At 74.6% G+C, this 113,529-nt stretch carries 102 protein-coding genes, 1 rRNA gene and 2 riboswitches; of the genes, 45 read left to right on the top strand and 58 right to left on the bottom strand.

What is annotated here, in order from left to right; all coding sequences use genetic code 11:
• Nucleotides 1-266: 266 nt before the first annotated feature.
• The 4 genes from ABT238_RS23130 to ABT238_RS23115 are packed head-to-tail and all read left to right on the top strand — an operon-like array spanning nucleotide 267 to nucleotide 2,570.
• A complete protein-coding gene (locus ABT238_RS23130; protein ID WP_350783370.1) occupies nucleotides 267-857 on the top strand; it encodes a YncE family protein in 591 nt (196 codons plus the stop codon).
• Nucleotides 821-1,087 carry a YncE family protein gene (locus ABT238_RS23125; protein ID WP_350783362.1) on the top strand — a complete coding sequence of 89 codons (267 nt, stop codon included), beginning with the start codon at nucleotides 821-823 and terminating at the stop codon, nucleotides 1,085-1,087. Before ABT238_RS23130 ends, ABT238_RS23125 begins: the two co-directional genes overlap by 37 nt.
• A gap of 46 nt (nucleotides 1,088-1,133) precedes the next feature.
• Nucleotides 1,134-1,775, top strand: a complete 642-nt coding sequence (locus tag ABT238_RS23120) for an alpha-ketoglutarate-dependent dioxygenase AlkB (protein ID WP_350783352.1) — start codon at nucleotides 1,134-1,136, stop codon at nucleotides 1,773-1,775.
• Between the two features lie 48 nt (nucleotides 1,776-1,823).
• Entirely contained in the window at nucleotides 1,824-2,570 is a 747-nt protein-coding gene (locus tag ABT238_RS23115) for a VOC family protein (protein WP_350561364.1), read from the top strand.
• On the opposite strand, the gene ABT238_RS23110 is transcribed toward ABT238_RS23115, so the two are convergent.
• From ABT238_RS23110 to ABT238_RS23095, 4 genes are all read right to left on the bottom strand, one after another.
• Entirely contained in the window at nucleotides 2,567-3,109 is a 543-nt protein-coding gene (locus ABT238_RS23110) for a nucleotidyltransferase domain-containing protein (protein ID WP_350783337.1), read from the bottom strand. The two genes, ABT238_RS23115 and ABT238_RS23110, sit on opposite strands and share 4 nt — an antisense overlap.
• Nucleotides 3,110-3,186: 77 nt before the next feature.
• A complete protein-coding gene (locus ABT238_RS23105; protein WP_350561360.1) occupies nucleotides 3,187-4,035 on the bottom strand; it encodes a carbohydrate ABC transporter permease in 849 nt (282 codons plus the stop codon).
• Nucleotides 4,032-5,009, bottom strand: a complete 978-nt coding sequence (locus ABT238_RS23100) for a carbohydrate ABC transporter permease (protein WP_350561358.1) — start codon at nucleotides 5,007-5,009, stop codon at nucleotides 4,032-4,034. The genes ABT238_RS23105 and ABT238_RS23100 overlap by 4 nt, the downstream gene beginning before the upstream one ends.
• 118 nt (nucleotides 5,010-5,127) lie before the next feature.
• Nucleotides 5,128-6,438, bottom strand: coding sequence for an extracellular solute-binding protein (locus ABT238_RS23095; RefSeq protein ID WP_350561356.1), 1,311 nt, complete (start codon nucleotides 6,436-6,438; stop codon nucleotides 5,128-5,130).
• Between the two features lie 340 nt (nucleotides 6,439-6,778).
• On the opposite strand from ABT238_RS23095, the gene ABT238_RS23090 reads away from it, so the two are divergent.
• Entirely contained in the window at nucleotides 6,779-7,609 is an 831-nt protein-coding gene (locus ABT238_RS23090; protein ID WP_350561354.1) for an IclR family transcriptional regulator, read from the top strand.
• 205 nt (nucleotides 7,610-7,814) lie between these two features.
• Nucleotides 7,815-8,552: an alpha/beta hydrolase family protein gene (locus ABT238_RS23085; RefSeq protein WP_350561352.1), complete on the top strand. Its 738-nt coding sequence runs from the start codon at nucleotides 7,815-7,817 to the stop codon at nucleotides 8,550-8,552.
• A 197-nt stretch (nucleotides 8,553-8,749) separates the two neighbouring features.
• Here ABT238_RS23085 and ABT238_RS23080 read toward each other — a convergent pair whose 3' ends face one another.
• Genes ABT238_RS23080 through ABT238_RS23070 form a run of 3 tightly spaced genes read right to left on the bottom strand, consistent with a single transcriptional unit; the run spans nucleotide 8,750 to nucleotide 10,213 of the window.
• Entirely contained in the window at nucleotides 8,750-9,238 is a 489-nt protein-coding gene (locus ABT238_RS23080) for a hypothetical protein (RefSeq protein WP_350561350.1), read from the bottom strand.
• Nucleotides 9,239-9,278: 40 nt separating this feature from the next.
• Entirely contained in the window at nucleotides 9,279-9,662 is a 384-nt protein-coding gene (locus ABT238_RS23075; protein ID WP_350783279.1) for a hypothetical protein, read from the bottom strand.
• Nucleotides 9,659-10,213 (bottom strand): universal stress protein, encoded by a 555-nt coding sequence (locus ABT238_RS23070; RefSeq protein ID WP_350783271.1) that lies wholly within the window; start codon nucleotides 10,211-10,213, stop codon nucleotides 9,659-9,661. Before ABT238_RS23070 ends, ABT238_RS23075 begins: the two co-directional genes overlap by 4 nt.
• A gap of 247 nt (nucleotides 10,214-10,460) precedes the next feature.
• On the opposite strand from ABT238_RS23070, the gene ABT238_RS23065 reads away from it, so the two are divergent.
• The 4 genes from ABT238_RS23065 to ABT238_RS23050 all read left to right on the top strand — a co-directional run bounded on the left by ABT238_RS23065 (nucleotide 10,461) and on the right by ABT238_RS23050 (nucleotide 17,457).
• A complete protein-coding gene (locus ABT238_RS23065; RefSeq protein ID WP_350561344.1) occupies nucleotides 10,461-11,087 on the top strand; it encodes a DJ-1/PfpI family protein in 627 nt (208 codons plus the stop codon).
• Between the two features lie 262 nt (nucleotides 11,088-11,349).
• Nucleotides 11,350-12,858, top strand: coding sequence for a carboxyl transferase domain-containing protein (locus ABT238_RS23060; protein WP_350561342.1), 1,509 nt, complete (start codon nucleotides 11,350-11,352; stop codon nucleotides 12,856-12,858).
• A gap of 122 nt (nucleotides 12,859-12,980) precedes the next feature.
• The gene (locus ABT238_RS23055) at nucleotides 12,981-13,337 is read left to right on the top strand and encodes a CU044_2847 family protein (protein ID WP_350783239.1); all 357 of its coding nucleotides are present in this window, start codon (nucleotides 12,981-12,983) and stop codon (nucleotides 13,335-13,337) included.
• A complete protein-coding gene (locus ABT238_RS23050) occupies nucleotides 13,330-17,457 on the top strand; it encodes an nSTAND1 domain-containing NTPase (RefSeq protein WP_350783228.1) in 4,128 nt (1,375 codons plus the stop codon). Before ABT238_RS23055 ends, ABT238_RS23050 begins: the two co-directional genes overlap by 8 nt.
• A 17-nt stretch (nucleotides 17,458-17,474) precedes the next feature.
• Here the strand turns inward: ABT238_RS23050 and ABT238_RS23045 are convergent, their stop codons facing one another.
• Nucleotides 17,475-18,710: a helix-turn-helix domain-containing protein gene (locus ABT238_RS23045; RefSeq protein ID WP_350783218.1), complete on the bottom strand. Its 1,236-nt coding sequence runs from the start codon at nucleotides 18,708-18,710 to the stop codon at nucleotides 17,475-17,477.
• Between the two features lie 51 nt (nucleotides 18,711-18,761).
• Between ABT238_RS23045 and ABT238_RS23040 the strand changes: the two genes are divergently transcribed.
• Both ABT238_RS23040 and ABT238_RS23035 read left to right on the top strand, forming a co-directional pair.
• A complete protein-coding gene (locus ABT238_RS23040; protein WP_350783205.1) occupies nucleotides 18,762-19,142 on the top strand; it encodes an ATP-binding protein in 381 nt (126 codons plus the stop codon).
• Entirely contained in the window at nucleotides 19,142-19,369 is a 228-nt protein-coding gene (locus ABT238_RS23035) for a hypothetical protein (RefSeq protein ID WP_350783193.1), read from the top strand. Before ABT238_RS23040 ends, ABT238_RS23035 begins: the two co-directional genes overlap by 1 nt.
• A 65-nt stretch (nucleotides 19,370-19,434) precedes the next feature.
• Here ABT238_RS23035 and ABT238_RS23030 read toward each other — a convergent pair whose 3' ends face one another.
• The gene (locus tag ABT238_RS23030; protein ID WP_350783182.1) at nucleotides 19,435-20,007 is read right to left on the bottom strand and encodes an SMI1/KNR4 family protein; all 573 of its coding nucleotides are present in this window, start codon (nucleotides 20,005-20,007) and stop codon (nucleotides 19,435-19,437) included.
• Between the two features lie 69 nt (nucleotides 20,008-20,076).
• On the opposite strand from ABT238_RS23030, the gene ABT238_RS23025 reads away from it, so the two are divergent.
• From ABT238_RS23025 to ABT238_RS23005, 5 genes are all read left to right on the top strand, one after another.
• Nucleotides 20,077-20,367: a hypothetical protein gene (locus ABT238_RS23025; protein WP_350783173.1), complete on the top strand. Its 291-nt coding sequence runs from the start codon at nucleotides 20,077-20,079 to the stop codon at nucleotides 20,365-20,367.
• A gap of 463 nt (nucleotides 20,368-20,830) precedes the next feature.
• Nucleotides 20,831-21,205 (top strand): aggregation-promoting factor C-terminal-like domain-containing protein, encoded by a 375-nt coding sequence (locus ABT238_RS23020; protein WP_350561326.1) that lies wholly within the window; start codon nucleotides 20,831-20,833, stop codon nucleotides 21,203-21,205.
• A gap of 244 nt (nucleotides 21,206-21,449) precedes the next feature.
• A complete protein-coding gene (locus ABT238_RS23015) occupies nucleotides 21,450-22,670 on the top strand; it encodes an ROK family transcriptional regulator (RefSeq protein WP_350783159.1) in 1,221 nt (406 codons plus the stop codon).
• Nucleotides 22,671-22,722: 52 nt separating this feature from the next.
• Entirely contained in the window at nucleotides 22,723-23,748 is a 1,026-nt protein-coding gene (locus ABT238_RS23010) for a hydroxyacid dehydrogenase (protein WP_350561322.1), read from the top strand.
• A 1-nt stretch (nucleotide 23,749) separates the two neighbouring features.
• Nucleotides 23,750-25,042 (top strand): sulfatase family protein, encoded by a 1,293-nt coding sequence (locus ABT238_RS23005; RefSeq protein ID WP_350783150.1) that lies wholly within the window; start codon nucleotides 23,750-23,752, stop codon nucleotides 25,040-25,042.
• A gap of 7 nt (nucleotides 25,043-25,049) precedes the next feature.
• On the opposite strand, the gene ABT238_RS23000 is transcribed toward ABT238_RS23005, so the two are convergent.
• Entirely contained in the window at nucleotides 25,050-25,505 is a 456-nt protein-coding gene (locus ABT238_RS23000; RefSeq protein ID WP_350783141.1) for an HD domain-containing protein, read from the bottom strand.
• A gap of 117 nt (nucleotides 25,506-25,622) precedes the next feature.
• Here ABT238_RS23000 and ABT238_RS22995 point away from each other — a divergent pair, with 117 nt between their 5' ends.
• Entirely contained in the window at nucleotides 25,623-26,543 is a 921-nt protein-coding gene (locus ABT238_RS22995) for an AEC family transporter (RefSeq protein WP_350783135.1), read from the top strand.
• A 49-nt stretch (nucleotides 26,544-26,592) separates the two neighbouring features.
• Here ABT238_RS22995 and ABT238_RS22990 read toward each other — a convergent pair whose 3' ends face one another.
• Together ABT238_RS22990 and ABT238_RS22985 are read right to left on the bottom strand one after the other, a co-directional pair.
• A complete protein-coding gene (locus ABT238_RS22990; protein ID WP_350783129.1) occupies nucleotides 26,593-28,332 on the bottom strand; it encodes a glycoside hydrolase family 3 protein in 1,740 nt (579 codons plus the stop codon).
• A 55-nt stretch (nucleotides 28,333-28,387) separates the two neighbouring features.
• Nucleotides 28,388-29,677 (bottom strand): MFS transporter, encoded by a 1,290-nt coding sequence (locus ABT238_RS22985; RefSeq protein ID WP_350783118.1) that lies wholly within the window; start codon nucleotides 29,675-29,677, stop codon nucleotides 28,388-28,390.
• Nucleotides 29,678-29,808: 131 nt separating this feature from the next.
• On the opposite strand from ABT238_RS22985, the gene ABT238_RS22980 reads away from it, so the two are divergent.
• Nucleotides 29,809-30,459 carry a TetR/AcrR family transcriptional regulator gene (locus tag ABT238_RS22980; RefSeq protein WP_350561310.1) on the top strand — a complete coding sequence of 217 codons (651 nt, stop codon included), beginning with the start codon at nucleotides 29,809-29,811 and terminating at the stop codon, nucleotides 30,457-30,459.
• Nucleotides 30,460-30,516: 57 nt separating this feature from the next.
• Here the strand turns inward: ABT238_RS22980 and ABT238_RS22975 are convergent, their stop codons facing one another.
• The 8 genes from ABT238_RS22975 to ABT238_RS22940 all read right to left on the bottom strand — a co-directional run bounded on the left by ABT238_RS22975 (nucleotide 30,517) and on the right by ABT238_RS22940 (nucleotide 41,075).
• A complete protein-coding gene (locus ABT238_RS22975; RefSeq protein ID WP_350783100.1) occupies nucleotides 30,517-30,798 on the bottom strand; it encodes a hypothetical protein in 282 nt (93 codons plus the stop codon).
• A 316-nt stretch (nucleotides 30,799-31,114) separates the two neighbouring features.
• The gene (locus tag ABT238_RS22970; RefSeq protein WP_350783092.1) at nucleotides 31,115-33,136 is read right to left on the bottom strand and encodes an outer membrane protein assembly factor BamB family protein; all 2,022 of its coding nucleotides are present in this window, start codon (nucleotides 33,134-33,136) and stop codon (nucleotides 31,115-31,117) included.
• A 34-nt stretch (nucleotides 33,137-33,170) separates the two neighbouring features.
• Nucleotides 33,171-34,991: a dipeptide ABC transporter ATP-binding protein gene (locus tag ABT238_RS22965; protein WP_350783084.1), complete on the bottom strand. Its 1,821-nt coding sequence runs from the start codon at nucleotides 34,989-34,991 to the stop codon at nucleotides 33,171-33,173.
• A complete protein-coding gene (locus ABT238_RS22960; RefSeq protein WP_350561304.1) occupies nucleotides 34,988-35,842 on the bottom strand; it encodes an ABC transporter permease in 855 nt (284 codons plus the stop codon). Before ABT238_RS22960 ends, ABT238_RS22965 begins: the two co-directional genes overlap by 4 nt.
• Complete coding sequence (locus ABT238_RS22955; RefSeq protein ID WP_350561302.1) at nucleotides 35,839-36,798, bottom strand: ABC transporter permease; 960 nt, start codon at nucleotides 36,796-36,798, stop codon at nucleotides 35,839-35,841. The genes ABT238_RS22960 and ABT238_RS22955 overlap by 4 nt, the downstream gene beginning before the upstream one ends.
• Before the next feature lie 109 nt (nucleotides 36,799-36,907).
• Nucleotides 36,908-38,473, bottom strand: coding sequence for an ABC transporter substrate-binding protein (locus tag ABT238_RS22950; protein WP_350561300.1), 1,566 nt, complete (start codon nucleotides 38,471-38,473; stop codon nucleotides 36,908-36,910).
• Between the two features lie 53 nt (nucleotides 38,474-38,526).
• Nucleotides 38,527-39,411, bottom strand: coding sequence for a polysaccharide lyase family 20 protein (locus ABT238_RS22945; protein ID WP_350783047.1), 885 nt, complete (start codon nucleotides 39,409-39,411; stop codon nucleotides 38,527-38,529).
• A gap of 77 nt (nucleotides 39,412-39,488) precedes the next feature.
• Complete coding sequence (locus tag ABT238_RS22940; RefSeq protein WP_350783035.1) at nucleotides 39,489-41,075, bottom strand: DUF3604 domain-containing protein; 1,587 nt, start codon at nucleotides 41,073-41,075, stop codon at nucleotides 39,489-39,491.
• A gap of 274 nt (nucleotides 41,076-41,349) precedes the next feature.
• Here ABT238_RS22940 and ABT238_RS22935 point away from each other — a divergent pair, with 274 nt between their 5' ends.
• Entirely contained in the window at nucleotides 41,350-42,333 is a 984-nt protein-coding gene (locus tag ABT238_RS22935) for a hypothetical protein (protein WP_350561294.1), read from the top strand.
• A gap of 26 nt (nucleotides 42,334-42,359) precedes the next feature.
• Here the strand turns inward: ABT238_RS22935 and ABT238_RS22930 are convergent, their stop codons facing one another.
• Nucleotides 42,360-42,794, bottom strand: coding sequence for a MarR family winged helix-turn-helix transcriptional regulator (locus ABT238_RS22930; RefSeq protein WP_350783390.1), 435 nt, complete (start codon nucleotides 42,792-42,794; stop codon nucleotides 42,360-42,362).
• 117 nt (nucleotides 42,795-42,911) lie between these two features.
• Here ABT238_RS22930 and ABT238_RS22925 point away from each other — a divergent pair, with 117 nt between their 5' ends.
• Both ABT238_RS22925 and ABT238_RS22920 read left to right on the top strand, forming a co-directional pair.
• Entirely contained in the window at nucleotides 42,912-43,790 is an 879-nt protein-coding gene (locus ABT238_RS22925; protein ID WP_350783019.1) for an alpha/beta fold hydrolase, read from the top strand.
• A gap of 61 nt (nucleotides 43,791-43,851) precedes the next feature.
• On the top strand, nucleotides 43,852-44,634 hold the full coding sequence (locus ABT238_RS22920) for an SDR family oxidoreductase (RefSeq protein ID WP_350561290.1): 783 nt from the start codon (nucleotides 43,852-43,854) through the stop codon (nucleotides 44,632-44,634).
• Between the two features lie 31 nt (nucleotides 44,635-44,665).
• Here the strand turns inward: ABT238_RS22920 and ABT238_RS22915 are convergent, their stop codons facing one another.
• The gene (locus ABT238_RS22915; protein WP_350561288.1) at nucleotides 44,666-44,929 is read right to left on the bottom strand and encodes a dsRBD fold-containing protein; all 264 of its coding nucleotides are present in this window, start codon (nucleotides 44,927-44,929) and stop codon (nucleotides 44,666-44,668) included.
• Between the two features lie 365 nt (nucleotides 44,930-45,294).
• On the opposite strand from ABT238_RS22915, the gene ABT238_RS22910 reads away from it, so the two are divergent.
• Nucleotides 45,295-46,311, top strand: a complete 1,017-nt coding sequence (locus ABT238_RS22910; protein ID WP_350782987.1) for a DMT family transporter — start codon at nucleotides 45,295-45,297, stop codon at nucleotides 46,309-46,311.
• 18 nt (nucleotides 46,312-46,329) lie between these two features.
• Entirely contained in the window at nucleotides 46,330-46,995 is a 666-nt protein-coding gene (locus tag ABT238_RS22905) for a DUF6629 family protein (RefSeq protein WP_350782979.1), read from the top strand.
• Between the two features lie 649 nt (nucleotides 46,996-47,644).
• On the opposite strand, the gene ABT238_RS22900 is transcribed toward ABT238_RS22905, so the two are convergent.
• On the bottom strand, nucleotides 47,645-48,289 hold the full coding sequence (locus ABT238_RS22900) for a LuxR C-terminal-related transcriptional regulator (RefSeq protein WP_350561281.1): 645 nt from the start codon (nucleotides 48,287-48,289) through the stop codon (nucleotides 47,645-47,647).
• Nucleotides 48,277-49,431, bottom strand: coding sequence for a sensor histidine kinase (locus ABT238_RS22895; protein WP_350782960.1), 1,155 nt, complete (start codon nucleotides 49,429-49,431; stop codon nucleotides 48,277-48,279). The genes ABT238_RS22900 and ABT238_RS22895 overlap by 13 nt, the downstream gene beginning before the upstream one ends.
• A gap of 113 nt (nucleotides 49,432-49,544) precedes the next feature.
• Between ABT238_RS22895 and ABT238_RS22890 the strand changes: the two genes are divergently transcribed.
• Nucleotides 49,545-50,783 (top strand): serine hydrolase domain-containing protein, encoded by a 1,239-nt coding sequence (locus tag ABT238_RS22890; protein WP_350561277.1) that lies wholly within the window; start codon nucleotides 49,545-49,547, stop codon nucleotides 50,781-50,783.
• 52 nt (nucleotides 50,784-50,835) lie between these two features.
• Here the strand turns inward: ABT238_RS22890 and ABT238_RS22885 are convergent, their stop codons facing one another.
• From ABT238_RS22885 to ABT238_RS22875, 3 genes are all read right to left on the bottom strand, one after another.
• Complete coding sequence (locus ABT238_RS22885; RefSeq protein ID WP_350782938.1) at nucleotides 50,836-52,233, bottom strand: MFS transporter; 1,398 nt, start codon at nucleotides 52,231-52,233, stop codon at nucleotides 50,836-50,838.
• Nucleotides 52,230-52,862, bottom strand: a complete 633-nt coding sequence (locus ABT238_RS22880; protein WP_350561273.1) for an ArsR/SmtB family transcription factor — start codon at nucleotides 52,860-52,862, stop codon at nucleotides 52,230-52,232. Before ABT238_RS22880 ends, ABT238_RS22885 begins: the two co-directional genes overlap by 4 nt.
• Nucleotides 52,863-52,932: 70 nt before the next feature.
• Entirely contained in the window at nucleotides 52,933-53,808 is an 876-nt protein-coding gene (locus tag ABT238_RS22875; RefSeq protein ID WP_350782907.1) for a histidine kinase, read from the bottom strand.
• A 321-nt stretch (nucleotides 53,809-54,129) separates the two neighbouring features.
• On the opposite strand from ABT238_RS22875, the gene polX reads away from it, so the two are divergent.
• Complete coding sequence (gene polX / locus ABT238_RS22870; protein ID WP_350782896.1) at nucleotides 54,130-55,860, top strand: DNA polymerase/3'-5' exonuclease PolX; 1,731 nt, start codon at nucleotides 54,130-54,132, stop codon at nucleotides 55,858-55,860.
• Between the two features lie 287 nt (nucleotides 55,861-56,147).
• Here the strand turns inward: polX and ABT238_RS22865 are convergent, their stop codons facing one another.
• The 3 genes from ABT238_RS22865 to ABT238_RS22855 form a co-directional block, all read right to left on the bottom strand.
• Nucleotides 56,148-56,831, bottom strand: coding sequence for a response regulator (locus ABT238_RS22865; RefSeq protein ID WP_350561267.1), 684 nt, complete (start codon nucleotides 56,829-56,831; stop codon nucleotides 56,148-56,150).
• A 66-nt stretch (nucleotides 56,832-56,897) separates the two neighbouring features.
• Nucleotides 56,898-57,287: a hypothetical protein gene (locus ABT238_RS22860; RefSeq protein WP_350782857.1), complete on the bottom strand. Its 390-nt coding sequence runs from the start codon at nucleotides 57,285-57,287 to the stop codon at nucleotides 56,898-56,900.
• Between the two features lie 244 nt (nucleotides 57,288-57,531).
• The gene (locus ABT238_RS22855) at nucleotides 57,532-58,770 is read right to left on the bottom strand and encodes a sensor histidine kinase (protein WP_350782840.1); all 1,239 of its coding nucleotides are present in this window, start codon (nucleotides 58,768-58,770) and stop codon (nucleotides 57,532-57,534) included.
• A gap of 283 nt (nucleotides 58,771-59,053) precedes the next feature.
• On the opposite strand from ABT238_RS22855, the gene ABT238_RS22850 reads away from it, so the two are divergent.
• Complete coding sequence (locus tag ABT238_RS22850) at nucleotides 59,054-59,614, top strand: hypothetical protein (protein ID WP_350561261.1); 561 nt, start codon at nucleotides 59,054-59,056, stop codon at nucleotides 59,612-59,614.
• Nucleotides 59,615-59,672: 58 nt separating this feature from the next.
• Nucleotides 59,673-60,407, top strand: coding sequence for a (2Fe-2S)-binding protein (locus ABT238_RS22845; RefSeq protein ID WP_350782813.1), 735 nt, complete (start codon nucleotides 59,673-59,675; stop codon nucleotides 60,405-60,407).
• Nucleotides 60,408-60,440: 33 nt separating this feature from the next.
• On the opposite strand, the gene ABT238_RS22840 is transcribed toward ABT238_RS22845, so the two are convergent.
• From ABT238_RS22840 to ABT238_RS22815, 6 genes are all read right to left on the bottom strand, one after another.
• On the bottom strand, nucleotides 60,441-61,421 hold the full coding sequence (locus ABT238_RS22840) for an SMP-30/gluconolactonase/LRE family protein (RefSeq protein ID WP_350782797.1): 981 nt from the start codon (nucleotides 61,419-61,421) through the stop codon (nucleotides 60,441-60,443).
• A gap of 139 nt (nucleotides 61,422-61,560) precedes the next feature.
• Nucleotides 61,561-62,634, bottom strand: a complete 1,074-nt coding sequence (locus tag ABT238_RS22835; RefSeq protein ID WP_350782779.1) for a hypothetical protein — start codon at nucleotides 62,632-62,634, stop codon at nucleotides 61,561-61,563.
• 140 nt (nucleotides 62,635-62,774) lie between these two features.
• Complete coding sequence (locus ABT238_RS22830; protein ID WP_350782762.1) at nucleotides 62,775-64,382, bottom strand: alpha-amylase family glycosyl hydrolase; 1,608 nt, start codon at nucleotides 64,380-64,382, stop codon at nucleotides 62,775-62,777.
• 243 nt (nucleotides 64,383-64,625) lie between these two features.
• On the bottom strand, nucleotides 64,626-65,300 hold the full coding sequence (locus tag ABT238_RS22825) for a bifunctional 4-hydroxy-2-oxoglutarate aldolase/2-dehydro-3-deoxy-phosphogluconate aldolase (RefSeq protein WP_350561250.1): 675 nt from the start codon (nucleotides 65,298-65,300) through the stop codon (nucleotides 64,626-64,628).
• A gap of 72 nt (nucleotides 65,301-65,372) precedes the next feature.
• Nucleotides 65,373-67,055: an N-acyl-D-amino-acid deacylase family protein gene (locus tag ABT238_RS22820; protein WP_350782723.1), complete on the bottom strand. Its 1,683-nt coding sequence runs from the start codon at nucleotides 67,053-67,055 to the stop codon at nucleotides 65,373-65,375.
• Nucleotides 67,055-68,368 (bottom strand): type III PLP-dependent enzyme domain-containing protein, encoded by a 1,314-nt coding sequence (locus ABT238_RS22815; RefSeq protein ID WP_350561245.1) that lies wholly within the window; start codon nucleotides 68,366-68,368, stop codon nucleotides 67,055-67,057. The genes ABT238_RS22820 and ABT238_RS22815 overlap by 1 nt, the downstream gene beginning before the upstream one ends.
• Before the next feature lie 179 nt (nucleotides 68,369-68,547).
• Here ABT238_RS22815 and ABT238_RS22810 point away from each other — a divergent pair, with 179 nt between their 5' ends.
• From ABT238_RS22810 to ABT238_RS22795, 4 genes are all read left to right on the top strand, one after another.
• Nucleotides 68,548-69,729 (top strand): sugar kinase, encoded by a 1,182-nt coding sequence (locus tag ABT238_RS22810; protein WP_350561243.1) that lies wholly within the window; start codon nucleotides 68,548-68,550, stop codon nucleotides 69,727-69,729.
• Nucleotides 69,726-70,478 (top strand): IclR family transcriptional regulator, encoded by a 753-nt coding sequence (locus ABT238_RS22805; RefSeq protein ID WP_350561241.1) that lies wholly within the window; start codon nucleotides 69,726-69,728, stop codon nucleotides 70,476-70,478. Before ABT238_RS22810 ends, ABT238_RS22805 begins: the two co-directional genes overlap by 4 nt.
• 57 nt (nucleotides 70,479-70,535) lie before the next feature.
• Nucleotides 70,536-70,943: a RidA family protein gene (locus ABT238_RS22800; RefSeq protein WP_350561239.1), complete on the top strand. Its 408-nt coding sequence runs from the start codon at nucleotides 70,536-70,538 to the stop codon at nucleotides 70,941-70,943.
• Between the two features lie 151 nt (nucleotides 70,944-71,094).
• Nucleotides 71,095-71,877 (top strand): DUF2470 domain-containing protein, encoded by a 783-nt coding sequence (locus ABT238_RS22795; protein WP_350561237.1) that lies wholly within the window; start codon nucleotides 71,095-71,097, stop codon nucleotides 71,875-71,877.
• Between the two features lie 22 nt (nucleotides 71,878-71,899).
• Here ABT238_RS22795 and ABT238_RS22790 read toward each other — a convergent pair whose 3' ends face one another.
• Both ABT238_RS22790 and ABT238_RS22785 read right to left on the bottom strand, forming a co-directional pair.
• The gene (locus ABT238_RS22790) at nucleotides 71,900-73,450 is read right to left on the bottom strand and encodes an APC family permease (RefSeq protein ID WP_350561235.1); all 1,551 of its coding nucleotides are present in this window, start codon (nucleotides 73,448-73,450) and stop codon (nucleotides 71,900-71,902) included.
• A gap of 354 nt (nucleotides 73,451-73,804) precedes the next feature.
• Nucleotides 73,805-74,782, bottom strand: coding sequence for a M23 family metallopeptidase (locus ABT238_RS22785; protein ID WP_350782570.1), 978 nt, complete (start codon nucleotides 74,780-74,782; stop codon nucleotides 73,805-73,807).
• Between the two features lie 3 nt (nucleotides 74,783-74,785).
• Nucleotides 74,786-74,953: riboswitch (cyclic di-AMP (ydaO/yuaA leader) on the bottom strand.
• Between the two features lie 310 nt (nucleotides 74,954-75,263).
• Between ABT238_RS22785 and ABT238_RS22780 the strand changes: the two genes are divergently transcribed.
• On the top strand, nucleotides 75,264-76,790 hold the full coding sequence (locus tag ABT238_RS22780) for an MFS transporter (RefSeq protein ID WP_350782554.1): 1,527 nt from the start codon (nucleotides 75,264-75,266) through the stop codon (nucleotides 76,788-76,790).
• A 117-nt stretch (nucleotides 76,791-76,907) separates the two neighbouring features.
• Here the strand turns inward: ABT238_RS22780 and purB are convergent, their stop codons facing one another.
• Complete coding sequence (gene purB / locus ABT238_RS22775) at nucleotides 76,908-78,338, bottom strand: adenylosuccinate lyase (protein ID WP_350561229.1); 1,431 nt, start codon at nucleotides 78,336-78,338, stop codon at nucleotides 76,908-76,910.
• A gap of 118 nt (nucleotides 78,339-78,456) precedes the next feature.
• Here purB and ABT238_RS22770 point away from each other — a divergent pair, with 118 nt between their 5' ends.
• Complete coding sequence (locus ABT238_RS22770) at nucleotides 78,457-80,661, top strand: HelD family protein (protein ID WP_350782511.1); 2,205 nt, start codon at nucleotides 78,457-78,459, stop codon at nucleotides 80,659-80,661.
• Here the strand turns inward: ABT238_RS22770 and ABT238_RS22765 are convergent.
• From ABT238_RS22765 to ABT238_RS22755, 3 genes are all read right to left on the bottom strand, one after another.
• The gene (locus ABT238_RS22765) at nucleotides 80,658-81,101 is read right to left on the bottom strand and encodes a MarR family winged helix-turn-helix transcriptional regulator (RefSeq protein ID WP_350561225.1); all 444 of its coding nucleotides are present in this window, start codon (nucleotides 81,099-81,101) and stop codon (nucleotides 80,658-80,660) included. The genes ABT238_RS22770 and ABT238_RS22765 overlap by 4 nt on opposite strands.
• 96 nt (nucleotides 81,102-81,197) lie before the next feature.
• Nucleotides 81,198-81,590, bottom strand: coding sequence for a DUF3037 domain-containing protein (locus ABT238_RS22760; protein WP_350561568.1), 393 nt, complete (start codon nucleotides 81,588-81,590; stop codon nucleotides 81,198-81,200).
• Between the two features lie 119 nt (nucleotides 81,591-81,709).
• The gene (locus ABT238_RS22755) at nucleotides 81,710-82,465 is read right to left on the bottom strand and encodes a HipA family kinase (RefSeq protein ID WP_350561223.1); all 756 of its coding nucleotides are present in this window, start codon (nucleotides 82,463-82,465) and stop codon (nucleotides 81,710-81,712) included.
• A gap of 192 nt (nucleotides 82,466-82,657) precedes the next feature.
• Between ABT238_RS22755 and ABT238_RS22750 the strand changes: the two genes are divergently transcribed.
• Complete coding sequence (locus ABT238_RS22750; protein WP_350561221.1) at nucleotides 82,658-84,016, top strand: NAD(P)/FAD-dependent oxidoreductase; 1,359 nt, start codon at nucleotides 82,658-82,660, stop codon at nucleotides 84,014-84,016.
• A gap of 151 nt (nucleotides 84,017-84,167) precedes the next feature.
• Here the strand turns inward: ABT238_RS22750 and ABT238_RS22745 are convergent, their stop codons facing one another.
• Complete coding sequence (locus ABT238_RS22745; RefSeq protein ID WP_350782436.1) at nucleotides 84,168-85,505, bottom strand: aminotransferase class I/II-fold pyridoxal phosphate-dependent enzyme; 1,338 nt, start codon at nucleotides 85,503-85,505, stop codon at nucleotides 84,168-84,170.
• A 34-nt stretch (nucleotides 85,506-85,539) separates the two neighbouring features.
• Between ABT238_RS22745 and ABT238_RS22740 the strand changes: the two genes are divergently transcribed.
• The 6 genes from ABT238_RS22740 to ABT238_RS22715 all read left to right on the top strand — a co-directional run bounded on the left by ABT238_RS22740 (nucleotide 85,540) and on the right by ABT238_RS22715 (nucleotide 91,245).
• A complete protein-coding gene (locus ABT238_RS22740; protein WP_350561217.1) occupies nucleotides 85,540-86,241 on the top strand; it encodes a pyridoxamine 5'-phosphate oxidase family protein in 702 nt (233 codons plus the stop codon).
• Nucleotides 86,235-86,897 (top strand): FMN-binding negative transcriptional regulator, encoded by a 663-nt coding sequence (locus ABT238_RS22735; protein WP_350782394.1) that lies wholly within the window; start codon nucleotides 86,235-86,237, stop codon nucleotides 86,895-86,897. Before ABT238_RS22740 ends, ABT238_RS22735 begins: the two co-directional genes overlap by 7 nt.
• A gap of 119 nt (nucleotides 86,898-87,016) precedes the next feature.
• The gene (locus ABT238_RS22730; protein ID WP_350561213.1) at nucleotides 87,017-88,429 is read left to right on the top strand and encodes a sugar porter family MFS transporter; all 1,413 of its coding nucleotides are present in this window, start codon (nucleotides 87,017-87,019) and stop codon (nucleotides 88,427-88,429) included.
• A gap of 92 nt (nucleotides 88,430-88,521) precedes the next feature.
• Complete coding sequence (locus tag ABT238_RS22725) at nucleotides 88,522-89,223, top strand: dienelactone hydrolase family protein (RefSeq protein WP_350561211.1); 702 nt, start codon at nucleotides 88,522-88,524, stop codon at nucleotides 89,221-89,223.
• A gap of 83 nt (nucleotides 89,224-89,306) precedes the next feature.
• On the top strand, nucleotides 89,307-90,605 hold the full coding sequence (locus tag ABT238_RS22720; RefSeq protein ID WP_350561209.1) for an MFS transporter: 1,299 nt from the start codon (nucleotides 89,307-89,309) through the stop codon (nucleotides 90,603-90,605).
• Between the two features lie 109 nt (nucleotides 90,606-90,714).
• Nucleotides 90,715-91,245 (top strand): HAD domain-containing protein, encoded by a 531-nt coding sequence (locus ABT238_RS22715; protein ID WP_350561207.1) that lies wholly within the window; start codon nucleotides 90,715-90,717, stop codon nucleotides 91,243-91,245.
• On the opposite strand, the gene ABT238_RS22710 is transcribed toward ABT238_RS22715, so the two are convergent.
• Both ABT238_RS22710 and ABT238_RS22705 read right to left on the bottom strand, forming a co-directional pair.
• A complete protein-coding gene (locus tag ABT238_RS22710) occupies nucleotides 91,223-92,011 on the bottom strand; it encodes a CPBP family intramembrane glutamic endopeptidase (protein ID WP_350782281.1) in 789 nt (262 codons plus the stop codon). The two genes, ABT238_RS22715 and ABT238_RS22710, sit on opposite strands and share 23 nt — an antisense overlap.
• 124 nt (nucleotides 92,012-92,135) lie before the next feature.
• A complete protein-coding gene (locus ABT238_RS22705) occupies nucleotides 92,136-93,641 on the bottom strand; it encodes a glutamate-cysteine ligase family protein (protein ID WP_350782249.1) in 1,506 nt (501 codons plus the stop codon).
• A gap of 364 nt (nucleotides 93,642-94,005) precedes the next feature.
• Here ABT238_RS22705 and ABT238_RS22700 point away from each other — a divergent pair, with 364 nt between their 5' ends.
• Both ABT238_RS22700 and ABT238_RS22695 read left to right on the top strand, forming a co-directional pair.
• Nucleotides 94,006-94,626, top strand: coding sequence for a hypothetical protein (locus tag ABT238_RS22700; RefSeq protein ID WP_350561201.1), 621 nt, complete (start codon nucleotides 94,006-94,008; stop codon nucleotides 94,624-94,626).
• A 347-nt stretch (nucleotides 94,627-94,973) separates the two neighbouring features.
• Complete coding sequence (locus ABT238_RS22695; protein WP_266273201.1) at nucleotides 94,974-95,165, top strand: DUF5999 family protein; 192 nt, start codon at nucleotides 94,974-94,976, stop codon at nucleotides 95,163-95,165.
• Nucleotides 95,166-95,253: 88 nt separating this feature from the next.
• Here the strand turns inward: ABT238_RS22695 and gcvP are convergent, their stop codons facing one another.
• Entirely contained in the window at nucleotides 95,254-98,154 is a 2,901-nt protein-coding gene (gene gcvP / locus ABT238_RS22690; protein WP_350782198.1) for an aminomethyl-transferring glycine dehydrogenase, read from the bottom strand.
• Nucleotides 98,155-98,395: 241 nt separating this feature from the next.
• A riboswitch (glycine riboswitch) is annotated at nucleotides 98,396-98,500 on the bottom strand.
• 216 nt (nucleotides 98,501-98,716) lie between these two features.
• Here gcvP and ABT238_RS22685 point away from each other — a divergent pair.
• Together ABT238_RS22685 and ABT238_RS22680 are read left to right on the top strand one after the other, a co-directional pair.
• Nucleotides 98,717-99,934: a PRC and DUF2382 domain-containing protein gene (locus ABT238_RS22685; protein ID WP_350782175.1), complete on the top strand. Its 1,218-nt coding sequence runs from the start codon at nucleotides 98,717-98,719 to the stop codon at nucleotides 99,932-99,934.
• Nucleotides 99,935-100,082: 148 nt separating this feature from the next.
• Nucleotides 100,083-101,573 (top strand): MFS transporter, encoded by a 1,491-nt coding sequence (locus ABT238_RS22680; RefSeq protein ID WP_350561195.1) that lies wholly within the window; start codon nucleotides 100,083-100,085, stop codon nucleotides 101,571-101,573.
• A 142-nt stretch (nucleotides 101,574-101,715) separates the two neighbouring features.
• Here the strand turns inward: ABT238_RS22680 and ABT238_RS22675 are convergent, their stop codons facing one another.
• The 12 genes from ABT238_RS22675 to rrf form a co-directional block, all read right to left on the bottom strand.
• A complete protein-coding gene (locus tag ABT238_RS22675; RefSeq protein WP_350782129.1) occupies nucleotides 101,716-103,107 on the bottom strand; it encodes a DNA polymerase IV in 1,392 nt (463 codons plus the stop codon).
• Between the two features lie 52 nt (nucleotides 103,108-103,159).
• Nucleotides 103,160-103,894, bottom strand: a complete 735-nt coding sequence (locus ABT238_RS22670; protein WP_350561191.1) for a SanA/YdcF family protein — start codon at nucleotides 103,892-103,894, stop codon at nucleotides 103,160-103,162.
• Nucleotides 103,895-103,997: 103 nt separating this feature from the next.
• Nucleotides 103,998-104,660 (bottom strand): MerR family transcriptional regulator, encoded by a 663-nt coding sequence (locus tag ABT238_RS22665; RefSeq protein WP_350561189.1) that lies wholly within the window; start codon nucleotides 104,658-104,660, stop codon nucleotides 103,998-104,000.
• Between the two features lie 262 nt (nucleotides 104,661-104,922).
• Nucleotides 104,923-105,399 carry a bifunctional nuclease family protein gene (locus tag ABT238_RS22660; protein WP_030062493.1) on the bottom strand — a complete coding sequence of 159 codons (477 nt, stop codon included), beginning with the start codon at nucleotides 105,397-105,399 and terminating at the stop codon, nucleotides 104,923-104,925.
• 85 nt (nucleotides 105,400-105,484) lie between these two features.
• Complete coding sequence (gene ftsR / locus ABT238_RS22655; protein ID WP_350561187.1) at nucleotides 105,485-106,180, bottom strand: transcriptional regulator FtsR; 696 nt, start codon at nucleotides 106,178-106,180, stop codon at nucleotides 105,485-105,487.
• A 179-nt stretch (nucleotides 106,181-106,359) separates the two neighbouring features.
• Entirely contained in the window at nucleotides 106,360-106,902 is a 543-nt protein-coding gene (locus ABT238_RS38810; protein WP_376090360.1) for a double zinc ribbon and FHA domain-containing protein, read from the bottom strand.
• Between the two features lie 445 nt (nucleotides 106,903-107,347).
• Nucleotides 107,348-108,421: a DUF881 domain-containing protein gene (locus ABT238_RS22645; RefSeq protein ID WP_350782020.1), complete on the bottom strand. Its 1,074-nt coding sequence runs from the start codon at nucleotides 108,419-108,421 to the stop codon at nucleotides 107,348-107,350.
• A 31-nt stretch (nucleotides 108,422-108,452) separates the two neighbouring features.
• Complete coding sequence (locus ABT238_RS22640; RefSeq protein ID WP_344340336.1) at nucleotides 108,453-108,785, bottom strand: small basic family protein; 333 nt, start codon at nucleotides 108,783-108,785, stop codon at nucleotides 108,453-108,455.
• On the bottom strand, nucleotides 108,782-109,885 hold the full coding sequence (locus ABT238_RS22635; RefSeq protein ID WP_350781973.1) for a DUF881 domain-containing protein: 1,104 nt from the start codon (nucleotides 109,883-109,885) through the stop codon (nucleotides 108,782-108,784). Before ABT238_RS22635 ends, ABT238_RS22640 begins: the two co-directional genes overlap by 4 nt.
• A gap of 216 nt (nucleotides 109,886-110,101) precedes the next feature.
• Complete coding sequence (locus tag ABT238_RS22630) at nucleotides 110,102-112,597, bottom strand: sugar phosphate nucleotidyltransferase (protein ID WP_350561179.1); 2,496 nt, start codon at nucleotides 112,595-112,597, stop codon at nucleotides 110,102-110,104.
• Between the two features lie 124 nt (nucleotides 112,598-112,721).
• Nucleotides 112,722-113,342 (bottom strand): cardiolipin synthase ClsA, encoded by a 621-nt coding sequence (gene clsA, locus ABT238_RS22625; RefSeq protein WP_350561177.1) that lies wholly within the window; start codon nucleotides 113,340-113,342, stop codon nucleotides 112,722-112,724.
• A 97-nt stretch (nucleotides 113,343-113,439) separates the two neighbouring features.
• Nucleotides 113,440-113,529 (bottom strand): 5S ribosomal RNA (gene rrf / locus ABT238_RS22620); the annotation flags it as partial.

The following is a 113,529-nucleotide window of genomic DNA, read 5'->3' as shown; positions in this document are numbered from 1 at the left end:
CGTCGCCCTGTTCCACGATCCGCCCGGCCCGCATCACCGCGACCCGGTCGCTGACCTGCCGGACCACGGCGAGGTCGTGGGCCGGGCCCGGTCGACCGGGCCCGCGGTCGGCGTACGATCGAAGTGCGGCGATCACCCGCGCGCCCCTCGATCAGGGCCCTGATCCGGTGGTCGGCGCCCCCGGACGCTTCCCGGCCGCCTGCGGCGGCACCCCGCGCCGCACCCGGTCGAAGGCCGGCGGAGGACCCCAGAGGGAAGAGCGGACCATGTCACTCTCCACCACTCCGACGGCCGGCCCGGACCGGGCCGGCTCCCAGACCTACGAGACGATCCCGGTGGGCGAGGGCCCGCACAGCGTGGCCGCGAGCAGCGACGGCCGGCGGGTCTACGTCTCCAACTTCCTCGACGGGACGGTCACCGCCGTCGACACCCCGGCGAACACCGTCGCGACGGCCTTCCCGGTCGCCGTCGGCCCGTACGGGGTGGCCGTGGACCCGCCCGGCGAGCGCCTGTACGTCGCCGAGCAGTCCAGCACCGTCGTCAAGGTGTTCGACACCGCCACCGGCGGCGAGACCATCGTCACCGACATGGGCGCCAGGCCGTACGGCCTGGCCATCGCCGTGCACCCCGAGCAGTTACTGATCGCCAACCCCATCGACGACCAGGTGATGATCTCCGACCTGCTCACCAAGAGCCACGGCGCCCTGACCGGCATCGACTTCCCGGTCGGCCTCGCGGCCTCCGCGGACGGAACCGCTTCTACGCCGGCAACTACTTCGCCAACACGGTGTCCGTGTACGACGCGACCGAGCTCATCGAAGTGGACGGGCCCACGCCGGCCGAACCGCTGGACGTGATCACCGTCGACCGGGGGCCGTACGGGCTGGCCGTCGACCGGCACGGCGAGCGGCTGTACGTGGCCCACTTCCCGTTCGACACGGTCTCCGTGATCGACCTCGCCGGCGAGGCCCCGCTCCGCACCATCGCCGTGTCCGGCGGCCCGCGCGGTGTGGCCGTCAGCCCGGACGGCACCCGCCTCTACGTCACCAACTTCTTCGGGCGGACCCTCACGGTCATCCCGCTCTGACTCCTGGATTCGGATGCATGTTCGATTTTCGGCGTAGGCTGGAGCCATGAGCACCACCGTCCACCTCCAGCCGTCGCTGTTCGACGACCCCGGCCCGGCCGGGCCCGCGCTCGGGCCGCTGGTGGGCGTGCGCCGGGAGGTCCTGGGCTCGGGCGCCTGGGTCGACCTGCTGCCGGGCTGGCTGCACGGGGCCGACCGGCTGTTCGAACAGCTGGCCGCCGAGGTGCCCTGGCGGGCCGAGCGGCGCGAGATGTACGAGCGCACGGTGGACGTCCCCCGGCTGCTCGCCTCCTACCGGGAGGCCGACCCGCCGCCGCACCCGGTGCTCGGCGAGGCCCGCACGGCGCTGAGCGCGCACTACGCGCGCGAGCTGCGCGAGCCCTTCCGCACCCTGGGCCTCTGCTACTACCGGGACGGCCGGGACAGCGTGGCCTGGCACGGCGACCGGATCGGGCGCGGCGCGCACGAGGACACCATGGTGGCGATCCTGTCCGTCGGCGAACCCCGGTCGCTGCTGCTGCGCCCCCGCGGCGGCGGCGCGCCGGTGCTGCGGCACCGCCTCGGGCACGGGGACCTGCTGGTGATGGGCGGCTCCTGCCAGCGCACCTGGGAGCACGCGGTGCCGAAGACGGCCCGGCCGGCGGGCCCCCGGATCAGCATCCAGTTCCGGCCGCGCGGCGTCTCCTGAGCCCGACGGCACACCGACGACCGCGCACCGACGACGGGAGGCCGCGGCATGCCGAAGGCGGGCCGGTACCACGAGGGCGTCCCCTGCTGGGTCGAGCTGGGCGCGGTGAACCCCGGGCGGGCCCGGCGCTTCTACGGCCGGCTGTTCGCCTGGGAGTTCGTCGAGATGCCCGGCTGGAGCGTCGCCACGCTGCGCGGCGCCCAGGTCGCGGGCCTCGGCGCCCGGCCGCGGGGCGACGGGCAGTCCTGGACGACGTACCTGGCGGTGGCCGACGCCGAGCGGACGGCCGCGGCGGTCCGGGAGGCGGGCGGGCGCGTGCTGCGGGAGCCGTACGAGGTGCCGCCCGAACAGGGCTGGGCGGCGCTCGCGGCCGACCCGGCCGGCGCGGTGTTCGGCCTGCGGCAGGGGCTGCTCTGGCAGGGCGCGGGCCTGGTCGACGAGCCGGCCGCGTTCAGCTGGAGCGAGCTGCACTCCCCCGACCCGGACACCGCCCGGGCGTTCTACCGGCGGGTGTTCGGCTACGAGTACGGCCCCGAGAGCGACGGCGCCACCCTGTTCCGGGTCGCCGGGATGCCGGCCGGCGGGATCGCCCGGCGGCCCGACGCCGGCTGGGCGGTCCACTTCGGCACCGCCGACACCGACCTCGCCGTCGAGCGGGTGCGCGAACTCGGCGGCACGGTGCTGGCCGGCCCCGAGCCCACCCCGTTCGGGCGGCGCGCGGTCGTCCGCGACGACGGCGGCGCGGCGTTCACCCTGGTCGGCGTCCCGTCCGCGGAGGAGACCCTGGCCGCCTAGTCCCGTGCTTCCGAAGCAAGTCCGAGCGCCTCCCGCAGCCGGGCGACGTCCTCGGCGTCCTTGGCCCGGCGCGGGCGGAGCGGGTCCCAGAGCGGCATCATCCGCTTGATCTCGATCTGCGCCCGCGGCGCGACGACCGGGCAGTCCAGCCAGCCGAGCCGCCCCGGCGGCCCGTCCAGCAGCCCGGCCGGCCAGGCCGTCCCCGCCCAGGGGCCGCCGGCCACCAGCACCCGGCCGTCCGGCGCGAGGTCGACCAGGGCGAAGCTCGACTCCAGGCCGTCGCGGACGAAGTCCAGCTGCTGCTCCGGCGGGCTGCCCGGCAGCGGGCGGTACCCGAGAGCGCGCAGCCCGGCGGCGAGCGCCGCGGCGTCGGCGGCCGGGGCGAACCAGTCGACGTCCTCGTGGTCACGGCTCTGCTCACCGAGGAAGAAGTCCATCGCCCAGCCGCCGCGCAGCCAGACGCGTGTGCCGAGACGGCGGGCGAGGCCCACCGTCTCGGCGATCTGCGCGAGTTGCCCGTCGGCACGCTTCCGGTCCATGGACCCCACCTCCACGGGGCCGGACGCTACACCCGCCGCAGTTCCTCAGTCGCGGGATTTTCGTCAGGGGCCGGGTCTCAGTCCTTGACCGCGCCCGCCAGCCCGGAGACCAGCTTGCGCTGCACCGCGATGAAGAAGATCAGCACCGGCACGGTCATCAGCGTGGAGGCCGCCATGATGCCGCCCCAGTCGTTCTCGTCCGGCTTGAAGAACACCAGCAGCGCCGAGGGGAGGGTCTGGTTCTCGGTCGCGCTGATGATGAAGGTCTTGGCGAAGACGAAGTCGTTCCACGCCGCGATGAAGGAGAACACGCTGGTCGCGGCCAGCCCGGGGGCGACCAGCGGCAGCAGGATCGTCCACAGGATGCGGGTCCGGCTGGCGCCGTCGATCTGCGCGGCCTCCTCGATCGAGACCGGCACGGCGGCGACGAAGCCCCGCATCATCCAGATCCCGAAGGGCAGCGAGAAGGCCAGCTGCACCAGCACCAGCGAGGCCAGGGTGTTGAGCCCGATGCCCGGCGCGAACCGGCCCGCGTCGCGGAACATGAAGAACAGCGGGATGGTCAGCGCCTCGACCGGGATCATCTGGGCGATCAGGAACATCACCATGATGGTGGTGCGGAAGCGGAACCTGAACCTGGTCACCGCGACCGCCGCGAGGAAGACCACCAGCGCGGAGAGCACCACCACCGACAGCGCGATCACCAGGCTGTTGACGAAGTACCGGCCGAAGCCGTCCACGCTGAGCACCTGGCGGAAGCTCTCCAGCGTCGGGTGCGCCGTCCACGGGCGCGGGTTGAGCGACTGCACCTCGCCCTTCGGCTTGAAGGCCGACAGCACCATCCAGAAGATGGGGAAGGCGGTGACGACGGCCACCAGGAGGGCCGTGGTGTTGGCGCCGAGGCGCCAGCGGCTACGGGCGTTCACAGTTCGTTCCCCGTCCTGCGCAGCGAGCGGATGTAGAGGACGGTCGGGATCACCAGGATCAGCAGCATGATCACGCCGATGGCCGCGCCGAGCCCGTACTGCGAGGAGGCGAAGGCCTTCTGGTAGGCGTAGACGTTGAGCACCAGGTTCTGGCCGGCGATGCCGCCGCCCTCGGTCATCACGTAGATCTGGGTGAAGACCTTGAAGTCCCAGATGACCGACTGGATCACCACGATGGTCAGGATCGGCCGGAGCATCGGGGCGGTGATCCGGCGGAAGGTGGCCCAGGTGCCGGCGCCGTCCAGCGCCGCCGCCTCCAGGACCTCGGTCGGGATCGCCCTGATGCCCGCGTACAGCGTCACCATGACGAAGGGGAAGGAGTGCCAGACGACGACGGCGCCGACGATGAGGAAGGCCGTCCACTTGTCGTAGAACCAGTTGTACTCGTGGAAGCCGTCCAGGCCGATGCTCACCAGGGTCTTGTTGACCAGGCCGAGGTTGGTGTCGAACAGGAAGCTCCACACCGTCGAACCGGTCATCGCCGGCGCCGCCCAGGCCGCCATCGCGGCGGTGGTCAGCACCAGCCGGGGCACCCGGCCCACCCTGGTCAGCAGCACCGCGAGGGTGGCGCCGACCGCCAGGGTGGCGACCACGCAGAACGCGGCGAAGCCGATCGTCTGCAGCAGCACCGACCAGAACTGCCCGTCGCTCAGGATCTTCCGGTAGTTGCCGAAGCCGACGAAGCTGGTCGGCACACCGCCGGACGCCTGCGCCTGCCCGAAGTCCAGCACGGACAGCAGGCCGAGCTGGTAGATGGGGTAGGCGACCAGCGGGATCATGATGACCGCCGCAGGCAGCAGGAGCAGCAGCGGGGGTCGGCGCCGGCCGCGCGGGGGCGCGGCCGACGCCCTGCCCCGACGCCACCCGCTCGGGGAAGGCGGCGCCGCCGGGGCGGTCGTGGTGGATGCGGACACGTACGGGACCTGCTCTCTGGATGCCGGGTGGGCCCGGGTCCGGTGGCGTGGACCCACCGGACCCGGGATCAGCCGGCCCGGGCTCTCGGATGGCCCGCGCTCAGTGGGCGCGCGGCGCTCAGTTGGCGGAGAACGCCGAGGTGATCTGGGTGGCGGCGTCGCCCGAGGCCTTGGCCACGTCCGCCTTGCCGGTGACGACCTGCTGGAGCATGGTCGGGATGACCGACTGCGCGTCGATCTGCGCCCACGCCTGGTGCAGCGGCACGAACTTGGTACCGGCCGCGATGGTGTCGGTGAACGGCTTCAGGAAGGCGTCCTTGGCGGCGACCTTGCCGTTGACCGACTTCAGCGTCGGCAGGTTGCCCATGGCGTCGTACATCTGCTCCTGGTACGCCGGGCTCGCCAGCAGCTCGGCGAACTCCACGGCCAGGGTGCGGTGCTTGGCCGCCTTCATCACGCCGAGGTTGTTGCCGCCGGCGAACGCCGGGGCGATCGAGCCGGCCTTCTCGCCGGGCAGCGGGACGACCGCGTACTTGTCCTTGGCCGCGCCCGCGTCCACCTTGCTGCGGCTGGAGTTGGGCAGGATCGCCATCGCCGCCTTGCCGGCCGCGAAGAGGTCGACGGTCTTGCCGCCGGTGAGGTCGGCGCACTGCTGGACCGGACAGCCGTTCTCGGTGAAGAGGTCGGTGTAGCGCTTGATGCCGGCCTGCGAGGCGGGGGAGTTGATCGCCGCCTTGAACTTGTCGCCCTCCTTGGCGGCGATGTCGCCGCCCGCGTCCCAGACGAAGGGCAGCGCGCCGAAGGTGTACTTGCCGCCGACCGCGATGCCGAAGGTGTCGGGGTGCGCGGCGTGGATCTTCTCGGTGGCGGCGACCAGCTCGGCGTAGGAGGTGGGCGCGGCCAGGCCGGCCTCGGTGAACAGGTCGGTGCGGTAGTACAGCGCGCGCACGCCGACCCACCACGGCAGGCCGTAGGTCTTGCCGTCGAGCACGGCGGTCGCGGCGATCGCCGGGTCGAGGTCGCCCTTGTCCTTCCACTTGTCGAGGTCGGCGCCGATCTCGGCCAGGCCGCCGGCCGCGACGTAGCCGGGCAGGTCGGTGTTGCCGAACTCGACCAGGTCGGGGGCGCTGTTCGGGTCGTTGAACGCGCCCTTCATCTTGGCGGCCCGGGCCGAGGCGTCGGTGTCGATGTAGCTGACGTTGACGGTGACGCCCTGGTGGGAGGCCTGGAACTCGGCGACCGCCTTGCTGATCACCGCCTCCTTGGCGGCGTTGCCCGCCTCGTTGTACAGCCAGACCTGGAGGGTGCCGGTCTTGTCGTCGGCGGCCTTCTCGCCGGCGGGCACGGCGGTGCCGGGCGAGCAGGCGGCGGCCGCGAGGCAGGTGGCGGCGAGGACAGCGGCCGCGGTGGTCCGTCTGACGATGCGCATGGGTGTGGAACCTCCCCTCCCGACAGCTGCCGCCGAGACGTGCGCCGCTGGGGACGGGCACGTCGAAGCAGGCCCTGACCGGGGCCGATGGTGGGTGCGTGCTGAACGCGTGAATGTGGGGGTGGTGCGACGTGGGTACGGCAGGGCGACCGCTCGGGTGGGCTGCGTCGCCTGCTCGATGCCAGGGACGTTAGGCGGGGGCGCTCACGGGCAACAAGAGCCGGTTCGCGAAGTTTTGCACTGCACAACGCTGTATCGAAAACGGGGCCGACACGCCCGGAAGCGGTACCGTTCGACAACCGCTGCCGTCCGGCGGCGGAACGAGAGGGGAACGGACCGCATGACGGAGCAGACGGCCGGCTCGGCCACCACCGCGAAACCGAAGAAGGCGGCGGGCGAGCGCAACCAGTCCTCCTCGCTGCGCCGGGCGCTGTCCGTCCTCGGCTACGTCCGCGACCACGGCGACGGGCGCGGCGTCCCGCTCGCCCAGCTCGCCGAGGCGCTCGACCTCAACAAGTCCACCGTGCTCCGGCTGACCGGCCCGCTGCTGGACGAGCACCTGCTCGACCGCGACCGGGAGACCGGCTGGTTCCGGCTCGGACACGGCTCGCTCCGCCTCGGCCAGGCCTACCTCTCCACCCTCGACCTGCGCAGCGTCGCCGCCGAGCACCTGCGCCGCCTCCAGCGCGAGGCCGGCGAGACCGTCCACCTCACCGTCTGGCAGGCGCCGGGCATCGTCTACCTGGACAAGGTCGAGGACGAGACCAACGTCCGGATGGCCTCCCGGGTCGGCAGCCGGGCCCCCGCCTACTGCACCGCGACCGGAAAGGCGATCCTGGCCTGGCTCCCCGAGGAGGCCGTCGCCGAGGTCGTCGCCGCCGGACTGCGCCCGGTCACCGCCTGGACCATCTCCGACGAGACCCACCTGCGCGCCGACCTCGCCCGGATCCGCGCCCGGGGCTACTCCATCGACGACCGGGAGAACGAGCCCGAGGTGCGCTGCGTCGCCGCCCCGATCTTCGACCACACCGGCGAGGTCACCGCCGCGCTCTCGGTCTCCGGCCTCACCTCCCGGATGACCGCCGCCCGCGTCCGCGCCCTCGGCCCGGTGGTCGCCCAGGTCGGCCTGCGCATCTCCCGCGAGCTCGGCTCCGACCGCCCGGTCCCGTAGACGCGAAAGGGGCCCGGCACCTGTGATTCAGGTGCCGGGCCCCTCCCGGTGATGGAGCGCCAGGCCCGGGTCGCACGGACTCTCCCCACTGAAAGTGGGACGTACTCTGGTAGTACCGCTGACGCCTGACGAGAGATCATCTCCCTCGCGACAGGAAGAACACTACCAGGCCTGAACACCTGCCCGAACCACAGGAGCCACCCTCATGACCAGCGCCGACGCTCCGAGCACGGCCGCCACCGTGACCGCCGAGTACGCCCCCGGGCGCCCGATGGACGTGTACCGCCCGCCGGCCGGCGCCTCCGGTCCGTGGCCGGTTGTCCTGCTCTGGCACGGGAAGGCACCCGACAGCCGGCACGAAGTCGCCCCGCTCGCCCGGGCGGTGGCCGGGCACGGCCTGCTGGTGCTCGCCCCCGACTGGCGCTCCGACGGGGAGGACAGCGGCCGCGCGCACCTGCTCGCCTCTCTGCGCCACGCGCGCCGCCACGCGACCGACCACGGCGGCGACCCGGAGCTCGGCTTCGTGCTGGCCGGCTGGTCGATGTCCGGCCGCGAGGCGATAGCCGTGGCCACCCACCCCGAAACCCCCGCCGACCTGCGCCCCACGGCAGTCGTCGGCATCGCCTCGCGCTACGAGCGCGCGGCGGTCACCACCGGCGAAGCCCCCCTCGCCGCCCTGGCCGACCGCCCCTCCCCCGTCCCGCTCTTCCTCGTCCACGGCACCCGCGACGATCTCGTCCCCACCGGGACCTCCGAGGCGCTGAACGCCGCCCTGCGCACCCCGGCCGCCGAGTACCTCGCGCTCGACACCGACCACGCCGGCGTCATCCTCGCCGAGTTCGACCCCGCCGTCGGCCACTGCGTCCCCGCCACCACCGACCACGCCACCCGCGCCGGCCGGGCCACCGCCGCCCTCCTCGCCCGCGCCGCGGGGCGCTCCTGACGCGCTGGCGTGCCGGCATGCCGACGCAACGCGAGCGGGCCCGGTACCTGTGTTCTCAGGTACCGGGCCCGCTCGGCCTTGGAGCGCCAGGCCCGGGTCGCACGGACTCTCCCCACTGAAAGTGGGACGTGCTCTGGTAGCACCACTGACGCCTGACGAGCGATCATCTCGCTCGCGACAGGAAGAACACTACCAGGTCAGAGCACCTGGCCCGGCCACGAGGAACCGTCGGACGGCCCGCTCTCCCGCGCGCCGCCGTCCGGCCTTGTGTAGGTGACCTCGGTGGAGAGGGTGAAGCCAAGGGCCTCCAGTCGCGATGCGGCGTCGGCGGGGCTCTTCTTCTCGAACAGCACGAAGTCGTCGAGCTCGGTCTTGGTCCCGATCCGGATCCGCTGCGGCCGGGCCTGCGCCTGCTTGAGCGGCATGCCGCCCTCCGGGACCCGGATCTCGCCGAGCACGGCCTGGAGGCCGTCGACGGTGCGCTGGAGGTTCTCCCGGAGGACCACGACGGGGATGCTGCGGACCGAGGCCTCGCCGGCCGCACCGTCGCGACGACCGAAGAGGCCCTTCTCGCCGACCGTGGACGACCGCTCGGTGTCGTCGATCGAGATCAGGAAATCGAGCGCGTGGACGCCCTCCTCTGCCGCACCGAGGGTCGCGTCCGCATCCTCGGCCTGCTCGAACACCGATGTCCCCCTCCCCATTGACTGTCAGCGAGTTGACACCTCATAGGGGAAATCGCGCGACGGCTGCGGACCGGTCGCCGGGCGGAGGGAACGCTGCGGGCTCGGTGCGGCGGTGGACGGTGAGGGCGAGGGCGGCGGTGGTGAACAGGAGGAGGTGGGCGGCTTCGAGGGTGGGGCTGGTGAGGGCGAGGGTCCCGTGGCGGTGCTCGACGAAGCCGTTGTGGAAGAGCCAGGCGGCGAGGCCGATCAGCGGGGCGGCGGGCGGGCGGGAGCGGCGGCCGACGGCGGCGGCCAGGGCGGCGTAGGCGGCGAGCGCCACCCAGGTGGGGCGGAGTTCGCCGAGGACGCCGAGGACGGGGAGCAGGGCGGCGGAGGCGGTCAGGGCGACCGCGGCCGACACGGCGGGGGTGAGGCGGGCGGTCACGCCGTCACCGTCAGGCGGGTGCGGGGGTGGCGCTCCAGGTCCTCCAGTTCGCGTTGCAGCGGCGGCTTGGGGACGGCGAGCACCGGGCAGGTGGCGTGCCGGGTGCAGTAGGCGGTGATCGACGGGTGCAGGACCCGGGCGAGGGCGCCGCGGCCGCCGGCGCCGAGCACGAGCAGGTCGTCCGGCCGGTCGGCGCAGCGGACCAGGGCCTGGCCGGTCTCGCCGCGGACGGCGATGCTGCGCAGCCGGACGCCGGCCCAGGCGCCGCCGAAGGCCTGGTCGAGGGCGTCGCGCAGCCGGGCGGCTGCCGCGTCGCGGCAGGCGGACAGCAGCGGCGGGCAGGGCGAGCGGCGGTAGCCGAACTCGCCGCCGACCGGGGTCCAGCAGTGCACGGCGAGCACCTCGGCGTCCAGCCGGCGGGCTTCGGCGACGGCGCGGTGCAGGGCGGCGAGGCTGCCGAGCGAGCCGCTGACGCCGACGACGACGCGGCCCCGGCCGTCGTCCCCGGGAACCCCGGCCGTGCTGGGGAGGTCTGTCGGCTCGTCCGCCATGGTGCTGTCCGTCCTTCTGGCTGGTGACCGGTGCGGTGACCGGTGTCGTCGGTCACCAGCCAAGCCGGGCGGGCCGGGGGCGGGGGGGTCGTTGACGGAGCCCTGACGCGCGCGGGCCCGGTCCGTACGGGTTCCTGACGCGGGACGGCCAGCCCCGCCCGTTCCGCTCGTTGCCATGCCCCGGCCCCGGCGACCCTGGCGTTTATTGCCGGACGGGATCGTCGGGGCTCTGCTTGAATCCGGGGCCATGGACATCAGCGCCCAGGACGGCCCGACGACCGGCCGGCTCCGCCACATCGCGATCATGCTGTTCCCCGGCGTCGAGGAGCTGGACGCCATCGGCCCGTGGGAGGTGCTCGCCTACTGGACGCGCAATTTCCCCGAGGACGGCTGGCGGGTGTCGTGCGTCTCGCGCGACGGCGGACCGGTGGAGTGCGCCAAGGGGCTGACGGTGCAGGCGCACCACGCGTGGGCGTCGATGCCGGCCCCGGACGTGGTGGTGCACCCGGGCGGGCGGGGCACCCGGCCGCTGCTGGCGGACGAGGAGCACCTGGCGCGGGTGCGGGAGCTGGCCGCGTCGGTGCCGCTGATGACCAGCGTCTGCACCGGGGCGCTGGTGTACGCGAAGGCGGGCCTGCTGCGCGGGCGGCCGGTCACCACGCACTGGGCGTCGCTCGACCTGCTGGCCGAGCTGGAGCCGACCGCCGAGGTGCGGCGGGAGGAGCGGTTCGTCGACGACGGGGACGTGATCACCTCGGCGGGGATCTCGGCGGGGATGGACATGGCGCTGCACCTGGTGGCCCGGCTCGCCTCGGTGGAGCGGGCCCGCCGGGTGCGGCGCGGCATCCAGTACGACCCGCGGCCGCCGGTGTAGCCGCGCACGGGCGGGTGGATCTGCCGGCCCGGGGGAAGGCCTCTCCTCCGGAGCGACGGCGGTGCGGGCGCCCCTTGGACCGGCGCGCCGCTCGGCACCCACGACGCCTTCGCCCACCTGGTGACCCTCCGCTACGACGAGGCCCGCACCCGTCGGCTGTCGGCCTCCTCACACCCGCCGCCCAATCCCCCACGGCGAAGCCCCGGCGCCCTATCGTGATCTTCGTCGGTGCGGACCCGGATCGGGCGATGGGGTGGAGCAGATGAGCGTTTCCCTGACGGCGCACCAGCTGATCGGGCTGCTGGTCGACCCCGGCGGCTTCGTGAGCTGGGACGCTCCGCCGACCGCCGGGCCCGTGGCCGCCGCCTACCGGGCGAGCCTGACCCGGGCGCGCGAGCGCACCGGCGTCGACGAGGCCGTGCTCACCGGCCTCGGCCGGATCGGTGGGGAGCCGGTGGCCCTGGTCGCCTCCGAGTTCGGCTTCCTCGGCGGGTCCATCGGCGTGGCCACCGCCGAACGGATCACCCGCGCCGTCGAGCGGGCCACCGCCGAACGGCTCCCGCTGGTCGCGCTGCCGGTCTCCGGCGGGACCCGGATGCAGGAGGGCACGGCCGCGTTCCTCTGCATGCTGCGGATCACCTCCGCCGTCCAGGCCCACCGGGCGGCCGGCCTGCCGTACCTCAGCTACCTGCGCAACCCCACCATGGGCGGGGTGTTCGCCTCCTGGGGCACGCTCGGGCAGCTGGTGTTCGCCGAACCGGGCGCGCGGCTGGGCTTCCTCGGCCCGCGCGTCTACGAGGAGCTGCGGGGCGTCGAGCTTCCCCCCGAGGTGCAGCGCGCCGAGACGCTCGCCGAACGCGGGCTGGTCGACGCGGTGGTCGCGCCCGAGGAACTGCGCGAGGTCCTGCGCCGCTCCCTGTCCGTCCTGACCCGCCGGGCGCTGCCCGCGACCGCACCCGTTGCCACCGAACCCGCCGCCGCCGAACCCGCCGCGCGGCCCGACGCCTGGGAGGCCGTCCGGCGCACCCGGCGCCCCGACCGCCCGGGCACCCGCGAGCTGCTGCGCCGCACCGCCGAGGAGCTGGTGCTCCTCGACGCCCCCGGCGGCCGGGACGGCGCGCTGGTGCGGGCGCTCGCCGTGCTGGACGGGCAGCCGGCCGTGGTCGTCGGCCAGCAGCGGCAGACGGGTGCCCACGAGCGCCCGTTCACCGCCGCCGACCTGCGCGCCGTCCGCCGTACCGCCCGGGTCGCCGAGCAACTCGGCCTCCCCCTCGTGACGGTCGTCGACACGGCGGGCGCCGAGCTCTCCGTCCAGGCCGAGCTGGACGGCGTGGCCGTCGAGATCGCCCACTGCCTCACCACCCTGCTCGCCCTGCGCACCCCGGTCCTGGCCGTCCTCCTCGGCCAGGGCTCCGGCGGCGGCGCGCTCGCCCTGCTCCCCGCCGACCACGTCCTCGCCGCCGCCAACGCCTGGCTCGCCCCGCTCCCACCGGAGGGCGCCTCGGCCATCGTCCACCGCGACGGCGCCCACGCCCCGGAGCTGGCCCGCGCCCAGGGCATCACCGCCCACGACCTCGCCGCCGTCGGCCTGGTCGACCGGGTGGTCGCCGAACTCCCCGACGCGGCAGACGAACCCGCCGCCTTCTGCGACCGCCTCGGCCACGCCGTCGCCACCGCCCTCGGCACCCTCACCGCCACCCCCGCCCCCGCCCGCCTCACCGCCCGCACCACCCGCCACCGCCGCCTGGGCGACCTCCTCGCCACGGACTGACGCCGGCCGGGGCCCGCTGCCGCACCGCGGGTCGTCCGGATGGCCAGGTCCGGGTGCGGCGTTCCGGGCGGCGGATGACGATGCGAATGGCCGCGACACCCGCGACGCCGAAGGAGGAGGCCGTGGCAGGGCTGGCTCGCATTCCGCTGGAGGACGGCGGCTGGGTGCTGATCGAGGCTCCCGGCGGCGCGGAGGGGCCCGTGAAGGCCGGCCGGGTCGGCGAGGCCGTCCGTGATCTGCCGACGACCCTGCAGGGCGCCCTCGTACCGGTCACCGCGGCCGCCCACGCGGCGCTCACCGAGCTGCGCCGGATCGGCCCCGACGAGATCGCGGTGGAGTTCGGCGTCGACCTCTCCTTCGAGGCCGGGGCCGTGATCACGAAGAGCGCCGCCAACTGCCACCTGCTGGTGAGGGCGCTGTGGCGGCAGGGCAGCCCCGTCGCTCCGGCCGCCGCCCGGCCGGGCACGGCCGGTGGCTAGCGCGGACCGGTCGCCGGACGGCGGTCGCGCGGGCGAGCTGCTCCCGGCCGTGGCCCTGGTGCTCGGGCCGGGCGGCGCGGCCGTCGGAGCGGGCTTCCTGGTCGGCGAGGACGTCCTGCTGACCTGTGCGCACGTCGTGCGCGCCGCCGGGGCCGGGCCCGGCGAGCAGGTGCGGCTGGCCTTCCCCAACGTCGACGGCTCACCCCTGGTCGAGGGCCGCGTCCTGGAGGAACCTTGGCGCGACCCCGACGGCGACGACGTGGCCGTCCTCCGCCTGGCCCGTACCGTGCCGGGGACGGCGGCGTTGCCGCTGGGCTCCCCGGAGGGCTGCCGGGGCCACCAGGTGCGGTCGTTCGGGTTCCCCGCCCAGGCCCCGCCGGGCGGGCACTTCGGCTTCGGCGTGGCCGGCGACCTGCTGCCGGCCGGTGAACGCGGCGGCGCCCACCTCCAGCTGACCTCGGCCAACGACCTGACCACCGGGTTCAGCGGCGGTCCGGTGCTCGACGAGATGACCGGCCTGGTCATCGGCATGCTGACCGAGATCGCGGCGCCCGACGACTACGAGCGGGGCCAGGGCATCGCGTACGTCACCCCCGCGGAGGTCCTGCGGGAGGTCTGGCCCGACCTGGCCCTGACGGACGTCTGCCCCTACCGGGGGCTGGAGTCGTTCACCGCGGAGGAGGCCCGGTGGTTCGAGGGCCGGGAGGACGCGGTGCGGCAGGTGCTGGCCGATCTGGCCCACCAGCAGCGGCTGACGCTGCTGCTCGGCCCCTCCGGTTCGGGCAAGTCGTCCCTCGTGCAGGCCGGTGTCCTGCCCGCGCTGGCCGAGGGCCAACTGCCGGGCAGTGACCGGTGGCTGCCGGTGCTCGTCCGTCCGCGGCAGGACCTGCTGGCCGAGCTGGAACGCGCCGGGCTGCCCGGGGCACGCCGGGACGGGATCGCCGCCGCCGTCACCCGCAGGCTGGCGAAGGAACCCGACCGGGAGCGGATCCTGCTGGTCGTCGACCAGTTCGAGGAATTCCTCGCCCGGTCCACCAACGGCCGGCAGCGGGAGGTCGTGGCGGTCGCGGAGCAGCTCACCGCGCTCGCCGACTCGGCCGTCCCGGTCAGCGTGGTGCTGGTCATGCGCGACGACTTCTACCCGCAACTGGCCGCCCTGGCACCGGCGTTGCTGGAGAAGGCGATGCCGGGCCTGCTCAACCTGCCGAGCACCCTCAGCCGGAGCGAGCTGCACGACATCATCACCCGGCCCGCCCGGTCCGTCGGCGCCCACTTCGAGGCCGGCCTGCCCCAGCAGATCATCACCGACATCCTGGAGGCCGCCCCCGGCGGAGCGCCGGGCAACCGGGCGCCCGTCACCGTCCTGCCACTGCTGGAACTGACGCTCAGCCAGCTGTGGCAGCGGCGCCGGAACGGCTACCTCACCCACGACGCCTACCAGCGCATCGGCGGAGTCACCGGGGGCCTCACCACCTGGTGCGACTCCGCGCTCCGGCAACTGACCGGCGAGCAACTTCCCATCGCCCGGCGGATCCTGACCTCCCTGGTACGGCCCGCCGAGCCCGGCTACCAGATCCCGGCCATCCGGGAGCAGCTCCCGCTGCGCGAACTGCGCGAGCTGGCCGCCAGCACCGAGGCCACGCCCGAGAGCGACCGGGCCGTCGACGAGGTGGTCGCCGCGCTCACCCGCCACCGGATCATCATGACCCGCGCCCCGCGCACCGCCGCCGGCCCCCAGCCGCCGGCCGGACAGCCGGTGGCCGAGCTGATGCACGACGCGCTCATCCGCGAATGGGGCACGCTCCAGGACTGGGTGGAGCAGGACCACCGCTTCCAGGGCTGGCTGGAGAGCACGCGCAGACGACGGGCCGCGTGGGCCGAACGGAAGGACCCGGGGGACCTGCTCGGCGGGACGGCACTCGCCGAGGGCCTCGACTGGGCGGACCGGCGCCACCTGCCGGGCGACATCAGCGCGTTCCTCACCGCGAGCCGGCAGCGCCAGCAGACCGTCATGCGGCGCAGCAGGCGGCTCAACGCGATCCTGGCCGGCCTGCTCGTCGTCGCCCTGGTCGCCGCCGCGGGAGCCCTCTGGCAGTGGCGGACGGTGACCACGGAACGGGAGGACTCCCTGTCACGGCAGTTCGCCGCCCAGTCCGACACGCTCAGGGCCACCAACCCCGACGCCGCGGCGCTGCTGGCCATCGCGGCGTACAACACCAGCCACACGCCCCAGTCCGTCGAGAGCCTGGGGAACGCGGCGCTCCTGCCGTTGAAGCGGCGCCTGGCGGGCCACACGGAGGCGGTGGACACGGTGGCGTTCAGCCCCGACGGGAAGATCCTCGCCACCGCGGGCGACGACAAGTCCGTACGGCTGTGGGACGTCGACACCGGGAAGACACTCGACACGCTCACCGGACACACCAACAGCGTCTTCTCCGTGGCCTTCAGCCCCGACGGGAAGACCCTCGCCACCGCGAGCTTCGACGGTACCGCCCAGCTGTGGGACGTCGACACCGGGTCCTCCCGCACCACCCTGGAGAGCCACAACGGCATCGTGACCGCGGTGGCGTTCAGCCCCGACGGAAGGACCCTCGCCACCGGCGACGGCTCGGACCTGAACCTGATCGACGTCACCACCGGTACCACCCGCGTCCTCAAAGGTCACACCGACAGCGTGTACTCCGTGGCCTTCAGCCGCGACGGGAAGACCCTCGCCACCGCGAGCCTTGACGGCACCGCCCGGTTGTGGGACGTGGGTACCGGATCCACCCGCACCCCTCTCGAAGGCCACAGCGCGTCCGTGACATGGGTGGCGTTCAGCCCGGACGGAAAGACCGTCGCCACCGCCAGCGAGGACCAGACCGCGAAGCTGTGGGAGGTCGACACCGGATCGACCCTCGCCACCCTCACCGGCCACACGGGCGGGGTGGAGTCGGTCGCGTTCAGTGCCGACGGAAAGACCGTCGCCACCGGCAGCGCCGACAAGAGCGCGCGGTTGTGGGACATCGAGACCGGTTTCACGCGCACCGCGCTCAAGGGCCACGTCGACAGCGTGTTCTCCGTCGCGTTCAGCCCCGACGGGAAGACGCTCGCCACCGGCAGTGTCGACACCACCGCCCGGCTGTGGGACCTCTCGACCGGTACCGACCTGCGCGGCCACACGTCGGGGGTGAACACGGTCGCGTTCAGCCCCGACGGAAAGACCCTCACCGTCGGCAGCGACGACGCCGCGGTCCGGGTGTGGGACGTCGCGAACCGCACCTACCACAGTTCCCTGAACGGCCGGTCCGACATCGCGGGCGCACTGGCGGTCAGCCCGGACGGGAAGACCCTCGCCATCGGCGAAGCCGACTTCACGGTCTCGCTCTGGGAAGTGGCCACCGGCAAGAAGCTCACCGACCTCAGGGGCCATACCGACGTCGTGTCGACCATGGCGTTCAGCCCGGACGGGAGGATCCTCGCCACGAACAGCACCGACACCACCAAGGTGTGGGACGTCCCCGCCGGTACCGCCCGTACCTCGCTCCACACCTCCGACGTGCAGGTCATGGCGTTCAGCCCGGACGGGAGGACCCTCGCCACCGGCGACGTCTACCGGAACGCGCAGTTGTGGGACATCGCCGAGAAGTCCGCCCGCGCCACCCTCAAGGGGCACACCGGTACCGTTCTCTCGGTAGCGTTCAGCCCGGACGGGAAGACGCTCGCCACCGGCAGTGCCGACTCCACCGTGCGGCTGTGGGACGTGGACACCGGCAAGAGCCGCGCCGCCCTCACCGGCCACACCGACGCCGTGTGGGCCGTGGCGGTCAGCCCGGACGGGAAGACCCTCGCCACCGGCAGTGCCGACTCCACCGTGCAGCTGTGGAACCTGGCCAGCGGCAAGAGCCGCGCCGCCCTCACCGGCCACACCGACGCGGTCTTCACGGTCGCGTTCAGCCCCGACGGCCGCACCCTGGCCACCGGCGGCAACGACCTCACGGCCATCCTGTGGAACGTCGCTCCGCCCCAGCCCTCCGATGCGATCCGGAAGATCTGCCAGTCCGTCGACCGCGACCTCACCTCCGACGAACGGGTGTACCTGTCCGGCCACTCGACCGACCCGGTATGCCACAAGGGCTGACGCGCCCCCTGTCCGAACTACTCGACGGCGTCGGCACGCTCAGCGAGGCGCAGCAGCTCGCCCGGTGCACTCCTTCCGGCGATGAGCACGAGTTCGCGGATCGTGGCCCGGGCGGCGACGTGGGTCCGCACGGTCTCGGGCGCCAGCTCCTCAGCGCTGAGCAGCGCATCCACGGCCTCCCCGAGCTGCCGCCGCTGCGCGTGCGCCCTGCCCAGGTCGATCAGGAGCCGGGATCTGCGCTCCGCCGACAGCCCGCTCGGATCGATCTGCCGGCCGAGGTCCAGCGCCTCGCCCGCGTCCCCGAGTTCGACGGCAGTCGAGACGGCCTGGATCTCCACATTGGTGGGCCCGAACTCAAGGTTGAAGTCGTTCCGGTCCGCTCCGAGGCGCGCCGCGACCGCGCGCGCCTCGGCCATCTCCTTCCGCGCCCGCTCACGCCGACCTCCCCGGGCGGCGGCGAGCGCGAGGACGAGGTGCAGCGAGCCGAGGACGGAGAGCGTCTCCGGATCCTCGCCACCGCTCCGCGCCCGCAGAGCCGCCAGCGCGGCGGACGCCGTGTGCTCGGCCTGGTCGAGCCTGCGCAGCCGGATGAACACGTGCGCCAGACGGTAGATCCCGGCGCACACCTGGAGCGGCTCGCCGGACTGCTCGGCCGCCCGGATGGCCCGGTCGGCGGCGACCCAGGCCGCATCGTCCTCGTCCTGCCGGACGAACGCCGCGGCGAGCGCCTGATAGGTACGGCTGAGGAGGAGGTGGATCCCGGGGCGGTCCTCCGGTGCCACCGTCCTCGCCGCCCGTTCCAGGACCGGCAGGGTCCGGCCGACAGCGGCACCGAGTTCGGCGAACCGCGCCGCGTGGGTCAGGTCCCAGATCTCGTCGACGTCGGCGGCGAGGCCGGTGGGATCCCGTGCATCCACCGACCGGTCCACGCCGAGCAGCACGTCCAGCGCGGGGTGTCCCGACAGCAGAAGCCTCACCCGGTCGAGATCGTTGGGCGCTTCCTTTCCCAGCACCGGAGCTGCGGCCGGCGCCGACGGGGCGTCCGGCCGCAGGGTCTGGACCGAGACGCCGAGCTCATCGGCCAGGAGTCGGAGGACGTCGAGGCGCACCACGGGCTGGACGCCTCGTTCCACCTGCGACACCCAACTCGCCGTCCGGTTGATGGCAGCGGCCAGTTGCTCCTGGTTCATGCCGCGCTGCTTGCGCAGCTGCGCGTTACGGGCCCCGAACGCTCGGCGGTCGTCCGCCGTCACTGCTCGGCCGCCGGAGTGGGGACGCCCTTTCCGGCGGCCGCGTCCAGGAAGGTGACCTCGAAGGACGCGAGGAAATGGGGCGTACCCCTGTCGGCGGAGGCGCTCGGGGAAGTGGAGCTGTGCGCGGGCGAGCTGATCACCAACGCGATCGAGCACGCCGGCGAGCGCTGCACAGTCACCGTCCGGTGGGCCTGCGGGCTGCTGCGGATCGAAGTCGCTGACCGCTGCCCGTCGTTGCGCCTACGCGAAACGGACCCCGACGCGACCGGCGGCCGCGGCCTGCTGCTGGTGGAGGCGTTGGCCTTCGGTTGGGGGTGGGAGCGGTCCGGCCCCGGCAAGATCGTCTGGCTCACCCATGCCCCGGATCTTCAGCTCCCGGTCCACGGATGGGGCAGCGCACCGGACCTCCACCGCATCGGACGAGTGGCTTGATGAGCCGCTTCCTCGTCGGCGGGGCACTCGCGGCTCTCCTCGCCATCGTGCTCGCTACGGTGATCATCAGTGTCATCACCAGCCTGCGCATGCGCGACGCCCTGTCCCCGCCACCCATCACCCGCCACGGACGCTGGGAGCTCCGAGCACTCCCCGACGGCACCACCGAATACACCTGGATCGCCCGCCAGCCCTACCCCCACGGCGGCCACCGCATACCCCGATGACCGCTCCCGGAGTGGGAAGTCGGCCGGACCGACTTCCCACTCCTCAGGCAGCGCGGTCCCGGAGTTCACGGGGCCAGGATCTCGGGCCGGATCCTCGGCAGGGCCCAGGGGTGCACCGCGCCGCTGACCAGGTCGGCGAGGAACTGGACGGCGCCGCCGGTGTAGTGCCACCAGGCGGAGCTGCGTGACGCGACGGTGACCGTCCACTCGTCGGGGCCGGCCGGGCTGGTCGTCCAGAGGAAGAGGTCTCCCTGGTTCGACCCGGCCCAGGGCAGCAGGCCGCCCGGGTGGGGATAGGGGTGGAGCGGCACGGCGAGGTCGGCTTCCTCGCACAGCTCCGCGACGTCTTCCAGGCCCTCGATCCTCCCGAGCGCCCAGCGGCGCTCGTGGCCGGGATCCGGGCCGCCGAAACCGAGGAAGTCGCCGAGCACGAACGGCGGGTAGCGATCGCGAAGCAGCTTGTAGTCGCCCGGCAGCGCCACCCCCAGTTCGGTCTCGATCACCTGCCAGTCGACGGCCCTGCGCTCCGGCAGGCGCAACGCGGCCAAGCCCGGTACCGCGCGCTCCAGTTCTCCGACCGCGTCGGCGGGGTCGGTCAGGCGGCGGGCCGGTGCCTGGGTGCCGACAAGATCGTCCATGGGCTCAGCCTGCCAGCACGGCACCCTCCCGCCCGACGGGGAGGTCGGCTGCCGATAGGTTTCGCCGGTATGAGCGTGTCGAGGGGCCGGGGGCCGAAGAACCGGTGGGTGAAGCCGGATCCGGACAGCGGGGTGGAGGACGTCACGCTGCTGATCCTGGAATGGCTCGGCGAGCAGGGTGTGAACGCCATGATCCGGGTCGATGCGGAGCGGGTCCGGGACGGACGGCCGCCGTGGACCTTCACCGCCGGAGGCGGACCGCTGGCGGAGCCCTTCCGGGCCGACGGCGCCTCCGCCGCGGAGTGCATGGGGTACGCGTTGATCCGGCTGCGGGAGGCCGGGATCGTCGTTCCGTTCTGACCGTCGGTGCCCCGTCTGTGGCGGCGGTCTCAGATCATCCGCGACGGGGCGTGGTGGCGGTGGTGGCGGTGGGTGACGGCGGGGGCCGCCGGGCGGTGAGTGCGCTCACAGGGATTCCGTCGGCACGACGGGCGGTAGTGCCCGGGCCGATACCCGGGCGGGGGTGGCGGCGTCGCAGGTCAGGGGGCCCGGCGGGGGGCCTTCGAATCGACGGCGCACGAGATCGCTACGACGGCGCGTCGTAGCGGAGGGGTCTTGGCAGCGCCTAAACCCGTCTGGCAACAATTGGTCTCGTCGCCAGCCGCACCCGGTACCTGTCCCACCGGAGCGCGGCGCTTCACAACGACTGTCCGGTGCACGCCCCGCGACCGTTTCAGCCCCTGTCCGGCCACGGTCCGGGCGGGGCGAGCACCGGCCCAACCTGATTGAGGTCTTGTTCTTCATGCCCGCTTTCAAGCTTCGTATGCGTACCTCCGCCGCCGTTCTCGCCGGTGCCGCCGCCGTGACCGCCCTGGGCGCCGGCCTGGTTCCCGCCACCGCCTCCGCCGCGAGCGCCTCGCCGCAGACCATCGCCGCGCAGATCGTGCCGGCCAACCAGCTCGCCTCGTTCAAGCAGATCATCGCCCACGAGTCCAGCTGGAACGTGACCGCGGTCAACCCGTCCTCGGGCGCGTACGGCCTGGCGCAGGCGCTGCCGGGTTCCAAGATGGCGACGCACGGCGCCGACTGGAAGACCAACCCGACCACCCAGATCCGCTGGGCGCTGGACTACATGAACGAGCGCTACGGCAGCCCGAACAACGCCTGGGCGTTCTGGCAGACCCACCACTGGTACTAAGCCGACCAGTAGGCACATCCGCTTCCGGACCATCTGTCCCCCCTCACCCCGGGGTCGGACAGGGACCACCGGGGTGACCCACGGCCCGGCCGCGCGCGATCCGCGCGGCCGGGCCTTCGGGCGTTCCCGGACCGGTCGCGGCACGAGACACCCGAGTCGGCCCGGGGCGCTCGGATATATTCGGGCCGAGACGAAGTCCCGCCCACCGTTCGGGCCCCGCCCGGCGCCGACCGAGGAGCATCCGGTGCCCCAGTCCCCCCGCACCCCGGCGACCGCCACCACGCAGACCGTGGCGCAGGTCAACCAGACCGTGCTGCTGGAGGTGCTGCGCCGGCACGGCTCGCTGTCCCGGCAGCGGCTGGCGGCCGAGAGCGGGTTGTCGACGGCGACCGTGCACCGGCTGGTCGAGGTGCTGCGGACGGCGGGGCTGGTGGTGGTGGAGGCCGAGCGGGCGCCGTCCAGCGGCGGGCGGCCGCCGCAGCTGATCCGCTACAACGCCGGGGCCCAGACGGTGCTCGCGGTGGCGATGCGCCCGCGCCGGATCGTCGGGGTGGTCGCCGACCTGCACGGCGCCGTGCTGCACGAGGCCGAGCACCACTGGGCGCCGGAACTCGGGCCGGACCGGACCCGCGAGCCCTCCGCCGAGGACCTCACCGGGCCACTGCTGACGCTGGTGGACGGGCTGCGGACGTGGGCCGCACGGCACGCGGGGGCGCCGCGCGCGCTGGTGGTCGGGGTGCCGGGGGTGGTCCGGGACCGGACCGGGCTGGTGGAGTTCGCCCCGGCGCTGGACTGGCCCGGGCTGCGGCTGCGCACGCTGCTCCAGGAGCGGCTGGGCATCCCGGTGGCGGTCGAGAGCAATGTGGACCTGGTCGCCCTCGCCGTCCAGCACGGCGAGGCGGGCGCCGGGGTGGGCGACCTCGCCGCGGTGGTGGTCGGGATCGAGGTCGGCGCCGGCATCGTGCTGGGCGGCCGGCTGCACCGGGGCCGGCTGGGGTCGGCGGGGGCGCTGGGCTACCTGATGGGCGACCGCCGGGCGCTGGACCGCCCGCTGGGGCGCACCGGGGACACCCAGGCGCGGATCGGCGACCACGCCGTCGACCGGCGGATCGCGGAGGCCGGGCTGACCGTCTCGGGGACGTCGGCCGAGCGGGTCGCCGAACTGTTCCGGCTGGCCCGGGAGGGCGTGCCGGCGGCGGTCCGGCTGGTGGACGAGTTCACCGACGACCTGGCCCTGCTGGTGGCCAATCTGACCAGTGTGCTCGGCCCCGAACTCATCGCGCTGGGCGGGCGGTTGCTCTGGGAGAGCGGCGGCGAGCTGCTGCCCGCGATCGAGTCCCGGCTGCAGGGCCGGGTGCCGGTACTGCCGCGGCTGATGGTGGTGCACTCGACCACCACCGAGCTGGTGGGCGCCGCCGCGGCCGCCGTCCGGCTCGCCGACGGGGCCACCTTCATCACGCGCTGAGGCTCCCCCGCACGAAGGGGCCCACTATTTCTCAATGTGATAGAAACTCCTCGTGGCCACTCGACCAAAGGAGTCCCGGATGTTCGCGGCCGCCTTCGCCATGGACCCGGCCCGGTTCCCCGACGTCTACGGCCCCGAGGCCCTCGCCCGGGTGTCGGCGCGCGCGGAACTCGTCGCGGACCCGGCCGCGCCCGGCGGTGTCTGGGGCCCCGAGCGGCTCACCGCCGCGCCGGACGCGCTGCGCGACGTCGAGGTGCTGTTCACCGGCTGGGGCGGGCCCGTCCTGGACGCCGCGGCGCTGGAGCGGATGCCCCGGCTGGCCCTGGTGCTGTACGCGGCCGGGTCGGTGCGCCGGATCGCCACCGAGGAGTTCTGGGCCACCGGCGTCCCGATCGTCACCGCCGCCCACGCCAACGCCGTGCCGGTCGCCGAGTTCACCGTCGCGCAGATCGTCTACGCGCTCAAGGACGGCTGGCGGCACGTGCTCGCCGCCCGCGCCGCCCGCGCGCCCGTCCGGGTGGGCCGGGCCCCCGGCGCGTACGGTGCCACCGTCGGCGTGCTGTCGCTCGGCGAGACCGGGCGGCTGGTCTGCGAGCGGCTGCGCGGCTACGACCTGCACGTCATCGCCCACGACCCGTACGCCGCGCCGCCGCCCGGAGTGCGGGCGGTCGGGCTGGACGAACTCTTCGCCACCGCCGACGTGGTGAGCGTCCACACCCCGCTCGTCCCGGAGACCCGGGGCCTGGTCGGGCGGCGGCTGCTCGCCTCCATGAAGCCCGGCGCCACCCTGGTCAACACCGCGCGCGGCGCCGTCCTGGACGAGCCGGCCCTGCTCGACGTCCTCGCCGAACGGCCCGACCTGTTCGCCGTGCTGGACGTCACCGACCCTGAACCGCCGCTGCCCGGCTCGCCGCTGTTCACCCTGCCGAACGTCGTGGTCACCCCGCACCTGGCCGGCAGCCAGGCGCTGGAGCGGCGACGCCTCGGCGACCTGGTGGTGGGCGAGTTCGAGCGGTGGACGCTCGGTGAGCCGCTCCGCCGGGCGCTCGACCGCCGCACCTACGAACGGATGGCCTGACGTGACCGACCGACGACCCGACGTCCTCGTCGTCCTGACGGACCAGCAGACCTCCGACGCGATGAGCGCCGCCGGGAACCCGCACCTCGACACCCCGCACCTGGACGCGCTGGCCGCCGCCGGCACCCGCTACCGGCAGGCGTACTGCGCCCAGCCGCTCTGCGCGCCGTCCCGGGCCAGCCTGCTCACCGGGCAACTGCCCAGCGCGCTCGGCGTCACCGGCAACGAGGCCCTCGGCCCGGACGGAACCGCCCCCGAGCCCCTGCTGGGCCGGGTGTTCGCCGAGGCCGGGTACGACTGCGCCTACGGCGGCAAGTGGCACCTGCCCGAACTCGACCTGCCCGAGGGCCGCGGCTTCCGCCGCATCCACCCCGCCGGGGACGACGCCGGACTCGCCCGCGCCGCCGCCGCGTTCCTCCACCGCCCGCGCCCGCGCCCGTTCCTCCTCGTGCTCTCCTTCCTGGAGCCGCACGGCATCTGCGAGTGGGCACGCGGCCAGGACCCGAGGACCGGCCCGCTGCCCGCCCCGCCGCCGGCCGCCGAGTGCCCGCCGCTGCCCGCCAACTTCCCGCCCGCGCCGTACGAGGCGCGCCTCCCCCGGCTCGCCCAGCGGGCCTGGGCGCACACCCACCCGACCGCCGAGTGGCGCGAGGACGACTGGCGGCGCTACCGGCACGCGTACTACGCGCTGGTCGAACGGGTCGACGCGAACCTCGGCACCGTGCTGGACGGGCTGCGCGAGCACCGGCGCCGGACCGGACGGGAGACCGTCGTGGTGTTCACCTCCGACCACGGCGACGGCGCCGGCGCGCACGGCTGGAGCCAGAAGTGGGCCCTGTTCGAGGAGTCGGTGCGGGTGCCGTTCCTGGTCAGCGGGCCCGGCAGCGCGGCGGGCGAGGTCAGCGACCGGCTGGTGTCGACCGGCCCCGACCTCCTGCCCACCCTCTGCGACCTCGCCGGCGTCCCCGCGCCGCCCGGCCTGCCGGGGCGCAGCGTGCGCGCCCCGGAACCGCGCGAGACGGTGGTGGCGGAGACCCGCTGGGAGCTGCCCGGGTTCAACAACGCCCTCGGCCGGATGATCCGGGACGATCGGCACAAGTACGTCTGCTACGCCTGGGGCGACCACCGTGAGCAGCTGTTCGATCTCGCCGGGGATCCGGGCGAGATGGTCAACCTCGCGGTGGACGCCCGGCATTCGGCCCTGCTCGACCGGTTCCGCGCACTGCTCGCCGGGCACTGCGCCCGTTCCGGCGACCCGTTCGCCCGCTTCGTTCCGGCCGCCGCGTCGAATTGACCGGGTGTCAGGCGGAGTCCGGGTCCAGGCCGAGCAGTTCGCGGGTCCGGCGGTACTTGGCGGCGAGCCGCTCGGCGGTGGCCGGGTCGAGGCTCGCCAGCCGGGCCGGGTCGGCGTTGTGCGCGAGGTCGGCCTGCTTGACGACCAGCGCCCCGGGGGTGGCCAGGATGCGCGCGGTGTACTCCTCCAGCGGCTCGCCGGGCCGCTTGGTGAGCGCGTCCACGATGGCCTTGGTGCCGGCGCCGAGGGCGGCGCCGGCCAGCCACTCCCGGGTCAGCGCGTCGTCCTCGATGGCGTCGTGCAGCCAGCCGGCCGCGATCTGCTCCTCGCTGCCGCCGCGCGCGGCCACACCGTGGGCGACCGCCGCCAGGTGCTCGGTGTAGGGGTGGCCGTTCTTGTCGGTCTGCCCCGCGTGGGCGTCCCGGGCGATCCGCTCGACCTCGGCCAGGCTCAGGTACTCCATCCGGCCATCGTAGGTGCCGGGCCGTGCGGGGGCCTGCCCACCGCGGCCGTTCGTACGCCTGATTGACTTCCGGCGTCCCGTCCGAGCCCGGCACCGCGAAACCCGCACCGAGGAGCCATGCCCAGCCTGCACCCGCTGCTGTCCGGTTTCGCCCCGATCTGGGCGCTGACCGGCGTCGGCTACCTGCTCGGCCGGGGCGGCCTGCTCGGCGAGCACGCCGAGCAGGTGCTGAACCGGTTCGTCTTCCACGCGGCCATGCCGGCGGCCCTGTTCCTGATGATCGCCCGCACCCCGCTGGACCGGTTCGCCAACCCGTCGATGGTGGCGTTCACGGCGAGCACGCTGGTCGCGGGCGGGCTCGGGCTGCTCGCCTCCCACCGGCTGTTCGGGCGCGGGGTGCCGGAGCGGGCGCTCGGCGCGATGGCGGCCGGGTACGTCAACTCGGCCAACCTGGGGATCCCGGTGGCCACCCAGGTCCTCGGCGACGCGTCCTTCGTCGGCCCGGTGGTGCTGTTCCAGATCCTGCTGGTCACCCCGGCGGTGCTGACCGTGCTCGACTCCGGGCGTGCGGGGCTGCGGGCCGCGCTCACCCTTCCGCTGCGCAACCCGATCCTGCTGGCCGTCGCCCTGGGCACCGTGCTGTCGGCGACGGGCTGGCGGCCGCCCGCCGAGCTGAATCGTTCCTGCGAACTGCTCGGCGGCGCCGCCGTGCCCACCGCGCTGGTGGCCCTCGGCCTCTCGCTCCGCCACCCGCCCGCCGTCACCGGCGCCTCCCGCTACCTGGAGGTCGGCACCGCGGTCACGCTCAAGACCCTCGTCCAGCCGCTGACGGCCTGGGCGGTCGGCGCACTGGTGCTCGACCTGCCGCCGCACCAGTTGCTCACCGTGGTGCTGTTCTCGGCGCTGCCGACCGCGCAGAACGCGTTCACCTACGCGCGCGAGTACGGGCACGGCGCCGCGTTCGCCCGGGACACGGTGCTCGCCTCGACGCTGGTCTCGATGGCCACCCTCTCCCTGATCGCCTGGGCCCTCGGTTAGCGCCGGTCGGCCCGCCACCGGGAGGCGGCGGGCCGAGCGGGGACGGGCCTCAGCCCTCGTAGCGCAGGCCGTGGCCGAAGCGGAACAGCGGGTCGGCGGTGTCGAACGGCACGTCCGGCCGGCTCGCCTCGACGGCCGCCATCGAGGACGGCAGGTCGAACGGCAGCGAGCCCTGCGGCCGCTCCTCGCCGAACAGCACCTTCGCGAAGGCCTGCTCCTGCGCACCGAAGTTGACGATCAGCGACGCGACGTGCCCGGCCAGACCGGTCAGGATCGCCGGCCGGTCCAGGTACACGTCGACCACGGTCGGCACGGTGGCGCAGATCCGCCGCACGCGCTCGGTCTCCTCCTCCGGGAAGTCGAGCGATCCCGCGTGGAAGAAGGACTCCAGGGAGCCCTCCTCGCCGCGCGGCTCGAACGGCGCCGCCAGCCGCAGCACCGCCACGTCCGCCTCCTGCGGCGTGGCGACGAGCTGCGCCCGGCCACCGAGCGCCTCGGCGGACAGCCCCTCCGCGTAGACCTTCAGGCCGCCCGGGGCGAGCGGCAGCCGGGCCGGCCCCTCGGCGGCGTTGACCAGCAGGACGGACGCGGCCGCCTGCGCCGCCAGGCCCTCGGCGCGCGCCCCGGCGGCGCCCACGGTCGCTTCGGCGGTGGCCTCGTCCACGTACGGCCGGTCGAACAGGCCGAGCCGGAACTTCTCGCGCAGCAGCCGGCGCGCCGAGACGTCGACGCGCTGCTCGGTCACCCTCCCGGTCCTGACCAGGTCCACCAGCGCCTGCGGGCGGAACTCGCCGCCGAACTGGTCCACCCCGGCGTCCAGCGACTTGAGCATGCGCTCCTCGTACGTGAGCTCCTCCACGCCCCAGAACTTGTCGGCGAGGATGGCCCAGTCGGTGCAGACGATGCCGTCGTAGCCGAGCCGCTCGCGCAGCAGGCCGGTGATGATCCCCTTGTTGAAGCCGAAGCCGACCTCCTCGTGCTCGGTGCCGACCGGCATGCCGTAGTAGGGCATCATCTGCGCGACGCCGGCCCCGATGACGGCCTCGAACGGCTTGAGGTGGTAGTCGAACTGGTCGCCCGGGTAGACCTGCTCGCGGCCGTACGGGAAGTGCGGGTCCTCACCGTTCAGCTGCGGGCCGCCGCCCGGGAAGTGCTTGGCCATCGCCGAGACCGACTCCGCCCCGACCTCCTCGCCCTGGAGCCCGCGCACGTAGGCGACGGCCAGCTCGGAGGTGAGGTCGGCGTCCTCGCCGAAGGTGGCGCTGATGCGCGCCCAGCGCGGCTCGGTGGCGAGGTCGATCTGCGGGTGCAGCGCGACCCGGATGCCGACGGCCAGGTACTCGCGGCGCACGGTGTCCGCCCAGCGGCGCACCAGCTCGGGCGAGCCGACGGCGGCGAAGCCGAGCGGTTCGGGCCACTGCGAGAACGGGCCGGCCAGCAGCGCGGTGGCCGGGTTGTCGGTGAAGGAGTGGCGCGGGTCGCTGGAGATGGTGACCGGGATGCCCAGCGGGCGCTCCAGGACGCTGCGCTGGAGGTTGTTGTGCCAGGCGGCGAGGTCACCCGCGCTGCTCGCCCAGAGGATGTTGAAGTGGTTGATGCGCCGCTCCAGGAAGGTGGCCATCGACGGCATGCCGAAGAGGCCGGGCTCCGAGAGCGCGCCGATGTTGCCCAGCGGGTGGAACATCAGGCCGGCCTTGTCCTCGAGCGGCAGGCGGCTCAGCAGGTCCTCGACGCGCTGGTCGACGCTCAGCGTCGGGTCCTGGTAGGGGAAGCGGGCGTCGGTGCTCATGACGGGGCCTTTCTCGGTGGTGCGGGGGGAAACACGGGGGCGGGGGCGGATGCGGTCAGGCGGCGCTTCTGATCCTGGTCACAAGAAGCGCTCCGACCAGGCAGAACACGGCGGCGAGACCGAACCAGAGGGAGTAGCCGGCCCCGCCGAGCAGGGCGTTGCCGACGGGGATGACGACCACGCCCGCCAGGAACGGCGACAGCGAGCTCGGCAGCGCGTTGGCGATGTTGAGCACGCCGAGGTCCTTGGCCGTGTCGTCCCGGCTGGGCAGCAGGCTGATCGCGAGCGCGTTGTCGACGGCGAAGAACAGGCCGGCGCCGATGCCGAGGACGGCTTCGAGGACCAGCAGGGTCCCCAGGCCGGCGTCGCCCAGGTACGGGGTGACGGTCACCGCGGCGAGCACGGCCGCCATCACCAGGCCGCCGCCCATCACGAAGGGCTTGCGGCGGCCGACCCGGTCGGACAGCACGCCGCCGATGATGCTGGAGACGACCAGGGTGGCCACGCTCAGGCCGTTGGCCAGGGCGTTGAAGCGCAGCTGCTCGTCGGTGTCGTCCATGCCGAACTCCGCGGCCAGGAACAGGGTCAGATAGCCGGCCAGGGCGCCGTAGCCGAGCATGATGAGGAACTTGCTCAGCCAGGCCCAGCCGAAGTCCGGGTGCTTGCGCGGGTCGAAGACGAAGGAGAGCAGGAGGCTGCGCGGGTTCAGCGGCTCGCCCGGCGGTTCGGTGCGGACCCGGTCGGGCAGCCGGACGGCGAACCAGAAGCCGAGGACGACGGCGATGGCGGCCGGCACGACGAACCGCAGGAGGTCGCTGGGCAGCACGGAGAGCAGGATCGAGCCGATCATGATGCCGATCGGGGTGACCGCGCCGACGATGCCGGACACGCTGCCGCGCCTGGCCTCGGGCACGTGGTCGGCCACGGTCGCGCCGGCGGCGGCGAAGGCGACGTTGGCGGCGCCCTGGGCGACGCACCAGGCGATCAGCAGCACCGGGACGGTGGGGGCGAGGGCGCAGGCCACCAGGGCCACCGCCATCACGGCGACGCCGCCGACCAGGAACGGCCGGCGCATGCCGTAGCGGGAGGTGCAGCGGTCGGAGAGGCGGCCGGCGAGGGGCTGGCCGACCAGCGCGAACAGGGCGCCGGTACCCGTCACCAGCCCGAGCTGGGCGGGGGCGGCGTCCAGGCCCACCAGGTCCTGGATCTTGACCGACAGACCGCCCATCACGGGGGCGAGCACGGCCAGGTACATACCGAACTGGCCGAGCGCCAGTCTTCGCACGAAGCCGGGGGGTGCCTGCGGCGCGGGGGCCGCCGCGGGCAGGGGTGGGGATTCGAGCACGGGGGAGCTCCTTGGAGACCGGCCACGACGGCGTGGCGGACCAGAGCCGCGGCAGCGGGGGGGTGCGCGGCGTGGAGCCAATTGCTACACACGTGTAGCTTTCTGTCAAGCAACCCTGATAGCGTTCCCCCATGACCACCTCAGGAGCCGGGGCGGCGGTGTCCGGCGGCTACGCCAAGGGCCGCGCCCGCCGGGCCGCGATCATCCAGACCGCCGCCGAGCACTTCGCCCAGCGCGGGTTCCGGGCCGTCACGATCCTTGACCTCGCCGCCGCGTGCGACATCTCCCGGGCCGGTCTGCTGCGCTACTTCCCCGACAAGGACGCGCTGCTCCAGGCCGTCCTGGAGGACCGCGACCGCCTGGACCGGGAACGCTTCCGGCCCTACACCCGGCTCGGCGGCGGCCTCGGCGTGCTGCGCGGGATGGTCGACCTGGCCGGGCACAACGAGCTGGTCCCCGGGCTCATCGAGCTGTTCGTCCGACTCTCCGGCGAGGCCTCCGACCCGGAGCACCCGGCCCACGCCTACTTCGCCGACCGCTACGCGCGCATCCGCGGCGGCACCGCCGACGCCCTGCGCCGGCTCGGCGAGGACGGACACCTGCGCGCGGGCGTGGACCCGGAGGAGGCCGCCGTGCGGCTCACCGCGCTGATGGACGGGCTCCAGGCCCAGTGGCTCTTCGACCGCTCCGTCGACATGGCCCGCCATGTGCGGGCGGCGGTCCTCGCGCTCCTCACCGAGCCGGGCGCGGCCGCCTTCGAGGCGCTCACGCCGGCCGGCTGACGGCGCACGGCCTGCCGGGGCGAGGTCTGCCGGGGCGCGGTCTTCCGGCGCGCGCGGTCAGACGCCCCAGAGCGCCACCCAGCCGGCCGAGCGGCCGTCGGGCGCGTGATCGCGGTCGTGCTCGGCGAGGACCGGCGCCACGCCCGGGGCCGGGATCGCGTGCACGCCGCCCTCGGCGGTCAGGAGGACGGCGGCCGAGGCCCTGAACTCCGCCGCCGTCATCACCGCGGCGAACACCTCGTCCGCCTCCTGGAGGACCACGACCACGTCACCGGCGCCGGGGGCGACGAGCGCGGCCGCCTCGGCGAGCCGCACCACCCGGTCGGGGCTGCCGGGCACACCGCCGCGCACCGCCGCCACCACCGCGTCGTCGACGCCCCCGACGCCGACCGGCCGAAGCGCGCAGCCCCTCGGCCGCCCGCCGCTCGGCGAGCCGCCGGCGGAGCGCGGCGCGCTTCTCCGCCGCGCGCAGGCGGTCGTCCATGCGGATCCCCCGGCTGCCGCCGCGGAGGGTGCCGCCCGGCACCCGCTTCCGTCAGGCGTCCTCCCCCGGCGCGGGATCCGGCCCGCCACCGGGGTCCGCCACCACCGGGCCCGGTGCTCCGCGGTTCCGGGGGGACCGGGGGCGGCCCCACCCCCCCGGAACCGGTCCGGGTCAGCGGTCCCGGACGGCGATCAGCTCGCGGCCGCGCAGGGTGTACAGCACGCCGGCGTCGTCGGCCGCGATCCGGGCGCCGCTGTACCACTCGGCGTCGACCTGGACGAGGACGGTGGCGGCCAGCGTCGCCGGGTCCAGCCGGAACAGCGCCTTCTCGCTGATCCCGTACACCCGGCCGCGGGCCACCAGCAGCCGGGGGTTGGCCGAGGTGACCGCGCGCAGGTCCGCCCGGACGCCGATCACCGGGGGCCGGCCCGGCCGGGCGGTGCGCAGGTCGGCGGCGAAGGCCTGCCCGTTCACCGTGATGCCGAACAGCCGGTGCCCGTGCACCACCAGGCTGCTGACGCCCGAGCCGAAGTCGGTTGCGGTGCGCCACAGTTCACGCCCGGCCACCGGGTCCCAGGCCGCCAGGTCGCCGCGCGGGCCGGTGGTCTTGGCGTTGTCGCCGCCGAGGAACGCCTGGCCGTGCCCGGCCGCGACCGCCCGGACCAGCTGCTCCGGCCCCAGCGGGTCGACGTGCACGGTGGGCCGGCCGCTGCCCGGCCGGTAGGTGACGAACGAGCCGCCGCCGGTGGTGTCGGCCTGCACGCCGAGCAGCAGCAGGCGGTGCTCCTCGTCCCAGCGGACGGCCTGCGGGCGGTTCTGCTCCTGCGGCAGCTTCGCCTCCTGGACCGGCACCTCGTCGGCCCACGGCCGGTACCGCCAGATCCCCTGCGAGGAGTAGACGCCCAGGTAGAGGGTGCCGTCGTCGAGGACCACGGTGTCCTTGGCCTCGCCGGGGACGGGGAGCTTGCGCACCGTGCCGGCGTTGAGGTCGTGCAGCGCGATCGAGCCGTTGCCGCCGACGTACACCCGCCCGTACCGGGCCGCCACCGACATGCCGAGCTGCGCCTCGGCGGGCGCGCCGGCCGCCACCAGGTCGGTGGTGGTGACGGCGGCGGTGGCGGTGGCGAGGGTCCAGGCGGTACCGCCCTCGGTGACGCCGACCAGGGTGTCGCCGATCCGGCCCAGGCCCCAGGAGTTGCCGTCGGGGACGGGCACGGCGAAGGCCTCCGGGCCGTCCGTGCCGAGCCGGTGGCGCCAGACGGTGCCGTGCTCGGTGGAGGTGAACCAGACGGTGTCGCCGATGCGCTGGAAGTTGGTGACGCTCTTGGTGCCGGGCACCGGGAAGGACCGCAGTACGGTGTGGGTCGCCCGGTCCAGCAGCGCGACGTGGGCGGGCTTGCCCTCGGTGGAGACGGCGAGCAGGTCGTCGCCGAGGGCGGTGATCTGGCGGATGATGGTGTCGGCCGCGAGCTCGGGCGGGGTGATGTCGGTGACCCGCCCGGTGGCCCGCTCGACCGCGAACAGCGAGGCCAGGGTGGCCCCGCCGCCGCCCGCGAGGTTGCTGCCGACGCCGAGGTAGGCGTGGGTGGCGGTGGCCTCGACGGCCCGCCCCTGGGTGGCGTTCGGCGCGGGCGAGGCGACCTCGGTCAGCGCCCCGGTCGCCGGGTCGTAGGCGTACAGGCCGGGCCCGGCCGCCCGGCCCTTCTGCCGGCCGGTGGCGAACACCACGCCGTCGGGGGCGACCGCGACGTCCCGGACGTCCGCGCCGGGCACCGAGGCGAGGCCGCGCACGCTGCCGTCGGCCGGGTCGAAGCGGTAGAGGTTGACGGCCTTCGGCGCGTCCGTCACCCCGAGGTGGAGCACGCCGCCGTGGGCGGCCGAGCCCTGCACGAAGTTGCCGGTCGGCAGCACGGCGGATCCGGTGACCCGCCCGCTCGGCACGTGGTAGCCGACCACCCTGGCCGGGGCCAGGTTGCGCGAGCCGATCCAGAGCGTCTCGCCGATCAGGGTGGCGCTCATCAGCGGGAAGTCGGCGTTGCCCGGGCCGAGTCCGGTCACCTCGGGGGCACCGGACGGGCGGCCCGGTGCGGCCGAGGCCGGCCCGGCGCCGAGCGCCGCCAGGGTGGTCAGGGCGGTCACGGAGCCCGCGCCGCGCAGCAGTTGGCGGCGGGAGGGTCGGGCGGGCGGCGTCATGGTTCTCCTCGGGCGGGGTCGGTGGAGCGGGGTCTCAGTGCTGCCCGGCGGCGGCCAGCAGCTGACGGGTGTACGGGTGCTCGGGCGCGCTGAACAGCCGCTCGGCGGTGGCCCGTTCGACCACCCGGCCGTGCCGCATCACCAGTACCTCGTCACAGAGGTGACGGACCAGCGCGAGGTCGTGCGAGATGAACACCAGGCCGACGCCGGTGCGCCGGCGCAGGTCGATCAGCAGGTTGAGGATCTGCGCCTGCACCGAGACGTCCAGCGCGGAGGTGGGCTCGTCGGCCACCAGTACCTCGGGGCCGACGGCGAGCGCCCGGGCGATCGCCACCCGCTGGCGCTGGCCGCCGGACAGCCGGTGCGGCAGGGCGTCCAGCAACTCCTCCGGCAGGCCGACGAGTTCGAGAAGCTCCTCGATCCGTCCGAGCGGCAGCCCGTGGGCGAGCAGCGGCTCGGCGAGCGCCTCGCGGACGGTCATCCGGGGGCTGAGCGAGGCGTACGGGTCCTGGAAGACGAACTGGACCCGGCGGCGCAGCGCGCGCTCCTCGGCCGGGGTGGCCGCGTCCCAGGACCGGCCGCCGACCCGGACGGTGCCGGAGCGCGGGCGCAGCAGTCCGAGCAGGGCGCGGGCCAGCGTCGACTTGCCGGAGCCGGACTCGCCGATCACCCCGACGGCCCGTCCCGGCCCGGCGCTCAGGCCGACGCCGTCGAGCGCGGGCGCGCCGCGCCGTCCGTAGCGGACGGTCAGGTCCTCGGCGACCAGTACCGGCTCAGGGGCGCCGTTCGGTGCCGACGCCCCGTGCTCCGCCGGGGCGTCCGGGACCGCCGGTTCCTCCCCCGCCGCCACCGGGACGTGGCAGGCGAACCCGCGCTCCCCCGCCGGCTCGCGCCGCTCCACCCACCCGGGTGCCTCGGTCGCGCACCGTTCCACGGCCGCGGCGCAGCGCGGTGCGAACGCGCAGCCCGGCAGCGGCTCCCCGGCGGCGGGCGGGCGGCCGCCGATCACGGCGAGCGGTCGGCCGCGGGGGCCGTCCAGCCGGGGCACGGCGGCCAGCAGCCCGGCCGCGTAGCGGTGCCGCGGCTCGGCCAGCAGCCGCTTCACCGGGGCGCGTTCGACGATCCGTCCGGCGTACATCACCTGGACGGTGTCGCAGGTGCGGGCGACCACGCCGAGGTCGTGGGTGATCAGCAGGACGGCGGTGCCGGTCTCGTCGCGCAGCCGGACGAGCAGGTCCAGGATGTCGGCCTGGGTGGTGGGGTCGAGGGCGGTGGTCGGCTCGTCGGCGATCAGCAGATCGGGCCGGTTGGCCATCGCCATGGCGATCAGCACCCGCTGGCGCATGCCGCCGGAGAACTCGTGCGGGCGGTCGCGGTAGCGGCGGGCGGGCTCGGGGATGCCGACCAGGTCGAGGAGTTCGAGCGCGCGGGCCCGGGCGTCGGTGCGGCTCGCGCCGTGCACCAGGGCGGCCTCGGCAAGTTGGCGGCCGATCGGCATCCGGGGGTTGAGGTAGGCCAGCGGGTCCTGGAAGACCATGCCGATCCGCCGGCCCCGCACGGCCCGTACGGCGGGCTCGGGCAGGGCGAGCAGGTCGGTGCCGTCCAGGCGGACGGTCCCGGCGGTGGTCCGGCAGCCGGGCGGGAGCATCCGGTTCACGGCGAGCGCGCTGAGCGTCTTGCCGGATCCGGACTCGCCGACCAGGCCGAGGATCTCGCCGGGGCTCAGGGTGAAGTCGACGCCGTGCACCACCTCGTGGGCCCCGGCGGTGACGCGCAGCCCGGCCACCTCCAGCAGGGGCGGGGTGGCGGGCGCGCCGGACAGGGCGGCGCGGGCGGTCTCGGTCGGCGCGGTCACCGCAGCTTCTCCCGGTTGAACGAGTCGGCGAGCAGGGTCAGTCCGAACACCAGCAGGCCCAGCAGCAGCACCGGCGCGAGGGCGTAACCGGGGTGCAGGAAGAGGTACTTGCTGCCGGTGTTGATCATCGTGCCGAGCGAGGGGGTGGGCGGCTGGATGCCGAAGCCGAGCACGCTCAGGCCGCCCTCGATCTTGGCGGCGTGCGCCATCGCCACGGCCAGCAGCGCGGTGGCGGCGTCGGTGACGTTGGGCAGCACGTACCGGCGCAGGGTGCGGGCGCGCGGCACGCCGAGCACCCGGGCGGCCACCACGTGGTCGCGGGCGAGCTGGGCGAGCAGGGCGGCGCGGGCCTGCCGGCCGAAGGCTGGCAGCGCGCTGAGCACCACGGTGACGACGACGCTGCCGAGGCCGGGGTGGACGATCAGCGCGATGGTCAGGCCCAGCAGCAGTCCGTGGAAGCCGAGCAGCAGGTCGAACAGACGCTGAACGGCCTCGCCGAGCAGCCGGTTCAGCCCGCCGAGCAGCCCGAGCAGGGTGCCGAGCACGGCGGCGGCGGGGACGGCCAGCAGGCAGACCAGCAGTTCGATCCGGACCCCGTGGAGCGCGCGGGCCAGCAGGTCGCGGCCGACCTCGTCGGTGCCGAGCGGGTGGTCCCAGGACGGCCCGGCCAGTGCCTCGCGGCTCTGCTGGTAGGGGTCGGCGGAGAGCAGCAGCGGGCCGAGCAGCCCGAGCAGCACCACCAGGGCGACCAGCAGCGCCCCGGTCCGGCCGCGCCGGCCGCGCAGCGCGGCGGGCAGGGCGGGCCACCGGCGGCGTCCGGCCCCTGGGCTGTTGGCGGCGGTGGTGCTCATCGGGCCTCCCCGGTGCCGGCGCGGGCGATCCGCGGGTCCAGCCGGGCGACCAGCAGCTCGGAGCCGAGCTGCACGGTGACGGCCACCGCGACCGCGAGCATGATCAGGGTCTGTGCGACGGGGTAGTCCCGCTGGTTGATCGCGTCGAGCAGCAGCTGTCCCAGGCCGTGCCGGGCGAACAGCTGCTCGGCGACGACGGCGCCGCCGAGCAGCTCGCCCAGGTTGAGCCCGAACTCGACGCAGAACGGGGCGAGGCTGTTGGGCAGCACGTGCCGCAGCAGGATCCGCCGGGGCGGGGCGCCCTTGGCGATCGCGGTGAGCACGAACTCCTCCTGCCGGGTGCGCCGGAGCTCGGTGGCGAGCAGCCGGGCGAGCACCACCGAGCCGGGCAGGGCGAGCGCGACGGCGGGCAGCACCAGGTACTGCACGGCCAGGTCCGGCGCCGCGAACAGGTCCTTCTCGCCGCCGGCCGGCAGCACGCGCAGCAGCACGGCGAAGACGAAGACGAAGAGCACGGCCGTGACGTACACCGGCAGGGCGAGGACGGCGGTCGTGAGCGGGTCGAGCGCCCGGGCCAGCCGCCCGCGCCGCTCGGCGGCCAGCGCGGCGCCCAGCAGCAGCCCGAGCACGAGCATCAGCAGGCCTGCGGAGAAGGCGAGTTGGAGGGTGGAGCCGAGGCTCTGGCCGATCATCCGGGTGACCGGTTCGCGGTAGTGGAAGGAGAGCCCGGGGTCGCCGCCGAGCAGGCCGCCCAGCCAGCCGAGGTACTGGGCGGGCAGCGGGCGGTCCACGCCGAGCTGGCGGCCGAGGTGGTCGCGCTGCTCCTGGTCGGCCTCGGCGCCGAGCGCGGCGGAGACCGGGTCGCCGGGGGCCAGGCGGAGCAGCAGGAAGACGGCCACCGAGGCGAGCCAGAGGGTGGCCAGGGCTCCGGCGGCCTTTCTGGTCCAGTACGGCACGGGGGTTCTCCGGGGGGGTGGGCGGGGCGGCGTGCGGAGGTCGCCGTCCCCGGGAGGTGGGGGGCGTCCGGGGACGGCGGTCGGCGGAGGGCGGTGGCCCGGGGGTGGCTCAGGCGTCCCGGCGGGTGTCGGTCAGCTTGAGGTAGCCCAGCGCGCTGGTGGACACGTCCCGCACCGTGGAGGCGAAGGCGTACGTCTCCCAGGCGTGCGCGAGGGTGATGTGGAAGGACTGCGCGAGCAGGTACTCGGACAGCTCGTGGTTGACGTCGGCCCGGGCCTGCTCGTCGGCGGCCGCGAAGGCGCGCGCCTGGAGTTCGGCGTAGGCCGGGTCGGTGACGTGCGAGGTGTTCTTGCCGACCTGCAGCGGCCCGGAGACGGTGATCCCGCTGAGCGGGGAGACGCTGACCATGCCGTGGTTGGCCACGAACAGGCCCTCCAGGGTGCCCTGCTGGATCTTCGGCTGGATGGCGGCGTTGTCCAGCAGCTGCACGTCGACGCCGAAGCCGGCCTGCTCCAGGTCGTACTTGACCAGCTCCACGAGCGAGCTGAAGACCGGCGAGTTGGCGGCGGTCAGCGGCACCCGGGCGCCCTCCGCGCCGGCCTCGCGCAGCAGCCCGCGCGCCTTCTCCGGGTCGTGCCGGTAGCGGGTGACCTGGTCGGGAGTCACGCCGGGGGTGTTGGACGGCCAGGGCAGGCTGCTCGCCTCGGCGTGGCCGCCGTACACCTGGTCGACGATCCGCTCGCGGTCCACCGCGTACTGCAGCGCCTGGCGGACCCGCAGGTCGTCGAAGGGCTTGGACGCGACGTTCACGCCCAGGAACGCCTGCTGGTAGGAGGCCTTGGCGGACTGCACGGTGAAGCCGGGGTTGCCCGCCAGCACCTTGAGGTCGCGCCCGGGGACGGCGCCGATCAGGTGGCCCTGCCCGGACTGCAGGGCGGACAGCGCGGCCTGGCTGCTGGTCACCGAGCGGACGGTGATCCGCTCGAAGCGCGGGCGCCCGCTCTGCCAGTAGCGCCCGTTGCGGACGAGGTCGAGCTGGTTGCCGCCCTTGAAGGACTGCCAGCTGAACGGTCCGGTGCCGTTGACGGTCTCGCCGGCCCGCCCCTCGACGTACGTCCGCGCGTCCACGACCGGGTTGAAGGCGAGCGCGTCGAACAGGTTGCTGGTGGGCTTGGCGAGGGTGAGGGTGACCTCGCCCCGGGCGGTGGCCCGGATGTCGGCGAGCCGTTCCAGCAGCGGCTTGACCTGCGAGGTCTTGGTGGCGCCGACCAGCGAGAAGACGACGTCGTCGGCCTCCAGCGCGCGCCCGTCGTGGAAGGTGACGTCCTCGCGCAGCTTGAGCACCAGCTTCAGCCGATCGGCGCTCCACTCCCAGGAGGTGGCCAGCCAGGGCACCGGCTGGAGGGTCACCGGGTCGAGGTCGACCAGCCGGTCCAGGACGAGGTTGACGAACGCCGGGGTGTCCGGGCCCCGGTGCAGCAGCTGGGTGGGGTCGGGCGCGCTGCCGTGGACGATCTGCAGGTCGGGCGCGGACGGCGCGGCGGTGCCGCCGGGGGCGGCGCCCGCGTCCGGGTCGGTGGCCGAGCGGCAGCCCGCCGCCAGCAGGGCCGCTCCGGCGGTCAGGCCGAGAAAGCCTCTTCGGGGCAGGCCGGGGTGACGGGCCGCTTCGCTCATGGTGCTGCTACCTCTTGGTGGTTGGGGGGTTCGGTAGGGCCGGGGCGGCCGGCTCAGTACTGGGTGACGACCACGCTGTCGCTCCAGAGCACCACGTCGGGCCCGCCGGTCGGGTACGGGATGCCCTTGGCGGGGTTCCAGTTGGCGCGGTAGATCCCGGTCTTGAAGTACGGGGCCTGGTTCTGGTGGTAGTTGTTGAGGCCGCTGTGCGCGCCGACCTGGACGCCGTCGCGGTACACCGTGATCGAGCCGGGCGTGGTGGCGGTGGACCAGGTGATGTCGAACGCCCACTGGTTCCAGTGGCCGAACTGCACGGCGCCGAGCGGGATCACCGCCTCGGCGACGGTGGACGGGTCGGTCAGCCAGTGCACCTTGAGGCGCCAGTTGCCGTCCTTGACGGTGAGCGCGATCGGCGGCTTGGTGTCGCTGCCGTCGGCGAGCGGGTAGCCGTGCCACTGGGCGACGATGGTCTCCGTCGAGGTCTGCACCCAGTCGGCGGGCAGGTAGTCGGCGAGGGCGAAGCGGTAGCTGCCCCAGCCGAGGGCGTTGACGGCGACCTCGGAGCGGTAGGAGGCGCCGTCGTTGGGGACGCCGAACCGGGCGGCGAGGCCGGAGCCGCCGGCGGGCGCGCCGGTGACGGTGATGGAGCCGTTGCCGTCGATGCGCTGGCGGGTCCAGCGGGAGACGGTGCCGGACTCGAAGTCGTCGGCGAACACGGTGGTGGCGGCGGTGGCACTCACGGCGGCGGCCGGGGCGGCGACGGTGCTGGCGGCCGGGGCGGCGGTGGCACTCACGGCGGCGGCCGGGGCGGCGACGGTGCTGGCGGCCGGGGCGGCGGCGGCGCTCGCGACGGCCGCCGGGGCGGCGAGGGTGCCGGTCAGCAGGGCGGCGGCCAGCGCGGTGCCGGCGGCGCGGCGCGCGGGGATACGGGCGGACATGGTGGTACTCCTCGGTACGGGTCCGGTGGAACGGTGGGCGGTGACCGGGGCGGCCGGCCGACGACGGTTGGCAGGCGTCAGCCGGCCCGTCGACAGGAGGCCGCCGGTCCGCCGGCACCCGCCCGGCCCACCCAGGTCGGGCTGGACCAGGCCCACTGGTCGTTCAGCTGCCGCACCCGCACGTGGTAGAAGTCGCCGTCCCCGCCCGGCCGTTCGTCGACCAGGTCGAGCTCGGCGGTGAGCTCCCGGGCGGGCACCGCCCGGTCGAAGCGGTAGGCGCCGGAGACGAAGCCGCCGATGAAGCCGGTCCGCGGCCCCTCTCGCAACTCGCCGACGCTGTACGAGGTTTCGACGCCGTTGACGACCGCCGTCAGCCTGGTCCGGTCGTCGCCGGTGACCGCCAGCGAGAAGCCCTGGGTGGCGTCGGTCACGGTGTTCGGGTTGCCCTCGGTCACGGTGCGCAGCCGCAGCTCGCCCGGCCCGGTGCGCCACCAGTCGGACGGCCGGTGGCCCGCGGGCTCGGACTCGGCCGGTGCCACCGTCTCGGAGCCGCGCAACCGGGGCTGTACGTCGGCCAGTTCGCCGCCCTCGACGCGCAGGGTGACGTCCCAGCGCACGGCCGCCTCGCGCCGCCCCCAGCCGACCGCGAAGCCGAGGGTGCCGTCGAAGCCGGCCCCTCCCCCGGCGGCGGCGAGGAGTTCGTGGCGGGAGACGCGGTGCAGCGGCACGCCGTTGCGGACCAGCTCGACGTGGTCGAGGGCGTCCCGGCCGCGCACGGTGACCTGGATCCGGCGCCGGTCGGCGGACGGCGCCTCGCCGCCCATCGGTACGCCGTTGACCGAGGCCGCGAGCAGGATGCGGTCGCCGGTGAGCGCGTAGGTGCGGCGCGCCTGGACCGCGTCCCAGACCGACGGGCGGGTCAGCTCGGGCGCCCAGACGGCGAGTCGGCCGTGCCCGTGGCTGCCGGGGAAGGCGCTGTGGTGGTCGGTGGAGCCGATCAGCCCGAACCGGTGGCCGAGCCGCAGCCCGTGCACGGCGGTGCCGGCGGTGTCGCGCGGCCCCATGGTGTGCAGGTAGCTGCGCGGCGCCTCGTCGGACTCGGCGCAGCCGTGCATCGACATCATCTCCACCACCGGGGCGAACTCCTCGGTGTACGCGTCCCAGTTGATGCCGCGCCGCCCGGTGCCGTAGCCGATGTGGTGCGGGATCGCCCAGGTGCGCACGCCCTCCGCGGCGAGTGCGCGCAGCCGGACGCGCAGGGCCTCCAGGTCGGCGGCGCGGATGATCTCGCCGCGCGGGCCGTCGAAGTACACGCAGTGGTCGCCGTACGCGAGGCTGTGCCACTCGAAGGACTGGAAGGTGACGAAGCGGCCGTCCTCGTGGGCGGCGGCGGTGACCTCCTGGACGTGCTCCCAGCGGTCGGCGAGCCGGGCGAAGCCCTCGGTGTGGTAGTCGACCAGGCCGGCCAGCTCGGGGGTGCGCTCGGGCAGGTCGTGCCACCAGCCGTGGCCGGTGACACTGGCGAAGTCGAGCTGGAGGCGGGCGTTGGCGTAGGCGTCCTCGATCGGGCCGTGGCCGTAGCTGATCCCGCAGTGGTTGTGGAGGTCGCCGACGTAGAGGCCGAGACCGCCGTAGCCGGGTGCGTCGGTGGTGGGGGCTGTCATCGGGATCGGGCTTCCTCTGTTTCTTTCTCTGTTTGATCGACTCTGAGAAGAAGTCTTTCCCGATCTTGAGAGAAGGGTCAAGGCCACGCCGGGCGCCGTCGTCCGATCGCCACAGGAGGAAACATGCGATTCACAGAATCACTCCATGTGACGTGCCGCTTGCGTCCAGAGGTGCGAGGAACCGCACCCCACCAAGGGACCCCCTCACTTTCTATCGATCTGATAGAAAGTGGCGAGATTCCGCCCCGACCCCCGCGAGGAAGACCCGCCACCGATGCCGATCACCACCCCGCCCGCCGCGCCCGACCTCTCCGGCTCCGCCCTGGTCCGCGCCCCCGAACGCCCCGAGCCCGGCTACTGGGCCGGCTGCCCCGGCGTGCGCTACGAGCCCGAGCACGACCGCTTCCTGCTCACCTACCGCGAACGCCGCCCGCGCGGCGCCGGCGGCCAGGACCGGGGCTGGCGCTGCGCGGTCGCCGAGAGCCGCGACGGCGTGGAGTTCCGCGACCTCTGGTCGGTGGAGCGCGCCGACCTCGACTCGCCCTCCATGGAGCGCTTCGCCCTGCTCCGCCGCGACGGCGGGTACCTGCTCCACCTCAGCTACGTCGACCCGGCCGACGGGCGCTGGCGGATCGACGCCCTGCGCGCCGACACCCCCGAGGCCTTCGACCTCGCCACCCGCACCCCGGTCCTCACCGCCGCAGGCACCGGAACCGAGGGCATCAAGGACCCGTACCTGCTCGAACACGACGGCGGCGTGCGGATGTTCGCCACCGTCTCGCGGTCCCGCGGCTTCACCGCCGAGGAACGCGACCGCGCCCACGCCACCGCCGACATCCACACCACCGGGCTGACCGTCCAGCCCACCGCGCTCGCCGACTCCACCGACGGCCTGCGGTTCACCGCACCGCCCGGCCGCGCCGCCGAGGTGCTGGACGTCGGCCCGGACACCGCCTGGGACGGCTACGAGTCACGGATCACCGCCGTCCTGCCCGACGGCTCCGGCGGCTGGCTCGCGCTCTACGACGGCTCGGCCGACGCCTCCGGCAACTACGAGGAGCGCTGCGGGCTCGCCGCCTCCACCGACCTGCGCCACTGGCACCGCCTGACGCCGGACGGCCCGTGGCTGGACGTCCGCTACGCCGACGTGGTCGCGGCCCGGGGCCGCTGGTACCTCTACTACGAGCAGACCCGCCCGGACGGCGCCCACGAACTGCGGGTCGCCGTCCTCGACGAGTTCGCGGGCCTGCGCCCGTAACCCCTCCCCCGCCCGGGCGGAGCGCCTCACTCCGCCCGGGCCGCGGCCACCACCCCGGTCATCGCCTCCAGGAACCGCCGCGCGACCGCGAGTTCCTCGTCCCCGAACGCGCCCATCGCGGCCACCAGATCGGCGATCAGCCCGCCGAAGAAGCCCTCACCGAGCTCGATCGCGCGCTGCTCCACCAGCAGCCGCACCTTGCGGCGGTCCCCCGGATCACGCTCGCGCCGGATCAGCCCGAGCCGCTCCAGCCGGTCGACCAGGCCGGTCGTCCCCGCCGAGTTCAGCCCCAGCGCCTCGCCCAGCCGCCCCGGCGTGACCACCGTCCCGGCCCGCGCGGCGTCCAGCAGGTGGATCAGCGCCCGCAGATCGGTCGGGTGCAGGCCGTTGCGCGCGGCGAACTCGGCGCCGAACAGGTCGAGTTCGACGGTCAGCCCGCGCAGCAGATGGACCAGCCGCATCGGCGTCCGCTCCGGCTCCACCGCATTCTCCTTCCCTCGAAGGTCCCCTGGACGTATTCTCTCGCTGAGCGAGATACATGCCCGCCGAGCGAGTACGTCAAACCCTGGGGGAAGACTATGTCCGCACACCCCGCCGCCCCCGCACGGGAGGCCTTCCTCGCCGCCTACGACGAGGCCCTCTCCCGCTGGCCCCTCCCCGTCGAGGCGCTCACCGTCCCCACCCCGTTCGGCGCCACCCGGGTCAACGCCTGCGGTCCGCGCGGCGGCCGCCCGCTCGTCCTGCTGCACGGCGGCGGCGCCACCGCCACCTGCTGGTCCGCCACCGCCGCCGGCCTCGCCGGAGCCGGCCACCGGCTGCTCGCCGTCGACCTCGTCGGCGATCCGGGCCGCAGCACCCTCGACCGCCCCCGCCTCGCCGGCCTGCCCGACCTGCTCGGCTGGCTGGACGCCGTCCTCGACGGACTGGACGTGCCCGCCGCCGACCTGGCCGGCCACTCCTACGGCGGGTGGATCGCGCTGCGCTACGCCCTGCGCGCCCCCGCCCGGATCCGGCGGCTCGCGCTGCTCGACCCGACCCGGTGCTTCGCCGGCTACCGCGCCCGCTACCTGCTGCGCGCCCTGCCGCTGCTGCTCCCGCCGCGCCGCGCCGCCAAGGCCCGCGGCTACCTCGACTGGGAGTCCGGCGGCACCGGCCTCGACCCGGCCTGGCGCGAGCTCTACGCCCTCGGCTACGCCGGCTTCCCCGCCGCCCGCCCCGTCACCGGCCCCCGCCCGGGTGCGACGGAGCTGCGCGCGCTGACCGCCCCCACCCTCGTCCTGCTCGCCGAACGGAGCCGCACCCACGACGCCCGCGCCGTCGCCGCCCGCGCCCGCCGGGCCCTGCCCGACGCCTCGGTCGCCGTCCTGCCCGACGCCTCCCACCACACCCTGCTGACGGCCCACCCGGACGAGGTGACCCGCCGCCTCACCGCCTTCCTGGCACCCGGCCACCCCTGACGCGGGACCGGAGGAAAACCGGGTTGCCGTTCCCGGGCGGCCGGCCGGAGGATCTCCTCCTGTGACGACTGCCGAGAAGACGTTCGACACCGCGAGGCCGGTCGCCCTGGTGACCGGCGTGGGCCGGTCCGTCGGCATCGGCGCGGGAATCGCCCGCCGGCTGGCCGAGGCGGGCTGGAACATCGCCTTCACCTACTGGACGCCGTACGACGCGCGCATGGCCTGGGGCGTCGAGGCGGACGCCGCGGCGACCATCGCCGGGGCCCTGGAGGGACGGGGTGCCGACACCGTCGCGGTCGAGGCGGACCTGGCCGACCCCGAGGCGCCGGGGCGGGTCTTCGACCGGGCCCAGGGCAGGCTCGGCCCGGTCACCGCGTTGGTGATGTGCCACTGCGAGTCGGTGGACTCCGGCCTGCTCGACACCACCGTGGAGAGCTTCGACCGCCACTTCGCCGTCAACGCGCGTGCCACCTGGCTGCTGATCCGGGAGTTCGGCCGTCGCTTCGCCGGCGCTCCGGGAAGCGGACGGGTGATCGCCCTCACCAGCGACCACACCGTCGGCAACCTGCCCTACGGGGCGAGCAAGGGCGCGCTCGACCGGATCACCCTGGCCGCCGCCCACGAACTCGCCCACCTCGGGATCACCGCCAACGTGATCAACCCGGGCCCGGTCGACACCGGCTGGATGTCCGACGACATCCGCGACCACGTCCTGAGCCGGACGCCCCTGGGACGCCTGGGCAGCCCTCAGGACACCGCCGACCTGGTGGACTTCCTCTGCTCACCGCGGGGCCGGTGGATCAACGGCCAGTTGCTGAAGAGCAACGGCGGTCTCGCCGGCTGAGCCGCCGGCCTGCGCCGACCACGCGGCCGGATCAGTAGATCAGGTACCCCGGCCGGTGCCCCTCGTCCTCGATCTCCCCGTCGGCCTGGGCCCGCAGCTTGCGGGACAGCGCCTCCAGCGCGCGCGAGGCCGCGACCTCCTCGCCGATCCTGGCGAGCGGGCGGTCGTCCACGCTCCTGGTCGACTCCCCGTGCGCGGTGAGGCCCGGGGCCCGGGCTCCGGTCAGCCTCGCCTGGCATCCGGTGTGGACGCCGTCCTCCTCGAAGCTCAGCTCCACATCCCACTGGTTGTGCATGGCCGCACCTCCTGGCGCCGCCCCCGTCGCGCCTGATCGGGCCGGTACGGGCGGTGCTCCGCGGCGTCCGCCCACACCAGCGTGCGCCTCCCCGCACGGCGGGGGCAAACCGGGCACCGGGCCCCGCGCGGGCCGCCCGTGCGACGCGGTCACCGCACCGCCCCGACCGCCCGCGACCCGCCGGGCGGGGCCGCTCCACGGGTCGGCGCCCCACCCCGGCGGTAGGCTGACCCCAACGCGCCGATGCCGCGGGACACCCCGCTCCGGACCACCGGGCCGCGCGGCCGGAGCCGCCCGGGGCGCCGTCCCCGGAGCCCGGCGGCGGTGCGGTGCGGTGCGGTCAACAACCCTCGGGTGGTTCCTCCGTGGCGGTCTTCATCCTGGCGCTGAGCGCCGCCTGCTTCCTGGGTCTGGGATTCGTCCTCCAGCAGCACGCGGCGCAGCAGGCCCCGCGTGCCGACCTGCTGCACTGGCGCCTGCTGCTGGACCTGCTGCGGATGCCGCAGTGGCTGCTCGGCACCGGTTTCATGATCACCGGGCTGATCCTGTCCGCGCTCGCCCTCAACCACGGCGAGGTCTCGCTCGTCGAACCGCTGCTCGCCACCAACCTCATCTTCGCGATGGCGCTCGCGCGGGTGCTCACCCGCCAGACGCTCGGCCGCTCCGGCTGGGCCGGGGTGCTGTTGCTGGCGCTCGGGGTGACGGCGTTCATCGTGGCGGGCCGTCCTAGCGGCGGCGGCCCGCCGGCCGGCGAACTGCGGCACTGGCTGGTCGTCGGCACGGTGGTCGGGCTGACGCTGCTGCTGATCTCCACGGCCCGCCGGCTGCCGCTGTTCGAGGAGGCGACGGTGCTCGCCCTGGCCGCCGGTCTGCTCTACGGGCTCCAGGACGCGCTCACCCGCACCACCACCCAGCGGCTCGACCACGAGGGGCTGCAGGCCGTGCTGCGCAGCTGGCAGCCGTACGCGGTGGTGGCGGCGGGGGTGGTCGGGCTGCTGCTGGTCCAGAGCGCCTTCGAGGCCGCGCCGCTGCGGATGTCGCTGCCCGCGCTGACGGCCGCCCAGCCGATCACCGGGATCGCCTGCGCGGTGGGGTTCCTCGGTGACCGCCTCCGGGTCACCCCCGGCGCCCTGGCCTGGCAGGCGGCCGGGCTGGTGGCGATCGTGGTCGGCGTGGTGGTGATCGGCCGCCACCCGGCCCTGCCCGGCACCGTCGGCGACGTCCTGGAGTCCACCGGCGAAGTCCCGGAGAACGCCGCCGAGGACTCTGCCGAGGACTCCGACGACGACGCGGACGCCGCGGACGCCGACGCGGCTGCCGAGGGCCCGCCCGGCGAACGGACCCACGACCGGCCCCGCGACCGACCCGCCGACCCCGACTGACCGGCCGCAGGAGCCCCCATGTGCTGGAGTGCCCGGGCGGACCTCGTCGTCGGCGGCGCGGTGACGGCCGTCGGCGTCCTCTGCCTGGTCCGCACCCACCGGGCGGGCCGGCCGGAACGCCTGCCGCTCGCCGCGCTCCCGCTCGTCCTCGGCGTGCACCAGCTGATCGAGGCCGCGGTCTGGCTCGGCGCCGACGGCGACCTGCCCGCCGGCCCGGCCACTTGGGCCCGCACGGCCTGGGCGGTGATCGCCCTGCCCCTGCTCCCCCTCCTGGTCCCGGTCGGCGTGCGCCGCGCGGCCCTCGACGCGGGCCGCGCCCGGCGGCGGCTGCTCACCGCGCTGGTCCTCCTCGGCATCCTGGTGGCCGTGCCGCTGGCCCACGCCGTCGCCACCCACCCGGTCGCCGCCACCGCCCACGCCCACACCCTCGACTACCGCATCGGCGTCCCCCACCCCGCCCTGCTCCTGGCGGGCTACCTCCTGGCCACCGTCGGCGCCCTCCTGCTCAGCGGCGACCGCGTCCTGCGCCGCCTCGGCGTGCTCACCGCAGGCGCCGCCCTCCTCTGCGCCCTGCTCTGGCGGCTGGCCTTCATCTCCACCTGGTGCGCCCTCGCCGCCCTGGCCTCCGCCCTGCTCCTGCACTGGACCTCCGCCCCCGAGCGTCAGCGCCGCGAGGGCGACTGACGCACAGGAATCCGGTCGCGGCACGGATCACCGGCCGAGGCCGAGGGGGAAGGGTCCATGAGAACGCTGCCCGCCGTGACCGGCCTCGACGACTTCGACGCCCTGGTCGTGCGGACCGACCACCGGGACGAAGCGAGCGGGCAGGCGGTGGCGGCGGAGCTGGCCAGGCCCTGGGGCGACCGGCACTACGCTCCGACGAGAACCTGGCGGTCGTCTTCCTCGCCGACCGCGCGACGATGCGGGGGGCGGCCCGGGATCGCCCCGACGGGTCACGGCGGAGATGGTGAGCCCACCCGCCGACCGGGACAGCGGCGGACACTCGGTCCGGCCGTCGGCCGGCCCTCCGACGAAGGTCACCAGGACGGTGATCGAGTTCGGGAGCGGGGTAGCGGGCGTCTCCACCACCGCCTTGTCGCTCGGGGCCGCCGCGTGCCCCAGGCTGCCGCGGCCCGCGAAGGCGGCGGCGTTGCGCGCACACCGGTCCGCGCACGTCCCCGGGCCGCGTCCGAGCGGTCGCCGCACCGTGTCGGTCCGGGCCCCGACGGTGTCGGCGCGCATCAGCCCGAACCCCTCCATGACCGCGTCGGCCGGCGCGTGGAGGGCTCCCCCGGGGCGGCGGGACCGGACGGCCGCCGCCCGCTGATCGACGTCAGCGACGGCTCAGATAGGTGAGGACGGCGAGGACGCGGCGGTGACCGCTGTCGGCCGGCGAGAGGCCGAGCTTGGCGAAGATGTTGCCGATGTGCTTGTGGACGGCGTTGTCGGTGATCACCAGCCGGGCCGCGATCGTGGCGTTGTCCTTGCCCTCGGCCATCAGGGCGAGGACCTCGCGTTCGCGCGGGGTGAGGACGGCGGTCGGGTCGTGCGCGGGGCGGGTCAGGAGCTGCCCGATCACCTCGGGGTCCATGACGGTGCCGCCGGCGGCGACCCGCCGCAGCGCGTCGACGAACTCGCCCACCCGGCTCACCCGGTCCTTGAGGAGGTAGCCGACGCCGCCGCGCCCGTCGGAGACCAGCTCGCCGGCGTACTGCTGCTCGACGTACTGGGAGAGGACGAGCACGGGCAGGCCGGGGTGCTCGCGGCGGGCGCGGATCGCGGCGTGGATGCCCTCGTCGCGGAAGCCCGGCGGCAGCCGGACGTCGACGATGGCGACGTCCGGCCGGTGTTCGGTGACGGCGGCGACGAAGCCGGGGGCGTCCCGGGTGATCGCGGCGACCTCGAAGCCCTTGGCCGTCAAAAGGAGTTCCAGCCCGCTGGACAACAGGACGTTGTCCTCGGCGATCACGACCCGCACGGCAGGCTCACCTTCATCGTGGTCGGGCCGCCGCCGGGGCTGTGGAGGTGGACGGTGCCGTCGAGAGCCCGGGCCCGGTGGCGGATTCCGGCGATGCCGCTGCCCTGCGACTCGTCGGCGCCGCCGACCCCGTCGTCGGTGACCTCGACCGACAGCCGGTCGTCCTCACGGGCCACGCGCACGGTGGTCCGGGTGGCCCGGCTGTGCTTGGCGGCGTTGGTGAGCGCCTCGGCGATCGCGAAGTAGGCCACCGCCTCGACCGCGGCGGGGACCGTGCCGAGGGCGCCGACGTCGAGGGTGGTGTCGATCGCCGAGCGGGACCCCAGCGCGGAGAGCGCCCCGGCGAGGCCCCGGTCCGCGAGGATCGGCGGGTAGATCGTCCGGATCACCGCACGGAGCTCCGCCATCGCCTCCTCGGTGTTCTCCTGCGCCTCCGCCAGGAGGCCGGCCACCGTCGCGGGGTCCTCGTCCAGCAGCTCGCGGGCCACGCCCAGCCGCATCGCGATGGCCACCAGCCGGGCCTGGGTGCCGTCGTGCAGGTCGCGTTCGATCCGGCGGAGTTCCGCGCCGTGCGCCTTCAGCGCGCCGGCCCGCGTCTCGGTCAGCGTCTCCACCCGCCGCGCCAGCCGCTCGGCGGCCGACGGGGACAGCAGCGCGACACAGGTCCGGGCGTGCAGGCGGGCCAGCCGCGGCGCGAGCCAGCGGGTCAGGGCGGCGAGCAGGACCGCCTGGGCGGTCCCCAGGGTCAGCGCCGTCCCCCACCCCGACAGCGGGACACCGGCGCCGAAACCGCCCGCGCGGGTGCCGTCGGGCAACGCCCACCACAGGGGCACCGTGACGGCCGTGCTCACCGCGTTGCCCGCACAGAGCACCATGACGATGCCGAACGCCAGACTGCCCACGGTGCAGGCGGCCAGCCATCCGAGCACCCGCCGCGCACCGACCCGGACGGGGCCGGAGGCCGGGGCGAGCAGCAGCCGGTCGGCGCGCCGGCGGTGCCAGGACGCCCAGGCGCGGGCCGGCCCCGGCACGAGGAGTACGGGTAACGCGACCAGGGCGACCACGGCGGCGCACAGGCTTCCCAGGAGATACCCCAGAGCACGCCACATCGCCCAAAGCCCGCCCGCCCCGTGATCGTTCACCCGCACAAGTCTGGGCCATCGGGACCGGGCCCGGCACTACAGCCCACTACCCCTTTTTCCCACCCGTGGGCGGTACCGCCCACCCGCCCCGACCGGACCTAGCGTCAGGACCCATGACGAGTTCACCGATTCCTCCCGCCCGGCGGACCGGCCGGTGGAGCCTGGCGCTGGCCGCCGTCGCGGCCGGCGCCCTCTCCACCGGTGCTCCCGGCGCGACGGCCGCCCCGCAGCACGACGACCGCGCCCAGCTCCGCCTCCGGCTCCAGCGCGACGCCGACGCGCTCACCGCGCTCGGCGTGACGGGAGTCCAGGCCCGCCTGGCCATCGCCGACGGCCGGACCGTGACCGCCACCAGCGGCGTCGCCGATCCGACGACCCGACGGCCGGTCCCCGGGGACGGCCACTTCCGGATCGCCAGCGTCACCAAGGCGTTCGTGGCGACCGTCGTCCTGCAACTCACCGGCGAGCACCGGCTCTCCCTGGACGACCCGGTCGAACAGTGGCTGCCCGGTGCGGTCTCCGGCAACGGCAACGACGGCCGCGCGATCACCGTTCGCCATCTGCTCCAGCACACCGGCGGCCTCCACGACGACTATCCGGACTACACCTCGGCGGAGGACTTCGCCCGGCACCGGTACGACACCTCCACACCCGAGCAGACCGTCGCCCGGGCGATGCGGCACCGCCCGGACTTCCTGCCCGACGACAAGACCTGGGGCTACTCCAACACCGGCTACGTCCTGCTCGGCATGATCATCGAGCGGGCCACCGGGCACCCCTGGCACGAGGAGGTGCGGGACCGGATCGTCCGGCCCCTCGGCCTCGCCCACACCTTCCGGCCGGGCAGCTCGCCCGCCCTGCCCCGGCCGCACGCCCGGACCTACCAGCGGTTCGCGGCCGGCGAGCCGCCGGTGGACGTCACCGAGCAGGTCGGCCCGGGCATCAACGGCGAGGCCGGACTCGTCTCCACCACCGCCGATCTCAACCGGTTCTTCCGCGCCCTGCTCGGCGGCCGGCTCCTGGCCCCGGCGCAGCTGGAGCTGATGACCCGGACGGTGGAGATCAGCGAGCAGTACGAGCGGTTCATGCCGGGCGCCCGGGACGGGCTGGGGATCTTCTCGCGCCCACTGACCTGCGGCGGGGTGTACTGGGGCCACGAGGGCGGCGACGCCGGCTGGATCACCGCCACCGGCGTCACCGGCGACGGCCGGCGCAGCGTCACGGTCTCCCTGTCGGGCGTCATCGCCGATTCCGAGGACGCCGTCCTGCGCGTGGCCGAGGCCGAGAACCGGCTGGTCGACGACGCCCTCTGCGCGGGCACGACGGCGACGACCGAGGACCGGCGGCACTGAGGCGCCGTCAGGCCGACCACCGGATCGTGGCCGCCCCGGCGCCCCCGCGCCGTCACTCCGCCGGCTCTCCGGCCGCCGCGCGCACCGGCGCGGGCGGCGGCGATGCAGACGGCGCCGGCAAGGCGGGCGACGCGGGCGGGGCGGCCCCCGCCCCGGCGTGACCGCGCTCGCGGTCCATCTCCCGCCACTCCGGTCGCAGCCCGGACAGGGTCGTGGTGGCGAAGTACAGCGCGCCGGCCCCGAGCAGCACCGGTATCAGCCCCGTCATCGTCACCAGCGCACCGGCCAGCAGGCCGCCCAGCGGGATCCCGGCCCAGGCGAGCGAGTCCCCCAGGGCGTTGACCCGCCCGAGCAGGTGGCGCGGCACCCGCTCGAACAGGACGGCGCCGAGGATCGGGTTGATGAACCCGGAACCGAAGCCGCCCACCACGAACACCACCAGCACCACGCTGATCGGCACGTCCAGGGCCAGCACGACGAACCTCGGGGCCCCCGTGAGCAGGAAGCCGACGAAGTACACCGTGCGCCGTGGCAGCCGGTGGGCGACCGCCGCCGCGATCAGGCTGCCGGCCACCGCCGCGACCCCCCAGACCGTCCCGGTCAGGCCGATCGCGCCCGGGCCGCCACCGGTCTCCTGGGCCCAGACGGGGACCAGTACGGCCACGAACGCCACGTCCAGGAGGTTGGTCACCGAGATCATCACGATGATCGTCATCAGCAGCGGGTCGCGCCGCAGGAAGGCGAAGCCCTCCCGGAACAGCTGCCAGTAGCCGGCCGGCCGCTCCTCCTCGCCGGCGCCGGCCGGGGGCGGTACGGCGGCGCGGCCCGCCCCGGCCGGCAGGACGACGGCGATGACCAGCGAGCCGAGCGCGAAGGCGATCGCATTGGCCGTCAGACCGGCCATCGGACCGAGCAGGGCGACCAGCCCGCCGCCGACCGCCGGGCCGGCCGTGGTGGCCAGCCGCTCGGTCACCCCGGACAGGCCGGTGGCCCGCTCCAGCGGGATCCGGCCCAGCTCGGCAGCCTCGGGAACCATGACCTCCTTGGCGAGGTCCCCCGGGCCGCGGGCGGCGCCGATCACCGCGACCATCACCAGCAGCAGCCAGAACGGCAGCAGCCCCAGGGCGTGCAGCAGCGGCACGAGGCCGGCCGCGACGGCGCTCACCGCGTCCGTGGTCCAGGAGACCGTCCGCGGCCCGAGGCGGTCGACCACCGGGCCGGTGAGCGCCTTGACCAGCACGTAGGGCGCCATTTCGACGAACGCGACCACACCGGTCATCGTGGCGCTGCCGGTGGTGGCGAGCACGAACCACGGCAGGGCGATCGCCGACACCCTCGTCCCGGTCAGCGAGACGGCCATCGCCGTGAGCACGCCGGCCAGCGGCCGCAGGCTGCGCGGCGCGGGCACGCCCTCCGCGGCCGGTGAGGGGACGGAGACCCGGGCGGTCATGACCGCCCCGCCGGCTCGTCACCGGCCGCGCCGCGCTGCGGCTCGGGCAGCACCTGGACGACCACGGCCACCCGGTCCGTGCCCTCCGGCCCGGGCGCCGCCGGATCGACCCGGCGGTAGCGGGCGATCACCGCCGACAGCTCCCCGGCCAGGGACCGGGCCTCCGCCGGGGTGAGCTGGAGCACCATGTCGCTGAGGTCCAGCGCGTGGCGCCACTCCACCGGCATGGTCTCGTACGCGTTGAGCGCCGTCTGGGTGGTCAGGGTGTGCGCCGCCGCGATCGAGCGCAGATAGCCGGCCGCCGCCTCCGGCTCCTGCTCCGCGAGGTCGGTGTCCGTCCACCACGTCACCTGGTGGACCGCCTTCCACCAGCGGTCGCGGGCGTTGCCGCGCTCGGTGTCCTCGGCGACGAAGCCGGAGGCCGCCAGCTGGCGGAGGTGGTAGCTGGTCGCGCCGGAGTTCAGCCCCAGCTGCTCGGCCAGCCTGGTGGCGGTGGACGGGCCGTTCTTGCGCAGCAGCCCGATCAGCCGCACGCGCACGGGGTGGGCCAGGGCCCGCAGCCCCTTGGCGTCGATCACGACGTCGGTCTGCGGATCCGGACTGTGCGGCCACCTTCGGTCATCGGTCATGGCAGCACGATAGAACCGCAAATGATCCTTCGCAAAGGGTTTTTGCGAAGAACTCTTTGCGGATTCGAACTCAGTCCCGCGCCACGCTCAGCACCACGACCACCGTGAGCCCGCCGCCGGGCGTCTGCTCGACCATCAGCCGGCCCCCGGCCGCCCGGACCAGGCCCGCCATCGACGGCCCCATCCGCTCGGCCCCGCCGCCGTACCCCCCGGCGCCGTCCGCCCCGCCGAACAGCCAGCGCCGCGCCTCCGGCGGCTGGGACGCGCCCCGGTCCACCACCCGCAGCTCGACCCGGGCCGGCTCCACCCCCCACGGATCCGACCCGCCGAAGAACGCGGCGAACCCGGCCCCCGACGACCCCGCCCCCGACGACCCGGCCCCGGCCGTCCCGTCCCCGCCGCCCGACCCGCGCCGCCCGCCGGACCGGCCGTCCGGCCCCGGCAAAGGATCGGCCCGCACCAGGACCCGGGCCCCCGGCGGATTGCGGCGGATCGCGTGGTCCACCAGCCCGGCCAGCGCCGCCTCCAGCCGTACGGAGTCCGCGACCACCACCGGCAGCCCCACCGGGACCCGCGCGGTCACCGTCGCCGCCCGCCCGCCGCCCCGCAGCACCCGCCCCACCAGCTCGGCCGGCTGCACGTGCCGCGCGTCCGGCACGCAGCCGCCGGCCCGGTCCGTCCAGCGCAACCGTTCCAGCTCCGGACGGGTCAACAGCTGCGGCCCCGCCATGCCGCCGGGCCCGGGACGCCCCGGCCCGCCCGCGCCCGGCCTCCCGGCCACACCGCCGACCACCCCCGCGCGCCCGTCCGCTTCCGGCCGCCCGCCCCCGCCGACGCCCTTGAGCAGCCGCGCGCCCGCCAGCGCCCCGGACCGCCCGAGCGGGCCGAGCCCGCCCAGCGCCCGGGCGCCCGACGCGACGTAGCCCCAGAGCCTTCCGCCTGCCATCGCCATTGCCCCTCGTCCCGCACGGACCGGACGCGCCGCCACCGCGGCGGCCCGGTGCGGGCCGCTTCCCCGGCCCTGCGCCAAGCCTGCGCTTCCGCCGCCCGGGTGACAATCCGGCCCCGGGGCCCCGGGAGCCACTGCCACCCCTCCGACCAGCGGGGCCGTCACCCCCCGACCGGCGGGAGCACCGCACCGGCGCGCGCCCTCCGCCGTGCGCCCCCGAACCCGTCCGCCGGCCCACCGACGCACCGGGCCAACGGCCCTCGACCGCCCGGCCTGTTCAGCCCGGCCCGTTCAGCCCGGCGAACCTAGACTGACCCCATGGCCCGGCTCAACGACAAGGTCAGGGAACTGCTCCAGGAGTACGCCGACCTGATCTCGATCACCGGTGGCGACGCCTTCCGCGCCCGCGCCTACGAGAAGGCCGCCCGGGCGGTCGGCGGCCATCCCGAGGACATCGACGGCCTCGACGTCAAAGGGCTCCAGCAGATCCCGGGCGTCGGCAGGTCCACCGCCGAGAAGATCGCCGAGTACCTCGCCGACGGGCGGATCGGGGCGCTGGAGGAGCTCCGGGCCAGGATCCCGGCCGGGGTCCGCGCGATGATGTCCGTCCCCGGCGTCGGCCCGAAACGCGCCCTCGCCCTCTACCGCGACCTCGGCATCGCCTCCGTCGAGGAACTCGCCGAGGCGATCCGCGCCGACCGGCTGAGCGAGGTGCCCGGCCTCGGCGAGCGCAGCGGCGAGAAGATCCTGCACGGCATCGAGCTGATGCGGCAGTCCGGCGGCCGGACCCTGCTGGACGCCGCCACCGCGCTGGCCGACCAGCTCGTCACGGCGCTGCGGGCCGTCCCGGGGTGCACCCGCTGCGCGTACGCGGGCTCGCTGCGCCGGATGCGCGAGACGGTCGGCGACATCGACGTGCTGGCCACCGCCGAGGACTCGGCGCCGCTGATGACCGCGCTCGCCGGGCTCCCCTTCGTGGCCGAGGTGATCGGCACCGGGCCGACCAAGACCTCGGTGCGCACCACGGACGGCGTCCAGGTGGACCTGCGGGTGGTCCCCGAGGAGGACTGGGGCGCGGCGCTGGTGTACTTCACCGGCTCGAAGGCGCACAACATCAAGCTGCGGACGATGGCGGTCCGGGCCGGGCTGAAGCTCTCCGAGTACGGGCTGTTCCGGGTGGAGGGCGGCGAGAAGGTCGTCTCGGAGAGCGAGGAGGAGGTGTACGCGGCGCTCGGCCTGCCCTGGATCGCGCCGCCGCTGCGCGAGGACCGCGGGGAGATCGAGGCCGCGCTGCGCGGTGAGCTGCCGGAGCTGGTGACCGAGCAGGACCTCCGCGGCGACCTGCACACCCACACCGACCTGACCGACGGGCTGGCCACGCTGGAGGAGATGATCGACACCGCGGCCGCCCGCGGCTACGCGTACTTCGCGGTCACCGACCACGCGCCCGACCTGGTGATGCAGCGGATGACCGACGAGAAGATGCTCGCCCAGCGGGAGCGGCTGCGCGAACTGGCCGGACGCCGCCGGCGGATGCGGCTGCTGCACGGCACCGAGCTGAACATCGGACCGGACGGCACGGTGGACTGGCCGGCTGGGTTCCTCGCCGGGTTCGACGTCTGCGTGGCCTCCGTCCACTCCCACTTCGGCGCCGACCGCGACGCCCAGACCCGCCGGCTGATCCGGGCCTGCGAGAACCCGCACGTCCACGTCATCGGCCACCTCACCACCCGGCGGATCGGCCGGCGCGGGCCGATCGACGTCGACCTCGACGCCGTCTTCGCGGCCGCCGCCCGGACCGGCACCGCGATCGAGATCAACAGCTCGCCCCAGCGCCTCGACCTGCGGGACGAGGACGTGCTGCGGGCCAAGCGCCACGGCGTGAAGTTCGCGATCGACAGCGACGCGCACGCCACCCCGCACCTCGCCTACCCCCGGTACGGGATCGGCACGGCGCAGCGCGCCTGGCTGACCACCGAGGACGTGATCAACACCTGGACGTGGCAGCGTCTGAAGCGGTTCCTGCGCAAGGACGCGCTGCGCGGCTGACCCCCCGGGCACCCGGTGTCCGTTCGAAGGGGATTCTTCGCATTCGTGGGGAATTCTTCCCGGAGCCCCCTGGTGCATCCGCCGTCACCGGCGCATGATGGGAAGTGGACCTGCGGGGTCAGAGGAAGTTCGACCGCAGGAGGCAGTGGCGACAGATCCAGAAGGATCAGGGTCTGCCGCTGGTACCTCGGTCGACGATCGAACCTACACGGCCGGAGGAGCGATCCGGAGGCCGATCTCGACCCCGCAGGTTCCGTCCGCCCCGATCGCGCCGCCCCGATCACGCCTCACGGCGCGGAGGGCACCGCGTACCCCATCTCCCAGGCGTGCACGGCGATGCCGACCCGGTTCTGCACCCCGAGCTTGCGCTGGATGCTCGCCACATGCGTCTTGACCGTGCCCGGGGAGATGAACAGCTCGGCGGCGATGTCCGCGTTGGTCCGCCCGGCCGCGACCTGGCCGGCGATCTCCACCTCGCGTTCGGTCAGCGGCGCCGCCGGGGCCGAGCGGCGGTCCACCCGCCGGGGCGCGGTGACGTGCTGCAGCAGCCGCACGGTGACCGACGGACTGATCAGGCTCTCCCCGCCCGCCGCCGCCCGGACCGCCTCGGCCAGCAGCGCCGGGCCGGACCGTTTCAGCAGGAACCCGGAGGCCCCGTGCCGCAGGGCCGGGTAGACGTACTCGTCGAGGTCGAAGGTGGTCAGCACCACCACCCGCACCGGCGTCACCGCCCCGGGTGCGGCCAGCCGCCTGGTCAGCTCCAGACCGTCCATCCGGGGCATCCGGATGTCCACCAGCGCGACGTCCGGGCGCAGTTGGGCCGCGAGTTCGAGCGCGGCGAGCCCGTCGGCCGCCTCGCCGACGACGGTGATGTCGGGCTGGGCCTCCAGGATCCGCCGCACGCCGCGGCGCACGGCCTCCTGGTCGTCGGCGATCAGCGTGCGGATGGGCTCCGGGTGAGGACTCGTCACGCACGGCAGTCTCGCACGGCCCCGCCGTGGGGCCGTGGCGCAGGGCCCCCGCACGCGCTCCCGGACTCAGGCGCTCCCGGCGCCCTTGAGGTCGGTCGCCCGGCCGTCGCGCAACACCGTGACGTGCGGCGGGACTTCGACGCGGAACCGCGCGTCGCAGTTGGCGATTCCGGAGCAACTCGCCACCAGGGTGAGCGTGTCCCCCTCCAGGGACCAGCTGGTCCGCTCCGTGCCGATCCCGTCCGCCTTGAACCAGCGGGTGATCTTGACGTCCTGACGGTCCGTCGCGACGAGGTCGGTCGGGACGTGATGCCGCGCCACGACGTTCAGGGTGCTGCCGCCGAAGCCGAAGACCGTCGACTCGGGCTCGGCGTCCCCGGCCCTGGCGCAGCCGGCGACGGCGGCCAGCAGCACGGCCAGCGCCAGGGCCGCGCCCGCGACGGGCACCCGGCTCACGGGCCGCCCCGGCCGCCGCCCGCCCCGCCCCCGACGGCCCCGACGGCCCGGGGCCGACCCGGAAGCCCCCGCGGAAGCGACGGAAGCGGCGGGTACGGCGGAAGCGGCGGGAACGACAGGTACAGCGGCCATGGCGGCTCCTCCTTCGACGGGCACGTCGGTCACGCCCACGAGCATCGCCTCCCGCCGCGCCGCCGCCATCTGCCGATCGGCAGATCTTCGACGCCCGTCCCCGGTCCCGCCCCTACCGAACGGGCAGTTCGCAACCGGTCCGCCACCCCGACGGCCGCAGCGGCCCCGCCTCCAGCGTGCCGCCGTGCGCGGCGAGCCGTTCGGCGAGCGCCACCAGCCCGGTGCCGCCGCTGCCCGGTCGGCGCCGGAGCAGCCCCCTGACGCCCGACCGGCTCCCGCCGTCGTCGCTCACCGACACGACCACCCCGCGCACCGCGCCCCCGTCGCCACCCGTCCGCACCTCCACCCGCACCACCGCCTCGGCGGCGCCGGGCGCGTGCCGCCGCACATTGGTGAGCGCCTCCAGCACCGCCGCGTACGCGGCGGCCTCCGCCTCCCCGGAGAGCAGGCCCGCGGCCTCCGGTGCCGCCTCCAGCCGGGCCCGGACCGGCCCGGTCCCGCCGAACCGTTCCACCAGCTCCGGCAGGTCCGCCAGCCCGTACACCCGGGTGGCACCGGCCGCCGCCACCGGGGAGCGCGACTCTCCCCCGTCCTCGCGCGGCTCCCGCAGCGCGCCGACCATCGCGTCCATCGAGTCCAGCGCGCGCAGCCCGGCCTCCTCCAGCCGCCGCAGCAGCGCGGCCGTCTCCTCCGGCGTCTGGCCCGGCAGTTGCCCGGCCTGCGCCTCCAGCACGATGCCGGTGACCTCGTGCGCGACGAAGTCGTGCAGCCCGCGCGCCACCTCCAGCCGCTGCTCGCGCCGGGCCCGGTCGACCGCCCGCTCGCGCCGCACGTCCTGCACCCGCAGGTAGAGGGCCACCCCGACCACCACGGTCAGCGGCAGCAGCGAGAGCAGCAGGACGGCCACCGCGCCGGACCAGCCACCCTGCGGGCTCCGGAGGATCCAGCGCAGCGGTACGGCCAGGACCGCCGCGACCGTCAGCACGCCCGCCGCGACCGCCCACCGGCCCCGGGAACGCCGGGCCACCCGCCCCGCCAGCACCAGCAGCGCCGTCCACTCGAACGGCAGCCAGAACGCGGGCAACCGGTACGGGCCCGGGTAGCCGAGGTCGAGCAGCAGCGAGAGTGCCGCCACCCCGCCCGCCGCCCCCGCGAGCGTCACCCGCCGCGACGGCCACGGCGCCGCCGCCACCAGCGCCGCCACGGCGGCCGTCACCGCCAGGAGCAGCGCGGCCCCGCGCTGCCCCGGGTGCGCCAGCACGACGGGCAGGAGCGCGAACAGCGCCGCCACCGGCGCCGCCGGCCGCCGCAGCCCGGCGAACCGGCCGGCCGGACCACCCCGCTCGCTCACGGCAACGCGGATGCCGTGAACGGGGGATGCGCTGGCGGACCGGCCCGGGGACCGGTCCGCCGAGGATTCGGCAGGCATGCGTCCGAGCCTATGCTCCGCTCCCCCGGCCACGCTGACGCGGGCCACCCGCCGGGGGGAGGCGGAAGTCCTCCCCGGGCAGGGGCAAGCCCCCACCACAGCGGGAGGTGTGACGGCCGGCGGGCGGGCACGGTGGTGCGTGACCGAACGGGCGGAACGAACCGCCCTCCCCGCTCCACCTCCGGCCCAGGAGAGGACCGACCCGATGCGCTTCCGCCCGACCACCACCGCCCGCGCCGCCCGCGCCGCCTCCGCCACCGCGCTCTGCCTGCTCGCGACGGTCGCCGCCGCGGCACCCGCCTCCGCCGCGGAGGGCTCCGGCGCGGCCTCCTCCTCCGCCCGGCTGCGGGGCAGCGGCGGAGCCACCCTCACCAAGGACTTCCGCGGCATGGAGGGCGATGCCGTCCACTTCGAGATCGACGCCCGGACGGACCTCAACAACGCCCCCGGCCACGCCCGGGGCCACTTCCACGTCACCCACCACCGCCCCGACGGCGCGCTCGTCGCCGACTTCGAGGGCGACCTCACCTGCCTCGCCGTGGGCGGACGGACCGCGATCGCCACCGGTGTGATCACCAGTGGCACCGTCCCGTGGTTCCCGGACGTGCCGTTCCTGGGCTCGAAGGTCTCGCTCACCGTCCAGGACGAGGGGCGCAACGACCGCCTGGGCTGGCTCTGGGGCGCGTTCGGGACACCCGTCTCGGACTGCCAGGGCACGGTACCGTTCCTCCGGACCGACACCAGCAGCTTCACCGTCCGGGGCTGACGCCCCACCGCCCGCCGGTCCGCGCACCCGCCGCCCCACACCCCGGAGGACCGGTCCGATGAGCGAAGCGCCCGACTACGGCCGGCTCGCCGCCCTCGGCCCGTACTTCGCCCTGGACGCCGCCGGCACGCCCGGCCAGGGGCCGCCGCCGGGCCACCGACCGCTCCGGGATCTCTACGCCCCGGGCCCGGACGGGCTGTTGGCGGGCCGGGTGCAGGAGGTGGCCCGGCGGCTGGGCACCACCGAGGCCCGGGTCGCCGCCTCGACCCTGCACCTCGGCCTGGCGGCCAGGTTCTGTTCGGTGGGACTCGGCGCGGCCGCCCTGCTCGGCGAGGTGCCCGACCTGACCCCCGACCGGGCCTGGGTCCGGGTCCCCGAGCAGGGGCCGATCGATCTCTGGGTGCCGTACCGGTCCGGGTCGACGGACCGGGCTGCGCTCGCCGACCGCTTCCGGCGGACCGTCGTCGAGGGGCAGCTGGCGGAGCTGGCGGCGGCCGTCCGGGGCACGGTCCCGCTCGCCGAGGGGCTGCTGCGGGGCAACACCGCCTCCGCGCTGGCGGGCGCGCTGCGCGTGCTGGAGGCCCACCCCGCGTACGGGGCGGGCCGCACCCCGGCCCGTGCGCTCGTCGCCGAGGTGCTCGGCCGCCCACCACTGGCCGGGACCGGCGCGTTCGCCGGGACGCCGGCCGGCCCCGCGTTCCGGCGCACCAGCTGCTGCCTGTACTACCGGGTCGGCCCGGGCGCGGGTGTCTGCGGCGACTGCTGCTTCACCCGCCCGCCGGGCCGCCGCTGACCGGGGCGCACCGGCGCCGCCGGGCCGTCCGCGCTACCGCTCCAGCGTCGCGGCCAGCAGGTTCGGGTCCGCCAGGGTGAAGAATGCGGCGCTCGGCACGTACACGGTGTCGCCGCCGATCGCGACCGAGGTGGGGTTGGAGAGGCCGTCCGCCGCGTCGAGGACCGTGTGGCGGGTGCCGTCCGAGGCGAGGTGCACGACCTCGCTGGAGGGGTTGAGCGTCGCGAGCACGTCGTCCCCGGCGCCGACGAAGGCGAAGTCGTCGAACCCGTCGAGGCCCGTGGCGCGGACCTCCACCGGGCCGGCGGTGCCGTCCGGGCCGACCGGGATGCGCAGCAGGGAGCCGGTGTCGGTGTTGCCGACCCACACGGCGCCGTGGTGCACCTTGAGTCCGTTGGCGCCGAAGGCGGTGACCGGCTTGAGCAGGGCGTCGTCGGACCAGACCTCCGGGGCCCCGCCGTCCAGCGGAACGGCCCGGACCAGGCCGAGCACCGAGTCGGCGGAGTAGAGCACGCCCGCGTGCTCGTCCAGCGCGAGGCCGTTGGGCAGGCCGTCCGCGGGGAACGCGGCGATCCGCTCGGGCTCGCCGCCGGGGCAGAGCCGCCAGAGGCCGGTGAGGTCCTCGGTGCCGGTGGCGTAGGTGAAGTACAGCGTGCCGTCGTGGGCGCGGGCCAGGCCGGAGACGACGGCCGCGCCGAGCATGGGGGTGGCCGGGTGCTCGGGCGCGGGCAGGGTGGCCAGGACGGTGAGCCGGCCGTCCGGGCCGACCCGGCCGACCTGGCGGGCCAGGGAGAAGGTGAGGTCCACCGAGCCGTCGGGCTCCAGGGCGATGTTCTCGGGCTGGAGGTGCTCGGCGATGTCGAAGTGGGCGACGATCCGCGGGTCGGAGAGCGGTGGCGCCACGGCCACGGCCGGGGTGGCGGCCAGCAGCGCCAGCGCGAGGGCGGCGGCCGGCGCCGCGGAGAGCAGGGCGGCGCGGGCCGGGCGGGCGGATCGGTGGAACGGTCGGGGCACGGCGGTACTCCTCGGGAGGACGGACGGCCGGGCAGCGGCCTGGCGTCAGCAGAGCACGCCGCACCCGGCCGCTCCGGCGCCGCCGGGCCGTGCCGCCGCGAGGATCCCCCGGCCGGCCGCGCGCCGTCCGGACGGACGGTCAGACCGCGACCGCCGACTCCTCCATCTCCTCCTCCGCCCCCGGCTCGTCCCGGGACCCGAGGGCACCCCCGGCCCCGGCCAGGCCGCGCCTCTCGTACAGCGCCGCGGCGGTCACCAGCGCCCCCGCGGCCGCCAGCCAGAGCACCAGCACCAGCACGTTCCCGGCGAACCCGGCGCCGCCGTCGAAGTACAGCAGGCTGCGCGCGCCCTCCAGGAAGCCGGCGCCGGTCCAGAAGGAGTGCAGCCCGCCGAAGAACCCGTTCTGCAGGTCCGGCCGGTAGACACCGCCCGAGCTGGTGAAGTTCAGCATCACGAACAGCACCATCATGACCAGCGTGGTCCACCGCTTGAGGAAGCCGTGCAGGCCGATGCCGATGCCGATCACCCCGGCCGCGTACAGCCAGCCGAGCGCCCAGACCCCGGCCAGGTCGTGGTCCACCACGTGGAAGACCGGCCCGGCGGTGACGATCCCGATCACGCTCACCACGAGCGAGACGCCGAGGCCGACGAGCACCCGGATCCGCATGCTCAGCGCCGCCCCGGCCGCGCCGATCACCGCGACGCTGCCGTAGGAGCCGATGCTGAGCGCGACCAGCAGGAAGAACAGCCCCTGGCCGGTCGGGTCGCCCTGGCTCGGGGTGGTGAGATCGGTGACGGCCAGCGGCGCGCCCTGCTGTCCGGCGACGCGCTGGATCACCTTCTCGGCCGCCATCGCCGAGGTGTCCGAGTTCGCCTTGGCCACCAGCAGCTCCGGGCGGTCCGCGTCCGGCACGAAGGCCCCGACCAGCTCACGGTCCAGCAGCTGCCGCTCGGCGGCCGCCCGGTCGGGCAGCGTCGCGACGTCCAGCGCGTCGCCCGCCGCGCCCCGCACGGCTCCGGCCAGCTCCCGCGCCTGTGGGGTGGTGCCGACGACGGCGACCTTCAGGTGGTGCGGCCCGGGCTGGTGGAAGGCGCCCTGGTAGGCGAGCGCCATGCCGAGGCACATCAGCAGCGGGGTGAGCAGGTGGAGTGCCAGGTGCTTGAGCGCGTGCCCAGGGGCGGGCGCCGCGGTGGTGGTCCGGGATGTGCTCATGGGATTCGGTCCATCCTCCGACGGGAAGATCACTGCGTGGATCATTGGGTGGTAAATGCAACTATCTGGATGCAGTCTACAACCACTGCGGGGACGGACCGAAGTCCGCCCCCGCCGATCCGTCCTCGCCCGCTACGGCGTCACCCCAGCTCGAAGACCCCGTACGAGAACCCTTCCGCCCGCAGTTCGCCCGCGGCGCCGATCGTCACCCCCTGGACGTCCAGCGGCCGCGCGGTCCGACGTGCCCCGTCGGCCCCGCCGAACGCCGCCTCCGCCGGGACGACCGCCGGCTCCCGCCGCGGGTTGACCGCCACCAGGTAGCGTCCGGCCCGGGTGTAGACGAGCGGGTACCCGGCGTGCCGCACCTCCACCGAGGCCCGCGTGCCCAGGCCCGGGTGCGCCCGGCGCAGCGCGATCAGCCGCCGCACGGTGTGCAGCAGCGAGGTCGGGTCGGCCCGCTGGGTGGCGACGTCCGGCCGGTGCGGGTCCGGGTCGACCGGCAGGTAGAGCCGGTCGGCGGGCGCGGCGGAGAAGCCCGCGTTCACTCCGGGCGCCCACTGCATCGGGGTGCGCGAGCCGGCCCGGTTGTACGTCGCGCCGAGCGCGCTGCCCTCGGTGTCCGGCAGGTCCGGCACGAAGCGCATGCCGATCTCGTCGCCGTAGTAGACCGCCGGCAGGGTCGGCCAGGTGAGCAGCAGCGCGAACGCCGGGGCGAGCTGGTCGGCGGTGCGCGGCCCGGTGGCCAGCCGCGAGAAGTCGTGGTTGGCGGTGGGGAGGGCGATGTGCCCGGCGCCCTCGGTCAGTTCGGCCGCCGAGCGCCAGGCGTCCAGGAACACCCGCGGGGTGCCGCGCCCCTCGGCCTCGAAGTAGCACGGGCCCTGCTGCCAGTACTCCTTCACCGTCCCCGCGTTGTTGTTCCACAGCGAGCGCAGCGGCAGGCCGTCCCCGCCGCCGAACTGGAGGAAGAAGTCGGCGTGGAAGCCGGCGGCGACGGCGGCGGCCGGGTCGCCCCACTCGGCGAACAGCGCGGCCTGCGGGTGGTCGCGGTCGAGCCAGTCGCGCAGTTCGGTCCAGAGCTTGCCGGTCTCGACGAAGCCGGGGTCGTCCTTGACCAGCGAGGACGCCATGTCGACCCGGAAGCCCGCCACACCGAGGCCGAGCCAGTGGGCCATGATCGCGCGCAGCGCGGCGCGGTTGGCCCGCGGGCCCTCGGCGTCCACCGGCTGGCGCCAGGGCTCCCGCGGGTCCTCCCGCGCGTAGCCGAAGTTGAGCGCCGGCTGGCAGTCGAAGAAGTTCGGCCGGTACCAGCCGGCCCGGCTGCCCGGGGAGGCGACGAAGCCCTCCACCGGCCGCTCGGACCAGATGTAACGGTGGTCCGACGGGTCCTGCGCCGACGTCCGGAACCAGGGGTGCTGGTCGGAGGTGTGGCCGGCGACCAGGTCCAGCAGGATCCGGATGCCCCTGCGGCGCGCCGCCCCGACGAGGGCGGCGAGGTCGTCGGCGGTGCCGTAGCGCGGGGCGGGGGCGAAGTAGTCGGTGACGTCGTACCCCGCGTCGCGGAACGGCGAGTCGAAGCACGGGTTCAGCCAGACCGTGTCCACGCCCAGCCAGGCGAGGTGGTCGAGGTGCTCGGTGATGCCCGCGAAGTCGCCGATGCCGTCACCGTCGGAGTCGGCGAAGGACTGGGGGTAGATCTGGTAGAGCACGGCGTCGGTCAGCCAGTCGGGGCCTGGGCGGGTCGAGGTCATGGGTGGATCCTCCTGCCGGGTGCCGGGGGGCTACCGATTCTCGTCGAATCCCGGCCGCCCCAACAGTCCGGCCCGGCCACTCCTGGACCGTCGCGCGGTTCCCGGAAGCAGCGCCGGGCCGGGGCGCGCGCCGTCCCGAGCCCCTTCCGCTCCCGCGCGCGCCCACCCACCGCGCGCTCCCGGCCGGTCGGACGGCCACCGCTCCCGGCCGCCCGACCGCGCCACGACCCGCGCGACCGCCCGCTACCGCGCCGCGCAGGCCTCGGTGAACGCCCGCGCCCGCCGGGTGATCTCGGCCCAGTCCCCGGCCGCGACCACCTCCGGCGCCACCACGTCCGTCCCGGCGCAGACCGCCAGCGCGCCCTGCGCCAGGAACTCCGCCGCGTTGCCCGCGTTGACGCCGCCGGAGGCGACCAGCGGGACGTCCGGGTACGGTCCGCGCAGGTCCTTGAAGTAGCCGGGGCCGAAGGCCCGGGCGGGGAAGATCTTCACGGCGGCGGCGCCGAGGTCCACCGCCTGGGCCACCTCGGTCGCGGTCAGCGCGCCGAGCACCACCGGGACCCGGGCCGCGTGCGCGACGTCCGCCACCTCGGGCCGCAGCCCGGGGGTGACCAGGAACGACGCGCCGACGGCGAGCCCGCTCTCGGCCTGCTCGGCGGTGAGCACCGTGCCCACCCCGACCCGGTGGCCGGCCTGCGCCGCCTCGCGCAGATGATCCGTCACATCCGGTGTGGTGAAGGTGAATTCGGTCCAGGTGATGCCCCCTTCCGCGAGCGCGGCGCAGAGCGCGGCGGCGTCCGGTATCCGCGGGGCGCGGACGACCGCGATCACCGGTTCGGCGGCGAGCGCGCCGCGGGCCGCCGCCACCATGGCCTCGGCGGAGGTCTTCCGGCCGACCGGGCTCGGGTTCGGGTTCACGGGATTGGCTTTCACAGGGCTTCCATCCATTCACTGGGATTCACGGAGCACTCGACGTCATGGGCCCGGACCTCACACGGCCTCCGCCCCCCGCCCGGTCCGGCGCAGCGCCCGCCCGGGGCGCGCGCCCGTGGCGCGGCCCCCCTCGACGACGGCGGTGCCGTTCACGTAGACGTGCTCGATGCCCGCCGCGGGCCGCCTGGGCTGCTCGAAGGTGGCGGTGTCCCGGACGCGTTCGGGGTCGAACAGGACGAGGTCGGCGTGGTACCCGGCGGCGATCCGCCCGCGCCGGTGCAGCCGCAGCCGGGCGGCCGGCCGCCCGGTCATCCGGGCGACCGCCTCCTCCAGCGTCAGCACGCCCGACTCCCGGACGTAGCGGGCCAGGTAGCGCGGGAAGGTGCCCCAGGCGCGCGGGTGCGGCCGGGCGCCGACCAGCAGCCCGTCGCTGCCGACGGTGTGCGCGCGGTGGCGCATGATCGCCCGGACGTTCTCCTCGTGGCCGACGTGCTGGAGGATGGTGGTCGCCAGCCCGTCCCGCAGCAGCAGGTCGAGGAAGACCTCGGTGCCGCTGCGGCCCTGCTCGGCGGCGAGTTCGGCGACGGTGCGGCCGACCGCGCCGGCGAGTTCCGGGGCGCCGACACCGGAGAGCTGGATGGTCGCCCAGTCGGTGACCACTCCGTGGCAGCCGTCGCTGCCCTTCTCCTCCACCTCGTAGCGGATCCGCTCGCGCGCCGCCGGGTCGCCGAGCCGGGTCAGGGTGGCCTCCGGGCCGCCCTCGGTGGCCCAACTGGGCAGCAGCGCCGCCAGGGTGGTGGATCCGGGCAGGTAGGGGTAGCTGTCCAGGGTGAGGTCCACCCCGTCGGCGAGCGCCCGGTCGACCAGGTCCAGCAGCTCGCCGGCCCGGCCCTCGTTGACGCCGAAGTTCATCGTGGCGTGGGTGAGGTGGAGCGGGCAGCCGGACCGCCGGGCGATCTCGACCATCTCCGCGTACCCCTCCAGCGCGCCCGCGCCGTAGGAGCGCTGGTGCGGCGCGTGGAAGCCGCCGTATCCGGCGACGACCCGGCAGAGCTCGACCAGTTCCTCGGTACCGGCGTACATCCCGGGGGTGTACGTCAGACCGCTGGACATGCCGACCGCGCCCTCGGCCAGGCCCTGCGCCAACAGCTCGCGCATCCGGTCGAGTTCGGCCGCGCTCGGGGCCCGGTTCTCCCAGCCCACCGCGAGCATCCGCAGCGAGCCGTGCGGCACCAGGTAGCAGGCGTTGACGGCGGGACCGGTGCGGTCCAGCCGGTCCAGGTAGCCGCCGACGGTCCGCCAGTCCCAGTCGAAACCCTCCGGGTCGCCGTTCCAGCCGGCGATCTGGCGGCGCAGCGCGGGCAGCGTGGTGTCGTCGACCGGCGCGTAGGACAGGCCGTCCTGGCCGAGGACCTCGCAGGTGACGCCCTGGGTGACCTTGGCCGGGTGCTCGGGTTCGCGCAGCAGGGCGAGGTCGGAGTGGGCGTGCATGTCGATGAACCCGGGGGCCAGCACCAGCCCGTCCGCGTCCACCGTGCGCGCCGCGCCGCCCGCCGCGGTGCCGGGGTCGGCGACCTCGACGATCACCCCGTCGGCGATCCGGACGTCCGCCCGGTACCGCCCGGCGCCCGTGCCGTCGACGACGGTGGCGCCCCGGAAGACCGTGCCCCGGGCGGTCGCGCCCCGGACGGTCGTGCCACGGGGGACCGCGCCACGGCCGTCGCCCGGTGCCCCGCCCATCAGAAGAACGTCCTGACCAGCCCGGTGACCTTCGGCTCCGCCGCCGAGGCGTCGTCCAGCACGGGGATCAGCGCCCACTTGTCGAAGGCCGTGCACGGGTGCGAGACCCCGAGCCGCAGCACCGCGCCGACCGGGGCGAGGTCGCCCGCGTCGCGCAGGAAGGCGTGCTGGTCGTTGAGCGCGGTGATCCGCGCCGCCGTGCCCGTCAGCTCGGCGCCGCCCCGCACCGCCTGCGGCTCCGGCAGGCCCTCGTCGAACGGCAGGTCGCGCTTGCCCGCGTCCAGCAGGGCCAGCTGCGGCTCCGGCCGGGATACCACCCGGGCCCAGCCGTGCAGCGCGGCCCGCAGCGCCCCGCCGCCGGAGGCACCGGCGGCCCCGCGCGCCAGTGGCGAGATCCCCCGGTAGAAGCCGTCGTCGTGCGCGATGTACGCGCCCGAGCGGAGCACCACGAACGCCTCCGGCAGCGCGCCCAGCTCCTCGGCGACCAGGTCGAAGTAGGCGCTGCCGCCGGCCGTCACCAGCGGCGCGGCCCCGTCCGCGTAGCGGCCGGCGAGCCGCCCGTGCAGCTCGGCCAGCGACCGCAGGTAGCCGCGCACGGCGGCCAGCCCGGCCTCGCTCGCGTCGTGGGCCAACGCGCCCTCGTAGCCGCCGATGCCGGCCAGCCGGAGGGTCGGCGCGGCGCGGACGGCGTCCGCGATCCCGACCGCCGCGTCGACGCCGCGCGCGCCGGTGCGCCCGCCCGGGCCGCCGAGTTCGACCAGCACCTCCACCGGGCGCTCGGCGCCGGCCGCGCGCAGCGCCCCGTCCATCAGCCGGACGCTCTCCACGGAGTCCACCCAGGAGACGAAGGCGAAGTCCGGGTCGGCGGCCAGTTCGCCCGCCAGCCAGCGCAGGCCCGCCGGGTCCAGCAGGGAGTTGGCGAGCAGCACCCGCCGGACGCCGAAGGCCCGGGCGACCCGCAGCTGCGGCAGGTTGGCGAGGGTGATGCCGTGGCTGCCGGCGGCCAGCTGGGCCTGCCAGAGCGCGGGCGCCATGGTGGTCTTGCCGTGCGGGGCGAGCGCCACGCCGGCGTCGGCGCACCAGCGGGCCATGGTGCGCAGGTTGTGGTCGAGGGCGCCCGCGTCGAGGGTGAGCAGCGGGGTGCCGAGGTCGGCGAGGGCGGGGCCGGTTTCCAGGTACTGGCGGACGGTCAGGCCCGCGGCGGCCGGGGGCAGCGCTTTGAACCGCCAGTCGAGCACCTCCTCGGCCAGCGCCGCCACCGCTCGGGTGTCGAGGCCGGGGCCGGTGCCGCTGCTTGCGAAGGTCTGGTCCACCGTCTTCCTCCATCTGCCATGTTGCAACATGCGCAATGAGGGTTGCACATGCTGGCAGCACGGTTCTAGCATCGGCGCCGGACGAAGGTCAACGACAGCCGCCCGCCGTACGCGGGTCAGGCCGGCTCGCCGCAGCACCCCCACCCGGCCGGACCGCAGCACTCCGAGGAGCCCAGCAGATGCCACGCCAGGACGCCGCCGTGAGCCCGGGCACCCCACCGCCCGGCCGTCCGGCGGCCGCCCCGTCCGCCCCCGGCCCGGCATCCGCCCCGGAACCCGCCGCCGCCGACCCCGCGCGGCCCGCCGCCCCGGTGGCCGTCTGCGTGGGCGAGTCGATGGCCGTGCTCCTCCCGGACCGGCCCGGGCCGCTGGAGTCCGTGGAGAGCTTCCGCCTCTCGGTCGGCGGCGCGGAGTCCAACGTGGCCGGTGCGCTGACCGCCCTGGGGGTGCCGAGCGCCTGGATCAGCCGGGTGGGCGACGACGGCTTCGGCCGCCGCCTGCTCGGCGAACTGACCGCCCGCGGGGTGGACGTCTCCGCGGTCGCCGTCGACCCGCACCGCCCGACCGGCCTGTACCTCAAGGAGGTCGGCGGCGCCACCGGCGAGCGCCACGACCTCGGCCCGGGCCGCAGCCGGCTGCACTACCACCGACGGGGCTCGGCCGCCGCCGCCCTCTCCCCCGCCCTGCTGACCGACCCGGCCGCCGCCCGGCTGCTGGCCGGGGCCCGGCTGCTGCACCTGTCCGGCATCACCGCCGCCCTCTCCGACGACTGCCTCGCCCTGCTCCGCGCCCTGCTCGCCGACCGCCGCCCCGGCCGGCTGGTCAGCTTCGACCTCAACTGGCGCCCCGCGCTCTGGCGCGAGCGCGACCCCTCGGTGCTGCCGCCGCTGCTGGACGCCGCCGACCTGCTGCTGCTCGGCGCCGACGAGGCGGAGACCGCCTTCGGCACCGGCGATCCGCACGCGCTGCGCCGGCGTTTCCCCTCCCCCGCCACCCTGGTGGTCAAGGACGCCGCCCGGCTGGTCACCGCGGTCGAGCGGGACGGCAGCGCCGTCACCGAACCGGCGCTGGCCGTCGAGGTGGTCGAGGCGACCGGGGCGGGGGACGCCTTCGCCGCCGGCTACCTGGCCGGCACCGTCCGCGGCCTCGACCAGCGGCGCCGGCTGCGGCTGGGCCACCTGAGCGCGGCCTGCGCCCTGACCGCCCACGGCGACCAGGCCGAGCTGCCCCCGGCCGAGGTGGTCGCGGCCCTGCTCGACGCCGCGCCCGAGGACTGGGCGGCCACCCGGGTGTCGGCGGATGGCATCGTGTCCCCTGTCCTGTCCGCACCGGCCACCGCCCCGGCCCTTGGAGCACCATGAGCCAGACCGTCACCCGCGCCCTGCGCATCCTCGCCGAGCTCGGCGAGGGCGAGCGTTCCCTGGACCAGCTGGCCGAGGTGCTCGGCGTGCACAAGACGACCGTGCTGCGACTGCTCCAGTCCCTCGAAGAGGAACGATTCGTCTACCGGGACGCCGGCTACCGCTACCACCTGGGCGCGGGCCTGTTCGCCCTCTCCGGCCTGGCCCTGGAACAGCGCGGGGTGCGCCGGATCGCCGCCCCGCACCTGGCCGAGCTGAACGCCGCCACCGGCCAGACCGTGCACCTGGCCGCGTACGAGGGCGGCGAGGTGGTCTACATCGACAAGTACGACTCCCGCCACCCGGTGCGGATGTACTCGCGGATCGGCCTGCGCGCCGCGCTGCACAGCGCCGCCGTCTCCAAGGTGCTGCTCGCCGACCTGCCCGCGCCGGAGCGCCGCCGGGTGGTGGCCGGCATCGACTTCGTGCCGCACACCCCGCGCACCCTGGCCACACCCGAGGCGCTGCTCGCGGAGCTGGAGAAGGTCGCCGCCCAGGGCTGGGCGCAGGACCACGCCGAGCACGAGGCGTTCATCAACTGCGTGGCCGCGCCGATCCGGGACGCCAGCGGCCGGGTGGTCGCCGCCGCCTCGATCTCCGTGCCCGACGTCGTCCTCCCGTACGAGCAGGTGCTGGAGCTGCTGCCGCAGTTGCTCGCCACCACCCGGGCGGTCTCCGCCGACTGCGGCCAGCTCCCGCACCACCCCTGACCCCGCCCCGGACCGTCCCCCGATCCCCGACCGCACCCCACCGAGGAAGCGAACCGCATGAGCGACAAGACCGAGATCCGCACCGACGGCGCCCCCGCCCCGGCCTGGATGTTCTCCCAGGGCGTCCGCAAGGGCCCGATCCTGCAGGTCTCCGGCCAGGGCCCGCAGGACCCGGCCACCGGCGAGTACCTGTACCACGGCGACGTGAAGGCGCAGACCCGCCGGACGCTGGAGAACGTCAAGGCGATCGTCGAGGCGGGCGGCGCCACCATCGAGGACGTGGTGATGTTCCGCGTGTACCTCACCAAGCGCGCCGACTTCCCCCTGATGAACGAGGTCTACGCCGAGTTCATCGACGAGAACATCGAGCCCGGCGGCGTGAAGCCCTGCCGCACCACGATCTTCGTCGAGCTGCCGCAGGAGCCGATGTTGGTGGAGATCGACGCCCAGGCCGTCATCGGCTGACCCCCGCGACGAGCGCGCCAGGGCCCGGACCTCGTGTCCGGGCCCTGGCGCGTCATCCGCCCCCGGCGGCGCCTTGCCCTCCCCTCCCCCGACTCATTAGGTTAGGCTCACCTAACTATCAGGCAGGCAGCCCGCCGGAGGTCCCGCACCCATGAGCCCGCACCCCCTCGACGCCGAGACTTCCCCGACCGGCGAGACCGGCGAGACCGCCGGGATTCCCGGGCCGGCCGACACCGCCGAGGTCCCCGAGCCGAGCGCCGCCGAGCGGATCGCCGGCCTGCTCACCGCCGCCTCCTCGGTGGTCCTCCGCGCCTGCGGCGAGCACCATGAACTCTCCACCCCCGTCTCGGTGCACGGCTCCCGGCTGCGGCTGCGCGCCCCGCTCGACGCCCCGCTCACCGTCGCCATCGCCCGCGAGCAGGACGGCCTCGCCGTCGTGCTCGACCTCACCGACATCGCCCCGGTCGCCGTGCGCGACCGGGTCCGCGGCCGCCTCACCCTGGCCGGCCGGCTGCACCTCGCCCACCTCGCCGACGACGGCCTGAGCGTCCACCTCCGCCTGGACGTCGCCCACGCCGTGCTCTCCACCCCGTACGGCACCAGCGCGATCACCGGCGCCGACCTCGCGGCCGCCGGCCCCGACCCGCTGGCCCGCTACGAGGCCGGCCTGCTCACCCACCTGGCCGACGACCACCCGGACGCGCTCGCCGTGCTCACCCGCCTGCTCGACCCGGCGCTGCTCGCCGGACTCCCCGCCGTGCGCCCGCTCGCCCTCGACCGGTACGGCCTGGTGCTCCGCCTGGACCACCCGCACGGCCACCGCGACGTCCGCCTGGTCTTCCCCGAACCGGCCCGCGACGCCGACGACTTCGGCCACCGGGTGCACCAGCTGCTGACCGCCGCCGAACAGGCGCTGCCGGCCCGCCGGCCGTGACGCGGCGTCCGCCGGCGCGTCGTCATATCCCCACCGGCGCGGCCTCGTCGGAGCGCTCCACCGCGTCCTCCAGGACGATCCGCCCCATCCGGGCGTACCGCTCCGGCCGGCGGGCGCGCATCCACAGCGCCAGCCCGATCCCGCCCAGGAAGGTCCCGATCACCAGGTACGGGATCAGCCGGAAGAGCGGCGTACCGGCGGCCGCTCCGGCGGCGGCGTCCTTGTGGATCACCAACAGGGCCACCACCCCCGCCATCGCCACCCCGCCGGCCAGCGGCGCGACCAGCGTCCGGAACCAGTGCCCGGTCCCCGGGTGCCGGCCCTGCACGTGGAAATAGCCGACCACCGCGAAGGAACAGAGCGTCTGCACGATCAGGATCGCCATCGTCCCGAGCAGCGCCATCAGCGTGTACAGGTGCACGTACGGATCCAGCCCGGCCGCCAGGAACCCGGCCACCAGCGCCACCGCGATCAGCGACTGCACCACCGAGGCGACGTGCGGCGAGCCGTACCTGGGATGGGTGCGCCCGAGCGCCGGGTGGATGAACCCCTCGCGCCCGATCGCGTACAGGTACCGGGCCGCGCACTGGTGGAAGGCCATCGCGCAGGCGAAGGAGCCGCTCACCACCAGCCACTGGAACACCGTGACCGCCCAGCCGCCGAGGTGCTCGCCGAGCGGGTCGAAGAACAGGCTGGTGCCGTCCTTGCCCGGCACCAGGCCCTGGGCGACCTCCACCGCGTGCCGCACGCCGTTGCCGGAGACGATCATCCAGGAGACGAGGACGTAGAACAGCCCGACCCCGACCACCGAGATCAGCGTCGCCCTCGGCACCACCCGCTTCGGGTCGCGGGACTCCTCGCCGTACATCGCGGTGGACTCGAAGCCCACCCAGGAGCAGAACGCGAAGAACAGCCCCAGCCCGGCGCCCGCCGACCCGGCCCCGTCCACGCCGCGGAAGGCGTTCAGCGGATCGACCGCCCGCCCGACGATCCCGTCCGGCCCGCCGCCGGTGAGCAGCACGGCCAGCGAGACGGCGCCCAGCACGGCGACCTCCAGCACCAGCGCCACCCCGAGCACCCGCGCGGTCAGGTGCAGGTCGAACCAGGCCATCACCCCGATCACCAGCAGCCCGAGCGCCGCGTACCAGCCCCAGGGCGGCTCCACCCCCAGCTGCGCGGCGACCAGCCCGCGCAGCGCGTACGCGAAGAAGCCGATCACCGCCGCCTCGAAGACGATGTAGGCGAGCACCGCCAGCAGACCCGACGCCATCCCGACGACCCGGCCGAGCCCGTGCGAGATGTAGCCGTAGAACGCCCCGGCCGAGGTGAGATGGCGGGCCATCGCCACGTAGCCGATCGAGAAGACGGTGAGCACCAGGGTCGCGAAGACGTACGCGGCGGGCGCGCCGGCGCCGTTGCCCTGGCCGATGACGATCGGGAGGTTGCCGGTCATCGCGGTGATCGGCGCCGCCGTGGCGACCGCCATGAACACCACGCCCGGCAGGCCGACCGAGTCCGCCTTCAGCCGGTCCACCTCCGGGCGCGACTCCGCCTGCCCGCTCTGGTCGGCCATCCGGCCCCCTTCACCCGCCGTGGCTGTGCCGCCCGCCGGACCGGTCGGACGATGACTGCCCGACAGCATCGGGGCGCGGCGGGCGAGCCCGCAACGAGAGGTGACCCGCCGTCACCCTCACAGGGTTGACGCGCCGTTCGAAGCCCCGGTCGTCCCGTTCGACCGGAAACGGCGACGGCCGGCCCGGCCCGCGAGAGGTCTCGCGAACCGGGCCGGCCGGACGGGCGTGTCCCGCGCCCGTCGGTCCACTGGAGGTGCGGCGATCACCCGGTCGAGCGGTCACCCGACATGACCATTCCGGAGGAGTCGTTTCGCCCCGCACCCAGCGGTGGCTGGTGCGATCCGGCCCGAGGGTCAGATCGAGACGCCGTGCGCCCGCAGGTAGGCGATCGGGTCGATGTCCGAGCCGTACTCCGAGCCAGTGCGGACCTCGAAGTGCAGGTGCGGGCCGGTCACGTTGCCGGTCGCGCCGGAGAGGCCGATCTGCTGGCCGACGGTGACGGTCTGGCCGACCTTGACGCCGATCGAGGACAGGTGCGCGTACTGGGCGTACTTGCCGTCGGCGAGCTTGATCTCGACCTCGTTGCCGTAGGCGCCGCCGTTGCCGGCCTTCACCACGGTGCCGGCCGCGATGGCGCGCAGCGGGGTCCCGGTCGAGGCGACGAAGTCGGCGCCGGTGTGGTGACCGGAGGCCCACATCGAGCCGGCCACGCCGTAGGCGGTGCCGAGCTTCGGGTTGGCCAGCGGGGCGACGAAGCCGGAGGTGGCGGCGACGACCGGGGTCGCCACCGGGGCGGCGACGGTCTGGGGCTGGACGGCGGGCTTGACGGCCGGGGCGGCCGGCTTGGCGGCGGTGGTGGCGGGGGCGGCCGGCTTCGGGGCGGCCGGCTTCACCGCGTCCTGCGAGACCTTCGGCTTGGCGGCGGGCGCGGCCGGCTTGGCGGCCGGGGCGGCCTTGGCGCCGAGCGCGAGCTGCTGGCCCGGGAAGATGAGGTTCGGGTTGGCGCCGATGACCGAGCGGTTGTGCTCGTACAGCGCCTGCCAGCCGCCGTCCACGTTCTTCGCGGCGGCGATCTTCGAGAGGGTGTCCCCACCGACGACCTTGTAGCTGTCCGCGACCGGGGCGGCGGCCGGGGCGGCCGGGGCGGCGGGAGCGGCCGGAGCGGTCTTCGCGGCCGGAGCGGTCTTCGCGGCCGGGGCGGCCGGGACCTCGTGGGCCTGGGCGGTGACGGTGGTCACCAGCGGGAGGGCGAAGGCGGCACCGGTGACGGCGGTGGCGATGCCGATCCGGGCGGCGCGGGGCAGGGCGATACGACGAGCCTGTGCGGGCATGGAAAATGTCCTCTCCGACGCCTGCGAGGTGAGCTGTCGGGTTCGGGCTGGAGTTGCCCGGCCGCGTGAAAGGCGGCTTCACCCCAAGCCGGTCCGCGAAGAATTCGGGTCCGGCGACTTACCTGTGGGTCCCCCGCTCCTGCCGTACAGAGTTCGTTGCGTACCACCGGGCAGCGGCAGGACTAGGCGTTCCACCCGGTGGCCACCCGGGCTGACGCCGGGCGGTCGCTGAACTAAAACTCATCCGTTCGGGTGAAGCAATGTCGATCTCCACGACCCGGGACCAAAGTCCGCACCCCCGTGACACTCCGCCGAAAAGGCATGCACAGTACGCACACAATCCATTCACAGTGCGCAGGTGATCCACGACCCTGCGCCGACATCGGAGTCGGTACGCACACGATCACTCACGCAGCGGAGATCCCCCGACACACCCCCGGTGACCCTTGTCACGTCGGCCCCGCGGGACGGACCATGGGCCGTGGCCACCTCCGAGGCCGGCACCCTGCGGTTGAGCACCGCGCGGGGTCGCTGGGTACTTCTGGCGACGGTGCTCGGCTCCAGCATGGCGATGCTCGACGGAACCGTCGTGAACGTCGCGCTGCCCCGGATCGGCGCCGATCTCGGCGCCCAGCTCGACGCCCTGCAATGGACGCTCAACGCCTATCTGCTCACCCTGGCGGGCCTGATCCTGCTCGGCGGAGCGCTCGGCGACCGGTACGGCCGGCGCCGGGTCTTCCTGCTCGGCGTGGTCTGGTTCGCCGCCGCCTCCGCGGCCTGCGCCGCCGCGCCCACCATCGAGGTGCTGATCCTGGCGCGTGCCGTGCAGGGCATCGGCGGGGCGCTGCTCACCCCCGGCTCGCTGGCGATGCTCCAGGCGGTCTTCCACCCGGAGGACCGCTCGGCGGCCGTCGGCCTCTGGTCGGGGTTCGGCGGGGTCTCGGCGGCGGTCGGCCCGTTCCTCGGCGGCTGGCTGGTGGACGGGCCCGGCTGGCGCTGGATCTTCCTGCTGAACCTGCCGCTGGCGGCGCTGGTGGTGGTGGTCTCCGCCCGGCACGTGCCGGAGAGCCGGGACGAGTCCGCGACCGGCCGCTTCGACGTGCTCGGCGCGGTGCTGGCCGCCCTGGCGCTGGGCACGGTCACCTATGCGCTGACCGCCGCCGGGAACGGCCTGTCCGCCGTGGTCTGGGTCACCGGCGTGGCGGGCCTGCTGCTGGGCGCCGCCTTCATCACCGTCGAGCGCCGCACCCCGGAGCCGATGCTGCCGCTCGGCCTCTTCTCCTCACGGCTGTTCACCGCCGTGAACCTGGTCACCCTCGCCGTCTACGCGGCGTTCAGCGGCGTCTTCTTCCTGCTGGTCGTCCAGTTGCAGATCGTCTCCGGCTTCTCCCCGCTGGTCTCCGGGCTGGCCCTGGTGCCGATCACCGTGATCATGCTGGCGCTGTCCGCCCGGGCCGGCCAGCTGGGCAAGCGGATCGGCCCCCGGCTGCCGCTCACCGTCGGCCCGATGCTCTGCGCGGCGGGCGTGCTGCTGATGCTGCGGATCGGCCCCGACGCCTCGTACTGGACGGACGTGCTGCCCGCCGCCGCGGTGATGGGCAGCGGCATGGTGCTGCTGGTCGCCCCGCTGACCGCCACCGTGCTGGCGGCGGTGGAGGTGCGGCACGCGGGCATCGCCAGCGGCGTCAACAACGCCGCGGCCCGGGCGGCCGGCCTCTTGGCGGTCGCCGCGCTGCCCGCGCTGGCCGGCCTGAGCGGCGACGCCTACCGGGTCCCCGACGCGGTTGACTCCGCCTTCCGCACGGCGATGCTGATCTGCGCCGGGCTGCTCGTGGCCGGCGGTCTGATCGCGCTGGTCACCGTGCACGGCAACGTCCTGGCCCCGGAGGACGCGCACCCGGTGGCCGAGCCGGACTGCCGCTACGCGTGCGCCACCAACGCCCCGCCCCTGGACCCCGGCCACCCCGCCGCCACCCGGGCCGAGCACGGCGAGAGCCCCGCCGTCTGACCGGCGACGGGGCGGTGACTCGCCTGCCCGGGGCGCTCCGGCCATTCGGCACCGGCGCCCCCCCGGTTCGGGGCGTCACCTGCCCGCCCCGAACCGGGGCGGGCAGACGGCGCTTCGTCAGAGAATGTCGCCCGGCGCGTACTTGGCGGCCTCCGGGTACGCGGCCGCGACGGCCTCGATCTGCCGGACGACCTCGGCGACCTGCGCCCCGGCCGCACCGGTGAAGGACAGCCGGTCGGCCAGCAGCGCGTCCAGCGCGGCCCGGTCCAGCGGGATCCGCTCGTCGTTCGCCAGCCGGTCCAGCAGCTCGTTCTCCCGGGCGCCGGCCCGCATCGCGAGCGCGGAGGCGACGGCGTGCTCCTTGATGACCTCGTGCCCGGTCTCCCGGCCGACGCCCGCCCGAACCGCGCCCATCAGCACCTTGGTGGTGGCCAGGAACGGCAGGTAGCGGTCCAGCTCGGCCTCGATCACGGCCGGGAAGGCACCGAACTCGTCGAGGACGGTCAGGAAGGTCTCCAGCAGGCCGTCGAAGGCGAAGAAGGCGTCCGGCAGCGCGACCCGGCGGACCACCGAGCAGGAGACGTCGCCCTCGTTCCACTGGTCGCCGGCCAGCTCGCCGGTCATCGACGCGTAGCCGCGCAGGATCACGGCCAGGCCGTTGACCCGCTCGCAGGAGCGGGTGTTCATCTTGTGCGGCATCGCCGAGGAGCCGACCTGGCCCTCCTTGAAGCCCTCGGTCACCAGCTCGTGGCCGGCCATCAGGCGGATGGTCTTGGCCAGGCTGGACGGCGCGGCCGCCAGCTGGACGAGGGCGGTCAGCACCTCGAAGTCCAGCGAGCGCGGGTAGACCTGGCCGACGCTGGTGAGCACGTTGTCGAAGCCGAGGTGCGCGGCGACCCGGCGCTCCAGCTCGGCGAGCTTGTCGGTGTCGCCGCCGAGCAGGTCCAGCATGTCCTGGGCGGTGCCGACCGGGCCCTTGATCCCGCGCAGCGGGTAGCGGGCGATCAGCTCCTCCAGGCGGCGGAAGGCGACCAGCAGCTCGTCGGCGATCGACGCGAAGCGCTTGCCCAGGGTGGTGGCCTGCGCGGCCACGTTGTGCGAGCGGCCGGCCATGACCAGCTCGGCGTGCTCGGCGGAGATCCGGCCCAGGCGGACCAGCACGGCGACGGTGCGGTCGCGCACGTGCTCCAGCGACTGCCGGATCTGCAACTGCTCGACGTTCTCGGTCAGATCCCGGGAGGTCATGCCCTTGTGGATCTGCTCGTGGCCGGCGAGTTCGCTGAACTCCTCGATCCGGGCCTTGACGTCGTGCCGGGTGACCCGCTCGCGGGCGGCGATGGAGGCGAGGTCGACCTGGTCGATCACCCGCTCGTAGTCGGCGACGGCGGTGGCGGGCACCTCGACACCGAGGTCCTGCTGGGCCTTCAGGACGGCGAGCCAGAGGTGGCGCTCAAGGACCACCTTGTGCTCGGGGGACCAGAGCTGGGCCAGGGTCGCCGAGGCGTACCGGGAGGCCAGGACATTGGGGATCTGGGGCTTCGCGCTCACGCTTCGCAAGCCTAACAGCCGAGGTCAGCCGGAACGGCCCGGGCTCGGGTAGGCTGGGACACTTGAGCAGTCGTCAACAAGGGTTGCACAAACTCCTCACCGCAAGGATACCACACCCATGAACGGATCTCCAGCGGTTCCCTCCGGACCGGCCGGAACGGACGACCGCCTCGCCGAGGCGCTGCGCACCGAACAGGCCCGTCTGACCGGCCTGTACGCCCACCTGGACGCCGCCCGCGAGCGCGCCCGCCGCACCCTCGCGGCGGCCGGTCACGAGGCCGGCCCGGGCGGCACCCACCAGGCCCGGCTGGAGCGCGAGGTGCGCGCCGCCGAGGCCGCCCGCCGCTCCGCCCGGCTGGAGGCCGTCGAACGCGGCCTCTGCTTCGGCCGCCTCGACCACCGTGACGGCACCGTCCACTACCTCGGCCGGATCGGCCTCACCGACGAAGCGGCCGGGACCTACGAGCCGGTCCTCGTCGACTGGCGTGCCCCCGCCGCCCGCCCATTCTACACCGCCACCCCGGCCGACCCGGGCGAACTGGTCCGCCGCCGCCACCTGCACAGCCGCGGCCGCACCCTCACCGGGCTGGACGACGAGGCGCTCGACCTCGGCGCCCTGGACGAGCGCGGCCGGCGCGGCCTGGTCGGCGAGGCGGCGCTGCTGGCCGCCCTCGACCGCGAGCGCACCGGCCGGATGGCCACGGTGGTCGCCACCATCCAGGCCGAGCAGGACCGGGTGATCCGCGCCCCGCTGCCCGGCGCCCTGGTCGTCCAGGGCGGCCCCGGCACCGGGAAGACGGTCACCGCGCTGCACCGCGCCGCCTATCTGCTGTACACCCACCGCGCGGTGCTGGAGCGGCGCGGCGTCCTGGTGATCGGGCCCAACCCGGCGTTCCTGCGCTACATCGACCAGGTGCTGCCCGCGCTCGGCGAGACCGAGGTGGTGCTGCGCACCGTCGGCGAACTGTTCCCCGGCGTCCGCGCCACCGCCGAGGACGCACCCGCCGCCGCGGTGGTCAAGGGCGGACCGTGGATGGCCGAGGTGCTCCGGCGCGCCGTCGCGGCCCACCAGCGGCTGCCGGAGGGCGACCTGCTCCTCGGCGAGCACCTGCGGCTGCCCCGCCGGGTCTGCGCCGAGGCCCGGGCGGCCGCGCGCGGCCTGCGCCTGCCGCACAACCGGGCCCGCGGCTTCCTCCTGCGCACCCTGCTCGACGCCCTGGCGGTGGCCCAGGCGCTCTCCCTCGGCCGCCCGTACGACGAGGAGGAGGCCCGCTACGCCCCGCGCGAGCTCTGGTCGCAGCCCGAGGTCCGCGCCGGACTCGACGCCCTGTGGCCGCTCCTGACGCCCGGCCGGCTGCTCGACCGGCTGCTCTCCGACTCCGCGCTGCTGGCCGCCGCGGCCCCCGGCCTCTCCCCCGCCGAACGCGCCGCCGTCCTGCGCCCGCCCGGAGCGCCGTGGACCACCGGGGACGTCCCGCTGCTCGACGAGGCGGCCGAGCTCCTCGGCGAGGACGGCGCCCTGGCCCGGGCCCGCTCCCGCGCCGCCGACCGGGCCCTGGACGAGGAACGGGCCTACGCCGAGGGCGTGCTCACCGTCACCGGCCAGCGGGGCGACGCCACCCTGGACGCCGGACTGCTCGCCGAGCGCTTCCGCGACTCCGGCCCGGAGCGCACCACCGCCGAGCGCGCCGCCGAGGACCGCACCTGGGCATACGGGCACGTGGTGGTCGACGAGGCGCAGGAGCTGTCCGCGATGGCCTGGCGGGCCGTGCTGCGCCGGGTGCCGACCCGCTCGCTGACCATCGTCGGCGACCTCGCCCAGACCGCCTCGCCGGCCGGCGCCCGGTCGTCCTGGGGCGAGCTGCTGGACCGCGAACTGCCGGGCCGCTGGCGCGAGGAGCGGCTCACCGTCAACTACCGCACACCGGCCGCGATCATGGCGCCGGCGGCGGCCGTGCTCCGTGCCCACGCCCCCGGCCAGGAACCGCCCGAGGCCGTCCGGGAGACCCCCGAGCGCCCGGGCGCCGTCGCCGTTCCGGACGGCGACTACGCCGCCGCGCTGGCCGCGCTGCCCACCGGCACCGGCACCCTGGGGGTGATCGCCCCGGACGCCGGCGCCGCCGCCCTCGGGGCGCTGACCGTCCGCGAGGCCAAGGGCCTGGAGTTCGACGCGGTCGTGCTGGTCGACCCGGCCGCACTGCTCGCCCAGGGCGCGCCGGACCTCTACGTCGCCCTGACCCGCGCGACCCGGCGCCTCACCCTGCTCCACCACACCCCGCTGCCGCCCGCCCTCACGGCGGCCCTGGCGGCCCTGAGCGGCTAGGAGCGCCCGCTGAGCACCGGGAGGACCTGGAGGCAGATCGAGTGCAGCGCCGCGCGCTGCTCGCCGCTGAGGATCTCGAAGGCCTGGTGGGTGCGGCTCATCTCGCCGCGGATCCGCGCCAGGATCTCCCGGCCCTGCTCACTGATGACCACGATCTTGACCCGCCGGTCCCCCGCCGAGGCCTCCCGGCGGGCCAGTCCGAGCGCCTCCAGCCGGTCGACGATCCCGGTCACGTTGGAGGCGTCGCAGCCGAGCCGCCCGGCCAGCGCGCGCATCGGCACCGGCTCCTGGACGGCGCCGAGCGCCTTGGCCTGCGAGGAGGAGAGACCGTGCCGGGCCGCGGCGGCGGCGAAGTCCTGGAAGTAGGCACCACCGACGGCGGCCAGTGCCTCCATCAGCTGGGCGTTGGTCGGTGCGGTCGTGGTCGTCGTCGAACCCATGGAGGTCAGCCTACGACCGACTGCTTCAGCAACTCAAGATTTGAGCATGGCAAAGGTCCGGTGACCAAACCGCCTGCCCCGGGGAACCGGGCCCGCTCAGAGCACCAGCTGGTCGAACAGGCGCCGCAGCTCCGTCTCCGGATCGGCGGTCAGCCCGGTGTGCACCGGCCCCGGCTGCACCACCGCGCTGCGCGGGGCGGTGAGCCAGCGGAACCGCTGCCCCGGACCGTCCGCCGCGGCCGGTCCGGCCTGCGGGCCGCCCGCGCAGACCGCCTCGATCCCGTGCAGCGCCCGCCGCACCGCGGACACGTCGGCGACCGGGTCCAGCGCCAGCAGCCGCGCCTGGTCCAGATGGGTCCGCGCGGCCAGGTGCGAGCTCTGCCGGCAGTACAGCAGCACGCCCACGTTGACGCACTCGCCGCGCTCCACCCGGGGCACCGCCCGGATCACCGCGTACTCGTACTCGTGCAGCTCGGCCCGGAGCGGCAGCGCCGAGCGCGCCGCTTCGCCCGCCCGGAGCTCGGCCGGCCCGGAGTCCGCCGACCAGGACAGACGGGACCCGGACAGGCGGGACTCGGACAGGCCGAACTCCTCGAAGCCGGACTCGGTCATGCGGACACCTCCGGCAGCCAGTCGCGCGGACCGGCCAGTCGCGCGGTCAACCGGGCGCGGTAGGCCTCGCGCACCGCCCCGGGCGAGTCGAACCCGGGCTCGTCCGCCAGCCAGACGTCCGGGATCAGCGCCACGGCCTCCTCGATCGCGCCCTCCGCCAACGGGGCGAGCGCCTTGTCGGCCGCGAGCAGGTCCGGCTCGGCGCCCAGCAGCGCGTGGTCGGAGGCGTCGTACGGGCGGCGGGTCCAGCCGTCGGCGCCCGCCCAGTGGTGGTGGAAGATCAGGCTCGCGCCGTGGTCGATCAGCCGCAGGCCACCGGTGGCGACCAGCAGGTTGGGGTTGCGCCAGGACCGGTCGACGTTGCCGATCAGCGCGTCGAACCAGAGCACCTGCCCGGCCAGCCCGGCGTCCACCTCGAAGCAGACCGGGTCGAAGTTGAGCGCTCCGCTGACGAAGGCCATGCCCAGGTTGAGCCCGCCGCTGGCGCGCATCTGGTCCTGGATCTGCGGATCCGGCTCGCTGCGGGCCAGCACCGGGTCCAGGTCGACGGTCACCAGCTCGGGCACCGGCAGGCCGAGCCGCCGGCCGAGCTCACCGGCCAGCACCTCCGCGACCAGCGCCTTGCGGCCCTGGGCCGCGCCGACCCACTTCAGCGCGTACAGCCGCCGGTCGTCGGCCTCGACCAGGCCCGGCATCGAGCCGCCTTCTCGCAGTGGCGTCACATAGCGGACCGCCGTCACCTCGGGGAGCACGGCGGACAGCCTATCGGGCATATGCACGGGGCGGGTGTCGCTCGGCGCACTCGCCCGCCCGGGTCGTCCCGGTGGCAGCCCCGGCTGCTCCGTGCGAGTGTGGCGGACAGTAATCGGGGCACCCGACGGCCACGACCCGCAGCACGACGGCTGCGCCGTGAGGTAACGACCTGTAACTGTGAGGGACGCACGATGGAACGAGCCCGGATCCTGATCGTGGGCGGCGGCTTCGCCGGACTGGAGTGCGCGCGCCGCCTGGAGCGCAAGCTCTCCCCCGCGGAGGCGGAGATCTCCCTGGTCACCCCCTTCAGCTACCAGCTCTACCTGCCGCTGCTGCCGCACGTGGCGGCCGGCGTGCTGACGCCCCAGTCGGTGGCCGTCTCGCTGCGCCGCTCGCTGCGCCGCACCCACATCGTCCCCGGCGGCGCGATCGGCGTGGACCCGGTCTCCAAGGTCTGCGTGGTCCGCAAGATCACCGACGAGGTGGTGGCGCAGAAGTACGACTACCTGGTGCTGGCCCCCGGCAGCGTCACCCGCACCTTCGACATCCCCGGCCTGACCGACTACGCGCGCGGCATGAAGACGCTCGCCGAGGCGGCCTACGTCCGCGACCACGTGATCGCCCAGCTCGACCTCGCCTCGGCCAGCCAGGACCAGAAGGAGCGCGAGTCCCGGCTGCAGTTCGTGGTGGTCGGCGGCGGCTACGCCGGCACCGAGACCGCCGCCTGCCTGCAGCGGCTCACCACGGCGGCCGCCCACCGCTACCCGCGGCTGGACGCCCGGCAGATCAAGTGGCACCTCATCGACATCGCGCCCAAGCTGATGCCCGAGCTGGGCGACGCGCTGGGCACCGCCGCCCTGGAGGTGCTGCGCGAGCGCGGCATCGAGGTGTCGCTGGGCGTCTCGGTGGCCGAGGTCGGCGCCGAGTCGGTCAAGTTCACCGACGGCCGGGTGCTGCCCTGCCGGACGCTGATCTGGACGGCCGGCGTCGCGGCGAGCCCGCTGATCGCCACCCTGGACGCCGAGACGGTGCGCGGACGGCTCGCGGTGACGGCGGAGATGCGGGTGCCGCAGTTCGAGGGCGTCTTCGCGCTCGGCGACGCCGCCGCCGTACCGGACCTCGCCAAGGGCGACGGCGCGGTCTGCCCGCCGACCGCCCAGCACTCGGCCCGCCAGGGCCGCGCGGTGGCCAGGAACGTGATCGCCGCGCTGCGCAACCAGCCGCTGGAGCCGTACTACCACAAGGACCTGGGCCTGGTCGTGGACCTCGGCGGCAAGGACGCCGTCTCCAAGCCGGTCGGGGTGGAGCTGCGCGGCGTGCCGGCCCAGCTGGTGGCCCGCGGCTACCACCTGATGGCGATGCGCACCAACGCCGCGAAGTTCCGGGTCGGCGCCAACTGGCTGCTCAACGCGACCGCCGGCGACGACTTCGTGCGCACCGGCTTCCTCGCCCGCCAGCCCGCCCGGCTGCGGGACTTCGAGTACACCGACGCCTACCTGTCGAAGGACCAGGTCAGGGAGCACGCCCAGGCGCTGCTCGCCAAGGGCTGACCGGCTCCGGCGGCGGTGCCCGCCCCTCCTCCCGTCGCGCACGGGAGGAGGGGCTCTTGCCGGGCCGCTTGCGCCGGGCTCCCCCGCGGTCGGGCACATCCCGCCCGCGTCCTGGCCCGCGGTGTTGCGCCACCCTTGAGGCCGGACGGGATCAGACCAGCCGGGACGGCGCGCCCTCCACGCCCAGCACCGCCGCCAGGTCCCCGGCCAGCCGCCCGGCGTCCGCCGGATCGAGCCGGGCGACGGTGATCCGCAGCCCGGGCGGCGACTGCAGCCGGTAGCGCGCGCCGGGCGCCGCGACCCAGCCCCGCTGGACCAGCGCGGCGAGCGCGACGGCCTCGTCCGGCACCGGCACCCAGACGTTCACCCCGCTCGCCCCGTGCGCCGCGATCCCCCGCTCGGCCAGCGCGCCGATCAGCGCCTCCCGGCGCTCCCGGTAGGCGGCGGCCACCCGGCCCACCGGCGCGGCGTCGGCGCGCCACAGCTCGGCCACCGTGTGCTGGAGCAGGTGGCTGACCCAGCCGGCCCCCAGCCGCTGGCGCCCGAGCACCCGGCCGACGGTGTCCGCGTCCCCGACCGCGACCGACAGCCGCAGGTCCGGCCCGTACGCCTTGGCCGCCGAGCGCACCACCGCCCAGTGCGCCGAGCCCGCCCCCGCCAGCGGGTGGTAGGGCAGGTCGACGATGCCGTGGCCGTGGTCGTCCTCGATCAGCAGCACGTCCGGGTGGGCGGCCAGCACCGCGCGCAGCTCGGCGGCCCGCCCGGCGGTGAGCGCCGCGCCGGTCGGGTTCTGCGCCCGGCTGGTGACGACCACCGCCCGCGCGCCGGCCTCCAGCGCCCCGGCGAGCGCCCCGGGCAGCGGGCCGGCGTCGTCGAGCGGGACCGGCACGGCGCGCAGCCCGAGCGCCGGCAGCAGGTCGAGCAGGCTGCCCCAGCCCGGGTCCTCGACGGCGACGGCGTCGCCGGGGCGCAGCCGGGTGACCAGGATCCGCTCGATGGTGTCCAGCGAGCCGGAGGCGACGGCGAGCGGTCCGGACGGCAGACCGTCGGCGGCGAAGGCCGCGCCGGCCAGGGCGAGCAGCCCGGGGTCGGCGGCCGGGTCGCCGTAGCGGACCGGGCTGCGGCGGGCGGCCTCGGCGGCGGCCGCGAGGGCGGCGGTGAGGTCCGGCAGCAGGGCCGGGTCGGGGTTGCCGTCGGAGAGGTCGCGGGCGTGCGCCGGGACGGGCAGGCGGATCTGGTCGCGCGGGGTGTGGGCCGGGCGGGGGCGGATCCGGCTGCCCTTGCGGCCGGCGGTCTCGATCACCCCGCGGTCACGGAGCAGCCGGTAGGCGGCGGCCACCGTGTTGGGGTTGACGCCGAGTTCGGCGGCGAGGTCGCGCAGCGGCGGCAGCGGCGTCCCGGGTGCGAGCCGGCCGTCGCTGACGCCCCGCTCGACCTCGGCCGCGATATCGCTGGCACGCCGTCCGGTGATCCGATAGTCTCCTAGCACAAAACAGAGTATGCACTAGTACATAGAGGTTGTCATGTCGACCACGCCGGACGCCGACCCGTCCTACGCCCGGACCCCGCGCACCACCCCCACCCGCTACAAGGACCGCGCCACCTGGGAGCGCGAGGTGATCCACGCGATCCTGGACGCCACCTACCTCTGCCACCTCGGCTTCGTCGCCGACGGGGCGCCGGTCGTCCTGCCCACCATCCACGCCCGGGTCGGCGGCCGCCTCTACGTGCACGGCTCCACCGGCAGCCGCCCGCTGCGCTCGGCCAGGGGCGAGCAGGGCCTGCCGGTCTGCGTCACCGTCACCCTGGTCGACGCCCTGGTGCTCACCAAGTCGGCGTTCAACCACTCGGTCAACTTCCGCTCGGTGGTCGCCCACGGCACCGCCCACCAGGTCACCGACCCCGAGGAGCTGGCGGTCGCGCTGGACGCGCTGGTCGACCAGGTGGTCCCCGGCCGCTCCGGCGAGGTCCGCCCGGCCAACGCCAAGGAGCTCGCCGCCACCGCGGTGCTCCGCCTGGAGCTGGACGAGGTCTCCGCCAAGACCCGGGCCGACCTCGCCGAGGACGACCCCGAGGACCTCGCCCTGCCGCACTGGGCCGGCGTCGTCCCGGTCACCACCGGCTACGGCACGCCGGTGCCGGACGCCTCCACCACCGTGCCGCTGCCCGCGAACCTCGCCGCCCTCACCGCCCCGCGCGACATCCGTCCGGAGACGTCATGCTGATCCGCTCCTGGGACCGCGGCGACGAGGACGAGTGGCGCGCCTGGCTCGCCGAGGGCCGCGACTTCGGGCTGCTCGCCGCCAACGGCGGGCCGGGCCGGGGCCCCGTCCTGGTGCCCACCCACTTCCTGCTGGACGCCGGCCGCGGCGAGATCCTGCTCCACCTGGCCGCCCCCAATCCGCTGCTCGCGGCCGTCCGGGCGGACCCGGAGGTCACCCTCGCGGTCACCGACGACTACGCCTTCGCCCCCGGCCACTGGCGCGGCGCGCCCGGCACCCCGACCAGCTTCTACAGCTCCGTGCAGTTCCACGCCACCGCCGCGCTCGTCGAGGACGCGGCCGGCAAGGCGGAGATCCTCAACCGCCAGCTGGCCCACTTCCAGCCGGAGAGCCCGGACACCCGGGTGGCCCCGGGCGAGGGCGAGCTCGGCCGGCTGCTCCCCGGCCTGACCGGGCTGCGGCTGACCGTCCGCGAGGTGCGCGCCAAGTTCAAGTACGACGACAAGAAGCCGGCCGCCGAGCAGCTGGCGCTGGCCGACCGGCTCGCCGAACGCGCCCGCCCGCTCGACACCGGCGCCCGCACCCAGCTGCTGCGCCGCAACGCCCGCAGGACGGCACGCAACGCGCAGTCCGCGCGGGGCAACCGCACGCCGAGCTGACGCACCGTCACCCGTTCGGCCCAGCCACCGCGACGCGCGCCCCCTCCCGCTGATCGAATGTGAGACGAACCCTGCCCTCCCGGCCGAGCGGGCGGGACCGTCGACCCCGGGGAGCGCGCGTGTCCACGACCCACACCCATCCGGCTTCCGGCGAGGCGCACCTCGGGCACGTCGTGTTCATCTCCGCCGCCGCCGCGATGGGCGGCTTCCTGTTCGGCTACGACAGCGCGGTGATCAACGGCGCGGTGACCGGCATCCAGAAGCACTTCGGGGTGGGCAACGGCACGACCGCCTTCGTGGTGGCCATCGCCCTGCTCGGCTCGGCCGCCGGCGCGGTGGTGGCCGGGCGGCTGGCCGACCACCTGGGCCGGGTGCGCACCATGCTGCTGGCCTCGGTCCTCTTCGCGGTCAGCGGCATCGGCTCGATGTTCCCGCCGAACATCGAGGTGCTGGCCACCTGGCGGGTGGTCGGCGGCGTGGCGATCGGCATCGCCTCGGTGATCGCCCCGACCTACATCGCCGAGGTCGCCCCGACCGCCTACCGGGGCCGGCTGGCCTCCTTCCAGCAGATGGCGATCGTGCTCGGCATCACCGTCTCCCAGCTCGCCAACTGGGCGCTCAACCAGGCCGCCGGCGGCGAGTCCACCGGCCACCTCGGGGGCGTCCAGGCCTGGCAGTGGATGCTCGGCGTGGAGGCGATCCCGGCCCTGGTCTACGGCCTGATGGCGCTGGCCATCCCCGAGTCGCCGCGCTACCTGATCGCCGACCACCGGGAGGCGCAGGCCCGCCGGGTGCTGGTGGAGGTCGAGGGCGAGGACGTCGACCTCGACGCCCGGGTGGCGGAGATCCGCGCGGTGCTGGAGTCCACCCGCAAGCCGCGGCTCAAGGACCTGCTGGGCGGCCGGTTCGGCCTGCTGCCGATCGTCTGGGTCGGCATCGGCGCCTCGGTGTTCCAGCAGTTCGTCGGCATCAACGTGATCTTCTACTACTCCTCCTTCCTGTGGCAGTCGGTAGGCATCAACGAGTCCAACTCGCTGCTGATCAGCCTCTCCACCTCGATCATCAACGTGATCGGCACGGTGATCGCGATGGCCCTGGTCGACCGGATCGGCCGCAAGCCGCTCGCGCTGGCCGGCTCGGCCGGCATGGCCGCCGCGCTGGGCACCGCCGCCTGGGCCTTCTCCTACCGGGAGGGCAGCGGCGACGCCGCGACCCTGGACAACACCCACGCGGTGGTGGCGCTGATCGCCGCGCACGTCTTCGTGCTCTGCTTCGCCTTCTCCTGGGGCGTGGTGGTCTGGGTGCTGCTCGGCGAGATGTTCCCGAACCGGATCCGCGCGCTCGCCCTGTCCGTCGCCGCCTCCGCCCAGTGGATCGCCAACTGGGCGATCACCGTCAGCTTCCCCGACCTCGCCGACTGGAACCTGTCGGCGACCTACGTCATCTACGCGGTCTTCGCGCTGCTCTCCATCCCCTTCGTGGCCTTCTGCATCAAGGAGACCAAGGGCCGCGCCCTGGAGGAGATGGGCTGAGCCCGCGCCGGGCGCCCCCGGGCCCCGCCGTTCCACGCCCCCGGCCACCGACCCGCCGCCGTGCCCGGCGGTCCGTCCCCCGAGAGGAAGCCATGCCTGACCAGGGCGGCTCCCGGCAGAACGTCACCTTCCCGAGCAACGGCCGCGAGGCCCACGGCTACCTGGCCCGCCCGCCGCAGGGCGTCGGCCCCGGCCTGGTGGTGGTCCAGGAGTGGTGGGGCCTGACCCCGTACCTGGCCGGCGTGGCGGACCGGTTCGCCGCCGAGGGCTTCACCGTCCTCGCGCCGGACCTCTTCGGCGGCACGACCACCCACGACGCCGCCGAGGCCGCCCGGCTCAAGCGCGAGCTGCCGGTCGAGCGGGCGGTACGGGACCTGCGCGGCGCGGTCGGCTTCCTGCTCGGCCTGGAGGGCGTGGTCGGCGACGCGGTCGGGGTCGTCGGCTTCTGCATGGGCGGCGGCTTCGCCCTGCTGCTGGCCGCCGCCGAGGGCGACCGGGTGGCCGCGGCGGTCCCGTTCTACGGCCTGCCGCCCGACCCGGACTTCGAGTACCGGGGCCTGAGCGCCCATGTGCTGGGCCACTTCGGCGAGCACGACCGCGCGATCCCGATGGCCGCCGTGGACGAGGCCGCGATCCGGATCGGCGAGGCCACCGACGTCCGCCCGGAGATCCACTTCTACCCGGCCGGCCACGCCTTCATGAACGAGGAGAACCTGCTGGGCACCTACGACCCGCTGCAGGCGGAGATCGCCTGGCGGCGCACCCTGACCTTCCTCTGGGGCCACCTCGGCTGAGCCCCGGGGCCGCCGTGGCGGCGCCGCCGCCCCCGTCCGGATATCGGATGGACACGGACCATCCGCCCCGGCATAGTCACGGGGTGCAGAGCCAACCCCCGCCTCCGCCCACCGCCCGCCCGGCCTGGGCGAGCCGCAACTTCCGGATCCAGACCGCCGCCACCGTGGTCAGCGGCCTCGGCAACGCCGGCGCCCCGATCGCCACCGCCTTCGCCATCCTGGACGGCGGCGGCTCCACCGCGGACGTCGGCTACGTCACCGCCGCCCGGCTGCTGCCGACCGTCCTGCTGCTGGTGCTCGGCGGCGCCCTCGCCGACCGGCTGCCGCGCCACCACGTCATGGTCGCCGCCAACGTGTTCAGCGCCGTCTTCCAGGGCGCCCTCGCCGTCCTGGTGCTGACCGGCGAGCCGGCCCTCTGGCAGCTGATGCTGCTCTCGGCCGGCGCCGGTGCCGGCTACGCGTTCTACTCCCCCGCCGCCGGCGGCATGATCCTGGAGAGCGTCGCCCCCGAGCACGCCGCCCGGGCCTTCTCGGTCTACCGGATGGGCTTCAACGGCTCGCAGATCGGCGGCGCCGCGCTCGGCGGCGCGCTGACCGCCACGGTCGGCGCCGGCTGGGTGCTCGCCCTGGACGCGGTCTGCTTCCTGGCCGCCGCGGCGCTGCGCTTCCTGCTGGAGCCGCAGGCCCCCGCCGCCCCGGCCGGGGGCGGCGGCATGCTGCGCGACCTGCGCGAGGGCTGGCGGGAGTTCTCCTCCCGCCGCTGGCTCTGGGTGATCGTCCTCCAGTTCTCGGTGCTGGTCGCCTGCGTCGGCGCGGTCGAGGCGGTGTACGGTCCCGCCTTCGCCAAGGAGCGGCTCGGCGGCGCCGGCGACTGGGGCCTGGCGATGGCCGCCTACGGCGCCGGCCTGGTCGCCACCGGCCTGCTGATGACCCGCTGGCAGCCGCGCCGGATCCTGCTGGTCGGCAACTGGGGCGTCTTCCTGTTCGGCGTGCCCGCGCTCGCCCTCGCGGTCGCCGCCCCGATGCCGGTGCTCTGCGCGGCGATGTTCGTCTCCGGCGTCGGCGTCACCGTCTTCGGCGTCAACTGGATGATCGCCCTGCAGCAGGAGATACCGGCCGAGGCGTTCTCCCGGGTCACCGCCTACGACGAGCTCGGCTCGCTCTCGCTGGCGCCGGTCGGCACCGCGCTCGCCGGACCGGTCGCCGACCGGCTCGGCCTGTCCGGCGCGCTCTGGGCCTGCGCGGTGATCTCCCTGGTCCTCAGCGCCGCCGTGCTGCTGGAGCCGGAGGTCCGCCGGCTCTCCCGGCGCCCGGCCGCCCCGGACGCCGCACCGCCCGCCCACGCCCACCCGGTCCCCGCCGCCGACGCCGTCACGGGCTGAACGCTCCGGCGCACCCCGTGCGCCCCCGTGTGCGCCCTCCGGCCGGCAACCGCCGGAGGGCTCGGCACGTCCGTCCAGGTGACGACGGATGAGACCTGGGGGACCCCCGATGCCCAAGCCACTCCTGTTCCTGGACGTCGACGGCGTGCTCAACCCGGTCTGCCCCGCGCCCGGGGCCGACTTCGACGCCCACACCCTGTTCGGCTACACCGTGCTGCTCTCCGCCCGGCACGGCGCCTGGCTGCGCGAGCTGGCCGGCACCTACGACCTGGTCTGGGCGACCACCTGGGAGGAACACGCCAACACCCACATCTCCCCGGCGATCGGCCTGCCCGAGCTGCCCTTCGTCCGCTTCACCGGCTACGTCCCGCAGCCCGGCGACCCGCGGGTGCCGCTGATGGAACTGCTCTCCGCCCGCAAGTGGGCGCCGCTGCTGCGCTACGCGGCCGGCCGCCCGTTCGCCTGGGTCGACGACGTCATCCCGCCCCGGCTGGTCCGCAACTCCCTGGTGCGCCGCGACCGCCTGCTGCTGGCCGTCGACCCCGGCCAGGGCCTCGAACGCCCCCACGTGGACCGGCTGCTGTCCCGCCCGCCGCGCCCCGGGGCGGTGTCCGCGCTCACCCGGTGGGCAGCCAGCTGACGTGCCCGGCGAGCAGCGCGTAGCCGACGAACGCCACCGTGTCGATCAGCGCGTGCGCCACCACCAGCGGCATCACCCGCCCCCAGCGCCGGTACAGCAGGCAGAACACCACGCCCATCACGATGTTGCCGACCAGCCCGCCGATCCCCTGGTACAGGTGGTACGAGCCGCGCAGCAGCGAACTCGCCACCAGCGCGGCCGGCCACGACCAGCCCAGCTGCCCCAGCCGGCGCAGCAGGTAGCCGAGGACGACGACCTCCTCCAGGATCGCGTTCTGCCAGGCCGACAGCAGCAGCACCGGGATCCGCCACCACACGTCCGGCAGCCCGGACGGCGCGACCGTCAGGTTGTAGCCGGCCGCCTGCGAGGCCAGGTAGAGCGCCAGCCCCGAGCCGCCGATCGCCGCCGCGACGGCCGCGCCCCGGCCGAGGTCGCGCAGCTTCTGCCCGAGGTCGAAGCCGAGCACCCGCAGCGCCGTGCCCTCGCGCACCAGCAGGTAGCCGACCAGCACCACCGGCATCAGCCCGCGGCCGATGTAGTAGAGCTGCCAGACCAGGTCCAGCCAGGGCCGGCCGGGGGCGCGCGAGCCGTTCAGGGTCGCCACCTGCTGGCCCAGCTTCAGCGTCTCGGTGAGCGAGGCGGTGAAGCTGATCAGCGCGCTGATGCCGCTGGCCCCGAGCGAGAGGCCGAGGACGATCAGCAGTTCCGCCCCGAGCAGGCGGCGGGTCGGCTTCGCGGTCTCCGGTGCGGTCGGGACGGTGGTCACGGCGGTGCTCCAGCACGGACGGGCGGCGGACGGCGGACGGTCGGCGGCCTCCGGCGCCGGCGGGCGGCCGTCGGCGGTCCGGAGCGATCATCCTTCCACAGCGCCCCGCGCGCGCCCTGAGGTGCTACCCCACCGGCCAGGTGTGCACCGGCTCGCCGCCGCGCATGTGCTCCATGTACCGCCGGGTCATCGCCGCCAGCGCGGCCGGCCGGTCCATCCCGTACTGCTCGCGCAGCCGGTGGAAGGTGGCGCTCTGCCAGGAGGCGCCGTTGGTGCGGCGCAGGCAGCGCTGCTCGATGATGCCGAGGTAGCGGTCCCGGTCGGCCGGCTCCACGCCCCAGGCGTCCAGGCCCTGGTAGGCCATCGGCAGCAGCTCGTTGAGCACCAGGTCGACGGCGGGGACGGTGGTCAGCCCGCCGCCGCGCCCGGCCCGGCCCTGCCGCGGCCACTGGAACACCGCGTCGACGCCGTAGCGGGCCGCCTGGCGGAAGTTCTCGTCGGCCCGTTCGAACGGCAGCCTGGTCCAGATCGGCCGGGACTGCTCGGCCAGCACCCGCACCACGCCGTAGTAGAACGCCGCGTTGGCGAGCGTGTCGGCCACGGTCGGTCCGGCCGGCAGCGCCCGGTTCTCCACCCGCAGGTGCGGCACCCCGCCGCTGACGTCGTACACCGGGCGGTTCCACCGGTAGATGGTGCCGTTGTGCAGCCGCATCTCGGCCAGCCGCGGCACGCCGCCGGAGGCCAGCACCTTGGCCGGGTCCTCGTCGTCGCAGATCGGCAGCAGCGCCGGGAAGTAGCGCAGGTTCTCCTCGAACAGGTCGTAGGCCGAGTCCACCCAGCGCTCGCCGAACCAGGTGATCGGGCGCACGCCCTGCGCCTTGAGCTCCGCCGAACGGGTGTCGCAGGCCTGCTGGAAGAGCACCGGGCGGGTCTCGCGCCACAGCTCCCGTCCGAACAGGAACGGCGAGTTGGCGCCGAGCGCGAGCTGCGGCCCGCAGATCGCCTGGGCGGCGTTCCACACCGAGGAGAACCGCTCGGGCGTCACCTGGAGGTGCATCTGGAGCGAGGTCGCGGCGGCCTCGGCGACCATGGTGATCGACTCCAGCTGGAGGTGCTCGACGCCCTCGATGTCCAGCGTGATGTCCTCGCCCCGGGCGGCCAGGATCTGGTCGCTGAGCAGGCTGTACCGCTGGTTGTGGGACATCGCGTCGAGCCCGGTGTGGTCGAGTTCCAGGGTCGGGAGGATGCCGACCATCACGATCCGCGCCCCGGCCTCCCCGGCCCGCCGGTCGGCGTACTTCAGCCCGGTGTCCAGCTCCTCGCGCAGTTCCTCGAAGACGTGCCCGCAGAGCCGGTGCGGCGCGATGTTGACCTCGATGTTGAAGCGGCCCAGCTCGGTCTGGAAGTCGGCGGAGCCGATCGCGGTGAGCACCTGGGCGTTGTTCAGCAGCGGCAGGCCCTGCTCGTCGGCCAGGTTGAGCTCGATCTCCAGGCCCATGACGCCCTTCGGGCGGTCGAAGCGCTCCTCGCGCAGCATCCGGCCGAGCGCCTCCAGACAGGACTGGAGCTTGCGCCGGTACATCTGCCGGTCCGAAAGGTCCGCCTGGGTCGCCACGACCTTCTCGCCCATGGTCTCCTCCTCCTGAGCCGGCCGGCCCCCGACCGTGCAAGCATCATGCCCACCCCGAAGATCGATACCCGAACGCTTGGATTGGCTTGCAATGCAAGGAAACTGATGCCGTATCAGCCCATCTGAAGACTTGCCCGGGGGCACCGCCTGTGATAAACAGGTCACCCTGCGCACCTGTTCGAGTAGAATTCGCACTGCGCCACGGCCCGGCCCGCCATCGCCGCGAGACCCCGGAGAGAACGGCCGCGCCGGCATCGCGATCCTGCCCAACCGGACAAGGCTCAGGTCCCGTCACCGTCGACGCACCAGCCATGCCGGTATGCCGCACTCGCACGCCGATCTCGCACGGAGAGGCGACCTTGCCATGACTCTGCAGACCCCCCAGCCCCCGCCCAGTGCCCTGCGCGCGGTCCTCGCAGCGCTCGACTCGGAGACCGCGCTGCGCCAACCCGCCGCCGCCGCGCTGCGTCATCCGACCGGGCCGCTCCTGCCCGCGCACCCGCTCGCCGTCCACGTCCTGGAGGGTCCGCGCGCCGAGCTCGCCGCGGCCCGGCGGACGGGCTGGCGCTTCCTCATCAAGGACGGCACCGAGGTGGCCGCCGCCGCCGAGGTGGTGCAGGGCGCGGAGGGCCACACCTTCTCGCACTTCACCGCCGGCCCGTACCTGGACTCCACGCTCCGGGCGCTGCGCGAGGCCTGGCAGCTCGCCCAGTCCGCCCGCTCCCGCTGCCAGCCGCGGCTGCTGACCTTCCCCGGCCAGTACGCGACGGCGCTGTGGCTGCACAGCCCGGACGGCGGCCCCGGCACCGACCTGCTGATCCCGCTGGCCCCGGCACCGATGGGCGTCACCGCGCACCGCGCCCACCCGGCCGCCGAACTGCTGCCGCTGCTGGCCCGGACGCCCGCCGCCCGCCCCCAGGCCGCGCCGCGCCCGCTGCTGCTCGGCACGGCGGACTCCGCCCGGCTCGCCTCCGGGGCGCTCTGAGACCCGGGACCGTCCGCCGCCCGATCCGGCGCCCCCCGGACGGGTCATCCGGCATGGCCCGACCGGGCCGCCCGCCCGATGGCCCGTCCGGTGCCGCCTTCGGCCCCGGACCACCTGAACGGGTGATCTCTGCCCGGGGGTTGTGGCGCATGTCACGAAATCGCTGCGCGCGCGTCCGCAGATGCCGACACTGGGAACCAGCGTGGAAGGACCTCCTGTCCTACCCACTTGAGCGCCGGTCCACACCTGGCCCGGCGCCGGACAGAATCCGACCACCGCGGCGGCGCCCGCCGGCCACCGGCGACACCTCGTCACGGGGAGGATCGCAGAGCGAAGCGAGGGTACGCATGTGCCAGCACCGTCCTGAGTGCCCGTCGGCCGAGTCCGAGGACCGCGAGGCCGCCGTCCCGGTGGCCTGCCACCCCGAGCAGGGCTGGAGCCTGCTCTGCAACGGCGTCCTGCTGTTCGAGGACACCGGCGAGCTGCTGCCCGACGGCCGGGTGATCGCCCCGCGCCGCCCGGCCGCGAGCGCGGTCTGAGCCGCCGGGCCGCCACGGCGGAACGAGCGCGACGGGCAGGGCCCCGGCGGACGGATCCGCCGGGGCCCTGCCGTGTGCCGGGCGTCGGTCAGACGCCGTACTCGTCCAGCGGCGGGCAGGAGCAGACCAGGTTGCGGTCGCCGTACGCGCCGTCGATCCGGCTGACCGGCGGCCAGTACTTGTCCGCCGGGTTCACGCCGGCCGGGAAGACCGCCTCCTGGCGGGTGTAGCCGTGCGCCCAGTCGCCGGCCAGCGCGGCCGCGGTGTGCGGGGCGTTGCGCAGCGGGTTGTCCTCGGCCGCCCAGGCGCCCGAGCCGACCTTCTCGATCTCGGCCCGGATCTCGATCATCGCGTCGCAGAACCGGTCGATCTCGTACAGGTCCTCGGACTCGGTCGGCTCGATCATCAGCGTGCCGGCCACCGGGAAGGACATCGTCGGCGCGTGGAAGCCGTAGTCGATCAGGCGCTTGGCGATGTCGTCCACGCTCACGCCGGTCTCCTTGGTGAGCGGGCGCAGGTCGATGATGCACTCGTGCGCCACCAGACCGCCGGGGCCGGTGTAGAGCACCGGGAAGTGCGCCGCGAGCCGCTTGGCGATGTAGTTGGCGTTCAGCACCGCGACCTGGGTGGCGCGCTTGAGGCCCTCGCCGCCCATCAGCCGGACGTACGACCAGGAGATCGGCAGGATGCCCGCCGAGCCCCACGGGGCGGCCGAGATCGGGCCGACGCCGGTGGCCGGGCCGGCCTCCTCCTGCAGCGGGTGGTTCGGCAGGTACGGCGCGAGGTGCGCGCGCACCGCCACCGGGCCGACGCCCGGGCCGCCGCCGCCGTGCGGGATGCAGAAGGTCTTGTGCAGGTTCAGGTGCGAGACGTCCGCGCCGAACTTGCCCGGCTTGGCCAGGCCGACCAGCGCGTTCAGGTTGGCGCCGTCGACGTACACCTGGCCGCCGGCCTCGTGCACCAGGCCGCAGATCTCGGTGATCTGGGTCTCGTACACGCCGTGGGTGGACGGGTAGGTGACCATCAGCACGGCGAGGTTGTCGCGGTGCTGCTCGATCTTGGCCTTGAGGTCCGCGACGTCGACGTCGCCGTCGACCAGGGTCTTGACCACGACCACGCGCATGCCCGCCATCACCGCGGAGGCGGCGTTGGTGCCGTGCGCGGAGGACGGGATGAGGCAGACGTCGCGCTGGGTGTCGCCGTTGGCGTGGTGGTAGGCGCGGACGGCCAGCAGGCCGGCCAGCTCGCCCTGGGAACCGGCGTTCGGCTGGATGGACACGGCGTCGTAGCCGGTCACCTCGACCAGCTGGCGCTCCAGCCCGCGGATCAGGGTCAGGAAGCCCTCGGCCTGGTCGACCGGCGCGAAGGGGTGCAGCTGGCCGAACTCCGGCCAGGTCACCGACTCCATCTCGGTGGTCGCGTTGAGCTTCATGGTGCAGGAGCCCAGCGGGATCATGCCGCGGTCCAGCGCGTAGTCCCGGTCCGACAGGCGGCGCAGGTAGCGCAGCATGGCGGTCTCCGAGCGGTGGCTGTGGAAGACCGGGTGGGTCAGGTACTCGTCCTCGCGCAGCAGCGCGGCGGGCAGCGCGTCGGCGCTCTCCGCCACCTCGACGCCCTCGACGCCGAACGCGGCCCAGACGCCCGCCAGGTGCTCGCGGGTGGTGGTCTCGTCGGTGGAGACCGAGATCCGGTCCGCGCCGTCCTGGAAGACGTTGATGCCCTGGGCGCGGGCGGCGGCGGCGATCTCGGCGGCGCGGCCCGGGACGACCGCGGTGACGGTGTCGAAGAACTCGCCGTGCAGCAGCTCGACGCCGCCGGCCCGCAGGCCCTCGGCGAGGGCGGCGGCGTAGCGGTGGGTGCGGCGGGCGATGTCGGCCAGGCCGTCCGGGCCGTGGTAGACGGCGTACATCGAGGCCATCACGGCGAGCAGCACCTGGGCGGTGCAGATGTTGCTGGTGGCCTTCTCGCGGCGGATGTGCTGCTCGCGGGTCTGCAGGGCCAGGCGGTAGGCGCGGTTGCCGTCGGCGTCGACGGAGACGCCGACCAGACGCCCGGGCAGCGAGCGCGCGTACTCGGCGCGCACGGCCAGGTAGCCGGCGTGCGGGCCACCGAAGCCCATCGGCACGCCGAAGCGCTGGGAGGTGCCGCAGGCGATGTCGGCGCCGAGCTCGCCCGGGGACTTCAGCAGGGTGAGGGCGAGCAGGTCGGCGGCGACGGCGACGATCGCGCCCAGGCCGTGGGCCTGCTCGATCACCGGGGTGAGGTCGCGGACCACGCCGGTGGCGCCGGGGTACTGGAGCAGCACGCCGAACACGCCGCGCTCGACGATCTCGGCCGGGATGCCCTCGGACAGGTCGGCGACGACCACCTCGACGCCGGTGGGCACGGCCCGGGTGTTGATCACCGCGACGGTCTGCGGCAGGGTCTCGGCGTCGACCAGGAAGACGCCGCCCTTGACCTTGGTCACGCGGCGGGCCAGGGCCATCGCCTCGGCGGCCGCGGTGCCCTCGTCCAGCAGCGAGGAGCCGGAGGTGGGCAGGCCGGTCAGGTCGGAGACCAGGGTCTGGAAGTTGAGCAGCGCCTCCAGGCGACCCTGCGAGATCTCCGGCTGGTACGGGGTGTACGCGGTGTACCAGGCCGGGTTCTCCATGACGTTGCGCAGGATCACCGGCGGGGTGAAGGTGCCGTAGTAGCCCAGGCCGATCATCGACGTGAGCACGGTGTTGCGGCCGGCCAGCTCGCGCAGCTCGGCGAGGACCTCGGCCTCGCTGCGCCCGGCGGGCAGGTCGAGGGCCGTGATCGAGCGGATCGCCTCGGGGACGGCGGCGGTGGCCAGCTCGTCCAGCGAGCCGTAGCCGACCTGGGCCAGCATCTTCTCCTGCGCGGCGGCGTCGGGGCCGATGTGGCGGTTCTCGAAGGGGCTGGCCTGTTCGAGCTCGGTGAGGGTCGCGGGGGTGGTGGGGCGTCCCGAGTTCGGCTGGGCGTTCATGGTGGTCGAGGCCTCCTGGTCACGGACCGGCGGGGGTGCGTACGCCGGGCGCCACACCCGCTGCGGACAACAGCGGCGCGGCCCGGTCGGACGAACCCGACAGGCCTCCCCCTCTGTCATCGGGACCTGAGAGCTTCGCCCGCACGGAGCGCCGTGGGACGCCCCGCCGGCTTGCACCGTCGGTGAGGGTGGGGTCCGCCGGCTCCCTCGCCCGCGATCCTGCCCTGCTTTCCAGAGTGACCTATCCCGCACGGTACGGATGCCTGAGAGATTCCGGGGAGGAGTTGCTCCTTCGGCGCCCCGACCAGTGGTTTCCCGCTGTCGGGGACTCTCCCGAGCGGGCTCGGCGGTCGCGCCCAGGGTACCAGCGGGAGGCACCGCCATCACGGGTGCGTCAGGTCCTTCGACGACTTTGCCGCTGACCGCGCCGGTGACCCGGTCGGCGCAGCCCCCGGCCCGTCCGGACGCACCCCGCTCGCGCGCGTCCGGTTCATGGCTTTTGGTGTGAAGTGCCGCTGTCCTGCGGGCGTTCCGCGAGCTCACCGCGCACTGGAGGAAAAGAGTGCAGACCGACATCGACCCCCGGGACCTCATCGGCCACAAAGCGGTCGACCGCAACGGGGACAAGATCGGCACCATCGACGAGGTGTACCTCGACGACGCCACCGGCCGGCCCGAGTGGGCCGCCGTCCGGACCGGCATCTTCGGCCGCGACGCGTTCGTCCCGCTGACCACGAGCGAGTTCTCCGGCGACGAGCTGCGGGTGCCGTACGACAAGTCCCTGGTGAAGGAGTCACCGGACTTCGGCGTCGGCCAGCACCTGTCGCCCGCCCAGGAACTCCAGCTCTACCGCTACTACGGGCTGGACACCCCGGCGGACGGGCGGCCGTCGGCGGCCGGCGAGGACTCGGGGACGGAGCCGGCCGACCTCGACTTCGGCACCACCGCGGGCACCGCCGCGGGCAGGACCACGGACTCCGGCACCGCCGCCGCGGCTCCACCCGCCCCGAACGGGACGGCCACCACCAACGGGACGGGCTCCGCCCACGGCACCAACGCGGCGCGCCCGGCCAAGCAGCTCACCTTCCACCGGTCGGCCGACCTCGGCAAACCGGCAGACCCCACCCCGGAGACCCCCGTGCGAACCCCCGTCACCCCCGCCCCGACCACCTCCGCACCCGCCGGCCCGGCCCCGGCGACCGCCCCCACGCCCGCGCCCGCACCCGTCGGCGCGGCACCCGCCGCGCCGCAGCCTGCCGTCGAACCGCAGCCGCCGTCGCCGCCGCGCGCCACCCGGCCGGAGACCGACCCGGCCGCCGCCTCCCCGGTCGGCCGGGTGGAGATCACCAGCCGCGAGGAGCGCCTGGACATCACCACCGAGTGGCACGTGGTCGGCACCGCCAGGCTGCGCAAGTACGTGACCAGCGAGCAGGTGGAGCGCCGGGTCCCGGTGGTCCGCGAGCGGGTCCGGGTCGAGCGGGTGCCGGTCGGCGAGGCCGAGCGGGCCCTGCTGGACGAGAAGGAGATCGCCGAGGCCGTGGAGGAGGTCACCCTGCGCGAGGAGCGCCCGGTGGTCCGCAAGTACCTGGCGCCGGTCGAACGGGTCCGCCTGGTGGTCGAGCGGTACACCACCGAGGAGGTGATCCGCGAGGAGCTGCGGCGCGAGCAGGTCGAGGTCCACGACAACGCCACGACCACCAGGACCTCCCCGGCCGCCCCGGCCTCGCCTCCGCCCGCCGCGCCGCCCGCCCGCCCGGTACCGGCCCGGCCGCTCGCCTGACCCCACCCGCCCCCACGAAGGACCCCGGCCGCTCTCCGGCCGGGGTCCTTCGTCTTTGCCAAGGCTTAACCAATGAATATTTGACACTCTGAAGTATCTCCCTGCATGGTTACTTCAGTTCATTCACTATGTACGGGAGGAAGCAACCGTGAGTGAGGCACCACAGCCCACCACCGCGGCCGAGAAGCAGAGCAGCGCCCGGGTCCTGCCGGCCCTCATCCTGGCGATGCTGTCGTTCAGCGTGGTGCAGACCGCGGTCGTCCCGATCCTGCCCTCGCTCGCCAGGGAACTGAACGTCTCCGGCTCCAGCATCACCTGGCTGATGACGGCCAACCTGCTGTCCGCCGCCGTGCTGACCCCCCTGCTGGGCCGCTTCGGCGACCTGCGCGGCCGCAAGCCGATGCTGCTCATCTCGCTCGGCGGCCTCGTCGCGGGCTCCGCCCTCGCGGTCTCCACCCACTCCTTCACCTGGCTGGTCGTCGCCCGCGTGCTCCAGGGCGCCGGCGGTGGCGTGCTGCCGCTCGCCATCAGCATCGTCCGCGACGAGTTGCCCAAGCAGAAGGTGACCGGCGGCGTCGCCGCCATCAGCGCCTCCATGGGCGTCGGCAGCGGCCTCGGCCTGGTCGCCACCGGCCTGCTGCTGGAGCACTGGAGCTACAAGTCCATCTTCTGGATGGGCCTGGTCTTCGGCCTGATCGCGGTCGCCCTGGTCGCCCTGCGGGTGCCCACCGACCCGGTCACCGACAAGGACGGCGGCGCCGACCCGCTCGGCGCGATCACCCTCGCCGGCTGGCTCTCCGCCCTGCTGGTCGCGGTCAGCCAGGGCAACCACTGGGGCTGGACCTCCACCAAGACGCTCGGCCTGTTCGCCGTCGCCGCCGTGGTCGCCCTGATCTGGGGCGTCATCGAGGTCAAGGTCGCGCACCCGCTGGTCGACATGACGATGATGTCCCGTCCGGCCGTCGCCTTCACCAACCTGGCCGGCCTGCTGATCGGCTTCGGCATGTACGGCTCGTTCATGGTCATCAGCAACTTCGCCCAGACCCCGGAGAAGCTCGCCCACTACGGCTTCACCGCCACCGTGCTGCACGCCGGCGTGATGCTGCTGCCCTCCGCCCTGGGCTCGATGGTCGCCGCCCCGGTCGGCGCCCTGCTGATCGCCCGCCGCGGCCCGCGCCTGCCGCTGGTCCTCGGCGGTGTCCTCGGCGCCGTCTCGATGGGCTACCTGGCCCTGCGGCACAGCCACGAGGGCGACATCTACCTCGCCTCGGCGATCTTCGGCCTCGGCATCGGCCTCGCCTTCTCGGCGATGCCCGCCTACATCAACGGCGCCGTCCCGGCCGAGCAGAGCGGCATCGCCAACGGCATGAACGCCGTGCTGCGCACCGTCGGCGGCGCGATCGGCACCGCCGTCATGGCCGCCATCCTCACCGGCGACACCATGAAGCTGCCGATCCCGGTCTCGCTGCCCACCCTGGACGCCTACGAGCACGCGTTCTGGGCCGCCGCCGTGGTCTGCGTCGTGGCCGGCGCCGTCCCGTTCCTCATCCGCACCGTCAAGCCGGTCACCAGCGTGACCACCGGCAACCGGACCGCGGACCAGACCTCCGGCCGCAAGCCGGTGAAGACCGACGCCTGACGAGGCGTCCGACCCGCGCCCAGGGACAGGGCGCGGGGACCGGACCCGGACGGTCACCGAGGGCATCGCGACCGTCCGAGGCCCGGAACCGCACGCGGCCCCACCCGGCTCCCCGCCGGGTGGGGCCGCTTCGCGTCCCCGCCTACTCCTCGTCCTCCCCCGTGGGCCACCCCTCGCGCAGCGGCAGCGGCCTGGCCGGCTCCAGCTCCGGATCCTCGATCGCGAAGGTCCGCACCCGCCCCGGCCCGCTCCACGGCGTCTCGAAGCGCACCGTCACCCGCCCCACCCCGCTGCCCTGCACCCACCCCGGCCCCAGCTCCGCGTGGCGCACGTCCTGCCCGGGCAGCCAGCGCCGCACCACCACGGCCTCCTCCCCGGCCGCCTCCGGCTCCTCCTCGGCGCCGACCGCCTCGGCCGCGGCCTGCGCCTCCTCCCGGACCGCCTGCGCGAACAGGTCCTCCTGGGTGTAGTCGGCCAGCTGCGCCACCCCGACGCCCAGCAACCGCACCCCGCCGGTGATGTCCACCTGCGCGGCCAGCCGCCGGGCCGTCTCGACGATCACCGTCTCGTCGTCCGTCGGACCGCGCAGCGTCTCCGAGCGGGTCAGCGTCGAGAAGTCGAAGCGCCGCACCTTCAGCACCACCGTCCGCCCCGAGCGCCCGGCACCGCGCAGCCGCCGCACGCAGCGCAGCGCGAGCGTCTCCACCTCCCGCAGCACCCGGTCCCGGTCCGCCAGGTCCACCTCGAAGGTGTCCTCCACCGAGACCGACTTGGCGTCCTGGTCCGCCACCACCGGCCGGTCGTCCAGTCCGGTCGACATCTGGAACACGCCCGCCCCGTGCGCCTTGCCCAGCAGCTGCACCAGCTCCGCCTCGCCCGCCTCCGCGAGCTCGGCCACCGTGTTCAGCCCCGCCCGGCGCAGCACCTGCTCGGTGGCCGGCCCGACCCCCGGCAGCGCCCGCACCGGCATCGGCCCGAGCACCGCCCGCTCCTGCCCCGGCTCGATCAGCACCAGCCCGTCCGGCTTCGCCTGCTCGGAGGCGATCTTGGCCATCAGCTTGGACCCGGCCAGTCCGACCGAGGCGGTCAGCCCGGTGCGCCGCTCGATGTCCGCCCGGAGGTCCTCCGCCAGGGCCAGCACCAGCCGCTCCCCCGTGCCGTGCTCGGCCTCGGCCAGCACCGGACCGTAGGGGCCGGCCTCCAGGTCGACGAAGGCCTCGTCCAGGCTCAGCGGCTGCACCAGCGGCGACAGCTCCCGCAACAGCGCCATCACCAGCTCGCTCACCTGCCGGTACGACTCGAAGCGGCCGGCCAGGAAGGCCGCGTTCGGACAGAGCCGGCGCGCCTGCGCCATCGGCATCGCCGAGTGCACCCCGAACCGCCGGGCCTCGTAGGAGGCCGTCGAGACCACCCCGCGCCCGCCCAGCCCGCCGACGATCACCGGCTTGCCGCGCAGGCTCGGCTTGGCCGCCTGCTCCACCGAGGCGAAGAAGGCGTCCATGTCGAGGTGGATGATGCTCGGCAGTGACCGCACCTGCCGATCATGCCGTACGGCTCCGACAACGCCGCCGAACCCGGCCGTCGCCTCAGTGCGCGGCCCGGACCCGGCCCGCGTCCGCCAGCGCCTGCGGTATGCCCGCCTCGCGCGGGCCCAGGAACAGCGGGTCCGGCCGCAGCCAGGCGTTCAGCGCGGCCTTCCCGGCCCCCGGGATCTCCCGGAACCCGCCGTACAGCCAGGTGACGTCCCGCTCCTCCGGCACACCCACCGCGTAGGACTCGATGCCCGCCGCCTCGCAGAGCGCCAGCGCCCGGCGGACGTGGAAGTCCTGGCTCACCAGCACCGCCCGGTCCACCCCGAAGATCCGGTGCGCCCGGGTGCAGGAGTCCCAGGTGTCGAACCCCGCGTAGTCGCCGACCACCCGCACCTCCGGCACCCCGTGCTCGATCAGGTACCCGCGCATCGCGTCGGTCTCGTCGTAGCCCACCCGGCCGTTGTCACCGGTCACCAGGATCGCCTGGACCTTGCCCCGCCCGTACAGCTCCACCGCCGCGTCCAGCCGGTGCGCCAGGTACGGCGAGGGCCTGCCGTCGAACAGCCCGGCGCCGAACACCACCGCCACCGGCGCCGAGGGCGCGCTCTCCACCGTCCCCACCCGGTCCCCCGCCGCCAGCCACAGCCAGGCGCTCGGCGCGAGCGCCACCGCGCAGGCGGCCGTCACCAGCTGGAACAGCCGCCGCTGCGCCGACCGCCGGCGCAGCCGCAGGCCGAGCCGCACCGCCCGGCGCGCCAGCAGACCCGGGATCCCGGAACCGAACCGCACGTGCCCCTCCCTCGTCGTGGTCACCGGGCACGACGACGCCGCGGGCCCGGACGGTTCCCCGTCCGGGCCCGCGGCGCCGCGCGTGACTCCTCCTCGGCCGTCCCTAGACCGCCCGGTTGCGCCGCTGCGCCAGCTCGTCCGCCGGGTCGTGGCCGACCACCGTCTCACCGGTGTCCGTCCGCTCCCCGTGCAGCCGCACCAGGGTCAGCTCCAGCTCCCGCCAGACCGCGCCGACCGCGATCCCGAAGACCCCCTGGCCGCCCTTCATCAGGTCGACCACCTGCTGGGGCGTGGTGCACTCGTACACCGTCGCGCCGTCGCACATCAGCGTCAGCCCGGCCAGGTCGGCGATCTCGGCGGCCTGCAGATGGGCGACCGCCACCCGGATGTTCTGCAGCGAGACGCCGGCGTCCAGCAGCCGCTTGACGATCTTCAGCAGCAGGATGTCGCGGAAGCTGTAGAGCCGCTGGCTGCTCGCCGGGTACACCGAGCGGACGCTGGGCTCCAGCAGGCCGGTGCGGGCCCAGTAGTCCAGCTGGCGGTAGGTGATCCCGGCCGCCGCGCAGGCGGTCGGCCCCCGGTAACCGATCAGCTCGGACGTCGGCGAGAACCGCTCCAGGGCCGGCTGGCCGGGCTGCACCGCCGGGAACCGGCCCACCCTCGGCAGCTCCGCCGTCCGGGGCAGCTCGGTCACCGTGCGGGGGGTGCGCGGCAGGTGCACGGCGCACAGGCCTCCCGCGGCCACTTCGTCGCCAGTGCCGGTCATGCCTACCTCCGTCCACTCGTGCTGCGGGCAACCCGGGCCGCAGGCGAATCGGACACCCGGGCAGCCCCTCCTGACGGTAGGCAGTCCCCTATGGCCCGTCAACGATCGCCACGCCGGGCCGAACAGACCACATCACTCAGGAGAGTGGTTTTTCGTGCCCCTAGTGTGGGTAGGGGGACGGCTTTTGGCAAAACAGCCGCGCCGCCTGCGGCACATCGGCCCGCCGGCCGGATCCGCGGCGACCCCGGGGACGCTCCGACCGCTACTGCGGGCCGCCCCCGCCGAAGTCCTCCGGCGACACCTGGTCGAGGAACTCGCGGAACTTCTCGACCTCGTCCTCCTGCTCGTCCGGGATCGCGATGCCCGCCTCGGCGAGCACCTCCTCGCTCCCGTAGATGGGCGTGCCGGTGCGCAGCGCCAGCGCTATCGCGTCGGACGGCCGGGCGCTCACCTCCACCCCGCCGGCGAAGACCAGCTCGGCGTAGAAGACGCCCTCGCGCAGATCGGTGATCCGGACCTCGGTGAGCTGCTGGCCGAGCGCCTCCAGGACGTCCTTGAAGAGGTCGTGCGTCAGCGGGCGCACCGGCGTCATGCCCTGCTGGGCGAAGGCGATCGCGGTCGCCTCGCCGGGGCCGATCCAGATCGGCAGGTACCGATCGCCCCCGACCTCCCGCAGCAGCACGATCGGCTGGTTGGAAGGCATCTCCACCCGGACACCCACGACGTCGAGCTCATTCACACAGGCAACCCTATGGCCCCCGACCCGGATATGAAAGCGCAGCGCCGACGCCGCTGGTCAGGGCGTCGGCCCGGGCGGGCAGGTGTTATGAACGGATCCGCAGGCCCGCCTGGACCATCGCCGCGTGCAGCCGGACGGAGAGCGTCGCGAGCTCCCGCGCGGTGGCCTCGGCGTGCGCCCTGGTCTGCGGGTTGCGGTGCCGCCGCAGCGGCGCCACGACCTGCTCGACCAGGGCGATCTCCCGGTCCGCGGCGGCCTTCATGGCCCGCAGGTGGCGAGGCTCCAGCCCGTACCGGCCGAGTTCGGCGACCAGCCGGGCGACCTGCAGCGCCTCGCCGTCGTAGCCGCCGTCCGGGCCGGGGGCGACCAGCCCGTAGGACTCCCACTCGGCGAGCTCGGCCTCGCCGGCCTCGGCGGCCGCCAGCAGCTCGGCCCGGCCCAGCCGGACCCCGGCGGAGGCCTCGGCCGAGGCGGTCAGCTCGCGGTCCGCCTCCTCCATCGGCCCGGGCCGGGACTCCGCGGCCCCGGGCAGCGCGGGCGGGCTCTCGCCGCGCTCGATCGCGTCCAGGTGCTCGCGGATCACCCGCAGCGGCAGGTAGTGGTCGCGCTGCATCCGCAGCACGTAGGCCAGCCGCTCGACGTCGGCCGGGCTGAACTTGCGGTACCCCGAGGGGGTGCGCTGCGGCTCGACCAGCCCCTCCGCCTCCAGGAAGCGGATCTTGGAGATGGTGACCTCGGGGAAGTCGTCGCGCAGGAAGGCCAGCACGGCGCCGATGCTCAACAGCTCGTCACCACCGCGCCGCCGCCCGGCGGGCCGGTCCGGACGGACCGGCTGCCTGGGGGCCGCGACCACCCCCCGCGCGCCCTGGTCCGGCCGGGGGCCGGACGACGCGGGGGTGGCCGCCCCGAGAGGAGAGGAAGGGGTGTTCGGACTCACTCGGGCTCCTGCCGACGTTGGTTTCAGTACCCCCGGTTGTGGCTGGCGAAGAAGACCAGCCGGTACTTCCCGATCTGCACCTCGTCGCCGTTGTTCAGGGCGACCTCGTCGATCCGCTCCCGGTTGACGTAGGTGCCGTTCAGGCTTCCGACGTCGGCGACGGTGAAGCCGCCGCCCGGCGTCCGGCGGAACTCCACGTGCTTGCGGGAGACCGTGACGTCGTCCAGGAAGATGTCACCCTGCGGGTGACGGCCGGCGGTGGTCTTGTCCGAGTCCAGCAGGAACCGGCTGCCGGAGTTCGGGCCGCGCTGGACGATCAGCAGGGCCGAGCCCGGGGGCAGCGCGTCGATCGCCGCGAGCACCTCGGCCGAGAGCGCCGGCGTGCCGGTCCCGGTCGTGGTGTTGGGGTCGTAGGACTCCAGGCCGGAGATCGAGATGGTCGAGGTGGTCTCGGCCGACCCCTCGGGCAGCAGCCCGCCGCGCAGCGCCGTACCGCAGTTGGAACAGAAGCGCGCCGAGGCCGGGTTCGGGTTGCCGCACCTGGGGCACGGAGTGGGGCCAGCCATGTTCACAGCCTCCTGGCGCGGCACACCCGACGGGTTGTGCCCGGCGTACGGGTCCGGGGCAAACCCTCCACCAGAGGTTGAGGGTCCTGTCGGGAAACCTATGCGCGGGGCGCCGGAGGGGTCAACCGACGCGCCGTAGCCCGCCTGATTCCCCGCGTACTGGGCACCGTCCCGGAACAGCGGACGCTCGGCGTACTCCGCGCCCTCGGGGGCGGAGCGCATGCCCGGCACGGCGGGCTCGTCGTCCCGGCGGTGCAGCGCGGTGGGCGCCTCCGCCGCGGCCGCGTTGCGGCCCTTGTTACGACCGAACAACTTCGAGAAGAAACTCACGGGCGAATCCCCTTGCGTGTGACAGACCCGCCCGTGGGGCAGGGTGAGAACCTCGGACAGGGTGCGGGCCCGGTCGTGGATCGGGCCGGCGGGAGTGGCACTCCGAACATGACGGTCACTTCGGAGCCGGCTTGGCGTACTGCGGCGTCTTCGGATCGACGAGGGCGTCGACGACGACCTTCTGCTGCTGGGAGATCGTCGCGCGCGCCTGGTGACTCTCCAGGGTACGGACGACACCTCCCGGAATGTTCAACGCGGGCGTGAGGTCCTGCGGATTCCCCACGACGGTGAAGCGGTAGGGCGCCGAGACCTTCTTGCCGTCGATCTGCACACCGCCGGACACGTCCGTGAAGTAGGTGTTGACCACCACGCGCACATCGTTGATCTGAATCGCCTCCGCCCCCGCCGCTCGGAGTTCCTGCAGGGTGTCCAGCAGCATATCTGCCTTCACCTGCCCTTGGGGATCATCGACCGTCAGTACGATGCCCGGACCGGTGGCCCGGACGGTCCCGGCGAGGACGCCGAGTTCCGTCACCTTCTTCCGGGTCTGCTCCTGGGCCTCCTTGGCCTGGTTGGAGCTGTTCTCCAACTTGGCCAGGGACTGCTCCAACTCCGCCTTCTCCTGCTGCAGACGCTGCTGGCGGCTGTCCAGTTCGTCGAGGATGCGAACCAGGTCCTCCTGGCGCGCCCCGCGCAGCTGGCTGTGGTGGTCGTTGGTGGAGCGGACCTGGATCGCCAGGCCCAGCCCGAGCGAGAACAGCAGCAGGGCCACCACCAGCTGACCGCGCGACAGCCGCGGCGGCCACAGCGCGGCCAGCAGCCGCCGCCGTCCGGCCTGCCGGTCGACCGCCTGCGCGGAGACCGACATCGGGGCGTGCTCGGGCTCCTCCAGGTCGTCCTCGGGCAGGTCGTCCTCGGGCAGGTCGTCGTCGGGTTGCCCGTCCTCGGGCCGCGACCGCTCCTGCGGCCGGTCGTCCTCGGGCCGCGGTTGTTTCCCGGGCAGCGGCGTACCGGAGTCCGCGCTGGGCCTGCCCGCCGCCACCTCCGGCGCACGCGCGGGCGCAGGCGGCACCGCGGGGGCGCGCACCGGCTCGGGCGCGGCCGCCTCGACCGGCGCGGTCACCGCCTCGTCCGCGGTCTTTTCCCCGCGCTTCTCGTCCTGCACAACTTCTCCCGCCGATCCGTCCACTTTCTCCTCCGCCGCGCGCCCGCGGTCCGGCTCAGGCGCGGAAGACATGGCGCCGGATCGCCGCGGCGTTGGAGAAGATGCGGATGCCGAGGACGACGACCACACCGGTGGACAGCTGCGAGCCGACGCCCAGCTGGTCGCCGAGGAAGACGATCAGCGCCGCCACCACCACGTTCGACAGGAAGGAAACGAAGAACACCTTGTCGTCGAAGATCCCGTCCAGCATCGCGCGGACGCCGCCGAACACCGCGTCCAGCGCCGCCACCACCGCGATCGGCAGGTACGGCACCACGGCGTCGGGCACCTCGGGCTGGACGAAGAGTCCGACGACGACCCCGATCACGAGACCCAGTACGGCAATCACGGTGTAGCGGCTCCTGTCGCTGCGGACGGCGACCCGGTGGTGGTCGCGGTGGTCGGGTTCGAGGTCGTGCTTCTGGCCGGGGCACTCGGCGAGCGCTTCCCACCGGTCTGCCCGGTCGCCTTCGCCGACGGCGAGGCCCCGGCGGACGGGCTCGCGGACGGGCTCGCGGAGGTGCTGGCCGAGGGAATCGCGGACGATCCGCCCGTCGGCGTCGCGGCCGCGCCGGGGCTGCCGGTCGGGCTCCCCGACAGACCGGCGGTCGGGCTCGCGGACGGCGAGGCCTCGGGGGTGGCGGGCTGGGCGGTCCGCAGCGTGACACCCACGGCCGCGGGCAGCGTGAGGCTCTTCTGCGCCGAGATGGTCGACTTGATGCCGTACTTCTCCTGCAACAGCCGCAGGTACTGGCCCGCCATGGCGTTCTCGAAGGCGCTCACCAGCCGGGGCCCGTCCCCGAGCGCCTGCACGGTGTACGGCGGCACCAGCGGCCGGTTGTCCACCAGCACGGCCTCACCGGCCGCGCGGATCGCCGAGAGCGCGGTGAGCCGCTGTCCGTTGATCGACACCGCCTCCGCCCCCGAGGCCCAGAGCCCGTTCACCACCAGCTGCAGATCGCGGTCGCGCAGCCGTCCGCTGTTGGAGAAGCCCTGCCCGGAGCGCGGGTCGACGTTCCCGCCGGCGCCGGTCCCGGGCGCGTCCTCCACCACCAGCTTCACCCCGGGCCCGGTGACCTCACCGAGGCCGACCGCGCCGGCCACCGCCGCGGAGTCGCCGTCCCCCGAGGCGAGCGCGTGCTGCTGGGTGCTCTCGACCTTCCGGCGCAGGTCCTGGACCTGCCGCTGGAGCTGGTCGGCGGAGCCGTTGGCATCGTTGATCCGGTGGATCAGGGCGTCGCGCTCCCTGGCCAGCGTCGGCTCCGCCTTGTGGGCGTTCACCGCCCCGACCGTGACGACGGCGCCGACGAGCGCCAGCCCGGCGCCCAGCGTCAGCAGCCCGCGCGCCGTCCCCGGTATCCGGTACGGTCCGTCCCCGCCGCGCGCGGCCGCCGCCTCGGCGTAGCCCTCGTCCAGGCTGTGGTCCATCACGTTCGTCAGCAGGGACATCGAGGCATCCGGACGGTTGTACCGTCCACTGCTGGCACCCTGCCCCGGCGTCGCTGACATGCGGACCATCGTCCCATGTCGCACGGGCCCCCCGCGCACGCCCCCTGACCTGCGGACATGCCAAAGGCGACGGACCGTGACCAACCGCCCGAAACGGACAGTGGGGCGGGGCAGGGCAGGGCGGGGCGGCCGGAGCCACCCCGCCCCGCCCCGGGCTCACCGCCCGGCGCTGTCGACCACCGCCGCCCACTCGTCGAGCAGGGCCTCGCTCGCCGCGTCGTCCGGACCCTCGGCCCACAGGTGGGTGACCGCCTCGGCCGGGTCCGGCAGGACCAGCGTCCAGCGCCCGTCCGCCTCGACCACCCGGACGCCGTCCGTGGTGTCCAGCCGCCGGCTGCCGGCCGCCTCCACCACCGAGCGCATCACCATGCCCTTCGCCGCCCACGGCGTCGCGATGTCCCGTCGGCGGATGTGCGCCTGCGGGATGCGCGCGTCGATCTGGCTCAGCGTGAGCTGGGTACGGGCCACCAGACCGACCAGCCGGACGAACGCCGCCGCCCCGTCCAGCACCTCGCTGAACTCGGGGACCACGAAGCCGCCGCGCCCGTCACCGCCGAACACCGTGCCCTCGGCGGAGGCCGCCTTGGCGAGGTCGTCCGGCGTCGTGGTGGTCCAGATGACCTGCGTGCCGTGGTAGGCCGCGACCTGCTCGGCGATCCGCGTCGTCGTCACCGGCAGCGCCACCTGCCCGCTCCGCCGCTCGGCCGCGACCAGGTCCAGCAGGACCAGCAGCGCCCGGTCGTCGTCGATCACCCGGCCCAGCTCGTCGACGAAGGCCACCCGCTCGCCCACCGGGTCGAAGCGCACACCGAAGGCCGCGCGGGAGGAGGCCACCAGCTCGCCGAGCCGTGCCAGCCCGGCCCGCCGTTCCTCGGCGTCCTCGGTGGGCCGTGCCTCGTCGAGTCCGCTGGAGACCGTCAGCGCCTCCACCCCGAGCCGGCCGAGGATGCTCGGCAGGACGAGCCCCGCACTGCCGTGCGCGGTGTCCACGACCACCTTCAGCCCCGCCTCCCGCACGCCCGTGATGTCCACGGTCCGCAGCAGGTTGCCGGCGTAGGAGTCGAAGACGCTGGACGGGAAGGTGAGGTCGCCGATCTCGCCGGGGAAGGCCCGCCGGTACTCCTGGCGCGCGTAGACGCGGTCGAGCTTGCGCTGGCCGGCCTGGGAGAGATCGGCCCCGCGCTCGTCGAAGAACAGGATGTCCAGCGAGTCCGGCACCCCGGGGGTGGTCCGCAGGAAGATCCCGCCCGCGCTGCCCCGCGCCGTGTGCTGCCGGGCGACCGGCATCGGCACGTTCTCCAGGTCCCGGACGTCGATCGCGCTGGTCTGCAGCGCGGAGATCATCGCCCGCTTGAGCGCACGCGCACCACGCGAGTGGTCACGCGCGATGGTGACGGTCGCGCCCTTCTTCAGGGTCGTCGCGTACGCCCCGGCGAGCCGGACGGCCAGCTCCGGGGTGATCTCGACGTTGAGGATGCCGGAGACGCCGCGCAGCCCGAACAGGTGCTCCTGGCCCCGTGACTCCCAGATCACCGAGGTGTTGACCACCGCGCCGGCCTCGATGGTCTTGAACGGGTAGACCCGGACGTTGGCCGCGATGATCGACTCCTCGCCGACCAGGCACTCGTCCCCGATCACCGCGCCGTCCTCGATCCGCGCGGCCCGCATCACATCGGTGTTCTTACCCACGACACAGCCCCGCAGATTGCTCTGCGGCCCGATGTACACGTTGTCGTGCACGACCGTCCGGTGCAGGAAGGCACCGCGCTTCACCACGACGTTGCTGCCGAGCACGGTGTGCTCGCGGATCTCCACGCCGGCCTCGACCTTGGCGTAGTCGCCGATGTACAGCGGACCGCGCAGCACCGCCTCCGGGTCCACCTCGGCGCCCTCGGCCACCCAGACGCCCGGGGAGATCTCGAACCCGTCGATCTCGACGTCGACCTTGCCTTCCAGGACGTCCGCCTGGGCCTTGCCGTAACTCTCGTGGGTGCCCACGTCCTCCCAGTAGCCCTCGGCCACGTATCCGTAGACCCGCTTGCCCTCCTTGAGCAACTGCGGGAACACGTCACTCGACCAGTCCACGGACTCGCCGGCCGCGACGTAGTCGAAGACCTCGGGTTCCATCACGTAGATACCGGTGTTCACCGTGTCCGAGAAGACCTGCCCCCAGGTCGGCTTCTCCAGGAAGCGCTCGACCCGACCCTCGTCGTCGGTGATCGTGATTCCGAACTCCAGGGGATTCGGCACCCTGGTGAGACAGACGGTGACCAGTGCGTTCTTACTGCGGTGAAACTCGATCAATTCAGAGAGGTCGAAGTCCGTCAGCGCGTCGCCGGAGATCACCAGAAAGGAGTCGTCCTTCAGGGCGTCCTCGGCGTTCTTGACACTCCCCGCAGTGCCGAGTGGGGTCTCCTCGTTCGCATAGGTGAGATGCATGCCCAGCTCTTCACCGTCACCGAAGTAGTTCTTCACCAGTGAGGCCAGGAACTGGACGGTCACGACGGTGTCGGAGAGACCGTGCCGCTTCAGCAGCCGAAGCACGTGCTCCATGATCGGCCTATTGGCGACCGGAAGCAGCGGCTTCGGCATGCTGGAGGTCATCGGGCGAAGTCGAGTGCCTTCGCCCCCTGCCATAACAACGGCTTTCATTACGGGTGCGTCCTCCTTCGCGGTGGTGGGCCCTGCGGGTCCATCAAACCGTTCCAGAGGTGGTCTACCCGGAAGGTATCGTCCGACGCACCGTGGCGCCGTGGGAATTCTCTCAGATCACGTCTCAGACCGTGGACACCGAGGAGCCCGTGCTGCCGCGGACGATCTGTCGCGCCTGCACCGCGTAGAGAATGGCGGCCCACCAGTACAGGACCGTGCCCCACCAGATGAACGCCCAGCTCACGATCTCGGCCGGCCGGGCGATCCAGCTGTCCCCGGAGCCGAGCAGCAGCAACGGAAAAGCGTACATCAGGTTGAATGTCGCGGCCTTCCCCAGGAAACTCACCTGCAACGGCCCGTAGCCGTGCCGGTTGAGAATCGGCAGAAGCGCCGCGATAAAGACCTCACGGGCCAGCAGGATCGCCGTCAGCCACCACGGCAGGATCTCACGCCAGGTCAGACCGACGAGGGTGGAGAAGACATAGAGGCGGTCCGCCAGCGGGTCGAGCAGCTGCCCCACCCGGGAGATCTGACCCCACCTCCGGGCGAGTTTCCCGTCCAGGTAATCACTGATGCCACTGAGCATCAGAATCAGCAAGGCCCAACCGTCGTTGTTCGGTCCGTCGAACACCGGCCAGAGGATCAGCCAGAGGAAGAGCGGAACACCGACCAGCCGGCCCATGCTCAGCAGGTTGGGGATGGTGAGGACGCGATCGGTCTGGACCCGCGTCTCCTGGACCTCCACCCGGGGGCCTCCTGTCACGTCTAGCAACTACTGCATGTTGACCTTACAACAGAGAAGCCCCCGACCGATGACCGGCGGGGGCTTCTCCAGAAAATTTGTTCGGCGGCGTCCTACTCTCCCACAGGGTCCCCCCTGCAGTACCATCGGCGCTATGAGGCTTAGCTTCCGGGTTCGGAATGTAACCGGG

The organism is Kitasatospora sp. NPDC001527 (assembly GCF_040298605.1).
GTDB lineage: Bacteria > Actinomycetota > Actinomycetes > Streptomycetales > Streptomycetaceae > Kitasatospora.
The sequence above is the reverse complement of the archived record's forward strand: the minus strand, read 5'-3'. Positions and strand labels throughout refer to the sequence as shown.

Bases quoted from the DNA above. Each gene is read 5' to 3' on its own strand.
- ABT238_RS23130 (WP_350783370.1), top strand. From the start codon at position 267: ATGTCACTCTCCACCACTCCGACGGCCGGCCCGGACCGGGCCGGCTCC.
- ABT238_RS23120 (WP_350783352.1), top strand. From the start codon at position 1,134: ATGAGCACCACCGTCCACCTCCAGCCGTCGCTGTTCGACGACCCCGGC.
- ABT238_RS23115 (WP_350561364.1), top strand. From the start codon at position 1,824: ATGCCGAAGGCGGGCCGGTACCACGAGGGCGTCCCCTGCTGGGTCGAG.
- ABT238_RS23110 (WP_350783337.1), bottom strand. From the start codon at position 3,109: ATGGACCGGAAGCGTGCCGACGGGCAACTCGCGCAGATCGCCGAGACG.
- ABT238_RS23095 (WP_350561356.1), bottom strand. From the start codon at position 6,438: ATGCGCATCGTCAGACGGACCACCGCGGCCGCTGTCCTCGCCGCCACC.
- ABT238_RS23090 (WP_350561354.1), top strand. From the start codon at position 6,779: ATGACGGAGCAGACGGCCGGCTCGGCCACCACCGCGAAACCGAAGAAG.
- ABT238_RS23085 (WP_350561352.1), top strand. From the start codon at position 7,815: ATGACCAGCGCCGACGCTCCGAGCACGGCCGCCACCGTGACCGCCGAG.
- ABT238_RS23070 (WP_350783271.1), bottom strand. From the start codon at position 10,213: ATGGCGGACGAGCCGACAGACCTCCCCAGCACGGCCGGGGTTCCCGGG.
- ABT238_RS23065 (WP_350561344.1), top strand. From the start codon at position 10,461: ATGGACATCAGCGCCCAGGACGGCCCGACGACCGGCCGGCTCCGCCAC.
- ABT238_RS23060 (WP_350561342.1), top strand. From the start codon at position 11,350: ATGAGCGTTTCCCTGACGGCGCACCAGCTGATCGGGCTGCTGGTCGAC.
- ABT238_RS23035 (WP_350783193.1), top strand. From the start codon at position 19,142: ATGAGCCGCTTCCTCGTCGGCGGGGCACTCGCGGCTCTCCTCGCCATC.
- ABT238_RS23030 (WP_350783182.1), bottom strand. From the start codon at position 20,007: ATGGACGATCTTGTCGGCACCCAGGCACCGGCCCGCCGCCTGACCGAC.
- ABT238_RS23025 (WP_350783173.1), top strand. From the start codon at position 20,077: ATGAGCGTGTCGAGGGGCCGGGGGCCGAAGAACCGGTGGGTGAAGCCG.
- ABT238_RS23020 (WP_350561326.1), top strand. From the start codon at position 20,831: ATGCGTACCTCCGCCGCCGTTCTCGCCGGTGCCGCCGCCGTGACCGCC.
- ABT238_RS23000 (WP_350783141.1), bottom strand. From the start codon at position 25,505: ATGGAGTACCTGAGCCTGGCCGAGGTCGAGCGGATCGCCCGGGACGCC.
- ABT238_RS22995 (WP_350783135.1), top strand. From the start codon at position 25,623: ATGCCCAGCCTGCACCCGCTGCTGTCCGGTTTCGCCCCGATCTGGGCG.
- ABT238_RS22990 (WP_350783129.1), bottom strand. From the start codon at position 28,332: ATGAGCACCGACGCCCGCTTCCCCTACCAGGACCCGACGCTGAGCGTC.
- ABT238_RS22980 (WP_350561310.1), top strand. From the start codon at position 29,809: ATGACCACCTCAGGAGCCGGGGCGGCGGTGTCCGGCGGCTACGCCAAG.
- ABT238_RS22970 (WP_350783092.1), bottom strand. From the start codon at position 33,136: ATGACGCCGCCCGCCCGACCCTCCCGCCGCCAACTGCTGCGCGGCGCG.
- ABT238_RS22960 (WP_350561304.1), bottom strand. From the start codon at position 35,842: ATGAGCACCACCGCCGCCAACAGCCCAGGGGCCGGACGCCGCCGGTGG.
- ABT238_RS22950 (WP_350561300.1), bottom strand. From the start codon at position 38,473: ATGAGCGAAGCGGCCCGTCACCCCGGCCTGCCCCGAAGAGGCTTTCTC.
- ABT238_RS22945 (WP_350783047.1), bottom strand. From the start codon at position 39,411: ATGTCCGCCCGTATCCCCGCGCGCCGCGCCGCCGGCACCGCGCTGGCC.
- ABT238_RS22940 (WP_350783035.1), bottom strand. From the start codon at position 41,075: ATGACAGCCCCCACCACCGACGCACCCGGCTACGGCGGTCTCGGCCTC.
- ABT238_RS22935 (WP_350561294.1), top strand. From the start codon at position 41,350: ATGCCGATCACCACCCCGCCCGCCGCGCCCGACCTCTCCGGCTCCGCC.
- ABT238_RS22930 (WP_350783390.1), bottom strand. From the start codon at position 42,794: ATGCGGCTGGTCCATCTGCTGCGCGGGCTGACCGTCGAACTCGACCTG.
- ABT238_RS22925 (WP_350783019.1), top strand. From the start codon at position 42,912: ATGTCCGCACACCCCGCCGCCCCCGCACGGGAGGCCTTCCTCGCCGCC.
- ABT238_RS22915 (WP_350561288.1), bottom strand. From the start codon at position 44,929: ATGCACAACCAGTGGGATGTGGAGCTGAGCTTCGAGGAGGACGGCGTC.
- ABT238_RS22905 (WP_350782979.1), top strand. From the start codon at position 46,330: ATGTGCTGGAGTGCCCGGGCGGACCTCGTCGTCGGCGGCGCGGTGACG.
- ABT238_RS22890 (WP_350561277.1), top strand. From the start codon at position 49,545: ATGACGAGTTCACCGATTCCTCCCGCCCGGCGGACCGGCCGGTGGAGC.
- ABT238_RS22885 (WP_350782938.1), bottom strand. From the start codon at position 52,233: ATGACCGCCCGGGTCTCCGTCCCCTCACCGGCCGCGGAGGGCGTGCCC.
- ABT238_RS22880 (WP_350561273.1), bottom strand. From the start codon at position 52,862: ATGACCGATGACCGAAGGTGGCCGCACAGTCCGGATCCGCAGACCGAC.
- ABT238_RS22875 (WP_350782907.1), bottom strand. From the start codon at position 53,808: ATGGCAGGCGGAAGGCTCTGGGGCTACGTCGCGTCGGGCGCCCGGGCG.
- polX (WP_350782896.1), top strand. From the start codon at position 54,130: ATGGCCCGGCTCAACGACAAGGTCAGGGAACTGCTCCAGGAGTACGCC.
- ABT238_RS22850 (WP_350561261.1), top strand. From the start codon at position 59,054: ATGCGCTTCCGCCCGACCACCACCGCCCGCGCCGCCCGCGCCGCCTCC.
- ABT238_RS22845 (WP_350782813.1), top strand. From the start codon at position 59,673: ATGAGCGAAGCGCCCGACTACGGCCGGCTCGCCGCCCTCGGCCCGTAC.
- ABT238_RS22835 (WP_350782779.1), bottom strand. From the start codon at position 62,634: ATGAGCACATCCCGGACCACCACCGCGGCGCCCGCCCCTGGGCACGCG.
- ABT238_RS22830 (WP_350782762.1), bottom strand. From the start codon at position 64,382: ATGACCTCGACCCGCCCAGGCCCCGACTGGCTGACCGACGCCGTGCTC.
- ABT238_RS22820 (WP_350782723.1), bottom strand. From the start codon at position 67,055: ATGGGCGGGGCACCGGGCGACGGCCGTGGCGCGGTCCCCCGTGGCACG.
- ABT238_RS22810 (WP_350561243.1), top strand. From the start codon at position 68,548: ATGCCACGCCAGGACGCCGCCGTGAGCCCGGGCACCCCACCGCCCGGC.
- ABT238_RS22805 (WP_350561241.1), top strand. From the start codon at position 69,726: ATGAGCCAGACCGTCACCCGCGCCCTGCGCATCCTCGCCGAGCTCGGC.
- ABT238_RS22800 (WP_350561239.1), top strand. From the start codon at position 70,536: ATGAGCGACAAGACCGAGATCCGCACCGACGGCGCCCCCGCCCCGGCC.
- ABT238_RS22795 (WP_350561237.1), top strand. From the start codon at position 71,095: ATGAGCCCGCACCCCCTCGACGCCGAGACTTCCCCGACCGGCGAGACC.
- ABT238_RS22790 (WP_350561235.1), bottom strand. From the start codon at position 73,450: ATGGCCGACCAGAGCGGGCAGGCGGAGTCGCGCCCGGAGGTGGACCGG.
- ABT238_RS22785 (WP_350782570.1), bottom strand. From the start codon at position 74,782: ATGCCCGCACAGGCTCGTCGTATCGCCCTGCCCCGCGCCGCCCGGATC.
- ABT238_RS22770 (WP_350782511.1), top strand. From the start codon at position 78,457: ATGAACGGATCTCCAGCGGTTCCCTCCGGACCGGCCGGAACGGACGAC.
- ABT238_RS22765 (WP_350561225.1), bottom strand. From the start codon at position 81,101: ATGGGTTCGACGACGACCACGACCGCACCGACCAACGCCCAGCTGATG.
- ABT238_RS22750 (WP_350561221.1), top strand. From the start codon at position 82,658: ATGGAACGAGCCCGGATCCTGATCGTGGGCGGCGGCTTCGCCGGACTG.
- ABT238_RS22740 (WP_350561217.1), top strand. From the start codon at position 85,540: ATGTCGACCACGCCGGACGCCGACCCGTCCTACGCCCGGACCCCGCGC.
- ABT238_RS22735 (WP_350782394.1), top strand. From the start codon at position 86,235: ATGCTGATCCGCTCCTGGGACCGCGGCGACGAGGACGAGTGGCGCGCC.
- ABT238_RS22725 (WP_350561211.1), top strand. From the start codon at position 88,522: ATGCCTGACCAGGGCGGCTCCCGGCAGAACGTCACCTTCCCGAGCAAC.
- ABT238_RS22715 (WP_350561207.1), top strand. From the start codon at position 90,715: ATGCCCAAGCCACTCCTGTTCCTGGACGTCGACGGCGTGCTCAACCCG.
- ABT238_RS22705 (WP_350782249.1), bottom strand. From the start codon at position 93,641: ATGGGCGAGAAGGTCGTGGCGACCCAGGCGGACCTTTCGGACCGGCAG.
- ABT238_RS22700 (WP_350561201.1), top strand. From the start codon at position 94,006: ATGACTCTGCAGACCCCCCAGCCCCCGCCCAGTGCCCTGCGCGCGGTC.
- ABT238_RS22695 (WP_266273201.1), top strand. From the start codon at position 94,974: ATGTGCCAGCACCGTCCTGAGTGCCCGTCGGCCGAGTCCGAGGACCGC.
- gcvP (WP_350782198.1), bottom strand. From the start codon at position 98,154: ATGAACGCCCAGCCGAACTCGGGACGCCCCACCACCCCCGCGACCCTC.
- ABT238_RS22665 (WP_350561189.1), bottom strand. From the start codon at position 104,660: ATGACCGGCACTGGCGACGAAGTGGCCGCGGGAGGCCTGTGCGCCGTG.
- ABT238_RS38810 (WP_376090360.1), bottom strand. From the start codon at position 106,902: ATGGCTGGCCCCACTCCGTGCCCCAGGTGCGGCAACCCGAACCCGGCC.
- ABT238_RS22635 (WP_350781973.1), bottom strand. From the start codon at position 109,885: ATGTCCCTGCTGACGAACGTGATGGACCACAGCCTGGACGAGGGCTAC.
- ABT238_RS22630 (WP_350561179.1), bottom strand. From the start codon at position 112,597: ATGAAAGCCGTTGTTATGGCAGGGGGCGAAGGCACTCGACTTCGCCCG.